Source organism: Parabacteroides sp. PFB2-10 (genome assembly GCF_029893085.1).
Lineage (GTDB): Bacteria > Bacteroidota > Bacteroidia > Bacteroidales > Tannerellaceae > QVMG01.
On sequence record NZ_JARXWI010000003.1, the window covers coordinates 115343 to 230685 of the forward strand.

Below are 115343 nucleotides of genomic sequence, written 5' to 3' on the forward strand. Positions count from 1 at the left end.
TCCGCCCAAGGTAGGTATCACCGCCAAAGAAAGTGGCACATACAACGACTTCACCAACCTCAACATCGGAGGCATCCGTGCCGACGGCCGCGATGGGGTCAGCGAGGTTTCCTATATTATGCTCGAAGTGGTGGAAGAACTGCATATCCTGCAACCGGGTAGCTCTATCCACATCAGCGCGCGTACGCCCGATCGGTTCCTGAAGGCCGGTTGCAACGTGATACGGAAAGGACATGGTTACCCTTCGGTGTTCAATCCCGATGTCTATGTACAGGAGCTCGTACGACAGGGGAAAACCCTGGAAGATGCCCGTGAGGGAGGATGCAGCGGATGTATCGAGGTAGGCGCCTTCGGAAAAGAGGCATACGTATTGACCGGCTACCTGAATGTACCCAAAATATTAGAGGTAACGCTTCATAACGGCGTAGATCCCGTCTCCGGCGAAAAGCTGGGTATAGAGACCGGCGATCCGACCTCATTCCGTAGTTATGACGAACTATACGCGGCATTCCTATTGCAGCTCAACTATTTTGTGGACATGAAAGTCCGTGTTAGCAATTATATCGACCGGATGTTTGCCAAATATGCCCCGGCTCCTTTCCTCTCGCTTTTCATCGACGATTGCATTGCCAAAGGGAAAGACTACTACAATGCCGGAGCACGCTACAATACGACCTATATCCAATGCACCGGACTAGGCACGATTACCGACAGCCTGAGCAGCATCAAGAAGCATATTTTCGAAGACAAGCGATTCTCCATGCAAGAGATGTTGTATGCGATCGATAGCAATTTTGAAGATATGGAACCGATGCGTCAGACGATCCTCAACCGCACGCCGTTCTTTGGCAACAACGATCCGTATGCCGATGAGATTGCGGTGCAGGTGTATAACGACCTCTATGACGCGATCGAAGGACGCCCCAACACCAAAGGGGAATGTTTCCATTTGAATATGCTTTCGACCACTTGCCATGTCTATTTCGGCAAGGTGATGAATGCTACGCCAAACGGACGCATGGCCCACAGAGCCATCTCCGACGGCACATCGCCTTCGCACGGAGCAGACCGCAATGGGCCTTCGGCGGTGATTCAGTCGCTGGGCAAGCTCGATCAGGCAAAAAGCGGTGGAACGCTACTCAATCAACGCTTCCTGCCCAGCCTGTTGAAGAAAGAGGAAGATATCAATAAATTAGCCTCTCTCATCCGAAGCTACTTCGCATTGGGAGGACATCATATCCAATTCAATATTGTTGACACCAAAACGCTGCTCGACGCGCAGAAACGTCCGGAAGAGTATCGCGATCTATTGGTACGCGTGGCCGGTTACAGCGACTACTTCAACGATATGAATGCAGACCTGCAGGCAGATGTGATCATGCGGACCGAACAGGAAGAGCTTTGATGACAGCTACTATTTTCGATATTAAGCGCTACGCTATAAATGACGGGCCGGGCATCCGAATTACACTCTTTTTCAAAGGATGCCCGCTCTCCTGTCTTTGGTGTCATAACCCGGAGGGGATCTCCCCCCGAAAAGAGAAACTGTACACCCGGAAGAAGTGTCTGGGTTGCCAACTCTGTGTGGAAAAATGCCCGGAGAACGCCTTGACCTTTACCTCTGAAGGCATACTGACCGATCCGGCCAAATGCACCGTTTGCGGTATCTGTGCCGACCACTGTCCCTCGCTGGCGATGCAGCTGTCCGGAGAAGAGTACACCATCGACCGGTTGATGCAGGAGATTGAGAAAGAGACATTGGTGATGGATCGATCGGAAGGAGGTGTTACCTTCAGCGGAGGCGAACCCTTTATGCAACCGAAAGCGCTATTGGAGTTACTAAGAAGATGCGGAAAACGGGGGATTCACCGCACAATCGACACGACACTCTTCGTAAAACCCGATATACTGCAAGAGGCCATTCCGGAGACCGACCTGTTTTTGGTCGACCTGAAACAAATGGATTCCTCCAAGCATCAGTATTTCTGCGGAACGTCCAACGAACGGATCCTGCAGAATATCCGTCTATTGGCCTCTTCGAAAGCCAAATACATCATACGCATTCCGCTGATAGAAGGAGTGAATGCCGACAAGGAAAACATAGAAGAGACAGCCGCTTTTCTGGCCACCCTCAATCGAAAGCCGCAATATGTCGACCTCCTACCCTACCACGACATCGGCCGCAGCAAGCACGACAAACGCGGAAGCACCTACAATCCAACGAATATCAATATGCAAGCTCCTTCGGAAGAGAAGCTGGCACGCTGCCGGGAGCTATTCGAAAAACACGGGATCGCGGTTCATATTGGGGGATAACCAAATAAGTTTTTACCTTTGAGACCCGAATCAAAGTCTGTTGGGTAATGAAAAGAATATGTGTCGCATGGTGTTTTTTAGTGGTGTGCTGCCTGTTGTATGGGCAGGAAAACAAATCAACCGAACTACGTTATCCCGCGTTAACGAAACATTTGGTGATCGCTTCACCTGATAACCAGGGATTTCCGGTGACGATGTCCGGAGCCGTTCCTGTGGTTGTCAATACCTACCACACTTCCTCTCCGACCAAAGAGGTAAGCTATAGCTGCCTCGTCGACGGCAAACGGCTGGTCAACAACAAAAAGTTAACGCAAAAAAGCGACTGGAGTTGGAGCGATATATTATACCTGACCAACCGTCCGTATGGCAAAACCATCACCATCCGGGTGAAAGCCACCTATAAAAACGGTGAAAAGATAGAAAAAGAGATGCGGTTCACCTACAGCAACCGAAAACCACTCGTCCGCTTAGATAATGAATGGACAAACCTGCGAGGCGATGCCGGTCACGCGGGAATAAACGAAACCAACCTCACCCCGCCCCTGAAGATGGCTTGGACAAGCCATATCGGAGCTAATATATTTATGGTTTCACCTATTGTTTATCAACATAAAGTATTTATAGCCTCTACAGATAAAGAGCTGAAAGGAAAAGGATATATATACGCCTTAGACAGCCAGACAGGCAATTTACAATGGAAATACCAGGTTGAAAATGCGATCAGGAATACCATTGTAGCTGAGAGTGGGAATATCTATGCACAAACCACCCAGGGAAGCATTATAGCTATCAAAGCAAGCGACGGCAGCCTGAGTTGGGGAAGGCAGCTGCATGTGAACGGTTCAACTGCTTTGGTCGAAGGATTGGTTGCCGCGAATGGGATTGTCTATGCCGGCAGTGGTAAAGGGCTTTGCGCCTTAGATGCCCGGTCGGGAGATGTCATCTGGGAAAACAATGCCTGGGAGCAGGGCGAAGGCTCCTACTCTACCCTTACGCTCGGGAAAGGAATATTGGTCAGTTCCTCCCAATCACAGGGGCTTTATGGCAATGATGCAGAAACCGGTGAGTTGAGATGGCGCATCGACCGGCAGGAAGTGGCCGATCGAGGCTCTACGCCGGCGTTACACAAAGAATTGTTATATCTCCTTTCCGGCCATTCTTTATTTATTATCCAACCGGAGACGGGTAATGTCATTGTACGCAAGGAATATCCTTTCAACCTAAACACCCTCTCTGCCCCACTGATGACCGACAAATTGATTGTGTTTGGCTCAGCCACCGAAGGACTGATCGCGATCGACCGGGAAACGCTTGAAGTAGCGTGGAAAGTAATAACCGACCCGGCCCTTATACATACCTCCCATGTAGGCGATCCTTCATCCACCGTAGAGAGCAGTCCTGTTCTCTCCGGACATACGATCTACTTCGGCGCCTCCGACGGTTGCCTGTACGGAGTGAATGAAGAAAATGGCGAGGTAGTATGGAAGCATACTGCGGGAGCGCCACTCTTTGGTTCCGTAGCCGTTTCCGGCAATGCGCTTTTTGCCGTCGATTTCGGAGGGAATGTGTATGCTTTTATTGCGGAATAAAAACCATCTCTATTGTTTCTCGGCAAGCAAATCTCTACACTTCGCCTCCTGAAGGCGTAAAACAATTTGCATAAACCGAAAGAGGAGGAAACTCTCCTAAAGATGGAATTTACATTTTTGTTCGCTTAAATGACATAAAATCGTTTCTTTGACACTATCTTTGTAGGAAATTAGGCTATATACCGTATGAGATTTGACGAATTGATGCTGGAGGACGAGATCCTGGATGGTCTCGACGCAATGAATTTTGCAGAAACAACTCCGGTCCAGGAATTAACAATACCACTTATTTTAGAAGGGAAAGATTTGATTGCCTGCGCCCAAACGGGAACAGGAAAAACGGCAGCGTATGTATTGCCGGTGATCAATGAACTCAGCAAAGGCGGATACCCCGACCATGCGGTGAACGCGGTCATTATGGCGCCTACCCGCGAGCTGGCGCAACAGATCGACCAACAGATCGCAGGCTTTTCCTATTTCATTCCTGTCTCTGCGGTAGCGGTCTATGGTGGCACCGATGGCATTGCATGGGAGCAACAAAAACGGGGCATGGAAATGGGAGCGGATATTGTCATCGCGACGCCGGGACGCCTACTTTCGCATCTAAAACTGGGCACGGTCGACCTCTCGCAAACCTCTTTTTTCATCTTGGACGAAGCCGACCGGATGCTGGATATGGGATTCTACGACGATATCATGCACATCTATAAGCAGTTGCCTCCTTCCTGCCAGGTGATTATGTTTTCAGCCACCATGCCTCCCAAGATCAGGACATTGGCCAAAACGATCCTGAAAGACCCGGAAGAGGTAAAGATTGCGATCTCCCGTCCTCCTGAATCTATTATGCAAACAGCCTATATTTGCTACGAACCGCAGAAAATCAAGATCGTTGAGAAGCTATTTTCGGAAAGCCGACCGCAACGTGTTATCATTTTCTCTTCCTCGAAAATAAAGGTAAAGGAGTTGGCTGCTATTCTGAAACGCATGAAATTCAATATCGCCGCCATGCATTCCGACCTGGAACAGTCGCAGCGCGAAGAGGTTATGCGGGAATTTAAGAACGGACGTATCGATATCCTGGTAGCCACCGACGTGGTTTCGCGCGGGATCGACATAAACGATATCACACTGGTTATCAACTATGATATCCCACACGACCCGGAAGATTATGTACATCGCATCGGGCGTACGGCACGCGGTACCGACGGAAAAGGGCTGGCCATCACCTTTGTGGCCATAGAAGAGCAGGCAGCCTTCAAACGTATCGAAAAGTTTCTGGAGAAAGACATCTACAAAATACCGGTTGACCCCTCTTTGGGCGAAGCGCCTTTGTATGAACCGGAAAAATATATTCAACGCCGCGGCAAGCGCCCCTCGTCAGGCAAAGGAACAGGAGGCGGCGGACGAAAAGGATTTAGCCGCCCGAAAAACGCCCGTAGAGATCAACCAAAAGCTTAAGCCTCTTTCATTTGTACGATAAAAACAACCGTGTTCCCGGCAGGCGTTCCTTCCGGGAATAGTTTTTTTACCGCCTCGCCCGATTGCGAGAAATAGAATGAATGGTGGGAAACGTCCATAGGCTCCAGATGAACACGCCCTGTACCATAGAAATTATCCTGAAGTCCTCCCTCCACCGTTGTGTATTCACTCCGCGCAAGATCATAACAGAAGGAATAACCGGCCTGGTCTTCTTCGTCGCAGACATCGTAGAGTGAAGAGAGCCAGAAGCGTCCCGCCCGGCGGACAGGCACAACCGGCACAGTTCCACCAGCCGAAGCCACCATCAACTCCGTACGCCAGTTGCGTTCCAGATAGGTCGTGTCAGCCGGCAAATAACCGGGATCCATCGACGGACTATAGACCACCAACCGGCCGGTGTCGGGATCGACACACAATTGCGGCTCGATCAGATCTAATAAATAACTCGGACGCCCCAGATCCAAAGCACAAAGCGTTCTTGCATCTACCCTTTGCAGATTGCGATCGTAGGTGACCACCTCTTTTTGCACATACACTTCGCCGGTATCGGGGTTGGTATAGCTGTTTTCTTCGATCGACAACAAATGGTTCTGATACCAATTCACCGAAAGGATCCGGCGATAGGGCTGTTCGTTGTCACCTAAATTCTGTTTATCTAATAACTGTCCGTTGTAGTCATAGTAGTGAACCTCATCGTAGTTGCCAAAGACAATCAATTCCTCACGCAGCGGATCGACCACATACATGCGGGGATCCATCTGGCCAGGATCGGTAATCGCACAGACAAACTCACCCTGATTGGTGTAGCGATAAAGCACCTGCTCGCTGATAAAGAATAGATTTCCTCTATCCTGCCGCACCTGCCGGGCAGAGTCGATCGCCTTTCCATGAGCATGTTGCAGGGGGATCGGCTTCACTTCGCTGACTATATCCGACAAAAAACCACTCATAGCAGGCTCTACCTCCCAGGTCGAACGCCAGGTGTTATAGCCTTCACGGGCATAAAGCAAAACAGTAAGCAATAAAAGCAGGGTAAAAGCTCGTCTCATGTATATCCTATTTTAAACCGATACAAATAAAACGATAAAAACGTTCATTTATTGAAATTCCTACTCTCTTTTTCGGGTTGGGAAGGAAAGTATGTGGATGGTGACTCCAATGGCAATGAGGATTAACAGGATGCGCACCCAGAGAAGAGGGACAAAGAAATAGGCCGTGCAAATCATCGATACCCACATCACTGTAAGAGAAACCACCTTTCCCCGCAAAGGAATAGATTTGTCCTCCATATAGGCCTTGACATACGTGCCAAAATAACGGTTTGCCATCACCCGGCGGTAGAGTTTTTCGGAACTGCGGATATAGAACCAGCAGGTAAGCAGCCAGAAAGGCGTGGTAGGAAGTACCGGAAGGAAAATACCCAGGGTGCCCAATCCGAGGAAGAGGGTGCCTAAAGCAATATATACAGAGCGCCTGACCGGATTCATCAGATCAGTCTACAATTATTGATTTGCTTGAAACCATTCAGGAAATCGCGGGCATTCATACGTTTTTTCCCGGCCAGTTGCAAGGATAACAGCCTGAGATAGCCACCGGAAACGGCCACATCGATATAACTCTTCCCATCGGAAAGGATGGTTCCCAGCTCGTCGGCATGCTCTTTCACGATCTTTTCCGTTTCGTATATCTTCAGTACCTGTGGCTTTCCTTCCGCCGGAATCAATTCGGTCCAGGCCGCCGGATAGGGAGAAAGGCCGCGGATAAAATCATATATTCGTTTGAGTGGTTGGTTCCAATCGATGCGGCACACCTCTTTATCCAGTTTGGGAGCCGAACGAAGCGTGGCGGGATCAGTATAAAATGCCTCCTGCGGAATGGCGTCGATGGCGTCATTCAATAACAAATCAACGGTTTCAACGACCAATTCGGCGCCTAATACCATCAGTTTGTCATGGATATCACCCACATTATCGCTGTCCTGAATAGGGGTTTTCGCCTGTTTAATAATCTTTCCCGTATCAATCTCATGCATAAGAAAGAAGGTCGTCACACCCGTTTCCGTCTCTCCGTTGATAATCGCCCAGTTGATCGGCGCGGCGCCCCGGTATTGAGGCAACAGCGAGCCATGCAGGTTGAACGTGCCAAAGCGCGGCATATTCCACACTACTTCGGGAAGCATCCGGAAAGCAACTACGATCTGCAGGTCGGCTTGCAAGGCGCGTAGATCGGAAAGGAAGGCTTCATCCTTCAATTTCTCCGGCTGAAGTACCGGCAGGCCTACCGTTTCCGCATATTGTTTGACCGCACTCGACTGCAAAACGCTACCATGACGTCCGATAGGCTTGTCAGGCATGGTCACAACGCCCACAACGTTATAGCCTCCTTCCACCAAGGCACGCAGACTTTCCACGGCAAACTCCGGCGTACCCATATACACAATACGTAAATTATCTTTCTTCATCATCAATCTTCTGAAAAGTTATCCACTAAGACCTCCCGGTAGGAGTTAAATATCTTCGATTTAGACATAAAGCCTACATAATGCCCTTTTTCATCTACCACCGGCAGGTTCCATGCCTTGGTGTCGTCGAATATCTTCATGATCTGCTCCATCGGCATATTGATCACGATCTTGGCCGGTGGAGAAACCATAAATTTCTCCACATGGAAGCGGCTGTAGAGTTCCGGGCGGAACATGATGTTGCGTATATTATCTAACAGCACCATGCCTAAGAATACCCCTTTATGATCGATCACCGGGAAGACATTACGGCTACTTTTGGCAATCACCTTCACCACTTCGCCCAACGACATCTCCGGATGTACCGGCTGAAAATCCTTCTCGATCACCTCATCGCGGTTCAAAAGCGTAAGCACCGCCTTGTCCTTATGGTGGGTAAGCAATTCTCCTTTCTGCGCCAGACGCATGGAATAGATACTATGCGGTTCGAACATTAGGATGGTCAGGTAGGAACCGATAGAGACAATCATTAGCGGAAGGAAGAGATCGTATCCTCCGGTCAATTCGGCAATCAGGAAGACACCGGTCAACGGCGCATGCATCACGGCAGACATCACGCCCGCCATACCCAACAAAGCAAAATTCTTCTCTGAGAGATAGGTCGTGAAATCAAAATAATTTGACGTATGCGCAAATACAAAACCGGCAATACAACCAAGGAAAAGACTGGGCGCGAATATCCCTCCACAACCGCCTCCCGCGTTTGTCGCGCTCGAAGCAAACACTTTCGTCAGTAGGATAAAGGCAAGAAAGACCAGAATGCCCCAATAATTCCCGTCCCACCGATAGAACAGGCTTCGCTCCATGATATTCGAGAACTGTCCGTTCAACAGGGAGCCTATCGTATCATAGCCTTCACCGTATAATGGCGGAAGCAGATAGATCAAGACACTCAGCATAACTCCCGCAATAATAAACTTCTTCCAGTAGTTGCCAAGACGGCGATAGAACCCTTCAATCTTATTCATCACCCGGGTGAAATAGAGGGATACCAATCCGCAGAATACACCCAACAAAAGCACATACGGGATACGCGCCATCTCGAACACCTCCGTCTGAGAGAACTTAAACATAGCCTCTGTTCCCGTAAAGATATAAGAAACAGTCGCTGCCGTAACCGAGGTGATCAGTAGCGGCATGATAGAGGTCATCGTCAGATCGAGCAATAATACCTCGATCACGAATACCAATCCGGCAATCGGCGCTTTAAAGATCCCGGCAATGGCACCTGCCGCGCCGCATCCCACCAACAGCATCAGCGTCTTTTGCTCCATTTTGAAAAGACGTCCCAGGTTGGAACCGATCGCCGCGCCGGTCAACACAATAGGCGCCTCCGCCCCTACCGATCCTCCGAAACCGATAGTCACCGAACTGGCCACCAGCGACGACCAGACGTTATGCGGTTTGATCCGGCTTTTGCGTTGCGAAATGGCATACAATATCTTGGTTACCCCGTGACTGATGTCGTCACGAACAACATACTTCACAAACAAACCCGCCAACAGAATACCAACCACCGGATAAAGCAGATACAATAAGCTACCCCCATCCAGGTCGAAGTTTCCTAATAAAAGATGCTGTATCCAATGAATCAGGTTCTTGAGGGTGATAGCTGCGGCGGCAGTCAGTAACCCCACAATAAAACTCAGGATAAGGATAAAATGCTTCTCCTTTATATGATTCTCCCGCCATAATATAAACCTACTAAACCATCCTTTTTGTTCCATTGTCAAATACCTTTGCCTGTAATAACTGTTTTAACCGTATAAATCAAGATTGTCATATCTAATACCAACGACATATTTTCGTAATAGAGTATATCATATTGCAAACGCTCGATCATCTGATCCACATCAACGGCATACCCATATTTCACCATGCCCAGCGAAGTGATGCCCGGACGCACATTATGCAATAGATAATAATAGGGTGCCCGCTTCACGATCTGATCAATATAATAGCGTCGCTCCGGACGCGGCCCTACCAGCGACATATCTCCTTTCAATACATTCCAGAACTGGGGCAATTCATCTAAGCGATACTTACGCATCGTTTGCCCGAACGGCGTAATGCGCGGGTCGTTCTCTGCCGAAAGCAGCGGGCCGTTCTCCTCCGCCCCCACAAACATCGTCCGGAACTTATAGATCATAAACGGCTTCCCCATATACCCGATCCGCTCCTGTCGGAAGAAAACCGGTCCTTTGGAATCTCTCTTTACCCGGTAAGCGATATAAAGAAGAGCCGGAGAAAGCAAAACGATCGCCAGGAGCGAGATCACCTTATCCATAAAAAGCTTGATATTCTTTTCCGCTTCCGAGAAGTTATTATCGGTCAGATCCACCAACGGAATGCCATGAATGGTCTTGATGTTCACCTTGGCAAGCATATTGCTATTGTCTGCCAATATCTTTATCGGACGTTTATATTTATATAAGGAATAGATAATCGGCAACTGCGCCTCGACATCTTCCGTTTCCAACGCAACGACCAACTCGTCTGCCCTGTTATTCGCCAATATGTCGGACAATTGATCCAAACCACCCAGGAGAGCTCCGGACGTTACAACAGAAGACTCTTTTTCGTTCTCCGTCACATAGCCGGTAATGGTATAGCCCAACCGAAAGAGCGCCTCTCCTGTTCGCTGTGCTTTTTTACCGGAGCCAATAATCAAGACATATAAACTACCTTCTCTTCGTTTCACCCTGTTCAACGCCTGTTGCGTGATACATAAACGAGGAATATAGGTTAATACAAACTGCAAGCCCAACAGGGTGAAAAACAATTCATAATAGATTTCGAAAGAACGGGGCAGGTCGTTCAGTACAATCACGAAAAAGACAAAGATCACTCCAATCCCCACCCCAATAAAGGTAGAAAAGAACTCCGTCAAACGGGATTTGCCTAATGGCTTATTGTAGTAACCGGAGAAATAATATAATACGATCCAAAATAGCGGCACCAACACCTGTCCTTTCAACACCTGAAACGACAACAAGTAGGAGTCCAGCGACGTGAATCCGAGGAAAGCAGCAACTTCGTAATAACGCAACAGATTGAACAACAGCCAGGTGATCGAGGCGGCCACAAAATCTGCAATTAGGTATTTACGCAACTGTCTTTTTTTGTTCATCGTTTTATCTGATAATCTTTACCTCTCCGCCAGCTCCCAATTTAATAATATTGGAAGGCTGAGCCTGTCGCAGGTCATCCTGTCGGTAGCCCACTATATAATCAACGCCATTTTTAATAATTTCTGATATTTCCGAGAAGTTAGCCGGCGATTTTTCTCCACTTACATTGGCAGAGGTCGACACCAACGGTTTGCGGAAACGCTCACAGAGGCGGCGCGAGAACTCCTCCCCGGTAATGCGAATACCCAGACTGCCATCTTCTGCCAGCAATTTAGGTGAGAGGTTGCGGGCATTCGAATAGATGATAGTCAGTGGTTTATCTGCCACATCGATCAATTGCCAGGCCACATCGGGCACTTCCGTCACGTAGGTTTCCAGCTTCACCGGATTGTCAAGCAACACCAGCATGGCCTTTTGATCCATACGACGTTTCAATTCATACACTTTTTGTACGGCTTCATCGTTTGTTGCATCACACCCGATCCCCCAGATTGTATCTGTCGGATAAAGAATTAACCCACCCGCCTGCATCACTTCGCAAGCCTTTTTTATGTCCTCTGTCATACCACACAATATTTGCGCAAATGTAGCAATCATTCGGCAGTATAAAAAATAAACCGCTTATAAAGGGTAGCTATAAACACCCTGTTTTTACGACAAGCAACCTTCGCTCCCCATAACAAAAAGACCCATCTGAAGAATAGAGTTTTTCTGTCATATATGGCAACTACACCTCCCTTCCCTCGGTCGTCCTTACTTATCTACGGAATTTGCTGTGTTCTGACAAAATTGTTATTTCTGTCAGCGTCATTTTATCGGGAGAATTTGTTGGCCGACCATGCTGAGCCAATTGGCTGAGCATGGTCGCCAACAGATTGCCTTATGCGTTTTTAGTTTATGTCAAAATATTTTCGGCTATAAAGTTGATGAAAGACATCTTCCCCTCTTTGAATTTGTACATCCCGCTGACTTTCTTTTTGACTTTCAACGGGTGGGTAGCTCTTTCGGAGGCACCCCTGCCATCCATCAAACAAAAAGGAAACAGGAGCTTTTAGAATGGATGACAGAAAGGATAGAGGGAAGGGGCTGAGTAGTCACCTATTTTTACCAAAGAAACAAAAAAATAATAGAATAACCTTGTCGATACAATATTAATCCCTATATTTGCACCCGCTTAAATAACATAGTATTAATTTATTAAAGTATTGAAGAATCATGTATTTAGATTCAGCTAAAAAACAAGAATTATTTGAAAAGTATGGCAAGGGTACGGTAGATACCGGTTCTCCTGAAAGCCAAATCGCGTTGTTTTCTTTCCGTATCGCGCATCTGACAGAACATCTGAAGAAGAATCGCAAAGACTACAACACAGCTCGTTCCCTGAAAATGTTGGTAGGTAAACGTCGTCGTCTGTTGGATTATCTAATCAAAGTAGACATCACTCGTTACCGTGCTATCGTAAAAGAACTCGGACTGAGAAAGTAAGAAACACTTTACACAAAAGTATAAAAAGAGGTTATTCCGGTTGGAGTAGCCTCTTTTTTTGTGGATTTGTGGGAATTTACATCGACAAACTCTTTAAAATATGAAATATTAATGTAATTTTGCGCTGTTTTATAACAAATCATAATTCAAACAAGAAAAAAAAGAGGAATTTATCAGTATGGGGAATAATAAGATTATCGGTGAGAAGATCAAGAGCCTCCGTGAATCGAAGCAACTTAGTATAGAGGAAGTGGCCGAACGCTCCGGCTTAAACAAAGAACAAATCGAACGGATTGAAGGGAATGTAGATTTCCCCTCACTCGCTCCACTCATCAAAATCGCCCGCGTACTGGGTGTTCGTCTGGGTACCTTTCTGGACGATCAGGCCGAACTGGGTCCGGTGGTCAGCCGCAAAAAAGGGACGACCGAACACAATAGCATCAATTTCACCAACGATGAATCCGACGGACGCAAGCATATGGTCTATCATTCCCTGTCGCAAGACAAGTCGGGACGCCACATGGAACCGTTCCTGATCGAGGTCGAACCGCGCGAAGAGGGGGTCGATTTCATTCTCTCTACGCATGAAGGGGAGGAATTTATCTATGTGCTCGACGGCATTATCGAGATCAATTACGGAAAAAACACCTATATCCTGGAGGCAGGCGATAGCATCTATTACGACTCGATCATTGCCCACCACGTACATGCCGCGACAAACGAAACTGCCCGCATCCTGGGTGTTGTCTATACGCCTTATTAATCGCCCGGACATGATGGAATATCAATTGCAGGAAAGAACATTAGGAGACTGGCTGGAACATTGGGCAACCGTTACGCCGGATAAGGAATATCTGGTCTATTCCGACAGGAATCTGCGGTTTACCTGGCGTCAGTTCAATCAGCGTGTGGACGATATGGCCAAAGGGCTGATGGCGATCGGGGTGACACATGGCACACATGTCGGCATCTGGGCTACTAACGTGCCCGACTGGTTGACCTTTGTCTATGCCGGGGCCAAGATAGGCGCGGTGTTGGTGACGGTGAATACCAATTACAAACAGAGCGAAGTGGAGTATTTGGTTGAAGATGCCGATATTCATACCTTATGTATTACGGAAGGGGTGTTCGACGGTAATTATGTCGACATGACATACGAGATGCTTCCGGAACTCAAGGAATCGCAGCGCGGATACCTGAAGAGCGAACGCTTCCCGCAGATGAAAAACGTGGTTTATATCGGGCAGGAGAAGTATCGCGGGATGTATAATACGCCCGAGATACTGTTGCTCGGACAAAATATCAGCGACCAAACCCTGGAGGAGGCCAAAGCGAAAGTGTCCTGCCAGGATGTGGTAAATATGCAATATACCTCCGGAACGACCGGTTTTCCGAAAGGGGTGATGCTGACACACCATAATATTGCCAACAATGGTTTCTTTACCGGCGAAGGTATGCACTTTACGGCCGAGGATAAGCTCTGCTGCTGTGTGCCGCTTTTCCACTGCTTCGGCATTACGCTTGCTTCGATGAATGTGTTGACCCATGGTGCTACGCAGGTGATGGTCGAGAAGTTCGATCCGTTGACCGTATTGGCTTCTGTGCACAAAGAACGGTGTACGGCCCTGTATGGGGTGCCCACCATGTTTATTGCCGAACTGAATCATCCGATGTTCGATATGTTCGATCTGACCTCCCTGCGCACCGGCATTATGGCGGGTTCGCTTTGTCCGATCGAACTGATGCGCGCGGTGACGGAGAAAATGCACGTTACCTATATCACCAGTGTCTACGGACTGACGGAAACCTCGCCGGGCATGACCCATTCTGTGGTGGAAGATTCGTTTGAAGCCCGTTGTACGACGGTCGGCAAAGAGTATCCGTTTACGGAAGTGAAGATATTCGATCCCGAGACAGGCGAAGAATGTCCGACAGGTGTGCAGGGCGAAGTGTGTTGCCGAGGCTACTTAGTGATGAAAGGTTATTATAAAAACCCGGAAGCTACGGCCGAAGCCATCGACAAAGAGGGCTGGTTGCATTCCGGTGACCTGGGTGTCAAAGACGAAGAGGGCTACTTCCGCATCACAGGGCGTATCAAGGATATGATTATCCGTGGGGGAGAAAACATTTATCCCCGCGAGATCGAAGAGTTCCTCTATCACCTGGAAGGCGTGCAGGACATACAGGTAGCCGGTATTCCTTCTGAGAAATACGGCGAAGAGGTGGGCGCGTTTATCATCCTGAAAGAGGGAGCCTCTGTGACGGAAGAGGAGGTAAAAGACTTCTGCCGTGGCAAGATTGCCCGTCATAAGATCCCGAAATACATCTTCTTCATCGAAGGATTCCCCCTGACCGGTAGCGGTAAGATTCAGAAATTCAAACTAAAAGACATCGGCCTGCAACTCCTGAAGGAGAAGGGGGTAGAGGTGATCTGATTTAGCAAAAACACTTATTTATAGGGCAAAATAGCAGAAGTTTCTGCTATTTTGCCTTTTTTTGTGCAAGCTTTTCTTATTTTTGTTCATCAAACATAAATGTATGGCAACATCTATCCCTGAAAAGAAAACACCCCGTCTCTTATCGATTATCATTCCCTCCTATAATGAGTCAGAGACCATTCTCCCTTTGTTGGAGAAAGTGTGCCGTGTGAATTTGATAGATGATATTGCGAAGGAGATTGTTATTGTCAACGACGGGTCGAAAGATAATACAGAAAATCTGATCAAAGCATTTATGGAAGAGCATCCGGATCTACTCATTACATATCTTAGCCATCAGAAAAACCAGGGGAAAGGAATGGCTATTCGCACAGGGATCAACCATATTACCGGTGATTATGCCATTATACAGGATGCGGATCTGGAATATGATCCGGAAGATTATAATGTTATTTTAGAGCAACTGATTACAGGTGAAGAGCCGGTCATCTATGGGTCGCGCTTTCTTTTAAAGGAAAACAGGCATTCTTCCCAAACGTTTTTCTGGGGAGGACGATTGGTTACTTTTGTGACAAATATTCTTTTCTGGCAACGGTTGACAGATGAACCGACCTGTTATAAAGCCTTTCATACACACTTATTGAAGTCTATTCCGTTGAAATGTACCGGATTTGAGTTTTGCCCTGAAGTAACAGCTAAAGTTTCCAAACGAGGATATAAGATAAAAGAGGTGCCTATTCGTTATTATCCCCGCACAATCCATGAAGGGAAAAAGATTCGCTGGACAGATGGACTGGAAGCGATATGGGTGCTCTTGAAATACAGGTTTGTCAATTAAATAAGAATGCATGAAAAATTTTCCGCAATTCATTTCCTATTTGAGAGAGAAAGAACAGAAAAGAGAGTTGATCATACTCTCTATTCTTTTGTCTATTTTAGGCATTGTCTATTATCAGTTATATCCTTTCCCCTTTCTATATCCTGATTCGGCAACCTATGTCTTTTCTGCTTACAAGGATATGTTTACGCCATATCGTCCCATGGGTTATTCACACTACCTGCAGCTTGTTCATGCACTAAGCGGCAGCATTTCCGCCTTGTTTGTTGTGACCTATATCATTCATATGGTTGCCTCTTTATTCTTCCTCTATTCATTCAAATACCTGATCGGACTACGCAATCGATATATCTTCTATGTGCTTTGCCTTTTTGTATTCTTATCGCCCACGATTCTGTTCAGTACCAATTACCTGATGAGTGATTGTTTGTTTAATTCACTCACGATGTTATTCTTAGCCACGGCTATTTGGTTGATATATAGCCGGAACTTCATTTTTATTCTGATACATTTATTTACCTTATATATACTGTACAATTTACGGTATTCCGGGATGTTTTATGTGCCTGTCTCCATGTGCGCTATTTTTATCTCTTACCAGAAGCAAAACAAACTCATGCAAATCGGGTTGATGTGTTTGCCGCTTGTCCTTTTCTTTTTTATGCAAGACGCAGCGCGCAAAAACTATAAAAAGAATACGTCTGTCAATATTACTTCCGCTTTTAGCGGTTGGCAATTAATGAATAATGCCTCTGTTCTTATCCCGGAGACCAAACATCTACCCTCTTCTACTTTCGATACACAGAAAGAAAAACTATTACATGACTATTTCAAGCAGGTGCCTGACTCACTTTTTACGACTCAATCGGCATTGACTACCGACCTCATGTGGAATAATGATTCCCCTTTAAAGATATTCAATGCTTACTATATGCACATTAATACTATCAATTATGGGATGGCATGGGTTCAGGTAGGAGATGTTTACTCGGACTATGCTAAAAAAATTATATTCAAATATCCATTTTCTTTCTTGCACAAATTTGTGATTCCCTCTTTTTTAAGCTTTTTCCAATTCAAGGAAATAGTGGAAGAACATATTGAGTTTAAAAACGAAGAGATGTATCGGGAGTATTATGGCATTCAGATGGATACATTCGTACATACGCCCGACTATTTCACCCGCTTCAACCCTGTTCGGCATATTTTTAATTATATCTACTGGATTCTATTTACTCTTTCCGTGGTTTGTTTTATCTCAACCACACGCAAGGCATCCTGGAACGATCATTCTTGGCGATTAGCCTTTCTGCTTCTCTTGTTTATACTGATTTATATAGGTGTATCTGCCCTGGCAAGTCCAAATACCACCTGGCGTTATGCCTTGCCTATCTATGTCCCTTCTCTCTTTTTTATGGTGTATGTTGCACTTCCGTTTTTGGAAAAATGGAAGCCGCGTAAGCAAGAATCATAGTCTTTCACGAAAGTTTCAATCGCTTGCGTTCTTCGTGCATGCGGTGGGCACGGTGGTACGACTGGTAGCTGCCAAAGCCGGCGGAGGTAATCTTTTCTATATTAGTATTTTCAAGGCAGTGCGGATTGGCGATAATCCGGTCGAGCTCCTGCAGGCGACACTCATTGACAAACTGTGAGAAGTTCATTTTGTAGGTATTATTGATAAATGCCGACAGATAACTACGGTTGGTATGAAGTGCATCCGCCATATCCACAATGGTGAGATGGGGATCGAGATAAGGCTTCTGCTGTTCGATATACCGGGAGAAGGTCTCCTGTTTCAACTGTTTTTCTTTGTCGGCCGCCGGGATAGCTGCGTCGCATAGCCTTTGTTGGTCGGTGACAAATACATAATTCCCCCGGATTACATTGAAGCAGAGTATGATGTGCTGTACGAACAAAATAAGAGCCACCAGAATCAATTGATAGGTTCCCAACAGCTCTTTCAGCGGTGCCGACATGATAAGCAGGGGGATGATCACAAAACAAACCGACAAAATGAGAAACAGGCGCAACCAATAGAGCGAACTCAGGTAGAGGTCGGAGGAATAGTTGATAATCAACCGTCGGTATAATCGATAGCGCCGTATACCCAAGAGGGTATAACCGATACCAAACAACAATCGAAACACCAATAAAAGAGATGCCAATATATAAAATCCCTCATAACCGGGGGTGGTGTGCATATTCTCGATCGACACCCGACCGGAAGCATCTTCCGGTGCCAGAAACAGCCAAGCCAGATTAATGCCCAATACAATCACCGGAAGCACATAGTGAAGCTTGGAAAAGCGTTCGTTACTATCAGTGCGGGTAAGTATGAAAATAAAACGATAGAGAACAACAGGCACCAGCAACATCGTAAAAGCCACCCAGGCGAAGAGGTCGGTAAACCGGTTCGGATAAAAGGCATAGACAACCATCACCCCCCAGTTGAACACGATCAATAGATAATAGGTCAGGAGTGTGTCTCTTATCCCAGAACCTTTCAGTTGGCTCCAGACGGGCGAATCCAATAATAGCAATACGATACATACGATGCCGGAAAACATCGGGGTCAGCATGGTTATAAGATCTTCAACTGTTACTGTTTGCATATCGTTTAGTCTTGATGTAGCGGTTTTTCTCTTTCGTTATTCTTTCGCTCTGCCTCCTGTCGTGCCCGCATATAGCTATTGTAACTGGCAAACCCAGCTTGTGGCAATAAGGATTTGATCGTTGCCTCCTTGTTTTTAGCTGAGTTGCGTAGCTTCTCCATTTCACGGAGCCGCCAGCGCCCCACGAAATGATTGAAGTGCATCCCGTATGTGCGGTTAATAAATCGCGACAGCTCTTCGCGACCGACGCCCAGCTCCTCTGCCAGGGTGGTGAGCTTCAGTTCGGTATTCAAGTAGGGTTTCTCCTGCCGGAAGTAGTTATCGAAGTCTTTGCGTGACAGCAGTTTCAGGCTGGTTTTATTCACTGCAAGAGAAACCGTTACTTTTTCTTTCGGTTCCAGCACGGAGACCTCCTTGAAAGGATGATAGTCAGGCTTGGAAGCCGGTTTTATCTCAAGCCGTGGGTAATTATGCCGTTGGATGTTATTGACTAAGATGATTTCGACGAAAGGAATGGATAATGCTATCGGTACGATCACCCCATGGGCGGAAAAGGCATTTTCGAGAGAAGTAAACAATATTATCAACGGATGCAACCACCCAACAAAGAGAATGGTAATAATCGCATATATCGACCGCATCCTATAACGGATCTCTTTTCTTTTCTTTTCCGGCAATAATTTCCGGTAGTGACGCAATTTTCCAATGGATAGTGAGAGATAGACGCCGGTGAATACGACCTGCGCCGGAATAAAGGAGGCAAACACCCTCGAAAAGAAGAGCCATTCCTGGTTAAGCACACGGAAGCCTTTCACGATACCTAACGGCACGTCGAAAGGCACAAACAACATCCATACGCCCAGGACGAGTGGAATCAGAGATGGCAACAGGTAGTGGATAAGCGGAAAACGTTTCTCATCCCGAGAGGAGGTCAAAGTAAAAACAATATAATAGAAAGCAACACCCGAGCCGGTATGACAGAGATAGAACAAAGGCGCGAAATAAACAAACAATTCCGGATACCATTTGTAAAACAACCGGGAAAGACAAATGCCAGTAAAAAACAGGAAATAGACCAACGCCCCTCTTTGCATCCTGCGCTCGTATGGAGCATATCGCTCCATAAGCAACAACAGCATATAGATTGAACAGGCAAGCGAGCAGATCACTACCAACCATATAGATGACACTACTATGAATGAAGAAATATCCAAATCGTATTATTTGGTGGTAAATATAACAAATTGTCAAAATTTACGGATTGAAAAAAGCAATTATCACGATTTGGAGTCAATCTTTTTACGATTTGGACATTACACAACGGCAATAAATCATACATTTGCATTTGAAACTGGAAAAAAACGACTGAGAAGTACGAATACCATTTCCAGTAACACAACCCCTCATTTTAATATATCATGATTAGTAAAACCTTGCTTCCCCCAAGCAGGGTTTTATTTTTTAACCCCTTTCTTTTTTCTATTATAATAACCACGGTTCTAATAACTCATTCCACTCACTGAAATTTCTATTAGCACCTTCGAAAAATGCCTATCTTTTGTCCTATATAATCAAATCCACTCCCTTCTGTACTCAAATTGATAGTAAAACGCCCATTTTATTTTACAATATGACACATCAAAATATACAATCGCATAGCCAAAGACGTGAAGTAAATGTTTCACCTAAGAGTTTTCAAAGTATATGACAAAAAAACGTGATTATTATTTCATCGAGAAATCCCTTTAGTAAAAGTCATTGTTCTTGCATCGATTTTGGTCACCCTGAAATCTTGTGGGATATTCAGTGTGTGTCTTTTATTCTCACCCGCATGAGTTTTTTTCTCAGGGTCAAAAAATTCGTGAGAATGTTTATAAAATTGCTGGATTTCAGAATGTTTGACAATTGTCGATCAATTGTTTGATAATTATCGTTTAATTGATTGACAATTGTCAATTAATGCGTTGACAATTGTCAAACGTTCTGAAACCCAGCGATTTTTTATGCCATAAAAGCCTTCATGTCTTCTTCCACGGTGGATATACCGCCGATGCCGAATGCATTGACTAATACATTGGTTACGTTCGGTGAAAGGAACGCGGGCAGGGTCGGGCCTAAATGGATGTTTTTCACACCCAGGCTCAGGAGGGCAAGCAATACGATCACCGCTTTTTGTTCGTACCAGGCGATGTTGTAAACGATCGGCAGGTCGTTGATATCATCCAATCCAAAGGCCTCTTTAAGCGCCAGGGCAATCACTACCAGCGAGTAGCTGTCGTTGCATTGTCCGGCATCCAACACACGGGGAATACCCGCTATATCGCCCAACGGCAGTTTGTTGTAGCGGTATTTGGCACATCCGGCTGTCAGAATCACGGAATCCTGCGGCAATGCCTGGGCGAAGTCGGTGTAGTAAGAACGGGTTTTCATGCGTCCGTCGCAACCGGCCATTACAACAAACTTCTTGATAGCTCCTGCTTTTACTGCGTCGACCACTTTATCGGCCAAGGCCAATACCTGTTTATGGGCAAAACCGCCAATGATTTCCCCTTTTTCAATCTCGGTAGGAGGGGCACATGTTTTAGCCTGTTCGATCAAAGCGGAGAAGTCTTTCGGTTTACCCGCTGCGCGTGCCTCAATATGTTTGGCGCCTGGCAGTCCGGCCGATCCGGTGGTGTAGATACGATCCGCGTAGGTGTTCGATTTCAACGGAGGAACGATACAGTTCGTAGTGAAAAGGAATACACCGTTGAAGCTTTCGAACTCTTCGCGTTGTTTCCACCAGGCATTACCGTAGTTGCCGACAAAATGAGGGTATTTCTTAAATGCCGGGTAATAGTTGGCCGGAAGCATTTCACTATGGGTATAAACATCCACACCCGTTCCGGCGGTTTGTTCCAATAGCTCTTCGAAATCTTTCAGGTCATGTCCGCTGACTAAGATACCCGGATTTTTGCCAACACCAATATTTACTTTCGTTATTTCGGGATTACCATACGCGGAGGTGTTTGCTTTGTCGAGCAGCGCCATGGCTTTCACACCACATTCGCCGATATTCAACACTAAGGAAGTCAGTTGATCCGCGTCGATATCCTGGCGGCTCACTTCCGCCAACGCGTTTTCGAGCATTTCATAGATGGCTTCATCTTCAAAGCCCAGGTTCAACGCGTGCTCGGCGTAGGCTGCCGCTCCTTTCACACCATAGATGGCTAATTGCTTCAGGGAACGAATATCTTCGTTGGCTTCCGCGAGAACGCCTACGCGGGCTCCCTCTTCCAGGTAGTGGTCGGGCGTTGTCTGATAATCCACCTCGTCCCATGTAGGCAGAGAAATATCGCGCTTCTTGGCAAGTGCGATCAGTTCGTTTTTGGTGATAAATGCCTGATCAATACGTTTGCGGATGGCGTCATCGTCGAAGTTGGCGTTTGTAATGGTGCAAAACAAATAGTCGAGAATCTGATGGCTTGTAGCCTTTTGAGCGATTCCTTTTTCACGCAGTGTCCGGTTTACGATCGACATACCACGGGTAACATACAGTAACAAATCCATAAGGGTAGCCGTTTCTGGCTCTTTCCCACACACTCCTTTGACGGTACAGCCTTTTCCTCCGGCCGCCTCCTGGCATTGAAAACAAAACATACTCATACTCTTTTCTTTTAAAGGTTTTTATTTTTTATGTAAGACACACTATTTGTGATCATGGCGTTATTGGTTGAACAGTTGGTGAATCTGTTTAGTTGCGAATAGCCTCTTTCGGTTAGATCCATTCTTCACTTTTCACTGCTCCCTGAATAGATAAGACAATGACCTTGATGGGGATATTTGTATGCGCCTGCTCGCGTGCCATTTGGGCTATCTTAACTAATCCCTGGCAACAGGGCACCTCCATCACGAGTACGGTCAGTGTCTCTATGCGTGCCTCGTCGATCAAGGCCGTCAGCTTATCTATATAGGATTGGGGATTGCTGTCGAGCTTGGGACAGGCGATTGTCAGCATGCGGTTTTTCAGAAAGCGGCTATGGAAATCACCTGAAGCAAAAGCGGTACAGTCGGCCGCCAACAACAGGTGCGCATTCCGGAAAAAGCCCGCCGCCGGATTGCAGAGATGGAGTTGTATCGGAAACTGGCGGAGTTCGGAAGCCGAGGAGACCATTCCCGCGTGAGTCGATGCCATACCCGTGATCACCGGACGTTTGATCTCTTGCGCCATCGACCCCGGGCATCCACAAGCTAATGGCTCTTTGGGTGCCATACGTTCTTTAACAGCCTCTCCGTTATAGGGTTCGGCCTCTCTTTCTATCAGGGTGATAGCGTCGACGGGACAATCCCCCATACAAGCCCCCAAGCCGTCGCAATACATATCGCTAACCAAGACGGCTTTCCCATTGATCAGTTGCAAAGCGCCTTCATGACAACCTTTCACGCAAAGGCCACAACCGTTACATTTCTCTTCGTCTATTTTTATAATGGTTCGTTTCATCTCGCTTGTTGTTTGTTGATAGGGCAAAGGTAGGAGGGGAATATATTTTAAAAGTGTAACATCTGTTACAGTTGCGAAAAAAGTTTATATTTGTGAAAAAATACTGAAATGATAGATGTTCATATTCTTTCCCGGATATCGCTGTTTCATTCTGTGCCGACAGATGAGTTGGAGAGGATCTTCTCGTTGATACCGATCGACGAGGTGTCATTCAAAAAAAATGAGGTGATCGCCAGGCAGGATGAGCCAGTAAACCGCTTGATTATTCTGTTGTCGGGAAGTGTTACGGCGGAAATGAGCGACCCGGCTGGCCGGGTTGTGAAGGTAGAAGATATTGAGGCGCCGAATCCGCTGGCGATCTTATTCCTTTTTGGCGATAATAACCGCTTCCCGGTACAGGCAACAGCCAGAGAAGAGACGCGGGCGTTGATTATTCCCCGTCAGGCTATATTGAAAATGTTACAGATGAATGAAACGATGCTTCGCAACTACTTGGATATTTCCGCCAATTTTGCCGGACGACTGAGCCGCAAGTTGCATCTGATGTCTTTTCGCACGATCCGGCAGAAAATAGCTTTGTATCTGTTTCAACTGGCGAAAGAGCAGGGATCGGATCAGATACTGTTAGATCGGAGTAAAAGCGCGTTGGCCGATCTCTTTGGGGTGTCGCGTCCTTCGTTGGAAAGGGAGTTGACAAAGATGCAAACAGACGGGCTTATTCTTTCGGAAAAACGAGTGATAACGATCAAAAAACGGGAAAAATTAGTGCAATTGATTCATTTTTAATAAAAAAAAATCGAAATAATACCTTTTTTTAATCTGTTTTCTTATCTTTGCTTTTGAACGACTTACTAATAGACGCCGCATGTGCCATGAAGAAACTACTTAGATCTATTCCTTCCCAACTGATTGTTCCGTTCTTTATCGCGGGAGGATTGTTGGCTGGTTTAGGAATTTATGCTATTTATATGTCGCGAGCCACTTCCTACTTAGGGGATGATCCGGCTACCTGTATCAACTGTCATATCATGACTCCCTACTATGCTTCCTGGAATCATAGCTCGCATGCGCTATGGGCAACCTGCAATGATTGCCATGTGCCGCAGGACAATGTTGTCGAAAAATATGCCTTCAAGGCGGTCGACGGATTGTATCATGCGGCAGTGTTTACGGTAAAAGGCGAGCCTCAGACGATTCGTCCGCGCGATGCCAGCAAGGAGGTGATCATGAATAATTGTATCCGGTGTCATACGCAACTGAACAGGGAGTTTGTAAAAACCGGTATGATCAGCTATGCCCAGGTGAAAGAGGGCGAAGGAAAAGCCTGTTGGGATTGCCATACGCAGGTGCCGCATACCAATGTGAGCAACCTGGCCTCTACGCCTCACGCGATTGTGCCGCTGCCGGCATCGCCGGTGCCGGAGTGGCTGAGGAAGATCATGAAAAATTGATAATTCATAATTGATAATGGATATGTATACACGATTAACAGAAGCAATAAAACGCAAGCCCATCATCGGATGGAGCCTATTTGCCGTAGTCATGGTGGCAGTGTTTGTATTAGGCATTTTAGCCGCGTCTATTACCGAGCGCAGAGCGGAGATCGCCACATTATTTAATAATAAGAAGGTAGCGATCGAAGGGATAGAACCGCATAATGAGGTATGGGGAGAGAACTATCCGCGCGAGTATACGACCTGGAAGAAGACGGGCGATATGGATTTCCGTAGCAAGCACTTAGGCAATATGCCGGAGGATGTATTGGAAAACCGCCCGGAGATGGTCTTGCTTTGGGCAGGCTATGCTTTTGCGCAGGACTATTCGGCACCGCGCGGCCATTTCTATGCCATCGACGATATCCGCGCTACCCTGCGCACAGGCTCGCCGGAAGGCGATACGGATGGTCCACAACCGGCTACCTGCTGGACCTGCAAAAGCCCGGATGTGCCGCGTATGATGCATGAAATGGGTATCGAGAATTTCTATAAAGGCAAATGGGGCGCTTTGGGCGATGAGATTGTCAACCCGATCGGATGCGCCGATTGCCATGACCCGTTGACGATGAACCTGACAATTACCCGTCCGGCTTTGGTGGAAGCTTTCGAGCGTCAGGGCAGGGACATCGCTGATGTAACGCCGCAGGAGATGCGAAGCCTGGTGTGCGCGCAATGCCATGTGGAGTATTATTTCCAAGGCGATGGCAAATACCTGACCTTCCCTTGGGATGGTGGTTGCACGGTGGAGGATATGGAAAAATACTACGACGAAGCGGACTATGCCGATTGGACGCATGCCATAAGCAAGGCGCCTATGTTGAAAGCACAACATCCCGACTATGAGTTGTTTCTGTTGGGACCGCATGCCAAACGTGGTTTGAGTTGCGCGGACTGCCACATGCCATACATCTCGGAAGGGGGCATAAAATATTCCAACCATCAGATTGTAAGCCCGTTGAAAAATATCTCTTCGACCTGTCAGACCTGTCATCGTGACGACGAAGAGAGCCTGCGTTCATACGTGTATGAATACCAGGATAAGGCGTTGGAAATCCGTGACCGCATCGAAACGGAACTATCCAAAGCGCATATTATGGCAAAAATGGCTTGGGATAACGGAGCCAACGAAGAGCAGATGAAGGCTTCCCTGCAACTATTGCGTCAGGCGCAGTGGCGTTGGGACTTTGCGGTGGCCTCGCATGGCGGTTCGTTCCATGCTCCGGTGGAGACACAACGGATCCTGGCACATAGCCTCGACAAAACGCTTCAGGCTCAGTTAGAGCTTCAGAAGGTATTGTTCTCCAAAGGGGTGACCGATGTGACATTCCCGGATATCTCCACCAAGGCTAAAGCACAGGAGTATATCGGATTAGACATGAATCAACTACGCGACAAGAAAGATACTTGGAATGAAACGGTGGTTCCGAAATGGATAGAAAAGGCGAAAAATAATGGCCGGCTTGCCATGAAATGAAGAATTAATAATGGAGAATGAAGAATCATTGGGGATTCTTTTATACTTTTATCCGCTGATTTTTCATCGCTTTAATGTTTTGCTAAGCGATTCTTTATTCTTCATTTAACATCTATGGAAGAAAACAAACGAAGCATGTGGCAGTTCCCCTGGCGATATCCGGAGAGCATCGCTTTTGTATTAGGGGTATTGGTTGTCGGATATGTGTTGCAGGCTTTTATCGGGTCTTTTGATTTTTCATTGCTCTTATGGCCGGTTAACGGGATCCTGGGAGGAGTGGTTATACTGTTGTCACTCCTTCTTGCCCTGAAACGGAAAAATCCCATTGTGCAATGGCTTTCGGGAGTCCCCATGGCCGTATCGTTGATAGGGGGGCTTCTGCTTTTAGGCCTTTTGATGGGACTGACCCCTCAGGTAAAACATATTCATCATGGAGATACCAGCCCGGCATCGGTATTGGGACTCCGGCAGATGACTACCTCCTGGCCGTTTGTATTGCTCTATTTCTTTACTTTATTGTCGTTGGGCACGCTTATCATGCGTCGCCTTTTTCATTTCCGTATAGCGGACTATGCTTTTTACCTGAATCATATAGGCCTTTGGTTGCTGCTTTTTGCCGCGGGATGGGGTGCGGCTGATATGAAGCGCTATGTGATGCATATACGCGAAGGTGAGGTGGAATGGCGGGTGTATAACGACCGGGGCGATGTATTGGAGCTACCTGTCGGCATCCGGCTCAATGACTTCACGATGGAGGAATATCCCCCTCAACTGACTGTGATCGACCGGGAAACGGGGAATGCCCAACCAGAGAGCAAACCGGATTACCTCCAATTGGAAGAACTTCCGGTAAGCGGGCGACTGGCTCATTGGGATATAGAGGTGGAACAGTATATCCACCAGGCCATTCGGAATAGCGACAGCACCTATCATGAAGTGTTTATGCCGGGCGCCTCTCCGGCTGCTTTGGTCAAAACCGTCGATCGGACGAATGGAGAGATCAGCCGGGGATGGATATCTTGTGGAAACAGAGCACAACTTTATATGACGCTTCCGCTGACAAACGAATATATGCTTGTGATGACTCAACCGGAGCCTAAACGCTTCGTTTCGGATATCAATATCTATACCGAAGATGGGACAGAGGCGCATGCGCTGTTGGCAGTCAACAAGCCACATCGCGCGGGGCCTTGGATGCTTTATCAGTATGGCTATGATTATGAAGCAGGGAAGCTCTCTTCTTATACCAGTATAGAGCTCGTATACGATCCCTGGGTCGTGGCGGTATATATAGGAATCATCTTGTTGGCGGCAGGGTCAGCCTGTATGTTATGGATTGGAAACAGAAGAAAGGAGGCAACGGATGACGTGGAATGAATTTATATGGTTTGCTCTTCCGGCGATGTTGCTTTGGATCTCTGCCGGTGTATTGGTCTATACCCGCCTGAAACGCTCCGTGGTAGACGGGATCATGTTGGCAGGCATAGGCGTTTTTGTCGCTTTTATGGTTGGCTTCTGGATCGGACTGGAGCGTCCGCCCTTGCGTACGATGGGAGAAACGCGCCTGTGGTATTCCCTCTTTCTTTCAGTGATTGGTTTTCTTACTTATAAACGTTGGAAATACAATTGGCTGCTCTCATTCAGTAGCCTGATGGCTTGTGTCTTTGTCTGCATCAATATCTTTAAACCGGAGATCCATTCTAAAAACCTGATGCCGGCTTTGCAGAGTATCTGGTTTGTGCCGCATGTGACCTCGTATATCCTTTCGTATGCCATGCTCGGAGCCGCTACGATTGCCTCCTTCATTCAGATACGCAAACAGGGCAGAGGGCTGGCGGATCAGCAGCTGTATCACCTAATGGATAACCTGGTGTATGCCGGCTTTGGCTTCCTTATGTTGGGGCTTCTGATGGGTTGTGTATGGGCGAAAGAGGCCTGGGGGCACTATTGGTCATGGGATCCGAAAGAGACCTGGGCGTTTGTTACCGCGGCGGCTTACCTGATGTATATCCACATGCGCCTGCGCAAATGGCATCCCACCTTTACGCTTTGGCTATTGCCCATTGCTTTTATCCTATTGATGATTACCTGGATCGGTGTCAACTACCTGCCATCGGCGCAGGGTAGCGTGCATACCTATTCCTGAATGCGGCTTAGTCGCTATGGACATCCCTGTAGACTTTAGGAGTCATACCCACATGCTTCTTGAAATATTTGCTAAAGAAAGAGGAATTGGGGAAATTTAATTCATCCGATATCTGCAGAATGGTTTTGTCGGTGCTGACCAACAGGAGCCGGGCATGGCTGATGATATGGTGATCGATACAGCCTTTGGAGGTAATGCCGCTGACCTCTTTACAGATGGAGGTATGGGCTTCCGGTCGGGGCTTATCCTGGGACTGAACCTGGCAATCATTGTTTTCGGCTCCATGCTGGTATTGGATATCTTCGATGGTACACTGCAACGGGTTTCGTTGGCCTCTTTTGTGTTGGCGATGGGGATGCTGGTCGATAACGCCATTGTGATACTCGACGGCATACAGGTCGATCTGCAACGGGGTGTTCCCCGGCGGGAGGCACTGACATCGATCGGACGGAAGACGGCGATGCCGCTACTGGGCGCCACACTGATTGCGATCCTGGCATTCTTTCCGATCTTTCTCTCGCCCGACACGGCAGGCATCTATGTGCGCGATCTCTTTATCGTACTGGCCGTTTCGCTGTTGATGAGCTGGGTGCTTGCGTTGACGCTGGTACCGGTTCATGCCGACAAATCGTTGAAGGTAAAGGTGAATAAGGGGAACGAAGATCCTTATAATAATAAATATTACAACCTGTTGCGCAGGGTGTTGACCTGGGGGCTGTCTCATCGCATGGTGACCTTGGGTGTCGGTATTGCCTTAGTCTTGGTGAGTCTCTTCTGTTACCGTTTCCTTCCCCAGGGCTTTTTCCCTGATATGGACTACGATCAGTTGTATATCGAATATAAACTTCCTGAAGGAATCAACAGCACACGTGTGAAAGAAGATCTTAAAACGATTGAAGATTATCTATTGTCGCGCGAAGAGGTGACCCATGTAACTACCTCGATCGGCGCTACCCCCAGCCGTTATAACCTGGTGCGCAGCATAGCCGACCCTTCCCTGTCGTATGGCGAACTGATTGTCGACTACACCTCGCCCAAAGCGTTGGTGGCTACGATGGGCGAGATACAGGACTACCTCAATGAGAACTATCCCGATGCTTATGTGCGTCTGAAACGATACAACCTGATGTATAAAGATTATCCGATTGAAGTACAATTCAGTGGTCCAGATCCGGCCGTCTTACGCGAACTGACGGCACAGGCGGTGGATATCATGAACGAAAGCCCCCAACTGTATATGGTCACCACCGACTGGGAACCGAAGGTGCCGACGCTGATGGTCGACTATAACCAACCGATTGCCCGGAATATCGGACTAAGCCGCCAGGATGTAGGACTCTCGCTGATGACCGCGACCGATGGCATCCCGACCGCCACCTTCTATGAAGGGATCGAGAGCAAAACGATCTATGTGAAATGTGTCGATAAAGAGGGAAACCCGATCGAATCGCTCGAAAACACGCCGGTATTCAGTATGATGCCTTCCCTTTCGGGTATCGATAAGCAAACCGTGCAGGGCTTGATTATGGGTACGGTAACAGAAGAAGACCTGCTTGCTTCCGCCCTGCAGACCGTGCCGTTGAGCCAAGCCTCTAACGGACTAAAGGTCGTATGGGAAGAGCCGGTGGTGATCCGTCGCGACGGCGAACGGGCGATGCGTGCCCAATGTAATCCGTTGCCGGGTTATGCCGTGGAGAATTCGCGCCAGACCATTGTCGAACAGATCGAAAACATCCCGCTTCCCGAAGGCTACAGTATGAAATGGGAGGGCGAACGGAGCGCAAGCGAGCAGTCGATGAAATACCTTTTTATGAATTATCCGCTGGCCATTGTGTTGATGATTGCTATTCTGATCATGCTTTTTAAAGACTACAAGAAACCGGTGATCATCATTCTTTGCCTGCCGTTATTGTTTATCGGTGTGGTATTCAGCGTGCTTCTCTCCGGAAAAACCTTTGGTTTTGTGGCGATCGTGGCCACCTTGGGACTGGTTGGGATGCTGATCAAGAACGGCATCGTATTAATGGATGAGATTACCCTTCAGATCGGAAGCGGCAAGGAACCGGTCAAAGCCTTATTGGATAGCTCGGCAAGCCGTTTCCGTCCTGTCATGCTGGCCTCGCTGACCACTATCTTAGGTATGATTCCTCTGTTGGGCGACTCGCTGTTCGGACCGGCGGCTGTGGTGATCATGGGCGGATTATTGGTGGGCACACTGATTACCCTATTGTTTATCCCGGTCTTGTATGCTCTCTTTTTCAAAATAAAGACGAATTAATAACTCCATAGAAACGCATAGAAATGAATCCGATAAAATATATAACGCTGATCGTTGCCGGTCTGTTCTGTTCCCTTTTCCTGTATGGTCAGGGCATGACATTGGAAGCGTGTCGCCGCATGGCATTGGAAAACAACAAGCAGATTGCGATCGCTGAACGCACGAAGGAGAAAGCGCATCTGACCGTGCAGGCTACGAAGACTAATTTCCTGCCGAAGCTGTCCGCGCAGGGGCTGGGCTATTACAATAATTCAAGCCGGGATCTGAACCTTAAGATGGGGCAGATGACCCTGTTTGATCCCAATGACCTGAGCGGCATGGTGCCTGCGGAATTGATGCCTCTCCTCAGCCAGTTCTCCGTTCTGGATATCCCTGATATGAATTTCAACCTGAAGACATCTAACACATACGTGGCAGGCGTGAACCTGGAGCAACCGATCTATATGGGTGGAAAGATTACGTCGGCCTATAAGATGTCGAAGGTGGGAGATGAGATTGCGGGCTTGAACCGTGAACTGACAGAATACGAGATTATCCTGGCCACCGACAAAGCCTATTGGGCCTGTGTGCAGGCACGTGAGTTGGAGAAGTCTGCCGCGCAATTCAAAACAACGGTCGAAGAGTTCCACCGGGTAGTACAGAATGCCTGTGAAGCCGGCATGAAGTCGAAAAACGATGTTATGAAGGTGCAGGTACAACTCAATCAGGCGGAACTGCAACTGCGCCGGGCGGAAAACGGCGTACGTCTCTCGCGCATGAATCTCTGCCACCTCCTTGGGCTTCCGCTTCAAAGCGAAATAATGCCAACGGAGAACTTCTCGGAACAGTCTTTTGAACTCAGCGGCATGGCCGATATCACCGCGCGTCCCGATTGGGCGATCCTCGACAAACAGATTGAACTAAAAAAGTACGAGAAACAATATGTCCGGAGCGACTTCCTCCCTCAGGTCGGCGTGCGCGGCTCTTACAATTACATCCATGGCATCCGGCTGAACAACGACCCTCTTTTCGATGGTGGCTCTTTTTCAGCGATGGTCTCCGTGCGTATCCCTCTGTTCAATTGGGGAGAGGGCGTCAAGAAGGTAAAGGCCGCCGAGCGGGAACGTCAGATCATGCAGTTGCAACGCGACGATCTGGGTGAAAAGATGTCTCTGGAAGTGGAACAAGCCCTGAACCTCTACAACGAAGCCTTACTTGAGATTAGACTCACCCGCCAGGCACTCGAGCAGACTGAAGAAAACCTACGCATGAGCCAAGACCATTATAATGCCGGGTTGGAAACAATCTCCGACTACCTGGAAGCGCAGACGCTCCGCCAACAGGCTGATGGTGAATACATCATCGCCCGCACAAAGCTGGAGATCCACAAAACGGAGTATCTGAAAGCAACCGGGAGGTTGTGAAATTGACATTTTGCTCTGCACTTCGCTTCGCTCGCTAAGCGATTATCAAATTGTCAAAAACGCGGGACTTTTTTTCCGAACTCCCGGGACTTTTTTCACAAACTCCCGGGAGAAACATTTTTTAACGTATCATATTGTAAAGCAAAATGGGCTTTTTGCTTACATTTTGTCAAACGGAGATTGCTTAGCCAAAGGAGCAGATCAAACAGCGTTCGCTGTAAAATAGTATATTTGTACACATGATACAATACAATAACAGCTCTGTACGCCGGCAGGATCGGTTGCTTCCTGAAGAAAGGGCGCTTCAGCTTCTGCGTGAAGGGGAATATGGCTATTTGTCGATGACACTTGAAAACGGTAAGGCCTATGGCATACCGCTCAATTATGTATGGACGGGAGAGGTCGTTTATTTCCACTGTGCGCCGGAAGGCATAAAGCTAAAAGCTATGGAGAAGAATCCGGCTGTCTCTTTTTGTGTGGTCGGGCATACGCATGTGCTTTCTGCTAAATTCACAACAGCCTATGAAAGTATTGTTGTCGACGGGCGGATGGAGCTTGTGGCGGATGACGAAGAGCGTATGAAAGCCCTCGAAGCAATTATCGACAAATACTCCCCCGAACATAAAGTCGTTGGTCTGAAATATGCGAAAGGATCGTTCCACAGGACATACCTGTTGCGCTTAACGCCTGAGCGCATGACCGGAAAATGCAAACAAAACCTGTAAGATCAGAAGCTGACGGAGAATAAACCCTCGACCTGGAAACTGCCATAATCAATAGGTTGCGTGAAACGCATTCCCACAGACAGGGGATAGCTCATGCGGATGACGTTCAGGTCGAAGATCATGTCTAATCCGGCAGCGCTTTGCTGTCTCCATCCGCTGGATTCATTTGCCTGATTCTTTGTCAGGTCATAGAAGAGGTTGCTGCGGACGCGCTGCAGGTAAAGTAGTCCTGCCAGGTTCCAGTCGGGCGAGGCAATCGTGAAGGAATAGTCGGCCTTGAAAGCCATCTGCTGGCGGGTCTGGTAGATATAGCCATATCCCCTGGGCTTGTCGATAAGGCGGGTAGGCATATACATCCAATTCTTATCTATACTTTGGTATTGATAACCCAGGCGAAGCATAAGTCCATGGTTCTGCATAATCCCCGGCCAGTAAGTAGTCAGCCGGGCAGCATACAGGCTACCGAAATTCTCATCGTCGAAAGGCATGGCAAGGTGTTGCAACCGCAGTTGATAGCCCCACTTTGGCAATAGGTCGCGCTGCGCCATGCGGCGATAGTTGTAGAAGCGGAGTTCGGAAAGGATATATTGAAAGTCTTTGAACTTCTTACTGTCGTGTTGCTGATACCGGTTGTTGGTATAATAATAGGTAACCGAAGGCTGTATGCCTCGTATATAATGATTCTTCGTCAGGTTGAAGGGAATATAGATGCGTGCCTCTCCTTCCAGGCGATTACGACCGGTTAGATGGGTTTCCGTCACCTCTTTATTATCTTTGTCCAACTTCCATGACATATCGAAAGCTTTACTGCCGTAGTCCAATTTCAGATCGATCACCGGATACCAGCCCGTATAAGTAAAAGAAAGTTTGCCGTGGTGATATCCTTTGTTGTAATACCAACCCACCTGGGTGATGGCGGTGTTCAACGCGTTTTGAGAGAATAGCGATATGCCGGGCTTCACAATAGTGGTCAGGTCATCACCACTGAAGTTCATCAGGTCACTCACGTCATAATAGATGGGTGCCCAACTGTGGATGTGAAACAGGTTTGCCCCTTTGCGGTAAGGCTTGGGTTCAAAGGGAATAGGCGTCCATGTAGCGGTATCGATATTGAAAGCCTCCTGCTTGGCCAATGTCTCTGCCAACGCGAAGCGATAGGGGTGATCGAAGTCGGCTTCTTCGGCGCGTAATGAATCGAGCGGAAGCGTTGCGATCCGATATCCTTTTGCCTGGTAGTCGGCGAAGAGGAGGTTTTTCTTATCGGCTGAGAGTGTCGGCTGGAAAGCCCCAAAACGTGCGGCGCTTATCCGGCTGATCTGCCGGGAGTCTGTATTCAGGGCGTAAATATTATTGGTTCCATTCAATCCGGATTCAAAGTAAAGGATTCCATTGTGCCAATAGGGCGAGGTGATATTGACTGAAGTTGGGGGAAGAAGTTCCCGGCTTTCTCCGGTCAACAGGTTCAGTTGCCGGATAGATAACCCTTGATTATCCAGGGCAAGAGCTATCACCTGATTCTTTTCCCCGAAGGTCAATTCTTTGGCAAAGGCATTTTCCGGCAAGGTATAATGGGCGATCTCTTCGCCATTTTCAGCATTTAATACTATGATTTTGTTTGTGCCGTCGGGCAAAGGGGACGATACAGCGATTCGTTTGCCTTCCGGATCAACGGCTGGAGAGAGATAACGCTTCCCGGGGGTCAGGATCTGTGTCTTGCCGGTTTGTAGGTCATATTGCTTGATAACCGCATAATTCTCATGCGTCCAGCGGGGACCACCCACGATCTCCGACCAATAAACCTTATGTCCATATAATTGAATGCGGCCATTGAGGATGCCGACGTAAGTGAGTCGCTTCTCTTTTCCATGCGTAAGAGCAACCAGGGCGTTGATATCATGCAGGCTCGACTTGACGGCAATGACCGTATGTTTGTTAAGCGATTGCGGATAACGGTAGGAGGTATAACGCGAAACCGCGGGAGAGGCGTAGGAAGGTATCCGGTAGTCTTTGTCCTGCTCTTTCCATTCTTTTTCCAGGAAAGAAAAAGTATTATTGAAAAGATCATTTACACCGCCGCCCGTATGATATTTTATGGCATTGATAAATGGGGGAAGATGAAGAAAACGGCTGACATAACGGCTGGTGATCTTATCCCATATATCCGCTCCGTAGGTCTGTTTGGCATACGAAGTCATATTATAACCCAGTGTGTAATAATCGCCTGTATAGTCTTTATAGGAACCCAGATACCATTTATCAAACGAGAAGGGCTTATCGGACATGATTTGCGCGCGGTATGCCATGTGGAACTCCGGCAATCGACCACGCCCACTGTTCGACATAGCTGTTTCGACCCCTACCGCGTCTCCTTCAAAAAACCATTTGGTGGCAAACAAAGAGGTGACACCAGCCGCCTGTTCTCCGATCAGGAAATACAAGGGACGGAAGATTCCGGTCATGAGTTTGCTGGTTTGAACCACATGGCGCGATTCATGAAGCACCAGGTGTTTCGTCCAGGCTTGCGATTCTATCTTATAAGAGGGAGTCGTGACCAGCTCCATGCGGCGCGGCGTCCAGGCCACCATACCGTTCGATTGCATATTGCCCGGATGCAAGACTACCGGGAAGATAGATTTGCGTGGCATACTAATCGTTTTCTGAACTTGCGGAAACAGATGTTCTAACTGGAGGGCATATTGATAAGCCATCGAATCCATCCCTTGCGGATAGATCAGTTTATAATGGGAGAGGTTTACATAATTCCATTTGTAGCGTGCCGGATCGTTTCCGTAATTCACAAACTGCGCTTTACTTTTCAGGAAGGGACACAAGCAACACAAAATGATAATAAGATATCTTGATGCAGACATAATTTTCAGCTAATATGCAAAACTATACATTATTCCGCACAAAAAAGCTATCTGCCGGATGGAATGATAAAAAAACTCCGTACGGCAATAGCCATACGGAGTCACCACACACGATACGAACCGCTTAAATCCCCGGGTCGTCTGTTACGCTCTTTCCGTCTTCACTGATCAGGCAATAGTAATCCCTGTCGCTTTTTTCCAGTTCAAACAGATAGAAAATGCCATCCGTTTTTTGGATAACATCGATATCATCGATCTTATATCCGTTGTATTTGGAGGTGCCTAAGGCATCAATAACCACCTGTGGCACATCCGCCCGGCGGATCTCCCATTTGCTAAAAACCCATTCTTCGGAATTATCGAAGTAGATCTCCTTATACGTTTTGCCATCTCTGATTTCAATTTCCAGGTAAGCCCCTTCACGATCGATATCCAAAATGCCGGAAGCGTTGGGGTAAAGCTCGCGTATCTTATCCATTATCTTTTGTGATACGGCAATTGGCAGATGCCCGGTATCGCCGTCTTCCTGCGTTACCTTTATCAGAATGCCCTCTTCACTGAAATAAAGATCGTACTCCTGCTTGCCTTTTTCAACCTCCAACACATAGACTACTTCCGTGTCGATCCGCTCCAGTTTATCAACATCATCCACACGCCAGTCGGCATATTCGGAAGCTTTGAATCCACTCTGAACGGCTACCGGCAGATCGTTGTATCGCAGGTCGGTCTCTGTCAATAGCCACTTGGCTGATTGATCATACCAGGCTTCCGATTCTTTCCCATCATAGCGAAATTCTACTGTCTTGTATCCGTGTTTGTTTTCCCACTCTACGCGCGTGGCACCTGGATATTGCTGCCGGAATGCCTGCACGAAAACATCTTCCGGAACCCAGTTGTCGTCGTTGCAACCGACCATTGTGACTAATCCCATGGCAAACAAGGCCATCATTAAAACTTTTGCTTTCATACCTTTTTAATTTTTAGTAATTGTTGTCTTTGTTTTTTCCTGTATTCATTTTCCTTCGATGAATGCTTAATCGGCATCCACCTCTATTATCTCTTCCTTTTTATTGAAAGAGAGTTCCATCCCGTTGTTCAGTTTGATTTCCCATTTTTTGAATTCTTTTTCAATAGCTAAAACCATTTGTTGGGGGAAGTTCTCTTTAATGTAGGCTGTTATTTTCTTTGGAATGATAACAGCTGGAACCGCTTCCTTCTTCCTTTCCACCTCTGTCCATTCACCGTTACGGGCAAAATTTACCTCCGTTCCGTCGACCAGGATCACTTCATAGCCCGATATCCAGAAAAGATATTTGTCTATTTCGACATAGGATATATGGGTATTTCGAAAGTGGGTATTGAGAAATTCACGGCTGGTGGCCGGCAGATTCTCCGCTGTAGAAGCGTTTCTGTCATTGTCGGCCAACAGGCTTGTCGATACGACCAACAACAAAACCAAACATAAAGGATAGATTCTTTTCATCTTTTGTATCTTTTTGATACAACAAAGAAAAGGATGGATTTGGGAAAGAAACTGGAAAAAATTATGAATGATGAATTATGAATTGGAGCGAAGCGGAAATCGCTTAGCGAAGCGTAAAGCAATTACTTCCCCTTAACCCAATTCATAATTCATCATTCATCATTCATAATTTCAACACGAACTGGTGCTTCCCATTATATTGGTAAGAGACGTCGATGTGGTAAAGGTCGGTAATGGATTTGACAAGTGCCAGTCCCAAGCCGGTAGAGTCGGGGCGGTTGGTTTGTTTGCCAAATCGTTGAAAGAGGCGTTCCCTGTTTAATTCCGGGCTTTCACTGGTATTGCTGATAATGATCCGGTCGGTCAGCATCTCAATATAGATCTCCCCGTCGGGTATATTATGAACAAACGCGTTCTTGATCAGGTTGGAGATCATCGTATTCGCCAGGTCTCTGTTCATGCGGAAGGTCAAGGATGCCTCTTTTATAAAGAAGACTTTGATATGTCGCTCCTCATGAATCTCTTTGAAATCGGCTACCATTCTCTCTATAATCTCCGCAAAGGCGATCTCTTCCGTTTCCGGGAACTGGCCATTCTCGATACGCGACAATAGAAGCAACGATTTATTCATCTTCACAATCCCTTGTAGGGTGCGGTGAATGCCGGCTATTTCCATCAGTTGTTCCTCCGTGCAATGAGGATCTTCGCTTAAGAGTTCCAGTCGGTTTATGCTGACCGCTAAGGGTGTTTGCAACTCATGAGAGGCCAGCTCGACAAACTGTTTCTGTTGGTTGTAGATGTCGCTTCCGCGTTGTGCTGCTTTGACAAATGCCTCGTTGAGCGTTTTAAACTCATCAATATGCGTCGCGTTAGCCAATGGCTGTGGCTTGGCCGGGTGATATCCGCGCAACCAGTTGAGGATGGCGTAGAGCGGGCGGAAGCTTTTCTTGAACACAATGTGCATAACCAGCAGTATCGCCCCGAGCAGAATGATGTATAATGCGATAATACTCCATACGATAGCCTCTTTCAGGTCTTCCTTTTCAAGGGTGGATATTTCTATTTTCAACTCATAACACTTCCCGTTGGCCGCCAGGAAATGGGTGCGGAGTACCCGGATCGGTTCATGCTCCCGTTCCACTTCGATGTATTTTGTGGAATCGAAGAATAGATCCCGTGACAGATCAGCCTGCTCAATGGGTATCTCCCGGATATAATAACTGTTCATAATGCCGATATTATCTCTCAACAGGCTTTCGTCTTCCAATACGTGTTTGATGATGATCTCTTTGTAATTCAACAGGGTATCATTGGTTTCGTCGTTCACCTCATGCATGATAAAGAAGTAAAAACCGAAAGCCCATACTGTCATAATGATCAGTAAAGGCACTAACAGATTCCGTAACGTATATTGGCTAAGTTTCATATCCTGTTATTCTTCGTATGTCATTTTATACCCGAACCCATAAACCGCTTTGATTTCCGGCTTCGCTCCCGAGGTTTTCAGTTTCTTTCGCAGGTTCTTTACCTGGCTGTAGATGAAGTCAAAGCTATCCACCTGATCGATGTAATCGCCCCAAACCGATTCGGCCAAAGCGTCTTTACTCAATAATCGTTCGGGATTGGTCACAAAATAATAGAGCAGGTCGAACTCCTTCCGGTTCAACAATAGCTCTTCGCCATCGATAAAAACCGTATGCCGGTCGGGATAGATAATGATATTGGCATAAGAGAGATTCATCTCGCCATCCTGTTGCTTGCGGCGGATAATGGATTTTATCCGCGCATTCAGTTCCGCCAGATGGAAAGGCTTGGTCAGGTAATCATCCGCTCCAAGGTCTAATCCTTTCACCTTATCGTCGATCGAGTCCTTGGCAGAGACAATGATCACACTGTCTTTCTTTTTCATCTTTTTCAACTCCTCCAACAGCGAAAGGCCACTACCGTCGGGCAGCATAATATCCAGAACGATGCAGTCATAGCTGTAATCATTCATCTTCCATAACGCTTCCCGGTAATTGGCTGCCCATTCCACCACATAACGCTCCTTTTCCAATGAGCGTATCATCACATCCCGCAGGGAGTCTTCATCTTCTATAACCAATATTTTCATACCTTGCCATTCTCTCAACTGACAAAAATAGCGAAACATTCTGTCAAAATTCTGGAATCAACGGATTATGATAAGCGCTGTGCCCATTTTTCTATATATTTGCAACAGAGTAGACCCAACTATTTCGTGTGCATTATTATTCGTAATTATTAAATATAGAGACATGAGAAATCACGTAAGAAAACCATTAATGAATTATTTCGCATTGGCATTATTCTTCTTCATTGCCATCTGCGCATCACAGACACTTTCCGCAGCCGTACGTCTTCCGAAGCTGATCAGCGACCGGATGGTATTGCAACGCGACACTGAACTGACCATCTGGGGCTGGGCCAATCCCGGCGAAAAGGTTACCGTTCGTTTTCGGGGCAATTATTATGATGCCGTAACCGATAGCCAGGGCAACTGGTCGCTGGTGCTTCCTCCTCAGAAAGCAGGAGGCCCTTTTATTCTCGAGGTGAACGAAATCATTATCCGGGATGTATTGGTTGGGGATGTATGGCTCTGCTCCGGACAGTCCAACCAAGAGACGCCGGTGGCTCGTCTGGTGGAGAAGTATCCGGAAATCAATGTATCTAACAACCACATGATACGCCATTATAAGGTACCGACACAAAACACCATCGAAGATCTGAAAGAGGATATCCCCGATGGAGCGAAATGGTATTCGGCAACCGCCTCCGACGTGATGAACTGGTCGGCACTGGCCTATTTCTATGCTCAGGAAGCCTATGCGAAATACCAGATACCTATTGGTATGTTGAATTCAAGTGTTGGTGGCACGCCTATCGAGGGATGGATCAGCCAGGAACATCTGAAGGAGTTTCCACAATACCTGTTCGACAAAACAGCTGCCGATAATGCGCGCAAGGCACGGATGGATAAAGGCGCCGGCAAATGGCAGGCAGAAGACCTCGATGATTCCGATTGGGCAACGATGACTATGCCGGGTTTCTGGCGCAACAAGGGACTGAATGCCCGCGGGGTGGTTTGGTTTAGAAAAGATATCGAGGTGCCAGCCTCCATGGATGGGAAGCATGCAAAACTCTATATGGGCACACTTGTTAATGCCGATTCGACTTTTGTAAATGGTCATTTCGTGGGCAATGTTACCTATCAATACCCTCCGCGTAAGTATGATATTCCGGCCGGCGTCCTGCATCAGGGCACGAATACGGTTGTCGTGAAGCTGACCGACGATTCGGGCGGTGGCGGTTTTGTGGAAGATAAGATATATAAGATTGTAGGCGATGATGTTGAAATCGACCTCACAGGCGACTGGAAATATAAGGTAGGAGTCGATTTGAGTGGTGCAAGCCAGCCTGGAGGAGGCATGGGCGGGCGACCCGGTACAGGTTCTGCTCCCAATATGAGGAATGCCGGTTCGGGCTACTATAATGGCATGATCTATCCAATCCGCCACTATCAGGTGAAAGGCGCTATCTGGTATCAGGGCGAGTCGAATGCCGGGCGATCGAAAGAATATGTCGGGCAGTTGAAAGCATTGATTAACAACTGGAGAGAACTATGGCAGATGCCACAGATGCCCTTCTTATTGGTGCAGTTGCCCAACTTCCAGCCCAAGCAAGCCGAGCCGTCGGAAAGTGGTTGGGCAGGCATTCGTGAAGCACAATTTAAAACGGCATTGCAGGTGCCTTATACAGCCATGGCGGTTACCTACGATGTGGGTGAGTGGAACGATATTCATCCGTTGAATAAAAAGGATGTGGCTCACCGCCTGTTCTTAGGTGCCCGCAAATTGGTTTACGGTGAAAAACTGGTGGCTTCAGGACCGATGTATAAGGAGATGAAAATAGAGGGCGATAAGATAATCATCACTTTCACGGAAACAGGAAGCGGCCTTGCCAGCAACGGTTCGTTAAAACATTTTGCCATCGCAGGCGAAGACCGGAAATTTGTCTGGGCCGATGCTATGATCCGGGGAAACAAAGTCATTGTCAGCCATAAGGAAATCAAAAACCCTGTAGCCGTTCGCTACGCATGGAGTGATAACCCCGAAGAGGCCAACCTGAAAAACAAAGAAGGATTGCTTGCCTCACCCTTCCGCACCGACGACTGGTAGGTCGCAAAAACACCTCGAAAAAGAAAAACCGAGTGTAAGCAGAGCCCCCCTGTTTTTAGTTAAAATAGGGGGGCTTTGCTTACACTACAAATGTTAACAAATACTAACTCCCGGGAGTTTGTTCGCAAACCCCTACCTTTTTGCGCGCAAACTCCTGCCGAAATATCAAAATGTCAAATTGCCTCTTTCGGTAAACGAACGATAATTCCATAGGTTCCTTTGAAAATAATGAAGCCGACATCCTTAGGCAAGGATGAAGAAATAGGTAGGGGAAACTTCCTTTTGTGAAGGGGATGTATGGAAATTAATTGTAAATTTGTGGCGTTTCTTGCTTGGATAGTAAGAATTCATTATTCCAATAACCAATTTAAAGGTAATGAAAAGAGACTCTGTTATTTTCGACATTATTGAGAAAGAGAAGCAACGCCAGCTAAAAGGTATCGAATTGATTGCTTCGGAAAACTTCGTGAGCGACCAGGTAATGGAAGCCATGGGGAGCGTGTTAACCAACAAGTATGCGGAAGGATATCCCGGAAAACGTTATTATGGCGGGTGTGAAGTAGTAGACCAAAGCGAAACACTGGCTATCGAACGTCTGAAGAAATTATTCAATGCCGAATGGGCAAACGTGCAGCCTCACTCCGGGGCGCAGGCGAATGCCGCTGTTTTTCTGGCAGTGATGAATCCGGGTGATACATTCCTTGGATTGAATCTTTCGCATGGCGGACACCTTTCGCATGGATCTCCTGTAAATAGTTCGGGGATTCTTTACCGTGCGACAGAATATAATGTAAAAGAAGATACCGGACGTGTCGATTACGATCAGATGGAAGAGGTGGCTCTGCGCGAGAAACCGAAAGTGATCGTAGGCGGTGGATCGGCCTATTCGCGTGACTGGGACTACAAACGTATGCGCGAAATTGCCGATAAGGTAGGTGCTCTGTTGATGGTCGACATGGCGCATCCGGCTGGTTTGGTAGCTGCCGGACTGTTGAATAATCCGTTGGAATATGCTCATATTGTGACCTCTACAACACATAAGACATTGCGCGGCCCGCGTGGTGGTATCATTCTGTTGGGAAAAGATTTTGAAAATCCCTGGGGAAAGAAAACACCGAAGGGCGAGATCAAGATGATGTCTCAGTTGCTGGATTCGGCTGTGTTCCCGGGCATTCAGGGAGGACCGCTGGAGCATGTAATCGCTGCAAAAGCAGTTGCTTTTGGCGAAGCCTTGGAACCGGAATACAAAACCTACCAGGCACAGGTGAAGAAAAACGCGGCAGCATTGGCACAAGCCTTTGTTGACAAAGGATATAAGATTATTTCAGGCGGAACCGATAACCATAGCATGCTGATCGACCTGCGCACCAAATTCCCGGAACTGACCGGAAAGGTAGCGGAAAAAGCATTGGTGGCTGCTGATATTACGGTGAACAAGAATATGGTGCCGTTCGATAGCCGTTCGGCCTTCCAGACTTCCGGTATCCGTGTGGGTACGCCAGCGATCACCACCCGTGGTGCCAAGGAACCGTTGATGCAGGAGGTTGTGGAACTGATGGATAGAGTGCTTTCTGCTCCGGAATGTGACGCAACGATTGCAGCTGTACGCGAGAAGGTGAACAGCATTATGAAGGAATATCCGCTGTTTGCCTGGTAAACCGGCCGACAAGCGATCTCAATAAGGCAAGACAGGGCAAATGCGTGAAGGTATTTGTCCTGTCTTTTCATTTTAAAGAGGAGTTTGGTGTTTGCCTTATTGTTTTTTTTGAATATCTTTGTATCAACGTATAATGTGCCCGAGGTTTAACTAAAGAAAATTTCATGAAAAAGTCTATTCTATTAGTAGATGACAAACCTGAAATAGCAAAAATAATCACACTGTATCTCTTTGAGTACGAGGTGAAATATGTGGAAAACCCGTTAATCGCTATTGCATGGCTTACCAGTGGTAATATCCCCGATCTGATTGTTTCCGACATCAATATGCCGGAAATGACAGGGGAAGATCTGCTGGTTTATCTGAAAGAGAACGAGATGTTTAAAAGTATACCCGTGTTCATTCTTTCAAACGTCGATGAAAGCGATACCCGAATCCGTCTGCTTGAGATCGGTGCGGCTGATTTTATATTAAAACCATTCAATCCAGAAGAACTGAAAATCAGGGTAAGTCGGGCTTTAAACTGATCCGGGAAGAAAAACTTAAAAAAATTCTCCCGTTTCAACATTAATTAATACATTTGTGAATTAAAACATTAGATAGCACTTATAGTCTTTATGGATAATTTAGCATCAGATTACAAAGTCTTAGTCGTTGATGATGTGCCAACCAATGTGATGTTGGTTCAAGCAATCCTTAAAAAAGAGGGATATACCATTCTAACGTGTGATAATGGCCCGAAAGCTTTGGAAATTGCGGAAGAGCAACATCCTAATCTTGTATTGTTGGATATCATGATGCCTGAAATGGATGGCTATGAGGTATTGCAACACCTGAAAAGTAACCCGGAAACGAATGATATTCCTGTTATAATCATGTCGGCTCTCAGCGATATGCAGAGCATCGTGAAAGGTTATCAGCTGGGTGCTATCGAATATGTAACCAAACCATTCCAGCGGGAAGAGTTGCTGAAACGCGTTGCTCACCGCTTTGAATTGTTCAGCATCAAACGTATCAAGCAGGAACTCGAAAACACCATCGAATCGCGTGACACGCTCTATTCTGTTATTGCGCATGACCTTCGTTCGCCACTCGGCTCATTGAAGATGATGATCAATGCGGTGTTGTTGATGGTTGATAAGAAAACCGTCGGCTCCGAGGTGTATGAGATGCTGCAGATGATCAATAAAACCTCTGAAGAGGTATTCCTGTTGCTTGATAACCTGTTGAAATGGGCTAAAAACAGACTGAAACGCCAGACGCTTTATCGCCAACAAATCGATATAAACAGCATTGTGGCAAGTACGGCCGACATCTATATGTCTATGGCGAAACAAAAGGGCGTATCTATTGTGCTCGAAGGATTGGATCGCAAACTGGCCGGTTCGGTCGACATCGATATGTTGAAGACAGTTGTACGCAACCTCCTCTCCAATGCGCTTAAGTATAGCCTGGAAGGTGGTACGATCACTCTTGCTTCACGCACAGAAGGCGATTATGTAATCGTAAGCGTGAAAGATACCGGCGTCGGTATCAAGAAAGAAGATCAAGGTAAGCTATTGAAGCAGAATACGCACTTCACGACCTATGGTACAGGCAATGAGAAGGGATCCGGCTTGGGACTGATGCTGACCAAAGACTTTGTGGAACTGCACGATGGTGAGCTCTGGTTTGAATCGGAAGAGAACAAAGGAACAACCTTCTACTTCTCCATGAAAGCCTTGAATCAGGAAGATTAAATAGATCTACTTTTCTATTTTAGGAAGCTTTTTCTTCAGATACAAAAATCCGCATATTCCGGACACAAATGATCCGGCGAAGACTCCTAACTTCGCCTGGTTCAACAGGTCTAAGCCTGCCGCCGTGGTCACGTCAAACGACAGGTTGGCGATGAAGAGCGCCACCGTAAAACCGACACCTCCCAACATCGATACCCCGAACAGCGTACGTTTATCCATACCTAACGGCATCGCTGCCAGTTTAAGTTTGACAAAAGCATACGAGAAGGTGAATATCCCAATCGTTTTTCCAACAAACAATCCCACGAATACGGCCAACGGAACATTGAGCAACGTGGCCGGCTCTATATCACCAAAGGTAACTCCGGCATTCACGAAAGCAAACAATGGAAGAATAAGGTAATTCACCAACGGATGCAATTTGTCGGCTATACTCTGCAGCGGACTGATGGTTCGGTTGGCGATGGAGTGTATATTATTCAATACATGAATTTGAGTTGGAGAGAGAACTTCGCAATTCCGGGAGTGCTTGACCTCCGTAAAGTCGAGCATTTCCAGGTAACCGGCCATATTGCTTGAGAAACGTTTCAGGTTGATCTTAGGCTGCGCCGGGATGGTGAAAGCCACTAATACCCCGGCGATGGTGGCATGTATTCCTGACTCGAGGAAACACATCCAAACCAGGAACCCAACGAAATAGTAGAATATATTCTGATGTACCTTCATCCTTCCTGCCATATACAGAACGATTAAGAGCGCAAAAGAGAGCAATAAGGCCTGGAAGCTGATGTGAGAGCTATAGAAAATAGCGATCACTAAAATCCCTCCTATATCGTCAACCACCGCCAGTGCGGTCAGGAAGATGCGCATACTAAGTGGAACCCGCTTGCCTAATGCTCCTAATACAGCCAGGGCAAAAGCGATATCTGTTGCCATAGGGATGGCGGCGCCTCGTACTTCAGGTGCCTGGTGACATACCAATACATAAAACAATACCGGAACAATCATACCACCGCAAGCCGCTACGACAGGCAGGATCGATTTGCGTATGGAGCTTAATTCGCCGATCAGTATCTCTTGCTTGATTTCCAATCCGATCATAAAAAAGAAAACAGCCATCAGGGCATCGTTGACAAACTCCAACATACTCATGGGCTCGCCATGATGGGTGAAGAGTGTGATGGTGCCTAACTGTAGTTGTATGGGGAAAGACAATAATTCGTGATAGGCATGCGCCCAGGGCGAATTAGCCAGTACCATAGCCACGATCGTTGCGATAAAAAGAAGTACACTGGCATTTGGCTTTTGGTTGGCAAAGCGACGAAGAGGTTTAAGAATAACTCGAATGTTACGTTCCATAAGTCAAATTAGAATATAAGTATATGATTGGCGAATAAGTCACCTATGCTTTCGATTTCAAAGATACCTGTTTTCAAGGAAAGGATGGCAACCCCAAATGTAAAATCGACCAGAAATCCCTTGTTGCTGACCATTTTATTCCTTCAGGAAGGCCGATTCCACTTTTAACAGGCGGTTTGTCAACCGTTCGGCCTCGCTTTTCCGGATGCGCAGAGTCATTTCGCAATCGATTTCAAAACGCTGGGAGACGATTGTGGGGTTGTCTTCTTTAACGACACGCATGATACCATTCAAGTAAGGATATTCAAAAGCGATCGTTATGTCGACATCCACCGTGCGCTCTTCTATCTCTGCCTGGGCAATGGCATCGGCAGCAGCCGTGCGATAGGCCACTATTAGGCCGCTGGTTCCCAGCTCTACGCCACCGAAATAGCGGACAACAATGACCAGTATATCTGTCAGTTCGTTGGAATTGATTTGCCCTAAGATAGGCTTTCCGGCTGTGGAAGAGGGCTCGCCGTCGTCGTTGGCGCGAAAGACTGTCCGCTCAGCCCCCAGCATATAGGCCCAGCACACATGGCGGGAGTCATAGTATTGTTTGCGATATTTGTCGACTTCCGCTTTTACCTCCTCCACCGTGCGCACAGGAATGGCAAACGCAAGGAAGCGGCTTCGTTTCTCAGAGTAAAAACCTTCCGACAAACCCTTAATCGTTTTGTAGCTATCTGTCATGGTGTAGCCTGTTAATCAGGTATTTTTGTCCTTTCTTCTTCTTCGAGATAGGCGCGGAAATCCTTCATAATCTCTTCAATCTCCTCAATGAAATAAGGATCTTTCACCCTTTCTTTTACGGCGTCATAATAGGCTTCAATAGCGGCAAGCGCACATCTGTCTTGCCCGCGCAATACAAAATAGGGTTCATCTTTCTCAAAACATTGCTTGATCATCTGGATCGGATTCTTCATCTTCTATCTCTCTTGAGTTGGTAAGGGTACAAATTTACAAAATTAATCCCAAAAAAAAGCTTTAGCCAAATACCTCCCGCACTCGACTAAAGCATAGAATCTTTTAAATCTTTCGTCATCTGCTCACGCAGAATTATTCACAATTAATTCTCACTACTAACCTGTTTTACAGTAATGGTATTCCCATTCATGCAAACCAATACAAATGTGTTAAATTTTCGTATTCTATAATAAGGACGGTTCACATCCTTTGAACCCTAAAGGAAGTGAGAATAAAATGCAAAAAGAAAGCTTTTTTAAGAATAGTCGGACGGAATTAAACAATCCTTTACGTTTGTCCGGTTTACTGTTTACCCTTGAAGTTCTTATTGACAAAAATGATAGACAGGATGAAATTGACAACAAGCACCCCGCCACAACAAGCAATATAGAAAGCCAGCCAGGGCTTTTCCGGTTCCAGGACAAAATAGGCAATCGTAGCCGCCAGGGCTATTACGGCGGCTATTATAATCAGTATGCGGATAATTATTTTCTTTTTTTTCATGTATATCGGATGAATTAGATTCGTTTGAGTGTTTTTACTTCAATACCTCCCGTAGTTTCTCTTCCAGCGCTTTGCCACGCAGATTCTTGGCAATGATCGTACCGTCCTTGTCGATCAACACCGTATGCGGAATACTATTCACTCCATAAAGCGTGGCTGCTTCATTGTGCCAGAACTTCAGGTCGGACATCTGCGGCCAAGTAATATGCAGATCGGCAATGCCTTTCTTCCAGGCCTCGTCCGTACGGTCCAAAGAAACGCCTACGATTTCGAAGTCATGGTTCGCGTATTCTTTATACAGAGCAACCAAATGCGGCATATCCGCCCGGCAGGGAGGACACCAGGAGGCCCAGAAATCAATCAGAACCACTTTCCCTTTACCTGCGTAATCGGATAGTTTGCGCATTCTCCCCTGCGGATCTGCCATATCAAAATCGCTGAATGACTTGCCAACAGCCACCTTTTCCAGTATAGCCAAATGCTCTATGATGCGATCGATTCCAGGTACCACCAAGAATTCTTCTCCTGCTTTTGAAATGATCTCGCGTCTTTCCTCTTCGTTCAGGTCATACCTGAAGTCATATAACAGCTTAGCCGATGTCAGAGCATTGGGGTTCTTCTCTATATATTCTTTGACCAGCACGAGGGCCTCGGCTTCGATTTGTTCATATTGCTCCTCCGCTCTGTTGACGATATCGTCATTATCTGAATTCATACGGTCTATCACCGCCCCCATCTCTTCGCGAACCTTCCACAAATCCTTTTGCAGTTGGCTGAAAGAGTTGTTTTCGGGTGTGCCTGAAACGGTGGATAATTCATTTATATCGATAGAGTATTTCGCGTTTTGTAACGTAAGTAAAGCGGTAAAAGGAGCCACTTCACCGGTATTTGTCTGGGCTTCGTCGTTTTCTTTATCTATAAAATGTAATGTATATAACGCGGGGCTGTCCTGTTCTCCTTTCATGGCGAATTTACCCTTTTCAACCAACGCGCTGTCTTTGGGCATTGCCCGGACGGCTCCATATTCATACAGATAAACATATTTTCCGTCGTACTTGCTATCGGCAACAGTACCCTTTATGTCATAGTGGCTCCTTTCCCCACAAGCCAGCAGACATAAGGTCATGATGGGGTAGATGAATAACTTTTTCATACATTTATCATTTAAGTTCACCGGCAAAGATAGGCGTTTCCCGGAGACTCCTCTCTTTTTTTATTTAAAAAGTAATAAAACGCCCTTCTACAGGGCTATTCCTCGTCAGAGGCAAAAGAGAGGTAACCATCGCACAGGGAAAAGCGCGAATCGTTGTCGGCTAAAAACCGAACGGTTTCGATGATTTTGTCCATCGGAAAAGAGAGTGTATGCACCAGCTCTTTTATATCAACCGGTTCGGTAGTCAGCGTCTCTTCGAGAGCCGTGCGGATGGCGTTGAACTCCTGATTGGTCAGACCGGTCGCATGCTTGGCTCTGCACACATCGCAGATACCGCAATCGGCCGATTCTTTCTCCCCAAAGTAGCGCAATAACATCCGGCTCCGGCACACCGTATCGTTATCGATATATTCCAATACTTTCCCGATACGCGTTTCAAAACGGTCTTTTCTCTCTTCGTATGCCGAGCGGGGAATCTTCAGATATTTCAGTTCTTCCCGGGTTTGGGTGTAGATAATAAGTGGAATCTTCTTCCGTGGAATATAGTTGACAATCCTGTATTTCGACAGGTTGATCAATAGATCGTACACCTGTTGCCCGCTGACACCCGCCTTGGTCGCTATGGCTGCCTCATTGATGTAGGCATAATCGGTAAAAATGCCCGTATAAGAGCGTAAGATCACATGAAGAATGTCGTCCGTAACCTGATCCTGCCGCAGATGGCGATACAATTCCTCGCGGGTGGCGGTGAATCGCAGCCGGGAAGCATTCTCGATCTCTTCCGTGTATTCGATATACCCCGATAGTTCCAGTATTTTGAGTGCGTGGTGTGCCTGCAACATGGAGAAGCGGAAGACATGACAAAAATCCTCCAACATAAAATCGTGTACCGTTTCTAATCCATACCCCACAGCAATCTGGTAATAGTTGCCTAACGCCTCATAGACACGGGCAATAAACTCTTTATCCGGAAACTCGTCGGCCAGTCGCTTTTTGAGCTTTGTATTGTCGATGCCCGAACAGAGAGCTACGGCATAGGCTTTCTGCTCGTCGCGCCCCGCACGCCCGGCTTCCTGGAAATATTCTTCCAACGATCCCGGCATATCAATATGCACCACCAGCCTCACGTCCGGTTTGTCGATACCCATACCAAAGGCGTTTGTCGATACAATTACGCGACATTCATTGTTTTTCCATCGATTCTGCTTGGCTGTTTTGTCTTCCCTGTTCAGCCCCGCATGGAAAAAGTCGGCGCTGATGCCCTGGCTCCTGAGGTGATCGGCAATCTCTTTCGTGCGTTTCCGGTTGCGCACATACACAATAGCCGATCCTCTTACCCGCTCCAAAACATAGACCAACTGGTCGAGCTTGTCGTCTGTCCTTCGCACCGTATAGGAAAGGTTCGGGCGTAAAAAGCTTTTTTGGAAAACATTCTTTTTCTTAAACAATAGCTTTTCCTGGATGTCGTCGACTACAACCGGGGTAGCTGTGGCGGTCAGTGCCAGTAGTGGCACATCAGGCAGTTGCTCCCGTATATCGGCTATTTTAAGGTAAGAAGGGCGGAAGTCGTAACCCCATTGCGAGATACAATGGCATTCGTCGACCACCAACAGGCTGACTTGCATGGCTTGCAGTTTTGCCTGAAACACCTCTGTACTGAGCCGTTCGGGGGATATGTAAAGGAATTTGTAATTGCCGAAGATGCAGTTTTCCAGTTGGGTGATGATCTCTTCGCGTCGCATGCCGGAATAAACGGCTGTCGCTTTGATGCCCAAGCGTCGCAGGTTGTCCACCTGGTCTTTCATCAGGGCAATCAGGGGCGTAACCACCAGGCATACACCCTCCATTGCCATCGCCGGCACCTGGAACGTGATCGATTTTCCTCCGCCGGTGGGCATAAGACCAAGGGTGTCGCGACCCTCACAAACCGATCGGATGATATCTTCCTGCAGCGAACGAAACGCATCGTGTCCCCAGTATTTCTGTAATATATCCAGGTAGGTATTCACCCCTCCTACTCTTCTTCGGTCTTGATATCTTTTATCATCAATTGTATGGAGGTGTTCCCGTTATAGGTATTCTCCTCAATCGTGTAGCATATATCGAACGGATTCATCGCCTTTATGTGTTCGTTAAAGGCATGTTTTCCAAAAGCAATGGCATGTGCCGGCAAATGGGTGGAGTTGTCTATCAGATCCAGTTTGATATGTTCCTGATCTTTTCCTACCAGTTTGCTGGTGCCAAAGTCTTTTATCTCCTTCGAACAGAATACCGGCTTTTGATTGTCGGGCCCGAACGGATTCATCCGCTTCAGGTCGTTCATCAATTTCTGGTTGATATCCTTGAGTTCGATGATGGCATCGATGTCGATTTGCGAAACCATTTGCTCCGGAACGATCTCTTCCGCGGCAATTTCCGTAAAACGTTTTTTGAATTCCTCCAGATTCTCCGGTTTCAGGGAGAGGCCGGCCGCGTAGGTATGTCCACCGAAGTTTTCCAACAGGTCGCGGCAGCTTTCGATGGCTTTGTAAATATCGAATCCGGTGATCGAACGAGCCGAACCGGTAATCAGTTCGGACGATTGGGTTAACACCACCGCCGGACGGTAATATTTCTCCGTCAAGCGGGAGGCCACAATCCCGATAACTCCTTTGTGCCATTCCGGGTTGTAAACGACAATCGCTTTATGATCCTCCATGTTCCGGATATCATCGATGATGGCATTCGCCTCGTCCGTAATGCGTTTATCTAACTCCCGCCGGTCATTGTTGTATTGGTCGATCTTTTCGCTCTTCTCACGAGCCGATTGGATATCGTTTGTAAGCAATAGATCCACCGCCTCTTTCCCGTTCTCCATGCGTCCGGAGGCATTGATACGCGGGCCGATCTTGAAAACAATATCACTCATGGTGATCTCTTTTCCGGTCAGTCCGCAAATATCTATGATTCCTTTCAATCCATGGCTGGGATTGGTATTCAGTTGGCGCAGGCCATAATAAGCCAGGATCCGGTTTTCTCCCGTGATGGGCACAATATCGGAAGCGATGCTTACGGCAGTCAGATCCAATAGTTTTTCCAACTCTTTAAACTCAAAGCCGTTGCTAAGCGCAAAAGCGTGCATGAACTTAAAGCCCACACCACAACCCGATAAATGTTCGTAAGGATAGGTAGAATCGGTTCGTTTGGCATCCAACACGGCTACGGCATCTGGCAAGGTGTCGTCCGGCATGTGGTGATCGCAAATAATAAAGTCGATGCCTTTCTGTTTGGCATATTCGATTTTGTCGATCGCTTTTATGCCGCAATCTAACGAAATGATCAGGCCAACACCATTTTCGGCTGCATAATCGATGCCTTTGTAAGAAATGCCATATCCCTCGTCGTAACGATCCGGGATATAATAATCAAGAGAAGATGTATAAGTGCGCAGGTATTTGTAAACCAAAGCCACCGCTGTCGTACCATCTACATCATAATCGCCATACACCAAAATTTTTTCTTTATTCCCCAGCGCCCTGTTCAGTCGTTTTACCGCTTTGTCCATGTCCGGCATCAGGAACGGATCATGGAGGTTTTTCAGGTTGGGTTTAAAGAATTTCTTAGCTTCTTCCACAGAAGAAATCCCCCGCTGTATAAGCAAAAGAGCCACTACCGGGCTAATCCCCAGTTGGGTAGCCAGCTCATCTCGTTTATGTAATTGTTCTTGTGTAGGGGTTTGTAAATTCCATTTGTGAATAGTCATTATATATTGTTTTTTCTTTTTTCTCTCTCAGGGACAAAGCTATAACGCGTTTGTTATTTATTACGCTCTGTCTTGAACCCGTAAAGTTAAACATTTAAGCGGATAACCCATACATACGGGTCAAAAATAGTACATCCGATTTGCTTTTTTTTAAAATAAAGTCAGCCGATGTAGCAAAACACAAGTGTAAGCTGAGGAGGCAATTTTTGCCCAAAACCGAGGGGTTTTGCTTACACTTCAAATGTTAACAAATACTAACTCCCGGGAGTTTATCTCCAAAGTCCCGGGTTTTCGGAAATAAAGTCCCGCGATTTTGACAAATTGTCAAAATGAGTATGCGCAAAATCCCCCACCTTTCGAACAATACATTTTTATAATACCCGCGGGCATCCCGAAGGAAGATCTTCTTTGTCGGCTGTTGTTTTAGGAGGCAATGGGGAATAGGAACGGGGAGATTTTCCACAGATGGGGACTTTTTCCACAACCCCATAAATTGATTCCCGACCGTGTCGACAAATAATAAAAAGAGATTAACAACTCATAGACAATCACTTACAAACAAACAGTCGTTTAATTCATTTTCTGGCACGCTATTTTCTATATAATAAGTGAAATACGTTTCTACATTTATCCCCGTAACACATTCGAAAGTTTGACTTTCGTCTGACTGAACACAAAAAAAAGAACACCTAGCGAGGTGTTCTTTTTGTTTTTATACTTTTGTGACTTATCTTTGCCCTTATAGTTTTGGGAATTGTAAGGAACGAACAAAATATGCCCTATATATTAATAGTTGAAGATGATGTAACCTTTTCCCTAATGTTGGCAACATGGTTAGGGAAGAAGGGGTTTCGGATAAATACTGCCGCCTCGGTTGCAGATGCGAAATTAAAGATCAAAGGCGAACGCTTTGATCTGGTTTTGTCTGATATTCGTTTGCCCGACGGCGATGGGATCGAGTTACTCCAGTGGAAAAACGAACTTCCCTTTATGCTTCCGTTTATTATGATGACCAATTACGCGGAGATCCAAACCGCCGTTAAGTCTATCAAACTGGGTGCTTCCGACTATATTGAAAAACCGATCAACCCCTCCGATCTATTGGCTAAAATCAATGACCTGTTGAAAGAGGACAAAGACAAAACAGCTCAAACAGCAAAGAAAATAGTGGAGAAATCGTCTTCTCCCCTCGATAATTATGTAACAGGAGAAAGCAACGAATCCATCGTATTGCATGAGCACGCCCGCTTAGTGGCACCGACCGATATGTCTGTCCTAATCACAGGAGCAAGCGGTACGGGAAAAGAATATGTGGCACGCTATATCCATGAACATAGCAAACGGAAAAATATGCCGTTTGTCGCCGTAGACTGCGGAGCTATTCCCCGTGAGCTGGCTGCTTCGGAATTCTTCGGACATGTAAAGGGTTCATTTACGGGAGCCATTGAAAACAAGACCGGCGCCTTTGCTACCGCAGAGGGCGGAACCATCTTTTTAGATGAAATCGGCAACCTGACATACGAGATACAGGTACAGCTCTTGCGCGCTTTGCAGGAACGGAAGATCAAACCGGTGGGGAGTAATAAAGAGATATCGATCAATGTACGTCTGCTTTCGGCCACGAACGAAGATTTGCAGAAGGCAATCGCCAAAGGAGACTTCCGCGAAGATCTCTACCACCGCATCAATGAATTTACCCTCCGTATTCCGGGACTACGCGAGCGACAGAAAGACTTCTACCTTTTTGCCGACAGCTTCCTGCAACAGGCCAACCGGGAATTGCAGAAAGAGATCATTGGTTTTGATACGCAGGCTATGCGTCTATTGGAAGACTATTCCTGGCCGGGTAATTTGCGACAGCTGAAGAATGTGATCCGTTATGCCACCCTGTTGGCGACCGGTCCCTACATCACACCTATGGAATTGCCGGAAGAGGTGACTATTCCGACTAAAAACAGTTCGCCAATCATCTCCCTACGCAATGAAGATCATGAGCGGGATCTGATCCAGCAGGCATTGAAAGAATCGGATAACAACCGGACAAAAGCAGCGAAATTACTCGGTATAGATAGAAAAACACTTTATAATAAAATGAAACAGTATAAATTATAATTTTGCATCTATTACTCTAAAATCTAAAAATCACATGAATGACACACTGTTATCTTCCAGACCTCGCGTAGAGGTGGCTGATGCTTTGCGCGGATTTGCCGTGATGGGCATTATGTTATTACACAATATTGAACATTTTAACCTATACAATTTCCCGACTCCGGAATCACCTTTTATGCAAGCATTGGATAAAGGGATCTGGGATTCATTGTTTTTTATTTTCTCCGGAAAGGCATATGCCATCTTTGCTCTATTGTTCGGTTTTAGCTTTTATATCATGTTCGACAACCAGGAGAAGCGGGGAAAAGACTTCCGTGGACGTTTTGCCTGGCGTATGGTATTGCTTTTCCTGATCGGACAGGTCAATGCAGCCTTCTTTGCCGGAGAGGTATTGGTATTATATTCGCTTATCGGATTCACCTTAATCCCGGTATGCAAACTGAAAAACAAGACCATCTTGATTATTGCCCTTATCCTGATGCTTCAACCGATGGAGTGGGGAAAATATATTTACGCCTTGATGAATCCGGAACTGGAAGCGGGCCGTCCGGCCTATTCAGCCTATTTCCGCGAGTTGGAACCTTACTTAACGGGTGATAATTTCGGGAAAATGCTCATAGCGAATCTGAAATATGGCCAATTATTCAGCCTGCTTTGGGCATGGGGATATGGACGTGTCTTCCAGACAGCCGCCCTATTTATGCTGGGCTATGTGATGGGACGCAAACAACTCTTCCTGCATTGGGAGAAGAATCGCAAATTCTGGATCACCGGTTTGTGGGTAGCCATAGCCTGTTTTATTCCTCTTTACTTCCTGACCGATGCCCTGCCCGGAATCATTGAGCGAAGAGCACTGTTGACTCCTATGAATACGATCGTCTCCTCGTTGCGCAACTTTGCGTTTATGTGGGTATTGGTAGCATTGATTGTTACAGCATGGCAGACAATAAGCCTGCAAAAGATATTGCGGGTACTTGCGCCACTCGGCCGCATGAGCCTGACCAATTACCTGATGCAATCCGTTTTTGGCGCAGTCATCTATTACGGACCCGGCTTAGGCTTGTATAGCGTATTGAACGACACTGCCAGCCTGGGTGTCGGCATCCTGTTATTGATTTTCCAAATTCTCTTCTGCCGCTGGTGGTTGAAAAGCCATACACACGGCCCAGCAGAATGGGTATGGAGAAAGGCAACCTGGATTGGAAGCAGCAAAAAATAAATAGATACCTACTCATTTTAAAAGAAAACAAATGATATTTTACTTCTCAGGAACAGGCAATTCCCTATGGGTCGCCCAGGAACTTGCAAAAGTTTTTGGCGAATCATTGATCTCCATCTCCGATGAACAGAAGAAAGAAGGTTCTCTCCTCTCCTACGCATTGCGACAGGATGAGAAGATAATCTTTGTCTATCCCGTTCATTCATGGGGGCCGGCGCTGCTTGTTTCTGCGTTTGTTTCACGCTTGCAGCTGGAAAATTACACCGATCAGTGGGTCTATTCCGTTTCGACTTGCGGAGATGAGTGTGGCTATACGGGCGATATGTTGCGAAAGGAATTGAAAGAAAGAGGGATTCCACTACACGCGGCCTATTCGATTATCATGCCCAACAACTATGTGTTGATGGCCGGATTCAACGTAGACCCCAAAGAGATCGAGCAGACCAAGTTGCAGGAAGCGCCCGCGCAGATCCAAAAGATTGTGGAAGCGATCAACAGCACTCCCGCCGATAACAACCTTCTCTATAAGCAAGGCAGTCTTCCGTTTGTCAAAAGCCGATTGATTTATCCGCTGTTTAAGCGATTTGCCGTGAAACAGAATGAGTTTTATGCTACGGACAATTGTATCTCCTGCGGCATATGCGAACAGGTTTGCCCCACATCAACCATCACAATAGGCGACTCAGGCCGTCCCCAATGGGCGAAAAAGAGTTGTGTGCAATGCGTAGCCTGCATTCATTATTGCCCGGAAAGGGCGATCGAATACGGGAAGGTATCGCTAAAGAAAGGGCGCTACCACCATCCGGATATCAAGGCAAAAGCTATTTCCTCCTGACTATTTTCTCTTCCGTTTCATCCGGGAATCATGCAGTTGTACCGGTCTGGATCGCTTATTCAGCTTCATATTGAGCACTTCTACGCACAATGAGAAAGCGATAGCGAAATAGATATACCCCTTCGGTATCTCATTAACCTCACGACCGAACACCACCAACTGCGACAGATGGGCAGCTTCTACCAACAGCATCACACCGATAAGTATCAGAAACGAAAGCGCAAGCATCTGTATGGTAGGGTGCTGATTAACGAAACGACTGATAGGGCCGGAGAAGAAGAGCATCAAAGCAACCGCAATAACAATGGCCGTTATCATGATGGTCATAGCGCCCGCATAGCCAAAATCCCTAAAGCTCACCATGCCGACCGCGGTCAATACACTATCGAAAGAAAAGACAATATCTAAGGCAACAATCTGAAGAATGATGGTCCAAAAGCCACTTCGGGAGCCTGGCCCACCGCTCTCCTCAGTGCCTCCTTCCAGTTTGTCGTGTACCTCGGTCACACTCTTGTATAACAAGAACAGACCGCCAGCCAATATAATAAGGCTTTGTCCCGTCACCGCTCCTTCAATCCAGGAAGTCTGGAAGTGAAACAGAGGCTGCGTCAGTTGCATCAACAGGGAAATACCGAACAAGAGGGCAATCCGAGCCAACATAGCCAGTCCAAGTCCGACGGTGCGGGCGTGAGGTTGCTGATGGGGCGGTAACTTAGACGACATAATAGAGAGAAAAACTATATTGTCGATGCCCAATACTATTTCCAGGAAAGTGAGCGTCAACAAGGCCAACCAGGCGCTTGGCAATAGGAAGGTATGTAAGATTTCCATAGGATGTATCTTGTTTGTGTAAACGGTTCTATATGATATAGAACACTCCTTTCCGACCATTTGTTGCAAAAGAAAAATCCCTGAAAGAATATATCTTCCAGGGATTGTATAGCTAAAATCGTTAGATCGTTTTTTTAGCGTGCGGCATAATAGGTTGATTGTTCAACCGCCTGTTTGAAAGCCAATACGCCTGCCTGGTTTAGTTCCACCGGCATCTCTGTACCGTCGGGCAGAAACATCACCACCTCGTCGTCGCTTTCGAAACGAAGCAGGTCGGTGCTTTCGCCATTTGCCTCCACGCTCCAGGTTCTATTGTCCTGATTGTAAACCAAGTCAATTGCTTCTTCACCCTCTTTCTGGATCTGGTAGCCGTTTTCTTTGGTTTCCACCGCATAAAGACCTTTGTCTGTCTCAATGGTTTTCACACTGCCAACATCCGCCACCGGATTGGTACCCGACCAGAATTCAATCGAATTCAACACCAGGATATCTGCCGCATACGCAATGCCATAAACAGGAACAATGCAGAAAGCCACAAATACCAACTCATTAACCAATTTGCTATCGAGGCTACGGTTCCAATCCAATAATTTATTGAACAAACCAAACGAACCGATACAGGAAGAAAACAACATGTTGCAGGCTAACCCAACTGCAACCAAAGAGATCAAACTTCTTTTTTTCATAATCTATTTTTTATTGTTTATTGCTTGCGAAGATAAAAACTTTTCCCCGAATCCGGGAAGCTTTATTTATTTTTATAGATTCCGAAAAACAGGCATTCACAATCCATATTAAAAAAATGAGGATTTGACATTTTGTCAAAACCGCCCGAGAATTTTTCCAAAAAGGCAGGACTTTGTGAAAAAAGTCCCGGGAGTTAGTATTTGTTAACATTTGAAGTGTAAGCAAACACCCCCTGTTTTTAGTTAAAAACGGCCTCTATTGCTTACACGTCTGTTTTTCAGAATTTCTCTATTTATTCGTATCTTTGCGTTCACTTAAAAAAAAATATAGGCACGCATCATGATATCTGTAGAGAAGCTGAGGGTTGAATTTGGGGGATTTACTTTGTTCGACGATATATCGTTCGTGGTGAATAAGAAAGACCGTATTGCCCTGGTGGGCAAGAACGGGGCAGGCAAATCGACCCTGTTAAAGATATTCGCCGGATTGCAGGCGCCCACCACCGGCCATGTCAGCCTTCCCAAAGATCTCACGATCGGCTACCTGCCTCAACAGATGAAACTGGCCGACAGCCGTACCGTCAAAGAGGAGGCCGAACAGGCTTTTGAACATATCCACATCATGGAAAAAGAGTTGGACGAACTGAATCTTCAACTGGCGGAACGCACCGACTACGACTCAGAAGCCTACCAGAAAATCATCGACCGCACCTCCTACCTGACCGAACACATCGGCATGATTGGTGGTAACAACTACCTAGCGGAACTGGAACGCACCCTGATCGGACTGGGTTTTCGCCGCGAAGACTTTGACCGCCCCACCTCGGAATTCAGCGGAGGATGGCGTATGCGTATCGAATTGGCCAAACTCTTATTGCGCCGTCCCGACATCCTGTTGCTCGATGAGCCGACCAACCACCTCGATATCGAATCGATACAATGGCTGGAGAATTTCATCTCCACACGGGCTAACGCGGTGATCCTGGTGTCGCACGACCGGGCGTTTATCGACAATACGACGTCGCGCACGCTGGAAATCGAACTGGGGAATATCTACGACTATAAAGTTAACTATTCACAATATGTTGTTCTCCGTCAGGAACGGAGAGAGCAACAACTGCGCGCCTACGAAAACCAGCAAAAGAAACTGGCCGATACGGAGGCCTTTATCGAGCGTTTTCGCTACAAAGCGACCAAGGCGGTGCAGGTGCAATCGCGCATCAAACAACTGGAAAAGATCGACCGCATCGAGGTGGACGATGTCGACAACTCGTCATTACACCTGAAGTTTCCTCCCGCGCCCCGTTCGGGATCCTATCCGGTTATCCTGGAGAATGTATCGAAAAACTACGGCGATCACCTCGTATTCCGGGATGCGACCTTCACAATTAACCGGGGCGACAAGGTGGCCTTCGTGGGGAAAAACGGCGAAGGCAAGTCGACGTTGGTGAAATGTATCATGGATGAGATCGACTACCGGGGCAAACTGCAACTCGGACACAATGTGAAGATCGGTTACTTTGCACAGAACCAGGCACAGTTGATGAACGAAAAACTCACCGTCTTCGAAACCATCGACTATGTAGCCCAGGGCGATATCCGCACCAAGATTCGCGACATACTGGGCGCCTTCATGTTTGGCGGAGAAGCATCCGACAAGAAGGTGGAGGTGTTGTCGGGAGGCGAACGCAGCCGGTTGGCAATGATCCGCCTGTTGTTGGAGCCTGTCAACCTATTGATCCTCGACGAACCGACCAACCACCTGGATATGCGCTCGAAAGATGTATTGAAAGAGGCGCTTCGGGAATTCGACGGGACGGTCATTGTCGTATCACACGACCGTGAATTCCTCGACGGACTGGTGGAGAAGGTGTATGAGTTTGGCAACCAACAGGTCAAAGAACATCTGGGAGGCATATACGAGTTTCTGGAGAAAAAGAAAATGGAGAACCTCCAAGAGTTGGAACGAAACACCCAGCCCCTCTCCTCCTCCGGCGAGCAGGCTGGCGATCAGCCATCGCAAAACAAGCTCTCGTATGAAGCGCGTAAAGAGTTGAGCCGCGCGATCAAAAAGGCAGAACGTACCATTGCAGAGGCAGAAAATCGGATTGCCGAACTGGAAACCAGCATTGCCCAGATAGAAGAAAAGCTCGCTACTCCGGAAGGGGCTGCGGATACCTCTTTATACAACAGCTATTCCGACAATAAAAACCAATTGAGTGAGGTGATGGATCAATGGGCGGAGCTGACCATGGAGTTGGAAGAGCTGACAAAAGAATAAAAACGTTTAAATACTATTTCTTTCAGTAACACCCTATTTACTGTTTTTGTATCTTTGCAGTGAACGAAAAAAACTCAATCAAAACGATATGAAAACAAACCTTAGTTCTCAGATTACGTTAACTCGTATCCCCCCGAAGTATTATCGGCCGGAAAATGCTTACGAACATTCTGTCTTGACACGCCTGGAAAAGATCCCTACCGACATATACGAATCGGTGATTGAAGGGTCGAAAGCAATCGCGCAGGAGCTGGCCAACGGGATCCGTAAGAAACAGGAGGCGGGCGAACAATTCGTACTGGCATTGCCCGGTGGACGCTCTCCGCTCACACTCTTCCGGGAATTGATCCGCATGCATAAAGAGGAACAGCTCAGCTTTCGCCATGTAACGGTCTTTGTCGAGTATGAATTCTATCCGCTGACCAGCATAACAGCAGGAAATGTCAATCGGTTGAAGTCCGAATTTCTGGATCACATCGATATCTTACCGGAGAATATCTATGCCCCCGACGGCATGATGCCCAAAGAGGCGATCTTTGACTTCTGCCGGCAATACGAAAACAAAATAAGCGAAGCAGGCGGCATCGACTATATGCTGATGGGCGTCGGACATACGAGTAACATCATGTTCAACGCACCCGGTACGCCGATCAGCACACGTACACGCTTAGTCTACCTCGAAGGAGCAGCCCGCAAAGAGGCCTCGCGCACGTTTCCCTCTATCGAGAGCGTTCCTTCCAGTGTGATCACGATGGGCATCTCCAATATGATGCATGCCAAACATGTGATTCTCATGGCCTGGGGAGAAGACAAAGCCGATATCATCCGCAAAACGGTGGAAGAGAAAATATCAGACGTCGTACCCTCTTCCTACCTGCAGAACCACCCGGACGCCAGGGTAGTGATCGACTTAGGAGCGGCTTACGACCTGACTCGCATCAGTTATCCCTGGCTGGTGACCAGTGCCGAATGGGATAATAAACTGATCCGTCGTGCGATTGTATGGCTCTGCCAGCAAACGGGCAAACCGATCCTGAAACTGACCAACAAAGACTATGGCGAACATGGCTTGGCCGAGCTATTGGCTATCTATGGCTCAGCATACAATGTAAACATCAAGATATTCAATGATATCCAACATACCATCACCGGATGGCCGGGTGGCAAGCCCAACGCGGATGACTCGAACCGTCCGGAACGGGCAACTCCCTATCCGAAGAAGGTGATTATTTTCAGCCCGCACCCCGACGACGATGTGATCTCGATGGGAGGAACCTTCCGCCGCTTGTGCGACCAGCACCACGATGTGTATGTGGCCTATCAGACATCCGGTAATATTGCCGTGGGCGACGAAGAGGTGATCCGCTACTGCGAATACCTGCGTGATGTAGCGGGTAACTATTCACCCAACGACACCACCATAAAAGAGAAAGCGGAAGAATTGATACACTACCTGCGTTACGAAAAGATCGACGATGGCGAACCGGAGCGTAAGGATGTCTTGTTTATGAAAGGAACGATCCGCCGGGAAGAGGCGCGTCATGGCGCACGCCATGCCGGCGTCAAAGACGACGATCATATCCGCTTCCTCGACCTTCCGTTCTACGAAACAGGATTAGTAAAAAAGAAACCGATCTCGAAAGCCGATGTGGAGATTATCGTCGATCTGTTGCATGAGATCAAACCGGATCAGATGTTTGTCGCCGGTGACCTCGCCGATCCGCATGGCACGCATAAGGTATGTCTAGACGCTATCCTGGCGGCTATCGACCTGATTAAGGATGAAGAATGGATGAAAAACTGTCGGGTATGGATGTATCGTGGCGCCTGGGCCGAATGGGAAATGGACCATATCGAAATGGCTGTGCCTATTAGTCCGGAAGAACTTCGCCTGAAACGTAACTCTATCCTGAAACATCAATCGCAGATGGAAAGCGCTCCCTTCCTGGGCGATGACGAACGCCTGTTCTGGCAACGCGCCGAAGACCGCAACCGCGCCACGGCAGAACTCTATAAACAACTGGGGCTTGCCTCCTATGAAGCGATTGAAGCTTTTGTGCAATACAAAAGGAAATAGGAGATAGGAGATAGGAGTTTACTTTGATAAATAATTACACCCAAAGTTTAACTCCTATCTCCTATCTCCTATTTCCCTATCTCAAAAACTCATTCCGAGATTATACATCATAAAAGCGTAGGTATCGGCATATTCATCCAATATCTTACTGATTGGTTTACCGGCACCGTGTCCGGCATTGCTTTCGATACGGATTAGTTTGGGGGCATCACCGGTATTGGCAGCCTGCAGCGTGGCAGCATACTTGAATGAATGGGCTGGCACCACCCGGTCGTCATGATCGGCGGTATTGATCAGGATAGCCGGATAAGACGTTCCGTCGTTTTTGATGGTATGCAACGGAGAGTAGGCATACAGATAGTCGAACATCTCTTTATTATCAGCGCTTGTGCCGTAATCGCTTGCCCAGTTCCAACCAATAGTAAAGAGATGGTAGCGAAGCATATCCATAACGCCCACATCGGGAATTGCCACCCGAAAGAGATCGGGACGCTGATTGACAACAGCACCTACCAACAAACCACCGTTTGATCCGCCGTTGATAGCGATCTTCGTATTATGGGTATATTTCTCCTTGATCAGGTATTCGGCAGCAGCGATAAAGTCGTCAAACACATTCTGTTTATTCATTAAGGTTCCGGCCATATGCCATTCTTCGCCATATTCGCCTCCTCCCCGGAGATTCGCCATGGCATAGATACCGCCACTTTCCAGGAATGGCAAACGAATGGTAGAGAATCCCGGATTCAGGCTTACATTGAAACCGCCATAACCATACAGTAAAACAGGATTGGTTCCATCCTTTTTCAACCCTTTCTTATAGGTGAGGAACATCGGTATCCGGGTGCCATCTGCACTGGGGTAGAACACTTGCTCGGTAACATACTCTTCTGGTGTAAAGGCAACCTTCGGAGCCAGATAGACTTCCGAACGGTTTTGATCCATATCGAAGCGATAGATAGTAGCCGGGAACGTAAAAGAGGTAAAGGTATAGAACACCTCTTTATCATCCTTATCACCCGAAAAAGAGACAGAACCCAGGGTTGGCAGCGTCACTTTGTATTCTTCTTTCCCATTCAAGCCATACACATAGGCGTGATGCGAGGCATCTTTCATATACACCAGGAAGAACTTCTCACCTATCACCTGCGCGCTCGATAGAACAGATTCCGATTCGGAAATAAGCGTCGTCCAGTCTTTCAACAGCGGCTTAGCGATGTTGAAACAGGCAATATGATATTTCGGCGCCTGATAATTGGTCTGCACATAAACGGTATTACCGATAACCTCCACCGGATAATAGTCATAGTCCATATCGGTCGTCAACGCAACCAAGGGTGCATTCGGTTTGCGCAGGTCTTTCATAAACAGATTATTTCCACGCCCGGCTCCGCCTTCCGACACAAAGAGAATCGTCTCGTCTTCGTTGACAGAAGCGTTATAGAAGCGGCGTGGTTCTTTCGGATTCTGAAATTCCAGACGGTCGGCCGACTGCGGCTTGCCTATCTCATGGTAATAGATCTTATGGTTTTCATTGACATTGGAAAATTCCTTGCCATCTTCCGGTTTATCATACGAACTGTAATAGAAACCATCGCCCTGCCAGGAGGGACCACCGAACTTGCTCCACAGGATATGATCGTCCAACAGCTTGTTTGTTGCCAGGTCTAAGACAAATATCTCATTCCAGTCCGATCCGCTGCGCGATATCGTATAAGCCAGGTATTTCCCGTTATTCGAGAAAGAGATACCCGCCAGGGCAACCGTTCCGTCTTCCGACAACTGATTCGGATCGAGCAACACGCGCGCCTCACCATCTAAGGTATCCTTCACATACAGGACACTCTGGTTTTGCAAACCATCGTTTTTATAGAAATAATATTTCCCATGGCGTTTGAATGGCGTGCCTATCTTCTCATAATTGGTCAGTTCGGTCATGCGTTCTTTGATACGATCACGGAAAGGGATCTGCGCTATATAAGCGGCAGTCATTTCATTTTCCGCTTTTACCCAAGCCATCGTTGCCTCGGAGGTATCGTTTTCCAGCCAACGATAGGGGTCGGCCACCGTTACGTCGAAGTAGGTGTCTGCCACCTCTTCTTTTGCTGCCACGGGATATTCCAACGCCGCTTTGGTGGAACAGCCCATTAGGCCAATCATACTTCCCATAAGGATTACATCTTTTAGTTTCATTGTTTTTTCTTTGTTTAGATTATACGATATTATTTCCAGCCATCCGCAATGAACGGATATCGGCTCCTGATATTTCCTGGAAAGGCTGTAATTCGAATTCGGAGATAACAGCCAATATATGATCGAATATATCCGCCTGGATCGATTCGTAAGGTATCCAGCGCTTTTCGGAAAGGAACACATAGAGTTCCAACGGAATACCGGTTTCCGTCGGCTGCAGTTGACGCACCATACAGGTCAGTTCCTTGCTTACCTCGGGGTGATGGCGCAAATAGCTTTCGATATAGGCACGGAAAATACCCAGATTGGTCTGGCGTCTGCCGTTGGCTATAATGGAATTATCGATCTGATGCTCTTCATTGTACTCGCGAAGCTCTTTTTCTTTCTGGTCGATGTAGTCAGTAATCAGGCTTATCTTCCGGAACTTAGCGAGCATCTCATTGGTGCAAAACTTCACACTGTTCATATCAATACTGATAGAGCGTTTGATGCGTCGCCCTTTCGAATCGCTCATACCCCGCCAGTTCTGGAAAGAATCGCTCACTAAGGCGTATGGCGGAATGGTCGTGATCGTATTATCGAAGTTGCGTACCTTGACCGCGTTCAATGTTACGTCGATCACATCGCCATCGGCTTGGTATTTCGGCATCGTGATCCAGTCGCCGGGACGAAGCATATCGTTTGCCGTCAGTTGGATCCCTGCCACAAAGCCCATCAACGTATCCTTAAATACCAACGATAGAATGGCTGCAGAGGCCCCCAGACCGGCAATCAACTTAGTCGGATCCTCTCCGATCAGTTGCCCGATAATCACGATAATCCCCAGAGAAACAACAATCACCTGCACCACCTGAACAAATCCTTTGATAGACTTTCCTTTATTCCTGCGGTGATAGATATCGCTACCCAAGCTCAACAGACCGTTGATGAAGCGGAGAGAAATAGCAATAATATAAATAATACATATCTTTTTTGCCAACAGATAAAGGACAGGAGTCCCTTGATCAAACACCAACGGAAGCATCATATAAACAAAGATAGCCGGAATAAGATGGATCACTTTGTCTAAGATTTTCCGTTCCACAACGATATCATCCCAATCGGTATCGGTTTTCTTGGCAATACCGGCAAACAACCTTAAAAACACCTTACGACACACATAATCGATCAGAAAAGCAATCAACAGAACGATTAATAATATAATCACATTATCCAACCAATTGCCGGTTCCGTCTTTCAATCCCCAATCCGTCAGCAACCCGGAAATACTCTCTTGCAGTTTATTCATGTTTTACCTTTTTATGATTTCTGCTTACAAATTTACTAAAATCACCCGAAACAGCATCTTTTTCCCTCTCTTTGCTGTTATATAAACGAAAATCGATAATATATTTGTAGTTTACTTCCAACAAATAGAAAATGTTATGAAAAATGTATTGAGTGTGCTTATTGCCTTCGTGTTATTAACCGGATGCGGAACCGTTCCCCTGACAGGTCGTAAACAACTGATGCTGGTCTCCGACCAGGAAGTATTGACATCCAGCCTGACACAGTATAACGAATTTATCAAGACAGCCCAGAAATCAACAAATAAAAGCCAGACAGACCAGGTGATACGTGTTGGGCGTAAGATCGCTGCCGCCACGAATGCCTACCTGAAAAATAATGGTATGGCCGCAGAGGTGGAAAATTTCTCCTGGGAATTTAACCTGGTAGCCGATCCGCAGATGAATGCTTTCTGTATGCCCGGCGGGAAGATTGTGGTCTACGAAGGACTGATGAAGATTGTCTCTTCCGACGATGACCTGGCGGTGGTGATGGGACATGAGGTGGCTCATGCCGTAGCCAAACACAGCAACGAACGAATGAGCCAGCAGATGGCCACCGTATTAGGTGCGTCGGTATTGGATGCAGCGGTGGGTAATAAAAGCGCGATGGTGCAACAGGTAGCCAGTACCGTTTACGGCTTAGGCTCTGAGACACTCGTAATCCTTCCTTTCTCGCGCAAACATGAATCTGAAGCCGACTATATGGGCTTGATCCTGATGACTATGGCCGGATACAACCCTCAGGCTGCTGTTGGCTTCTGGCAAAAGATGTCGGCAGGAGGAGGCGCCGGTGTGCCCGAATTCCTAAGCACACACCCCAGCGATTCACGCCGTATCAATGATATCCAGAACGCTTTGCCGGAGATGGAGAAATACAAGAAATAATTATGAATTGTGAATTATGAATTGGAGCGAAGCGAAAATCGCTTAGCGAAGCGTAAAGCAATTAGTTTCTTTTAATCCCAATTCATAATTCATAATTCACAATTCATAATTTTCCTCAAACGGTGATCCCCATCTTCTTCATCAGATAATAGGCATTCATATTCTGGGCAATGCCTTCGCGTAGCTGATAGGAGAAGGAGAGTTCATCGTTTTTTATATCGGCTTCGAAGCGGTAGTTCTTGATATTGTCAGGAAACTCCTCTTCCAGTGTTCCTAATACCAGGTCGTGTGTAGCGATAATGCCGCAGGTCTCAAAATGAACCAGTTGCTTCATCAACGCGATCGATCCTTTTTGTTTATCCACCGAGTTTGTTCCCTTCAGGATCTCATCCAGAATAATAAAGAGTTCTTCCCCCTCCTTCAGGCGGTCGATAATCATTTTCAACCGTTTCAGTTCGGCAAAGAAATAGGACTCATTGCTGACAAGTGAATCGGAGGTGCGCAGGCTTGTTACCATCTGTGCCGGACAGACCGTTAATGACTCGGCAAACACAGGCAATCCAATGCAGGCTAAGAGGTAATTCACCCCCACCGTGCGCAAATAGGTGCTTTTCCCGGCCATATTCGCCCCCGTTATGATCAAAAACCAGGACTTCTTAGGAATATGAGTATCATTACGGACGCAGGCATCCCGGTTAAGCAGCGGATGTCCCAGCCCCTTCCCCTCCATTCGGAAGTAGGTATCCGCTATGTCCGGATACACATAGTCGGGATGATTGAAGGCAAATCCCGCCAAGGAACTATAGGCATCAAAGCTTCCCAACGCATCGAGCCAGACAACTACCTCATCGCGATAGCGGTTTTTCCAGCGTTCCAGGCACAAGGCATGCCGCGTATCGCGCAGATAGAAAAGGTTTAATAGGATGCCCGCGGCACTATAACGCTGATCTAATCCGCCGATATACCCGGAGAGTTGTTTAATGGCTTTCGAGGCGGGCAGTCCCTCTTTGCCTATCAGGTCGGCCGTGAGCTTTGTCAGTTCTTCCGATTGGAAAGGAGTCGATTCGATACTTCTCATCAGACTGGCATAGGTCGAGAATATCTTTTCCATTTTATTGACCGACTCATAGATCTTATTGATACGTTTCCCGGTCAGGTTCGCCACGATAAAACTCACACAAATCCAACCCATAAGGAGGCTACTGGCAAGAAAACCCGTGATGACACCACCCAGCAACACCACCCATATGGCCGGTACGACCCACAACAGAGCTTTCCATAGTCTGTTATGTAGAAAATAAGCATCATCATTGGTCAGGGCATGCAGATAATCCCTGTCCTTTTTATGTCCGCTGCGGCGCTTTCCCGTCACATAGAAATGTTGCCGTAACGATGTATGATCTTTCAATTCACGAACAGCCTCCTGGCGCCGAAGGATCTCTTTCTTGTCGGTCAACGGCGAGAGAAACCATTCGCTCAACCGCTCTTTTCCCATAACCGTCGTACTGCGATTGAGGGATTGAAACAGCGAACGATCGCCAAACACATCCAGGTCCAGGCTAAAAGCATGAGCCGCCTCCACCTTTTCCGGAGCGCCATCGAAGGCCGAAAAGTCATAATCGAGCCCTTTCAATTCAGACTCATTCAAAGCGATCAGCGCCTCTGTATATAATTTCCGGTTATGCAACCGCGTATGATACACCATTAACAAGGCAAAAGGAATGGCAAACAAGACGATAGATCCTAAAATGCTTTGCCAACTCTCGTTTCTCAAAAGCCATATAGCCAATATCAACAAGGCAACAAGAACAAGACGGATCGTTCCCAACAGGTGTATTTGTCGTTTCAATTGTTCCGTCCGGCGGGAATAAGAGGTTACATTTTCCCGGTAATACGTATATACTTTCTCCATGGGGCGTAAAGATAGTGAAAGAGAGCTGAACATATCGAACCCAAAATCGGTTTATTCTATAAAGAGTAACAGAAATGACGAGGGTTGCTTTATTTTCAACTAATGCCAAGCCGGGCAAAGTGTCTATATTTGCATCGGTAAATGGATCTGATAATAGTGATAGAAGATGAGAAGAATTTTATTTGTGTTAAGCGTGTGCCTGTTAACAATCCATACCGGTTTTGCCCAGAGACCGGTTCAGCAATTCCTGGATAATCTACCCGAGGTACGCTATTACAATGCGGATAGTGTACGTGCCGAACTCGACCGTCGCCCCTACTTCACCCTGTTCCGCGACAATTACTTCATCGGAGGCATCCCCGTCAACGCCAAAGCGAACAGCGCCAATTCCGATGCCCGGTTCCAACTGAGCATCCAACAAAAACTGACCAAGAGTAATCTACCTTTCGACACCTACCTCTTTATCCAATACACCCAAAAAGCCTTTTGGAACATCTTCCAGGAATCGATGCCAATGCGCGAGATGAACTATAACCCCGGCATAGGACTGGGTCATCTCATTATCTATAAGAACAACTACATCGGGAAAGGCTATCTGATGCTGGAACACGAATCGAACGGAAAAGACAGTATCGACTCACGTAGTTGGAATAAAGTAACCGCCTGTGCTTCTATCATGATCAATAAAAACTGGGAGACACAGTTTCGGATATGGGCGCCTATTATCGACAGTGGCAATAACCGGGACATCCTGCGTTACAACGGTCTGTTTCAGTTAGGCGCCACGTACCGCAGCGATAACCAGCGTTTTGCCGCATCCGCCCTGTTCACCAAACGAAGCAGTAAAATGAGTTTCAACACCCAACTCGAACTAAGCTATAAGTTCAACCCAAGCGAAAACCAGTATTTCTTCCTACAATATTATAATGGCTACGGCGAGAACCTGCTCGAATACAACCAGTTCAAAAGTATGTTGCGCATAGGCTTCGTCATCAAACCGCAAGATTTTAGCTTTTTCTGATAAGGATGCAGATTTGTAAAAAGAGTTATCTGCCATCTGTTTTTGCACGACAAATACCAAAATGTTAAAATATCGATTGTAAGCAAAACGGTCGTTTTACTTACAAATCCATACGTTAAAAAGTGTTTCTCCCGGGAGTTTGTCTTCAAAGTCCCGCTTTTTTGCGCGCAAAGTCCTTCTGAAATTACAAATCGTAAATTGGGCATTTCGCCGAAAACGAACATTTTAACATTTGCTTACATTTCCGCAAAATTGCTGAATCGTTACATATTAGGGGGATTTATCAAATTGTATTTTATCGGGGGAGGATAATTTACAGGCTTTTCCATAAGGGTTTGAAAGTTTTTTCTTTTTTTGTTGGCTGTTTAAGAATAATGGAATACCTTTATATTTTATTTGCAAATTGAAGTAAAAGGGGTGTGATATGAAATGTGATGAAGAAAAGAAACTTCTTCAGACAGATGTTATAAATGGAGCGAACAATAACCCTCATTGGTTAACTATCTTATCCGATGAAAATGAGGATCCGAAAGAAACGCTGAAACGATTGCGTCTTCTTTCCAAAATTGCTTTTAAGGCCAATGATGTTCATGCAAGTTTATTGAGAATTAATCCTCATACGAAAGATTATAAGGATACGGAAGTGACCATTCTTTACCATTGGGTAGAGGATGCGGAGCGTTCTATTTTGATAAACTGGGATCATTATATATCTGTTTTCGACGAAGAGAGCCTGGACGTTTTCTGGAAATATTTTCTATCTGTTGTGAATGATGGCGTGCAGGAGGTGAAATTTGAAGCATTTGTCAAATTTCCGGAACATACCCGGTTTGTTTGGCGGGAATATATCATTTATCTCTATGAAAGGGATGCGGATGGGTTTACCACTGTATTGCTCTGTTCTTCTGATATTGATGCCCGCAAGTCGCAGGAACTGACGATGGAAGAGTTGGTCGACCGGATGGAAAAGGCCGACCGTATGAAGTCGAAATACCTGGCAGATATGAGCCATGAGATCCGTACCCCTTTGAATGCGATCACCGGTTTTGCAGAGATTATGGCCTTTACCGATTCGGCCGATGAGCGTATGGCCTATTATGATGTGATCAAGACCAACAACCAGATGCTGATGCAGCTGATCAATGATATTCTTGACTTGTCGAAGATCGAAGCCGATGTAGTGAAGATCTCGTATGAAAACATTGATGTAAACGATCTGGTTGATTCGGCTTATGCCTCGACCCGTTTGCGTATGCCGGGCGGTGTGGAATTGATTGTCGAGAAGGAGAAAAAAGAATGTCTGTTCGGAACGGATCCCGTTCGTTTGTTGCAGTTGATTACCAACCTGGCCAACAATGCGATCAAACATACGCGCAAAGGATCGATCACCATCGGTTACAGAAGTTTGCCGGATGGACAGCTTTGTTTCTATGTGAAAGATACCGGTTTGGGTATTCCGGAAGAGAAGCAGAAACAGCTGTTCGGCCGTTTTGCTAAAGTGAATGACTATGCCGAAGGTATCGGGCTGGGACTGGCTATTTGTCAGGGATTGGTTTCCAAAATGGGCGGTAAATTGGAGGTAGACTCGACCGAAGGCGTCGGATCGACATTCTCATTCACCCTGCCTTCCCACGAACCATCAAGCGAAGAATAACAATCTACCTAATTAGTTTATTTATAGTAGCGGGAGTATATCTGATTATACCTCCCGCTTTCTTTTATGCGGCCGAACCAATGATTGAGGCTGTCTAACAGCTCTTGGGATTCTTTGCGCACGACCCACGACTGCAACTGGGTGAAGCTGATATCGGTGTTGATGTCGATTTCCGGGAATTGATCCTGCATATGCAGGGCGATGGGCTGATCACAGACCGCATAGTCGATGTCTCCACTGGCCACCATGATAATCAGTTGCTCCGAAGAGTAAAGCGGATCTTCCACGATATGAATCGTGTCTCCGATCTCCTGTTCCAGGTTGCGCAGGCGCAGGATGGCCGGCGATTGGGCGGGTACATATAGTTGCTTCTTGGCTAAATGTAGTTGATTGCGTACAGGAAGGATTCCGTGGTTTGCTTTAGAGGTGCGTTGCACCAATACCTGTTTGTTTAATAGAACCGGGTCGGTGAACAGGTAGGATTCTTTTAGTTCTGTGGTGGCCGGGATATTCCGGGCGATAATGTCTGTTGCTCGTTGATTTAGCTTCTCAAAGCTTTTGGAAAGGTTCATTTCCAGTTGGATCTCTACCTCCAGGCCAGAGATATCTGAAATGGCCTGGCTTAATTCATACTGAAACCCCTGGATCGTATCACCGCTTACATAATAGCCAGTCGGGTTGTATTCGGTGATGAGACGTAATACGCCCTCTTGTCTTATCTCTTGCAGGTCACGGGCGGTCTCCCTGGGTTTCTTTAAAAGAAACATCGTGGCCACCACCAAAAGCAATAAGAAAGCATACAATAACAGAAGTTTTTTGGACTTCATAGAAGGGGAATCAATTGTTGAACATCACGGAGATACCGAATTTCAGCACAAAAGGATTCAATGGATAATGTGCGTATGAGAAGTGTTTGGGATCAAGGAACATGGTTCCGACATTGTAGCCCATGACAAAGAAGCGAGCCTGCTTCAGATGGAAGTTCAGGTAGGCATTGATCAACGGATAATCGCCAACTTTTGTCTTCCGGCTGTCTTCCGGCTGCAACTGGAACTGTTGGGTGGCCGGCTCATAATAGGGCGCATAGTAGGAGGTGAAGTAATGTGCGTCAGCTCCCAACTGAATGGTGAGCACCTTGGCCAGCTTAAAGTAGACATACATATTGGTGTACAGGCTCAGTTCGGGTAATGGAATCACCTCCTTGTTGCTGCTTAGTTGATAAGCTGCTTCATTCTCCCAGCCAAAGCCTTTGAACTTAAAATCTTGTTTTACCCGACCGGTGATGACCTGTAGGTTACCATCGTGTTGCAAAGGCACACCTTTGCTTCCAAAATAGACATGATTCTGAATGCTGTTCACACCGGCAAACAAGGTTGTCCTGGTTTTCTCGATATGAACAGAGCCTCCGACATACATTTGTTGCTCATTGCGGAAGTTATTATCCCAGCGGTAATACCGGGAGAGGTAGTGCCGTGTGAAAAAGGCGGGCGCTACGTTCTTTACATAGCCTTCTGCTTTGATGGATGCCTCTTTGCCGAATAGTTTGAATCGTGTTTGAATATCACCCGTAAGACGGAACTCTCCCAGATCATCCCCAACAAGGCATAGTTCACCCCGGGCATTGTAGGTGAGTACACTGCCGCGCGATTTACTCAGTTCCCCTCCAATATAGGTAGAGAACTCATCGTATGTTTTTGACAGAGGCGTATCCAGAATATTGGGAGTCTCAGGGGTAAAGTTGAAATAATGATAATTGTTTTCGTCGAACTCAAGGCCGGGAAGGCTGTTTCGCATCTCATATTTCCTTTGCTCCAGGGTAACAAAGGCGGATAATCCGAATTTAACCCACTTCTGAAATCCTTCTCGCAGGGAGAGGGCAAAGGTGTTGCGTAGCTTCCAGGAGGAGGGACGGTCGTGTAATGCAGGCGACATATCGTAGAACACCATGCTTCCGGGATTGCTTTTACCCGGGAAATTGTAACAGGTGTCAATGCCTGTTTGATTGCTGGTGGTGAAATGACGGCGGTTATCTTCATAGAAAAGCGTATGAACAATACTGGATACCGGCACAAACTGGCGACGCGGCTCTGCCGGTTCGCTATTGTTTCCGCCGGGAGGCATACTTGCATTATATGCGTGTTCGTGGTCGTCTCCCTCATGTTCATCCCCTTCGTGCTCGTGTTCTTCCAGGTTTCCTGCTGTTTCCTGAACAGGCGTGTCGAGCATCCGGTAGAATCCTAAGTTGAAACGATGCGTCAGGAAGTACTGTTTGCCTCTGACACGATTGAAAGCGTTATTAAAGCGAACGGCATAGTCTTTGGTGGTCACCGCGCGTCCGCTGGTATTCATCTCTTCCGGGTTGTAGATCCAGTTGTCATCACGCAGCCCTCCGTTCTCATAATTCACAAAGTTATAGTTGCTCAGGTAGGCACGCGCTTCGTATTTATCCGTCAGGAAGCTACCGAAAAAGCGGTAGCTTAAGAGTTTGTTCCCGTTGGAAGCATAGTGCCCACGGCTATAGATGTAGTCTAGTTCCCCGCCGATATTGATCTTTTTTCCAAAGCTAACGGTCATAATCCCTTTCAGTCTTTCTTCTTTTTGCTGATCGCCGCCGGCAAAAGAGTAAAGGATATTGGTATAAGGCACCTTGGCATCGTAAAAGTCTGCATTCTCCGGCGTGACAATGTAGTTGTCGAAAGGATCGGCAAAGATAAAGTCACGGCTCTCTTTGCGTTCATGGAACAAACGGGATTGTGCGGGAGAGCCCAAGTTTGCCAGGTATCCCATGGCTAATCCCTGCCCTTCAACGAGTGTGCTTTGACCGAAATTCAGCCGGGCGGTATCCATAGGTGCTACGAAAGCCTGCCCGACATAAGGACTGACACGCAATGCCGTTACCTGGTCGGAGAGCGCCAATGTGTCTGTCTGAATGCTGTCTGCGCCTTGTCCTTTCGATAGATTGGAAAGTGAGAAACCACCTTCACCTCCTCCTCGCGGCGGACGATCCTGCGCCTGCACCGATAACGTTATACAGAGTATGGTTAATGATATATAAATACTCTTCTTCATCGTTTGCAAAGATATAATAAAAGGGCGTTCCTACACAAGAACGCCCTTTATCTTTATCATCTTTTTTGACTGAATTACACCTTTTGGATAATTTCCATTCCTTTTTTGATGGCGGCTTCATTCATCGGAATCAGTTTGTGATGGCGCTCCGGCAGCGACTTTTTCAGGCCTAACAGTACGTTTTCCAGCTTAACCATCGGAACGACTTTCAACAGTCCGCCCAATACGATCATATTGAAGGCCTTTTCGTTCTTCATTTCCGTCGCGGCATCCATTGCATCTACGCGATAAACCTGAATGTCGGTGCGTGTAACAGGCGTATGAATACCGTATCCGTCATAGATCAGGATACCGCCCGGCTTCACCTTATTTACAAACTTCTCGAGCGAAGGCTGATTCAATACAATCGCTATATCATATTGATTCAGAATAGGCGAGCTGATGGGTGCGTCACTCAGGATAACAGTCACATTGGCTGTTCCCCCCCGTTGTTCCGGGCCGTAAGATGGCATCCAGGTCACCTCTTTTCCTTCCATCAAGCCGGAATAGGCTAATATTTTCCCCATGGACAATACACCTTGTCCACCGAAACCTGCAATGATTATTTCCTCTTTCATGCTTCTTCAATGTTTTTTAAGTCACCTAATGGATAGAATGGGAACATGTTTTCGACCATCCAGTCGTTTGCTTTCGCCGGAGTTGTTTTCCAACCAGAAGAACAGGTCGAAACAAATTCTACAATGGATGTTCCTTTTTTGTTCATCGCATTTTCAAATGCCTTGCGGAGCATCTTCTTGGCTTTCTTTACAGCAGCCGCCGTATGTACGCTCTGACGGGTTACCAGGCAGGTGCCTTCGAGTTGCGCCAACAGATTGGTTATTTTCAGCGGATGGCCGTTCAGTTCGATATTACGTCCGTAAGGAGTTGTCGACGTGGGCATGCCTTCCAGCGTGGTGGGCGCCATTTGTCCGCCTGTCATACCGTATATCGCATTGTTGACAAACACAATCACGATGTTTTCTCCACGGTTAGCCGCATGGATTGTTTCCGCAGTACCGATTGCCGCCAGGTCGCCATCGCCCTGATAGGTGAACACCATTTTGTCGGGGTTCAACCGTTTGGCAGCGGTCGCAACAGCAGGAGCACGTCCGTGAGCCGCTTCGATCCAATCGATATCCAGGTAGTTGTAAGCAAACACGGCACAGCCTACCGGAGAAACTCCGATGGTTTTTTCGGCAAGCCCCATTTCGTCAATTACCTCTGCTATCAATTTGTGTATGACACCATGACTACAGCCCGGGCAGTAGTGCATGGAATTATTATTCATTAACCGGGGTTTCGTATGAACCAGGTTTTCCGGTTTAATTATTTCATTGAGTTCCATATCTCTTTTAACTTCTTTTTTATTTACCAACGTATCGCATTACATACTGCACTACCCGTAACACAACCGCAATACCTCCCAGAATGAGAAACCATGTCCGGTCGCCACGTAAGGCAAAAAAGCATATAACAGCGCCAATGGCCAAGACCATAAACAATAAAGTAAACAATTCGTCTAACCGGCTTCCGCGTCTCATAATCTGATGGATTTATGCGTTAATGATTTTTTCTTTTAGTGCATCGAGTATTTCATCCGGAGTAAAGATGATTCCTCCGAGACGGCCATAGTGTTCCACTTTTATCTTGCCGTTGACAGCCAGGCGGATATCTTCCACCATTTGTCCGGCATTCAATTCAACGGAGAGCATTCCTTTCACCTTGTTGGCATAGGCCGCAATGGCTTGTGTCGGGAAAGGCCATAGGGTGATAGGCCGCAGAAGGCCAAGTTTGATACCCTCTTCACGTGCCAGTTCCACTACCTTTTGACAGATACGTGCCGAAGATCCGAAGGCTACCAATAGGTATTCCGCATCGTCACACATAAACTCTTCATAGCGTACTTCGTTCTCTTCAATCTTCTTGTATTTTGCCTGGAAGCGATTGTTGTTCTCTTCCATAACGGCGGGATCGAGCTCCAATGAGGTGATCACGTTTGGCTTACGATCCGCCGGCTTGCCTTGGGCTGCCCAGGGGTTCTCTTTGCGTAATTCTTCTTCCGTACGGCGTTTTTGGAACGGCGGTAGCGTTACTTTTTCCATCATCTGTCCCACGATACCATCTGCCAGTATCATCACCGGATTAGCATATTTGAAAGCCAGGTCAAAGCCTAATGTTACGAAGTCGGCCATCTCCTGTACGGAAGAGGGAGCCAGTGTGATCAGGCGATAGTCGCCGTGTCCACCCCCTTTTACCGTTTGGAAATAATCCGCCTGACTGGGTTGAATGGTTCCCAAGCCGGGGCCACCACGCATAATATTGACAATCAAACAGGGCAGGTCGGCTCCAGCCAGATAGGAGATGCCTTCCAGTTTCAGGCTGATACCCGGACTGGAGGATGATGTCATCACCCGCTTTCCGGTGGCAGCGCCTCCGTACACCATATTAATGGCAGCTACTTCACTTTCTGCCTGCAGAACCACCATGCCGGTTGTTTCCCAGGGCATCTCCGCCATCAATGTTTCCAAAATCTCCGACTGGGGAGTGATGGGATAGCCAAAATAACCATCGGCACCCGAACGGATCGCCGCATGGGCAATCGCTTCGTTTCCCTTTAACAGTTTTATTTCTTCTGACATTATACTTTTGCTTTATAGATCGTTAAACAACCATCGGGGCATACCAATCCGCAGTTGGCACAACCGATGCAATTATCCGGGTTTTTCATGTAAACATAATGATACCCTTTGTTATTCACTTCGCGCGGATGAAGCTCGAGCGTGTCCGTCGGGCAGGCAACCACGCATAGGTCGCATCCCTTACAGCGCTCGGTGTTCACAACAACCGCTCCTCTTATTTTTGCCATAACTCGATAAATTTTTAAATATGTTTTTTGTCGATTACAAACGATTGAACAAAGGTAATAATTTCTTCAGGAAAGATAGTCATATCTTTCAGAAACTCGTGCATTTTTAATGAATTATTTTTTTAGAAAAATATCATTTTGTCAAATCAAAAACGGTTATTCGGTAGTATTTTTGGTGTTTTCATATAAAACACACCCATAAATACAGTATATTTATATCTTTTTGTAAGTTCAAACAGCCAATACAGTTGCAATTTATCAAAAGCTTTTCAGCCATTCTTCACCTGTGAAAAACAGCTTCATCCGGAAAATAGCTAAGGGAAAATTTTAGATACACTACCCTCTTCTCCCTCTTTACATTTTCCCGATTTAACGTATTTACCGTTGCATTTTCGCACAACACCCCAAAAATGTTAAAATATCGATTGTAAGTAAAACGGCCGTTTTGCTTACAAATCCATACGTTAAAAAGTGTTTCTCCCGGGAGTTTGTCTCCAAAGTCCCGCATTTTTGCGCGAAAAGTCCTGCCGAAATTACAAATCGTAAATTAGGGGTTTCGTCAAAAACAGGCATTTTAACATCTGTTTGCATTTTTTTTCACGCGAAATGACTGAATAGTCACAGGATCAAAAACAACCCGACTGCCGGAGTAGAGATCGGAGTGAGGGATGCATGGAACGTTCGAAATCGTCTCTCGTCGTAAACAAATCGACACTTTTTCCAATTGTATTATATAGCATATGTGCATTTAAATAGTTATCTTGCGAACCAACTCCACACATATGTAATAGAGATATAAATTTTAAATGACAGAAAATGGAAAAACGTTTCTTGGGGCTTATTGGGAATAGTATTCGAAAAAACTGGGATCTCCCCGCCTTTACGGATTATAAAGGGAAAACATTCTATTATAGGGACTTTGCCGAAGAGATTGAAAAGTTTCGTATCCTTCTGGAAGAGGCCGGAATACAAAAAGGTGATAAGGTGGCCATTGTGGGGCGTAACTCTTCGCATTGGGCTATTTGTTTTTTCGGAACACTGGCTTACGGGGCGGTGATTGTTCCCATTTTGCACGACTTCAAGCCGGATAGCATCCATCATATCGTGAATCATTCGGAGGCAAAGGCGCTTATTGTTGCTTCGCATAACTGGGAAGGAATGAACATCGCAGAGATCCCTCAAATGGAGTTGATCGTGCTTATGGATGACTTCTCCGTATTGGCAAGCAAAAAGGAGGGTGTAGCCGAAGTACAGAAAGACATAGAGGCTCGTTTCAAAGCGAAATTTCCCGAAGGATATAGGCCGGACGACCTGGTTATGCACGAAGAGCAACCGGAAGAGTTGGCGGTGCTTAATTACACTTCCGGAACGACCAGCTTCTCTAAAGGGGTTATGTTGCCTTACCGTAGTTTGTGGAGCAACACAAAGATCGCCTACGACCGCCTGCCGGGCATTCATCCGGGCGATACAATCGTATGTATGTTGCCGATGGCTCATATGTATGGACTGGCCTTTGAGATCCTGAATTCGGTTAATCTGGGGTGCCATATCCATTTCCTGAACCGCACACCGAGTCCGAAGATCATTATCGATGCCTTCGCAACCATCAAACCTCCGTTGATTTTGGCGGTTCCGTTGATCATTGAGAAAATTGTCAAAAATAAGATTTTCCCCATGCTTGAGAAGCCGGTGATCAAAACCTTATTGAAGGTTCCCGGACTTAAGTCCATTATTTTAAATATAATCGGCAAAAAGCTGAAATCGGCTTTTGGCGTCAACCTATGGGAAGTCGTTATCGGTGGAGCTGCCTTGAACCGTGAGGTGGAAGAGTTTCTGCGCAAGGTGAAGTTTCCCTATACAGTGGGGTACGGCATGACGGAGTGTGGGCCATTGATTGCCTATACGCAATGGGACTCCTTTAAGATGGCTTCTGTCGGACAGATTGTCGACCGGACGGAGGTGATTATCGACTCTTCCGACCCGGAAAACGAGGTGGGCGAAATTCTGGTACGAGGCATGAATGTCATGCTTGGATATTATAAAAACCCGGTGGCTACCGAAGAGGTAATGATTGCAGACGGTTGGATGCGGACAGGCGACCTGGGCACCTTGGATAAAGATGGATTCCTCTACATCAAAGGGCGTAGCAAATCGTTGATCTTAAGCTCCAACGGTCAAAACATCTATCCGGAAGAGATCGAAGACAAGTTGAACAATATGCCTTATGTGGGCGAATCGATTGTTATTTCCGAGAAAGGAAAGATCATTGCTTTGATTTATCCGGACCTGGATCGGATAGAGAATACGGGGGTAAGTGATGCGGAAGTGGAAAAGCAGATGCGGGCAAATATCGATAAGCTGAATACGCTGATCCCGGCTTATAGCAAGGTGAGCGACTACCGCTTGTATGACGAGGAATTTGAGAAGACGCCTAAAAGAAGTATTAAACGTTATCTATATCAATCGAAAGAAGAATAGTAGTTAGAAAAGTTAAAGAAGTTATCACTTGCTTCGCTCCTTAGAAGTTGAGTAGGGAGCGTATGCATATATAAAACGAAAAAGCTATGAAAACGGATATTACAATTGCCCGGGAGACGACGCTCAAAAAGGTGAAAGAAATAGCCAAAGAGTTGGGCATTGCCCGGGATGAAGTACAGAATTATGGCCGCTATATGGCTAAGATACCGCTTCATCTGATCGATGAAGAGAAGGTGGGGCAGCATAACCTGATCCTGGTGACGGCCATTACACCGACCAAGGCCGGTATTGGTAAAACGACCGTTTCGATCGGCCTGGCATTAGGATTGAACCGGATCGGAAAGAAAGCCGTCGTGGCTTTGCGGGAGCCCTCCTTAGGGCCTGTGTTTGGCATGAAAGGTGGAGCGGCCGGGGGTGGTTATGCACAGGTGCTTCCGATGGAGAATATCAACCTGCATTTTACGGGCGACTTCCATGCGGTGACATCGGCACACAACACGATCACGGCTTTATTAGACAATTATATCTATCAGACGCGCAACAGTTGCGACGGATTGAAAGAGATCAAATGGAAACGTGTATTAGACGTGAACGACCGTAGTTTGCGAAATATGGTTTCCGGTTTGGGAGGAAGTGCCAACGGCGTTCCGACGGAAACCGGGTTTGATATCACGCCGGCCTCCGAGATAATGGCCATCCTTTGTCTGGCCTCCGACCTGGATGATTTGAAGCGACGGGTAGGGAATATTCTTTTAGGATATACGAACAACGACCAGCCTTTTACGGTGAACGATCTGGGGATAGCCGGTGCCATTACGGTATTGTTGAAAGATGCCTTGCGCCCGAACCTGGTGCAGACGACAGAGAATACGGCTGCTTTTGTGCATGGAGGGCCTTTTGCCAATATCGCGCACGGATGTAACTCCATCCTGGCGACGAAGATGGCTTTGACCTATGGCGACTATGTGGTGACCGAAGCCGGATTTGGTGCCGACCTGGGGGCGGAGAAATTCTTTAATATCAAATGCCGCAAAGCGGGATTGTCTCCTAAATTGACGGTGATTGTTGTCACATCGCAGAGCCTGAAGATGCATGGTGGCGTGGCAGAAAACAAAATCAAGGAGCCGAACCGGGAAGGACTGGTAAGCGGCCTGGCTAATCTGGATAAGCATATTGAGAATATAAAGAGCTTCGGACAATCGGTGGTGGTTACCTTTAACCGGTTCACAACGGATAGTGATGAGGAGATTGCTCTTGTGGCTGACCATTGCCGGAAGCAGGGCGTTGGCTTTGCTGTCAATGAGGTGTTTGCCGAAGGCGGTAAAGGCGGAGAGGAATTGGCCCGGCTGGTAGTAGATACGATTGCGAATAATCCCTCTACGGAGTTGCAGCATACCTATCAGGACGACGACGATGTGCGTCAGAAGGTGCAGAAAGTGGCTACGCAGATCTATGGCGCCTCATCGGTGGTCTACACCACGTTGGCCGATAAGAAACTGCGGCAGATCGAGAGCCTTGGCATTTCCCATTACCCGATATGTATTGCCAAGACGCAATATTCTTTCTCTTCGGATCCGAAAGCTTATGGCGTTGCCCGGGATTTTGAATTGAAGGTGCGTGATATTATTATCAATAACGGAGCGGAAATGCTTGTCGTTATCATGGGAGAGATCATGCGTATGCCGGGACTTCCGAAAGAGCCGCAGGCAAAACATATCGACATTGTGGATGGACTTGTCGAGGGCTTAAGCTAACAAGCATACGCATTAGAATAGAATACAAACAAAAAAGGTATCGCATTTAGCGATACCTTTTTTGTTTGATATGATATACTTTCGGAAAATTCTTTACCGGCTGCCGTATTTACTGGAGGTGACTCCCATTCTCATGGCCTGGTTGTCTTTGCGAAGTTTCAACCCGGAAGGAGCAAGGTAATGCGTGACCACCGTTGTATAGGTTCCGTAGTAGTTGCTCTCCTCTTTGGTATTTACCGGGAAAATCATCAATACAAGGTCATCGCCGGGAGAATTCTCTATGTGTTTCTTTAACACATTGGAAATATTCCCGAAGGGATACGTACGATTTTCCGCATTCAACACGCCGACAAAGGAGGTGGTACCATCGCTTACCTTATTATCCTCGAAGAATGTTTTTACCGAATCTTCCGGCAATAGCAATAATTTAGAGGGCATATTTAGCGCATATGTATACTCTTCTGGCGGGAATGCACGAAGAGTAAGCGGCATATTATTTAAAATACGTCCGTCGATAAGCGGAGCAATCTCCTTAGCCGGGATAACTAAGCGGCAACCAACACCTGCCGGTGTCTTCATATACATATAGTCTTCGCTCGGTTCGAGCAGTTCGCTCATATCAGTATTCTTGAAACGATTGAGCTGAATAACCTCTTTGGTAATATTGAACACCTCGGTTGCGTGAATAATAGTATCTTGCTCCTGCGCCCCTTTGCCTACATATCTGTAATGGATGGTCATAAGCGACAGGTCTACGCCAATAATAGTGCCCGACCCAAAGGTGGTTGTCACGTATAAGCCGGGAAAAAAGGCATTGAATGCATCCTGATCGACAAAGGAGGATGGGTTGTTTACTGTCTCGTCGTAGATCTTTTGCCCAATTGATTCCGGCATACGGATGCGGATATTCGGATAATAACCATCGTCGCCATTCCGCACAGAATCGGGAACGGAAACATCATAGGCCGTATAGGTCTGAGAACCCAACACCTGTTTCCGGTCTACATAATCATCCGGATTCAGATCAGTATAGTAATTCTTTTCTAACGGAGTCGTAACGGGGAATAGCTGAACACGCATGGGTGCTACTGAGTCGCCCACCCAGGCGCTGTAATAAATACGGAAGTCTACCGAGTCCACCTTACCGTCGATGGGCGTATGTTCAAAGCGATATCCCTCCGGACAGTAGAACTGGCAGATATAATCCGATACCAATGTACCGTATAACGGGTCGTAAAACTCTCCCAAAAGGCCTGTGTCTGATTTGGCATATACCGACTCCATCTTGACGGTTGATGCCGCTATGTTAAACGAATCAACAGATACAGAGATCTTATCGCCTTCTCCCTGAATACTCGTTCCTACCTTGCTCAATTCATCATCACAACTGCCCAGAATAAAGATTGCCAGGCATAATCCAAGTATAAAATGCTTTTTGTTCATTTGTTGATTGTTACTTGTTTGAATCTAACACCACATCGTAAAAGTCATTAAAAGCGTCTATGTAATTGTCGGGAGATTGGTATCCTAAAAATGGCTTGCCATTGGCTGCGGCATACGATTGTAAATCCGGGTGAATCGTTTCGCTTCCCTGGATAACACCATCCGCAAAATCAATAGCCATTTTGCTTACCCCTACAAAACTGGTATCTTCTCTTAATCCTTTTACGTCTTCTTCTGTTGCACCATCCATAATCAATTTGTCAGGACATTCTTTGCGGAGAGGAACAGAAAACTCATCATTATAGATTGAATAGACGATTTTCGCGTCTTTCAAACAGGGATCATCTGCATACATCCGACGGATATAGAGGCCGGTAGGAGCTGATATCCATCCGTGACAATGGATAATATCAGGAATCCAGCGAAGCTTCTTTACCGTTTCCAGTACGCCACGCACATAGAAAATCGAGCGGTCATCGTTGTCGGCATATTCATTTCCTTCGTTGTCGACCAGCGTGTTCTTACGCTGAAAGAAGTCTTCGTTGTCAATAAAGTACACCTGCATACGAGCCGATTGAATGGAAGCTACCTTGATAATCAGAGGATGGTCGGTATCATCAATAATCAGATTCATGCCGGAGAGGCGGATTACTTCGTGTAATTGGTTGCGTCTTTCGTTGATGTTGCCGTATTTAGGCATAAATGTTCGGATTTCGCGGCCACGCTCTTGTATGCCTTGAGGTAGATTTCTTGAGATTGTCGCTATCTCTGATTCAGGAAGGTAAGGAGAGATTTCTTGATTGATATACAAGATCTTTTTTGCATCCATTCTATACGTTCATTTTTTGTAAAATCGCACAAAGATAACATTTTTCTTTCATTTACCGTAATTATTTACTTGCTTTGCACCCTCATTTAAGCTTCTTTCAGATGAAAATCCTATATTCTAAAGCCAATCTTAATGATTATTTAGAAAAAGAAAGGCTTCAAAACAAAACGATCGGGCTGGTTCCCACGATGGGCGCTCTTCATCCCGGTCATATTAGTTTGGTCGATGCCTGCCGTAAAGAAAACGATGTGTGTGTAGTCAGTGTCTTTGTCAATCCAACCCAGTTTAATGACAAACGCGACCTGGAAACTTATCCCCGTACGTTTGATGCCGATTGTGCCCTATTGGAACAAGCCGGCTGCGACTATGTCTTCGCTCCCTCGGTAGAGGAGATGTATCCGGAAGCCGATAGCCGTGTGTTCGAATTCGGACGGATCGCCGAAGTAATGGAGGGTGCTCATCGCCCGGGGCACTTCAACGGCGTAGCGCAGATCGTGAGCAAACTCTTCTATGCCACTATGCCCGACACGGCCTACTTTGGCGAAAAAGACTTCCAGCAACTGGCTATCATCCGCGTCATGACAGCGCAATTAAACCTGCCTGTCCGGATTGTCGCCTGCCCGATCATGCGCGAAGCCGACGGGCTGGCTATGAGCAGCCGAAATATGCGTTTAACACCCGAACAACGTCAAAAAGCGCCGTTAATAGCACGCACTTTAAAAGAAACACTTAACTTTGTACCCGAAAAAGAGGTGCAGGAGGTGATTGATTATGTTGTAGATACACTCAATCGGACACCTGAAATGTGCGTCGAATACTTTGAAATAGTTGACGGGAATACATTGGAATCGATACATCATTGGTCTGATACCGATTCAATCGTAGGATGTATTACTGTTTTTTGTGGCGAAGTGCGTTTGATCGATAACATACGGTATAAATAATAACAAGAGGATGTTTATAGAAATCGTTAAATCAAAAATTCACCGGGTTACGGTAACCGAAGCCAATTTGAATTATATTGGAAGCATCACCATTGATGAAGATCTGATGGATGCCGCCAACCTGATTGCTAACGAAAAGGTCTCTATTGTGGACAATAACAACGGGGAGCGCTTTGATACGTATGTGATCAAAGGTGAACGCGGATCCGGCGTTATCTGTCTCAACGGGGCGGCTGCCCGACGCGTTCAGCCGGGTGACATTATCATTATCATGTCGTACGCATTGATGGATTTCGAAGAGGCTAAAACTTTTAAGCCTTCAGTGATATTCCCGGATACAGCGACAAACAGATTGGTCTAAATCGGTATAGTTAACAAAAACAACTCATATCATAAAGCCTGCCAATCTTTCCGGCAGGCTTTTTTTGTAAAAAATAAATTATGCAAGTAAATAAGAGTCAACAAATCTATTCAAATAAACAGATCTGGCACGTAAGCTATCCCATCCTGCTCAGCCTATTGGCGCAGAATGTAGTCAACGTAACGGATACTGCCTTCCTGGGCCATGTGGGCGAAGTCGAACTGGGCGCCGCCGCTATGGGTGGTCTGTTCTATATATGCTGTTTTACCATCGCTTTCGGATTCAGCATCGGTTCACAGATTGTGATTGCCCGTCGCAACGGTGAACGCGAGTATGCCGCAGTCGGTCCGGTCATGATACAGGGAGTACTGTTTCTGTTAGTCACCGCAGCCGTTATGTTTTTCCTGGCTCAGACGGGAGGGCGCAGCGTGATGCGTGTGATGATCTCTTCCGACACCATTCTGGATGCCACCATGGAATTCCTGGACTGGCGTGTGTTCGGCTTCTTTTTCTCTTTTATCAATGTGATGTTTCGCGCGCTCTTTATCGGCATCACACGCACGAAGGTATTGACATTGAATGCCATTGTGATGGCACTCACCAACGTATTGCTCGACTATCTCATGATATTCGGACACGCCGGATTCCCGGCTATGGGAATAAAAGGAGCCGCCATTGCATCCGTTATAGCGGAAGCCGTCTCTACTTTGTTCTTTTTTGTCTACACCCGACTGACGGTCGACCGCGATAAATATGGTCTCCGGAAGCTCCGCTCCTTCGATTTCGCTCTTTTGCGCCGCGTATTGAGTATTTCTGTTTACACCATGATACAGCATTTCCTCTCCATGGGTACCTTCTTCATGTTCTTTGTGGTAGTGGAACGTTTGGGGCAACGCGAATTGGCTATCGCCAACATTGTGCGAAGCATTTATATTGTTATGTTTATTCCCGTCAATTCATTATCGACAACCACCAATTCGTTTGTCAGTAATGCCATCGGTGCGGGACATATTGAACAAACCATTCCTATTATTCGCAAAATAGCCCGTATGTCATTTCTGATTATGGCGGTTTGTGTTGCCTTAATATGTGCCTTCCCTCATGCGATTATTTCCATATACACCAACGACCCCACATTGATTGCGGCATCTGTCCCCTCTGTGTATGTTATATCGCTGGCGATGCTATTGAGTTCCATTAGTAATGTTTATTTCAATGGCGTATCGGGCACCGGAAACACCCGTTCCGCATTGGCCATGGAGGTAGCCACTTTAGTCGCCTATTGTGCCTATCTTTTCATTATGGGATCCGTCCTAAAGATGCCCGTCCACCTATGCTTCACAACGGAGATCATCTACTACTCCTTCCTGATGACCTTCTGTATGATCTACCTCAAAAAGGCAGATTGGCGGAATAAGAAGATTTGACAAAATGTTAAAATACGGATTGTAAGCAAAACCACCCGTTTTGCTTACAAATCCATACGTTAAAAAGTGTTTCTCCCGGGAGTTTGTCTCCGAAGTCCCGCCTTTTTGCGCGCAAAGTCCTGCCGAAATTACAAATCGTAAATTGGGGGTTTCGGCGAAAAGCCGCCATTTAACTTTCGTTAACGCTTTATTCGATAAAATAAAAAGGACTTTTACCCAGCCATTCCGACTGAGCCATACGAAGGAAGAAAAACGTGAATGGGTTATGACACTTTTGCGTTTCGGATAGTCTTCCGCCTGTTTTTTATCAGGCGGAAAAGCTCGCCAAACCAAAGCACAAACGAGGTCGTTCCGATAATGATGCCCCAATCTTTCCAGCTTAAGGGAACCACATTAAACATTTCACCACCAAAAGTAACGATCAGGTACTGGCCAACCAATATCAACAGGGCCACAAACACAAACGTTTTACATTCTTTCATCCGGGCAAAGGCGGAGGCGCCTTCCAGGAATGCTTTGGCGTTAAACATATTCCAGAACTGGAGCATCACAAAGAAGGTGAAAAACCAGGAAAGATTATAAGGTGTAAGCCCATCCTGCCGCCCAAAACAATACAGGAGTCCCATCAATACAACTACAAACAATAATCCTACACTCAGGATCATATACTGCATCGGGCGTGAAATAATAAAGTCGCCCCCTACCCCACTGCGACGCGGTTTATCGTTCATCACCCGTTCGTTCGGAGGAAGCGACGCCAGGGCTGCCGCAGCAAACGTATCCATAATCAGATTCACCCACAACATCTGCGTAATGGTCAGCGGCGACTCGGTGCCAAACAAGGAACCGAACAACACGATCAGACAGGCTGCCACATTGATTGTCAACTGGAACAATAGGAATTTCTGTATATTGCGATAGAGCGAACGCCCCCACATCACGGCGCGCGTGATGCTGGCAAACGAATTATCCAAAATGGTAATATCGCTGGCCTCCTTGGCAACCGAGGTGCCGTCGCCCATAGAAAGCCCTACCTGCGCGGCCTTCAGGGCTGGGGCGTCGTTGGTGCCGTCGCCGGTAACTGCCACGACGGCGCCTTTCTGTTGCAACAGTTGCACCAGACGCTGTTTGTCGGTCGGCCGTGCCCGGCACATGATCTTCATATCCATCACCCGATCCAAGGCTTCTTCGTCGGTCAAGGCGGCAAACGAGGTACCGGTGATGATGTTCTCTTCCGAATCATTATCTTCCCATATCCCGATCTGACGACCTATCTCCCGGGCTGTAGCCGGCGTATCTCCGGTCACGATCTTCACCTGTATGCCGGCATCCAAGCATTGCTGCACAGCCTCCGGCACATCCGGTCGGATCGGGTCGGATATGGCAATAATACCCATAAACACCATATCACGGCGGCTTACACGCCCGTTCACAAAGAAAGCGTCGTTATCCGTTTCATCTATTTCCAAATAAGCCATACCCAGGGTACGCATCGCCTGATTCTGATAAGCCAACAACTGCTCCTCAATCACCGGGCGGAAAGCCTCTACCGACTTCATTCCCTCGGTGGTGGCAACCGATTGACACAATTCCAACAAAAACTCAGGCGCCCCTTTCACATATAATACCTTCCGTTTGCGCAGGGATGAATCCACCAGGGTGGCCATATATTTGCGCTCAGTGGAAAAGGTCAACTGGTCGATCACCGGAGAGGACTCGCGCAGTTCCAGGTAATCGACCTGCTGCCCATACAACCAAAGCAGAAGCGCTGCCTCCGTCGGGTTGCCAAATGTTTTCAGTTTTCCCTCGGAATGATCCAGAAAAGCAGTAGAATTAACCGATATACCCTCTTTAATCAATTGACTATATGCATCGTCGCCAAGCGTTTGTTCCGGTAGGCAATAAAAATTGGTGCGATACACCTGCATCTGATTCTGCGTCAGCGTGCCCGTTTTATCCGTACAGATCACCGTGGCTGCCCCCATGGTTTCGCAAGCATGCATCTTGCGCACGAGGTTATTGGTTTTCAACATCCGGTTCATGCTCAAAGCCAGACTAAGCGTTACACTCATCGGTAACCCTTCCGGCACCGAGACTACGATCAAGGTAACGGCGATCATAAAAATATTCAAGATGTCGCCGACCATATCCAACCAGGGAACCGACGGAGAAAACAATAATAGTTTCCCCAGTAAAGCCACGAAAGTGAGCCCGGCAACCGTATACCCCACCTTACTAATCAATGCGGCCAGTCCTTTCAATTGTATCTGAAGGGGCGTATCCAGGTTGTTGTCGATTTGCGATCCCTCATAGACCTTTCCGTATTCCGTGGCATCGCCTACGGTATCGATCTCCAGAATGCCATGACCGTCAACCACGGTCGTGCCACGCATCAGGCAGTTGCTCGGGTAGGTCGCCTCCTGGTTGAAGTTTTCCTCTTTCGTTGTTTTGGAAATAACCGGTTCGCCGGTCAGGGTCGATTCGTTCACCTGCAGGGAGATGGCCTCCAACAAGGTGCCATCGGCAGGCACCTCATCGCCTGTCTCTACAATGACAATATCCCCCTTCACAATATCTTTCTTCGGTATTTCCGTGATATTTCCTTCGCGAATCACCTTGATGAGTGCATCGTCGTTTACCGTATTCAACAGATCGAACGCACGGTTTGCCTTTGCTTCAAAAGCAAAGCCTACGCCCGTTGCCAATAGGATGGCAAAGAAAATACCGATGGGTTCGAGAAAAGCCTTAACGCCTTCCGCATCAGGTCCCCAACAATGCACTCCGGCAATGATCATGGAGAGCAGCCAGGCTACCAATAATATCTGTATGATGGGGTCTTTGAATTTTTCCAGAAACTGCACCCAGAGCGACGTTTTGGGAGGAGGTGTCAATAGGTTATGACCATATAATCGTCTGTTCTCTTCTACTTGTTCCTGTGTTAACCCGGGATAAGGGTGACTGTGTTCCATATTTTACACCTTGTTTAGAAGTACAAAGATAGTGATAATCGCATCAAGGATGTGTTTCCGGGTATGAAAAACAGAAAACGCATACAACTGATAGATAGACAGAGAAATAGACAATTTTATTTTCCTAAACAATTTGGTTATATCAAAAACATTCACTTTCTTTAAGGAGTTTCTTTGCAGCCTTATAACTGAGTACTGCTCAATAAAAAAACGAAATCAGAAAAAAAACAAATAGATGTCTAATGTGATTCCTAATAAATAAAATTATGTTTACAAATAAAACAAGCTTTATTTTTTGTTGTTTATTTCTCGTTTTTTTTCAGTTAAAAGCTGGTGGATATCAAGAAATACAGCAAATTTCAATCCGTTTCGAGAATCAATCCTTAGAATCGGCTCTTTTTCAATTAAAAAGTCAAATTGAAAAAACGAACGAATATCAGTTTGTCTTTCAAGATAAGATCACAAATAAAACAGATAAAATAAATCAAAATTTTGAGGATAAAACCCTTGCTCAAATTCTTGATGTACTACTTAAGAACTCAGATTATAGCTATGTTATTATCAACAATAAGTGGGTAGTTGTCTATGACAAATCCAAGGATTCGTCAAAAACAAATCAAAATCATGAATCAATTCCACTTTCGATGAAAGGAAAGGTGGTAGATGAGAATGGTCAACCTATTCAAGCAGCATCTCTTTTTCTTAAAAAAGAGAGTATTACAATTATGCTACTAACAGAGGAGAATTCTACACATACAGAGAATGATGGGAGTTTTGTTATTTCAACAACGGATCCCAATGCGTATGTTATTGTGTTGTATCTTGGTTATTTACCTCGTGTAGTACATATCCAAAAAGCCGGATTGATAAAGTTAGAACCAAATGTGGAAATACAGAATAAAGTTTTCCGTTTTAACAAAGCAGTCTAAAATACCCCTTTACTCAAAATTTTAGTTGGTTAGTAGCGATAGGATTTTGCTTCAGAAAAGGGAAAGAAAATAATATTTCCATATTTTCTTTACCTTTACACCCATGAAACGTCAAATGATTTATCCGGGCATACTTCTCTTTATCGTCCTACTATTGACCGGATGCGGAGGGAAGAAACAGGAGAGCAGTCTACGGGTTACGATACTTCGCGGCCCTTCTGCCATTGCTTTTGCCGGATGGATCGAACAGCCACCGGTGATCGACGGGCGGAAAGTGGTCGTGGAAGTGGCCGATTCTCCACAGCAGGTACAGGCGTTACTCATCCGCCGGGAAACCGATCTGGCGGTCGTTCCCATGATCAGTGCCGCCAATCTTTATAATAAAGGTATCGACTACCAATTGGCCGGCTGTCCCATTTGGGGCAATCTCTACTTAGTTGGCCTTCCGGATGCCCGTCAGTTACATCTGTTTGGTTCGGGTACTACGCCGGATATTCTCGCGCGTTATTACCTGGAAAAGCAGGCGCTCCCCTATCGCTTGAACTATACACTGACGACCGCTTCCGAGGTGACCCTCGCCCTATTGGCAGGGAAAGCCGAAGCGGCCGTACTGGCAGAGCCTTTTGTCAGTTATGTCCTACGCGAGAAACCGGAATTGAAGTTGCTTGCCGACCTGAATAATCCTTCGGGAGATTCACCGGGTTTTGCAGAAACAGCCGTACTTTTTCGGAGTTCGTTGCAAGAAAAACGGAGCGTGATCGATAGTTTATTGGCTGCTACTTGCCATTATGCCCGCCAGAAACCGACCGCTGCCATCGCTATTTTGGAGAAAGAGGGCATATTTCCTCCCGGCCTATTAACGGAAGAGAGCATCGAACGTTGCCGGATCGACTACCTGCCGATTGCAGCCATACGCGAAGAGACCGAGGCTTTTCTTCGGATCATCTATCAATACGAACCCAAAGCATTGGGTAACAAACTGCCCGATAACTCATTCTACCAGTAACGCCATGAAAAAGAAATATGCCCCGTATCTCTCTATCCTTCTCTTATTGTTGATCTGGCAGGTGACGGCTATGATCGTGAACCAGCCGCTTTTCTTTCCTTCGATCGATCGCCTGGCTGTTTCTATCTGGCATCTCTTTACCACCCCCTCCTTCTATATCTCGCTGGGAGCGACCATCGGGCGGGGCGTAATCGGTATGCTTCTCTCTTTCGGGGCTGCCGCAGGATTCGCCTTTGTCTTCACACGGGTAGAGTGGTTACAGGAACTGTTTCGCCCACTACTCGCGATCATGCGGTCGATTCCGGTGATCTCGTTTATTCTGCTGGCGCTTATTTTTTTGCATGCGGAAAGCATTCCGCTCCTGATAGGCTTCCTGACCATGTTTCCCCTATTGACGGAAAACCTCACAAAGGGGATTAGCCAGATGCGTCCGGAATGGAAGGTTTTCTCTCATCAGTTTCGCCTGAACAGACGGAATCATTTCACTCAGATCATCTATCCGCAGATAAAACCTTTCCTCTACAGCGGACTGGCTTCGGCTGCCGGCTTCGGTTGGCGCGCGATCATTATGGGTGAGGTGCTCTCGCAATGCAGTTATGGCATTGGTAGCGAGATGAAACAGGCGCAGGTGTTTATCTCCGTGCCCGAACTGATTGCCTGGACCGTGATCGCGATCGGGCTTAGCTTTCTGACCGATCGGTTGATCAGCCGCGCAAATAGTTACCAGCCCTCGGTTATTTTCCTCTCCCGGAAAAAGGAGATGCGGGATCCGCTGATCGATAACAGGCCGAAAGGGCTTCCCGTTCTATTGGATCAGGTCTCTTACCATTTTGGCATTCACGACTTTTCCTATACGTTCGAAGCAGGAAAGAAATATGCTATTTCCGCCCCTTCGGGCGCCGGGAAGACCACCCTGTTGAAATTGATCAACGGCACCCTTATGCCTACGACCGGCACCATTACGATCGATCGCCGGCAAGGCATTGCTTCCCTGTTTCAGGAACCGGAACTGTTGCCTCATCTTTCTGCCCTCGATAACATCGCACTGCCCCTGGCTCGTTTGGCTTCGCAGGAGATTGCCTATGAAAAGGCGCGCGAACTGCTTCGTCTGACCGAGATGGAAGAGTTTGAATCGCAGCGCCCCACGGAGCTAAGCTACGGGCAACAACAACGCATAGCCCTTGCCCGCGCCTTGATATACCCCTCCCCTTTCCTTTTCTTAGACGAACCCTTTAAAGGTTTAGACGAATCGTTGACACAACGGATTATCGAACGCATCCGGGAAAAAGAAAACCTGTGGCAACAAACTCTGCTCTTTACATCACACAACCCCGAAGAGGTTGCCCAATTATCCGACACAGCGATTTATCTGTAATTCTTCATTTTTTCGTACCTTTGATGTTGCAAATAAAAAGTACGCCTAAAAGATGATGATACAAGAAGATATCAGAAAAGACCTCCAACTGAAATGGAGGCGATTGCAAGAGAATATGAGTAAAACAGGGGCAGACGGATGCCTGTTGAGTGTGGATGTGAACCTGTATTATGTGGCAGGACGCGTTTACAGCGGCTATTTCTATCTGCCGGCGGAAGGCGATCCCTGGCTTTTTGTCAAGCGACCAAACGGACTGACCGGCGACCAAGTTCATTACATTCGCAAACCCGAACAAATGCCCGAACTGTTTGCTGAACATCAGATTCCCCTGCCTAAAAAATTGCTCTTAGAAGGCGACGAACTCGCCTATAACGAATATATGCGCCTGGCGGCCGCCTTCAAACCGGAGGAGACAGGCAATGCCACCGCCCTGCTTCGGCAAACGCGTAGTGTGAAAACGCCCTGGGAGATAGAACAATTCCGTCTTTCCGCCCGTCAGCATATACTGACCTATTCGGAGATCACCGGATGTTTTCGCCCGGGCATGACCGATATAGAGCTGCAGTATGAGATTGAAAAGCGGATGCGTAAGAACGGTTCCATGGGACTCTTCCGGGCATTTGGCGCCAATATGGACATCTTTATGGGAAGCCTGTTGGCAGGGGATAATGCTGAAACCCCCTCGCCATTCGACTTTGCCCTGGGAGGCGGAGGCGTGAACAGTTCACTGCCTATCGGCGCCAATGGCACCCTATTGAAAGAAGGTACGGCCGTGATGGTCGATATGGCTGGCAACTACACGCCTTATATTACCGACATGACCCGTGTCTTCTCGGTAGGTAAGCTACCGGAAGAGGCTTATCGTGCCCATCAGGTAGCGTTGGAGATACAAGAGGCAGTAACAAATATCAGTCGTCCGGGCACCTCCTGTGCTGAGATGTACAATCTCTCCCTGGAGATTGCCGAAAAAGCCGGTTTAGGCGACTGTTTCATGGGCACCAAACAGCAGGCGAAGTTTGTCGGACACGGCATAGGCATTCAGATCAATGAATTGCCGGTACTCACTCCCCGCTCCAAAGAAGTATTGGAACCCGCTATGGTATTCGCCTTAGAACCTAAGTTTGTCTTGCCGGGCATCGGAGCGGTAGGCATCGAAAACAGCTTCTTAGTGACGGAAACAGGCATCGAAAAGCTGACGATCTTTGAGGAAGAGATCATCCGACTGGATTAATCAATCATTATCAAACAATTTATATTCATTATATATCATGAAAAGAACAATCATTTTCTCGCTTTTGCTGACAATCATCCTGTGGCCGGCACAAGCAACTCAAACGGAAGAGGTAAAACCCGTAAAGAACCTGATCGTCCTGATTCCCGACGGATGCTCGCTGCCTGTTGTGTCCGTATCACGCTGGCTACAATGGTATGCGAACCCGGATCAGCCTGATTTACATATCGATCCTTACCTATGCGGAACGGTTAGCACCTTTTCATCCAACGCCCCTATCGGCGACTCCGCACCGACAACCTCCTGTTATATGACCGGTTATCCGAGCCGTACGGGATATGTGTCGACCTATCCGGTAGCCGATGGCGACAACGACATCTTCCCGATGGATCCGGAACGTGCCTATCAGCCGCTGGCAACCGTTTTGGAAGCGATGAAGATACTGCAAAACAAAGCGACCGGGCTGGTGTTTACCTGCGAGTTCCCGCATGCGACTCCTGCCGATTGCTCAGCGCATAGCTACCGTCGCGGCAATTATCATTGGATTGCCCCGCAGATGGTGCATAACGATCTGGACGTGGTGATCGGAGGTGGTGTATCTATCTTGTCAAACGATATGGAGGCGTACCTGACGGAGAACGACTACCATGTGTACAGAAACAACCTGGCGGGTATGCGTGCCGACAAACATAATAAGATGTGGGCTCTTTATGGCGACAGCGAAATGGCGTACGACATCGACCGCAATCCGGAGGAACAACCCTCTATCGAAGAGATGACCCGTACGGCTATCGAGAAACTTTCGCGCAACGAAAACGGCTTCTTCCTGATGGTCGAAGGCAGCAAGGTTGACTGGGCAGCTCATGCCAACGACCCGGTGGGTATGTATACGGATTTCCTGGCGTTCGACAAAGCCTGTGGAGCGGCGTTGGATTTTGCCAAGAAAGATGGCGAAACATTGGTGATTATCGTGCCCGACCACGGGAACAGCGGATTCAGCTTAGGCAGACGCGATTGCGGTGGCTACGACAAACTGACCAAAGAGCAGCTTTTCCATAATCTTGCACAAGTGAAACTGACGGCGGAGGGATTGACCAAAATGGTCAACAGCAAACCAAACAAAGAGGTACAGCAAATCTTCCGTACCTATGCCGGATTCGAACTTTCCGAAAAGGAATTGAATGCCCTGAATCATGTGAAAGACTATAAGAACAGTCCGATTCCGGAAAGCGAACGTTCATCAGAAGGAATCGAACCTTCACTTTACAGCGGATCATTAAGCTCTTTCATGTCTAAATTGATCACAACGAAAACCTGTTTTGGTTTTACCACCGGCGGGCATACAGGTGAAGAGGTATTCCTTGCCGCTTACCACCCGAAAGGAACTCCACCTATGGGCAGACGCACAAACGTCGACCTGAACCATTATATGTGTGAAGCGGTAGGCATCGGACATCTGGACGATCTGACCAACCAGATCTTTGCCCGCCATACGGAGGTGTTTAAAGACTTTACCTGCGAACTAATCCCTTCCACGGAAGAGAAAGGCTCCCCCACCCTGGTGGTCAAAAACAAGAAGAACCGCAACAAGCAACTGACCATCACACCCTTCTCTAATATTGTGAAGTCAGGTCGTAAAGCGCAGGATGAGATCTGCCTCAACTCGGTGATCGTCTACGTGGATGCCAACGAAACCTTCTATCTGCCACAAAGTCTGGCAGAGTATTTGAAGTAAGCGAAAAGCTGAGTCGTTGCTTTTCTACCAAAAAGGTCGGCATCCCGGATCATCCCGGTGCCGACCTTTTATATTATACTACTTCTTAATTACTCTGACTATCAACCTTTACAACAAATTCGCTGCCATCTCGGCCAATTGGCTTCGTTCGCCTTTGATCAGGTTGATATGAGCAAAGATATCCTGTCCTTTCATCTTATCGACCATATAGGCCAGGCCGTTGCTCTGGGCATCGAGGTAAGGCGAGTCGATCTGCTGGATATCGCCGGTAAAGACCATTTTGGTTCCTTCGCCGGCACGGGTGATAATGGTTTTTATCTCGTGCGGCGTCAGGTTCTGCGCTTCGTCGACAATACAGAATGTTTCCGATAAGCTGCGCCCGCGGATAAAAGCCAAGGCCTCCACCACTAATTTATTCTCTTTTTGCATATCGTCGATCAGTTTCACCTCTTTGCTTCCCGGAGCAAATTGCGCTTTGATCACATTCAAATTATCAAACAACGGTTGCATATAAGGAGCCACCTTCTGCTTTTCGTCACCCGGCAGGAAACCAATATCTTTATTCGCCAGCGAAACAATCGGACGGGCAAGCAATATCTGTTTGTACTGGTTAGCCTGTTTCAGGGCGGAGGCCATGGCCAACAGGGTCTTTCCCGTACCAGCTTTCCCGGTAATACCCACCAGCGTCACTTCGGGATCATTCAACACTTCAAACGCAAAGCTCTGCTCCGCATTACGAGGCTGTATACCATAATTGTTACCCTTCTCTACCCGTTGAATCTTCCCGGTAAAAGGATTATTACGTGCCAGCACCGAATTACGAACACTCTTCAGTATAAAACAATCGTTCGGCTCGAGTTTGGAATTAATGTCCAATAGATCCGCATCGATTCCATCCGGCGAAGCATATAGTTTATCGATCAGATCCGGATCAATATTATCGTATGTATCCTGAGCACGTTCAAAGATATCGACATTGACCACCTTGTCGTTGATATAGTCCTCCACCTTGATGCCCAAGGCTCTTGCCTTCATACGAAGATTGATATCCTTGGTCACCAGGATCGTTTCCATCTTCGGCTTCGTTTTGGCAATCATGGAGGTACAGGAAAGGATGCGGTTGTCGGCCGTCCGTTCGGGGAAAGAGAGGGAAACATGCTCCATCACTTTCTCTTCGGTCACCACATACAGATGTCCCCTTCCCGGCCCCAGAGAGGCTCCTTTCAGAAAAAGGTCATTACTGGTCAGGGCATCCAGCTCACGCACAAACTCCCGGGCATTATAGTTGATCTGATCGCTTCCCCGTTTAAAACGGTCTAACTCCTCGAGTACGACAATCGGCAGATAGATATCATTCTCCTCAAAGTTATCAATACTTTTGTAATCATGCAGAATCACATTGGTGTCTAACACGAAATTCTTCTTTCCCATGGCTTTCTATCTTTAAGTATGTTCGCACTAAATATACAAACAATTCTCAAACCGTCGACTTCCTGCTGCGGAAAGAACGAAAGAATACTGTATTTTGACGAAATGAAAAAGGATACCTCCTCGGGAAGTATCCTTTTCCTTATATCAAATAAATCGTATGTTGATTAATTATTCCACGCCGGAGGCGTCACACCTAACAGATGTTTTACAAAGAAATCGAAGCGTTTGCGGTCGCCATATTCGCCTCCCATGGAGTGGTTCATACCCGGAACGACTACCAGTTCGAAATCTTTCTTCGCTTTGATCAACGCATTCACTACCTGCATGGTGGAAGCCGGATCGACATTATCGTCCATTTCACCGACCATCAGCATAAGCGGACGGGTGAGTAGGTGAGCATTTTCTACGTTGCTGCATTCGATGTAGCTACTATCGACCGGATAGCCCATCCATTGTTCGTTCCACCAAATCTTATCCATACGGTTGTCGTGACATCCGCAGGCCGAATAGGCAGCTTTGTAGAACTCGGGATGGAACAATACCGCTGCCATTGCCTCCTGTCCACCGGCCGACGAACCGAATATACCTACCCGTTCGATGTCCATATATGGATATTTCTCGGCGGCTGCCTTCATCCAAAGTTTTCGATCGGGGAAGCCGGCGTCTTTGAGGTTCTTATAACATACGCTTTCGAAAGCCTTACTGCGGAAAGAGGTACCCATACCATCGCATTGCACCACGATAAAGCCTAACTCGGCGATCTGTTGCAGGCTCCAATGGAAAGTGCGGAATGCTTTCGGCGTATAGGCACTACCCGGCCCGGCGTAGATATATTCGATCACCGGATATTTCTTCGACGGATCGAAATTGCTCGGACGACAGATCACACCCCATATGTCGGTTTCGCCATCGCGTCCTTTGGCCACGAATGGCTCGGGCGCGATCCAACCGGCTGCTTTAAGCGCCGTCAGGTCGGCTTTTTCCAGTTCCATCAATAATTTGCCGTCTTTTGCCGAACGTAATACGGTGGTCGGTGCCTGATCAACCTTCGACCAGGTATCGACCAAATACTTCATATCAGGCGAGAAGCGAGCGGTATGCGTGCCCTCATCCGGTGTCAGGCAGGTCAATTTCGAGCCATCCATATTGATCCGGTAATAGCGCACCAGATAGGGATCTTCCCCTTTCACCATGCCATTGGCTGAGAAATAGATCACCCGATTCTTTTCATCCACTTCCACGATGTCGCGCACATACCATTCACCCTTGGTGATCTGGTGTTTCACCTTACCCGATAGTTTGTCGATCAGGTAAAGATGATTCCAGTTATCCCGTTCACTCATCCAGATCATCTCTTTACCATCTGGCATATCGTGGCGGAAATAACGGCTGTAGTTCACGAAGGTATCACTGGTTTCTTCTACGATAGGGCGAACGACGGCTGTTTCAGCCGACATTTCCAAGACCCGGTAGACCTGATGCCCGCGTTGATTGTATTCAAAAGTAATCGCTTTACTGTCTTGGTTCCAGCTTAATCGGTTTAAATCGTATTGAGAGGAGAATAGTTCGGTCGAAGGGGTCAGGGCGACACCCGATTCCACATGGAAGATATGCGGAACAGCAAACGGCAATGCATCACCCGGTTTGGCATATTCCCGCTGATGCAATTTGGGTTGCAATTGGTCTTTCGGCGATGATTCCACGAAATAGAAATACTGCTTTTCGGCAGGGCGGATCTTAGTCGTAGCGACCTTCTTCGAGTCGGGCGACCAGCGGATGTAAACCGAATAGTATTCGCCGGAAGCTCCGTCGCAGCTAAGCGCTTTTTCATTTCCGGTAGCCACTTCCCGTACATACACATTACTATTCTTTATAAATGCCTTGTATTTCCCATCGGGAGAAGCGATCGAATCAGCCGTACGCTGTTCGTCGCGCTCACCCCAATAACGTCCTCCGCTGGGGCGAAAACGGCCACGCTGATCGTTGACTAATCGTTGCCGCATCGTATCCGGCATCTCAGCAATAGTCCGCTTATCCGCGTCTACCAAGACATATTTTCTACCTCCCGGCACCTCCTGTGCATACCAGAAGCGATGGTTTGCAATCCAGTTAGGCGTAACGGAGGCATTCAATACCAAACCGTTATACTTTTCAGAAAGCGCATAAGCCCGCGCATAATCTTCGGCTGTGCCTTGGGCATGCAAAAGGTTGCCGGACAAAGCCAGCAACCCTAATGCGATTATAATTCTTGTTTTCATTTTATTCAACGCTCCATTCAAATAAGCCCGCAGCATTCTTTTCCGGAAGCTGAACTTCGAGTTTCAGCGCTTTAGTCGTAACCGGTTCGAAACGAACCTCATTGTTTTCACCCTTTAGTGTTCCGTATTCCGTTGTATTTTTCACCGGTGTCCAGTTGCCGGAAGCGTCCTGATAGAACAGTTCCCAATTCTTCGGCACACGGCATCCGCCCCAAGGACCGTCATCGAACCAGAAGATAGACGAAGATGATACCTTTTGAGGGGTGGCAAACTCATAGGCAATCCACTCGGTAGTTCCTTCTTTTGGCCACCAATGATAGTAAGGAGCCGAACGGTCGGTTTCATCTTTCGGGAGCAGGCCGTCGTTGATTGCAGAAAGCGAACTCGCCGGGTGGGAAGCTGTTATCTTGGCATCGCTGGTGATCGTCGGCGGCATAACCGGACGTGTCGCACTCAGTTCCTGCGGCAACCAAACCGTCATCTCGCCAGTTCCCCGGTGTGCCCAGGCATAATAAGGGATCAAGGTAAGAGTCACATCTTTGGCCTGCAGGCGTCCTTTCTCGTCGAAGCTCAGGGTTTGCGCGAGTGTCTTCAATTGGTTGATGCCACACAATAGTTCCGGTTTACTTTCTACGGTGAACTGCGGTTTGCGGTTCAGGAAAACACTACGTACGCTAAAGTCATTATCAGGCCATTCCGCACAATACACAATCGGGCCGCGTTCAACAGATACCCGTCCTTTATCGGCCTCAACCAAAGAATGAGCCTTCACGGTTCTGGGTTCCATATCAAAATGGATCTCCACCACATCGCCTTTCTTCCACTGGCGGGAGATGGTGAAATAGCCATTATCTAAAGCGCTTTCTACAACCTCACCGTTCACTTTAACGCTATAGCCCAGCTGTTTGCGGTCTGAATAGGTATAAAGTTTGCTCGGTACCACATCACCCTGTACCCAACCCGGCACGCGGATCTTCAGGGCAAACTCCTGTTTGCTGCGCGGAGTCACTTTCACCTGCACGTCGCCGTTCCAGGGATAAGAGGTTTCCTGCACAATCGTTACCTTTTTCCCTCCGACAGTCAGTTCAGAGGTATTGCCCATAAACAGGTTCATATACACATCTTTGTCTTTCACCGCATACACATAACCCGGCAAAGAGGGGATGAAACGGGCAATGTTCGACGGGCAACAGGCACAACCAAACCAAGGCTGACGCTGATGCTGGCCAATCGACTCGAGAGGATTCGGATAGAAGAAACCACCGCCATCCAGCGATACACCGGAGATCAGTCCGTTATAAAGCGTCCGTTCCAACACATCGTAGTATTTCGATTCGCCATGCAGCAGGAACAAACGATGATTCCAATACACATTACCAATGGCCGCGCAGGTTTCACAATAGGCCGACATATTAGGCAATTCATAGTTCTTGCCAAATGCTTCACCACTATTTGTTGCGCCGATACCACCGGTGATATAGAGCTTCTTGGTCACCACATTGTCCCATATCCGGTCGATCGCCTGAATATATTCTGCATCGCCGGTAAGAGCCGCCACATCAGCGATCCCTGAATACATATACGCAGCACGTACGGCATGGCCTACGGCCTCATCCTGTTGCAATACCGGCTTATGCGCCTGGCTGTATTCATCGCGGCGTTCGGTATACCCTCGTTTATCTAAAAAGAACTTAGCCAGGTCGAGGTATTTCTTCTGTCCGGTCACCAGGTAAAGCTTGGCTAATGCCATCTCGGCAATCTGATGTCCGGGCACTTTCACCTCTTTACCGGGCGCATCGCCGATCTCTCTTTCCACGCAATCGGCATATTTGATGGCAATATCTAAGAATTTCCGTTTGCCGGTAGCCTGATAATGCGCGATAGCTCCTTCGATCATGTGTCCCAGGTTATAGAACTCATGGCTGAGGTCTTCTACCTTTTCCCAACGTTTGCTTCCGGCCCATTCATGCGGATGAGCAGGGTTCATGGTGCGAGCGGTAAAGAGATAGCCGTCGGGTTCTTGTGCTTTAGCGACAATATTCAGGACACTGTCGATGTATTTTTCTAATTTCTTGTCCGGATAGGTCTGCATAGAGTAGCTAGCTCCTTCGATGGTCTTGTAGACATCAGTGTCGTCGAAGGAATAGCCTTCCACCTTATAATCGACACTCGGATTGGCTGCTTTCACAAAGTTTTCATACCGTCCGGTCTCTTCGCATTTACTGAATGCCAGTGGAATGGTCACATCCCGACTTGCTTTCAGCCGTTGTCCCCAGAAGCTGTCGGTCACCTTCACCGAAGTAAAGGGCACCGGATCCATCGGATATCCTCCCGACTTTTGTTGCGCGTTCGTTCCTAAAGCTAAAGAAACGAATAATAAAGAAAAAATTGCTTTCTTCATGTTGAGTAGTTATTATAAATTGTTTTTAATTGTTGCCTCATCCATCACCGTATCATAGACTTTCAATGAATGCAGATAGCCGCTGAAAGGAAGCTCCCCACTATGTTTACAGCCCAAAGTTAACACATCGCAATCGGCCACCACCAATAAAATATCTTTTTCTTTTACCAGAGAGCCATTGATATACAACTTTTCCATATACCCGTCGAAGGTAACGACGATATGTGTCCATTCGCCCGCAGGAGGCATTTCATCCAGTCCCAGATCCTCATACCAGCCGTTATGAATAGTGATCCCGCCCCGCTTGTCGGTTCCATAGCCCACGGCAATCTTATGTAGTTCGCCCCACGATTCATTGAGGTCGATGATACAGGTATTCTCTTTCGGATCAGTAACAGCCACCCAGTAAGAGATGGTATAGGGAGGATTCCCCGTCATCGTACGTGGCAGGGAGAAATCAGATTTGAAATCTTGCATTCCGTCAAACACAAAGGCTGATTTACCTTTATACGTTTCGACCTTCACTGCCATAGCCTCTGCATTGAAGCCCTGCTTCGGGTTCTTTTCGTTGGTGATCCGCCCGGTTATGGTTCCTTCCGGATAGCTGTCGGCATTGATTTCGAAGAGCAATTCGCCTCTTTGAGGAGCCGCTTCCGTAGCCTGTTTATTGAATCGCTCCCGGTTATTATCAAAAGGATCCTCTCCTTCCGAGAATACCTGAATGTTCCATACCGCCGGGATATACCCATTGCGTTCGTTGCCGGTGAAAGTAAGCCGCAGGTAGCGAGCCTTTACATCTCCCCGGTCGATCATCGGACTGCCCGCCAAGGTGTTATCACGTCGGTCAGCAAAGGTGGTCCACTCTTTTCCGTCCAACGATGTTTCGTAGATATACTGGTAGAAAATAGTCGCATGTTCGAACTGTGTCCAGATACGCGTAACAGGCTGTATCTTACCCAGGTCGATCTCCAGCCACTCTTTCTGCCCCGTTTCCGGCAGTCCCTTCGCACGCCAGAGGGTAGCGTTATTATTGTCTATCGCATATTCCGGCTTAAAAGAATCATTATAATACGAAGAGGCATTCACCTTGACCTTGCGATCCAACACCAGGTTTTTAGATGGGTTGCTGTTTTTCTGCAAAAAGCCTATGCCTTCATGGCTGCCGGGTATCTTATTGATACGTCCTTCGGCATCGAAAGTCAGGCGATCGGCGGCCACCTGGCGGTGGAATCCCCGTGTCGATTGCGGGATATTGTGGCGATGATACAGGATATAATAGTCATCGCCTTCCTGCAAAATGCTATGATGCCCCGGTCCATGAATGGTTCCGTCGGCATTTGTTTCGAGAATGGGGTTGTTGTCGGCAAACACATAAGGTCCCATCGGACCCACCGTGCTGGTCGCATACTGCACCCGGTAGGTATGGTCGTGGCAGGAACCGGACGAATAGGTCAGGTAGTAGATGCCATTGCGCTTGAACACGTATGGTGCTTCAAAGAAATCGGTCGCCTGCGTATTGGGAATAAGCGCCGTATCAGCAAAGCTTTTCATATCGGGATTCAGTTTACCCACGCCACATCCGTGATTCGGATAGATACCCCAGGTGCCCCAGTAGAGATAGGTAGATCCGTCGTCGTCGATAAAGCTCTGCGCATCCAGGGTAATCGACATAGAGACATACCGGTCGGGAATCAACACAGCTTCGGGAGCACCCAGAATATTCTCCCAGGGACCGGTCGGATTATCCGACACCGCACAATAGATCTTACACGCCTGACTGTAATAAAAATAGTAACGTCCATCGACTCCCTGCATGATATCCGGCGCCCAGATCTGGCGTGTTGTCGGCCAGTTCATCGGCTGGATCGTCCAGTTTACGAAGTCTTTGGATGTCCACACCTGCGAAGGACCAATGCCTCCGGCTGTTCCGTCGGTCGTACAGTAGAGGTAATAGGTATCACCAAATTTGCGGATCGTCGGATCCGCAAAATAGCCCGGAATAATCGGATTACCCGCCGAAGGCGTATTGTAACTCACCTGTTTGGTCTTTCCGGGAGAGAATGATGTTAGCAGGGATACAACGATCCCTGCTAACAAAATAAAATATAGTTTTTTCATATACTCTATTGATTATTTCTGCAATGGTTGTGTTCCGGTCAGTTTGAATTGGTAAGGCCATTCGTTCATCGGAGTCTGAGATCTCATCGCAATCATGGCATGTTCCGTGGGAGCCCCCATCACTACTAACCAGAGATTGGCTGTATTGGCCGGAACAATAAACTTCATCTGTCCTTCGCTGTCTACATAAGTTTCGCTGTATACACGTTCGCCATCTTCCTTCAATGCCATCATACCATAGCGCCAGCCTGCCTTTTCGGGGTTTGCCGTATCGAAACCTTCTGCTCCGACGATCCCCTTGAAGTCAAGCACAACTTCGGTATTTGCCTCAGGTACTTGCAATTCGATACCGTTGTATCCGTAATCCTGCGGGCAGTTTTCTTTGGTAATCTGGTACCAACCGTTTGCAGTTGTTTCCAACTTGGTCGTGTGCAGGTTGATATACGGAGCTGAGACCTCACGGATACGTTCCATATCCCAGGTCATAAAACGCATATAGCCCTTATGCATCTCATCATTGAAGGCTTCCTGAGTCAGACCTGTGTGACGTTTGTAAGCCATCACAGGATCTTCGCCCTCTTGCACTGTGTTCCAAAGTGTGCCGATAATTTCCTTTCCATGCAGGCTTGCCCAATATTCCAGCACAAATGGTGAATGATACATATTGGAAGGATGCAGGAATGCCAGGTGGTTCTTTTCCAGGAAGCCTACCAGGTGATAATTCTCAAACACAATCCATTCCGGATAATACTGCCATAACATATACTGGCAAGTCATTTCATGAATGCTGCCCTGGAATACAATGCCTTTATCGCATCGGATAATATAATGAAACCCATGACCCATTTCATGCGCAATGGCTCCGTAAGGACCTTTCTTCACCCGGTTGGGGTTGATCCACATCGCTCCCACCTTATCGTCGGTTCCGCCTCCATAAACCGTTCCCTCATCGCTGTAAAAGAAATAAAGCATCAAACGATATTGATCGGAAAGCGAATTGCCTTTTTCTACAAACTTCAATTCATCCCGGAAAAAGACATACATCTTCTCGGCCTGATCCATCAAATCGGTCATCGGAATACGATATTCGGGGTCTTCGCAGGTTTCCGGGCTTTCGCCGAATTGCGGTTCCCAGAAAGCAACCAAATTAGGCGTTTCAATCATCCGATGCACACTGAACTGGCTGTTCGGGTCCTGAAAGTCATTCAGGCTATCAACCCGCCATACTTCTTCCGGAAAATAAGTTACCTTCTTACTCCCACTCTCCTTGGTCACGCAGGAAGAAAAACACAAAAGGGAGAAAAACACACACAGAACTAAAGAAATAGTTGTTTGTTTCATATTATATTATTTTTTAAAGTATTCTTTCAAGTCAATTTTACTTTACGCTTCGCTAAGCGAAACTTACATTTTGTCAAAAACGCAGGAGATTTTTTTCGAAATCCCGGGACTTTTTTCACAAAGTCCCGGGAGAAACATTTTTTAACGTATCATATTGTAAAGCAAAATGGCACTTTTGCTATCATTTTGTCAATTAGCAATCGCTTAGCGAAGCGTAGAGCAATTTACTTTCCACTCAATGACACCCCCCGAATAGCCTTTGCGAGCCACGTCCACCACCTGGGGTCCTTTCTCTTCCGATACATTATCGGTTTTAGGGCGCTGGAGTTGGGCTACAAGTTTCAGTTCGGTTGTCGTCACAGGATCGAAAGTCACTTTGTTATACTTGTTTATTTCGGTACCATAACCGGATGGATTTTTCACCTCTTTCCATGTATTGCCCTCTTTGTAAAGCAATTTCCAGGATTCCGGTTCTTTATAAATGACATCGTAATGTTCAAAAGCCAACCAGTAAACCTCCACGCTGGAGACAGTCTCCGGCTGATCGAACTGGTAGCCGATGCTCTCTTCAGTTCCCGATTTCAGCCACCAGTAGTGATAAGGTGTGTTGATATCGGCCGAAGAAGAGGGTTCGAACTGATCGTTGAAACCTATACCATCGATCTGCTTCGCACGGGAAGCGATGGTTGGTTCGGGCTTGATGATCGCCTTTTCGTTTGTTTCGGGCGTCCACACCACCAATTGTCCCTTTCCGCGGTTATTCCAGGCACTATAAGGCACCGCCTTGAAGGTGAAGGGTTTTTCGCCCTCTTTTTCTACCATATGAGCCTCGCCGGTAAGCACCACCACGCCGTTGAGCATATTTTTATCATACTGAGAGGCTATTTTCACTCCACGGGGAATCACGATATCGAAAAGAAATTCTTTCGGCTGATCGATACTTTCCAATGCATATAGGATAGGACCGCGTTCCATAGCCAACAAACCCTCGTCGTACACCGCTTGTTCACACGCCTGCACGCGGCGAACCGGCATATCCAGATGAAGAGATACTATATCGCCGGCTTTCCAGATACGTTTGATAACCGCATAACCATCCTGCTTTTTCAGGTTGATCTTCTTTCCGTTTACAGCAATAGTAACCGCAGGCTGCTCCTCATCTACATAGCGGTAAAGATCGGTCGGAACCGGCTGATCCGTAGCCCATCCGGGAATACGCACCATCAGGGAAAAGGTCTTTTCCTCCGAAGGATTGACTGTGATCGCCACATCGCCATCCCAGGGATAGTCGGTTTGTTGCAAAAGTTCCACCTTTATTCCGTCCAGATCGACCAAAGCGCTTCCCTCCGCATACATATTGACAAACAATTTGTGTTGATTGACGGCATAGGCATAACCCGGCACAGAAGCCATAAAGCGGGTCACATTGCCCGGACAACAGGCACAACCAAACCACTCCTCGCGCTCATGCACACCGTTGGATGCCATCGGATTGTCGTAAAAGAATTTATCGCCACTCAGGGAAACACCCGCAATCACACCATTATACAAAGCACGCTCCATCACATCGATGTATTTTGATTCGCCCGTAGCCAAAAACATACGGTGATTCCAATACACATTCGCAATAGAAGCACAAGTTTCGCAATAGTTATTAAAATTATTCAATTCATAATCCGGGCCAAAGCCTTCACCCTGCGGACGCGAGCCAATCCCGCCGTTCAGATACAGTTTACGACCGGCCATATTATCCCACACCCGTTTCACAGCATGAAGCAATTCAGCGTCGCGCTGCAACATAGCCACATCGGCCACACCTGAGTAGAAATAGCCTGCCCGTACGGCATGTCCTACGATCTCATCCTGTTCGAGAACCGGCTTGTGGTCCTGACTGTAGATGCCCGGTTTGCGTCCGTTCGACAACCGACCTGCTTCATCCACAAAATAGCGAGCCTCGTCAAGGTATTTCTGTTCGCCCGTCACATTATAGAGCTTTACAAGCGCCATTTCAATGATAGGATGGCCGGAAGGGTACTTGATCTGCCCTTCGCCCAAGCCAAATGTTTCACATACCAGATCAGCATTCTTCAAAGCCACGTCCAGGAGCGTCCGTTTGCCTGTCGCCTTATAATGAGCTACAGCCGCTTCATACAGATGTCCACTGTTATAAAGTTCATGGCTGTTGATCCGTTCCCAGCGCGATTTACCCCACCAACGCGACAGACGTTCGCATTTGTTGGTCACGCAGGTAGTCAGATAACCGTCAGGTTCCTGGGCGGCAGCAATCAGAGTGATCACACTATCCAGGTATGCATCCAATTTCGCGTCGTATTTTACGGCTAATGAATAAGAAGCGCCTTCAATGATTTTATAAGGGTCGGTATCGTCAAAAGAGAAATCTCCCTGATGTTCACCCTTTATCAATCCGCCGGCCAAAGCGAAATTATCGAAACGGCCATTGATCTCGCACTGATGAAAAGCCGAAGGGATAGATACCGTACGGTTGATTTCAATACGCGGAGCCCAAAAATCATCTGTAAACCGGACATTTGTAAAGGCCACTTCATGAATCGGCACAAAATCCTCCTCCTTATTGTTCATATCGCAAGAATTGAAGAAAGCAACCGCCAGTAAAAGTTTTATTACATTCTTCATATTTCAAATGTTTTTTTGTTAATCACAATATCTGCCTTGCATTAGTTTTTCTTCCGGAGTGCGAGAGCAAATCCTCCACCCGGCGCCAAGGAAACCTTTAACTTATCGTTCCTGGTTGCTGTAAACATCTCTTTTTTATAATCAGAAGCCTGTCTGTCGGCATTGACTCCATCTTTAAACAAGGTGGCTTCATAATTTGACCCACTGAGGAAAGAGAGGTCGACTTCCAGCTCCCGCTTGTCCCAGTTCGTCATACCGCCAATATACCAGTCGTCTCCTACTCTGCGAGCTGTAATGATATATTCGCCTAATGTTCCACTAAGGATACGTGTCTCGTCGATACCCGTATTTGGTATACTCGTTATAAAATCAGTACATTCCTGTTCTTCCCTATAAATGGTCGGATTGTCAGCCAGCATAGTAATGGGAGAATCATGCACGATATAGGTAGCCAACTGATGGCAACGGGTTCCCTGGCTCATCGGATTATTATAGATATCCTTGAAATCGGCCTTTGTCGCATTGCGCATAGCTCCCGGAGTATAATCCAATGGCCCCGCCATCATGCGGATATAGGGCATAATGACGTCGTACTGCATCATGTCTTGCGCGACCGTACTCCACTTCACCTCTTCCATGCCAAATACACTCTCGAAATTGATAATATTCGGATAGGTGCGGTTCAGTCCTGTCGGTTTATAGAAACCGTGGAAGTTGAGCGTCAGTTTATGTTTCGCGGCCGCTTCAGCAAGACGATAGGCCATCTCCACGGCCGTCTGATCATCGCGATCCAGAAAGTCTACTTTAAATCCTTTCACGCCTAAGGCGGCATATTTCCGGCAGGCCTCTTCCAATTGTTCGTCCAGGACATTGAACACAGTCCACAGAATAATATCTACATTTTTGTTATTAGCGTATGTTATAAGTTCAGGGAGGTTGAGATCAGGAATCACGGTCAGCATATCACCCCCTTTGGGATCATACCAGCCTTCATCCAGAATAACATAAGGTATATGGTTTTCCGAAGCAAAATCGATGTAATATTTATAGGTCTGCATATTGATACCGGCTTTGAAGTCGACTCCGTAGATACCCCAGTTATTCCACCAGTCCCAGGCCACCTTGCCACCTTTCACCCAGGAATAGTCGCCAATGCGGTTCGGGGAAGCCAAGGCATACACCAGGTTATTCAAAGGCATGTCCGTATCTTTTTCGGAAACGGCTAATATGCGCCAGGGGAAGCTGCGCGTACCTTCCACGTTGGCTATGTAATCAGTACGCTCTGCCACATAGGTCATATGCCGCCATGGATAACGATCCATACGGGAAGGATAAGCAGCAAACTCGCCTTTCAGGAGCGCGTTTTTCCCATCCCCTCGGATAAACATACCCGGATAGGCTTCCAAATCGGATTCGGTAATCGTCAATTTGATACCATTTGCGTAGTCGATGGTAACCGGAAGAAAAGCCACCCTGTCCGGGTTTGCTTCGGTTAGTTTTGCTTTTGTGTATAAGTTCTGAAATGCCATCGCATACGGATCTTTTCCTTGGGCAGCCGTAGAATAGGCTCTATACGAAAGATGATCTTCCGCAAAATGAAACTCGGCTATTTCATCTTTGACAATAATGGGCTGCTTGAAGGTAGTGTAAAAGCGATAAGCAATCCCTTCATCATAAGCACGTATACGGACACCGTAGTTACCCCGGAAAGTGATATCCATCTCATTGTAAGAAACGGCAAAGGAACTCACCCGATAGTTCGGAGAAGTGATTTCTTCGTTGACCAATCGTGTCTTTCGCTTACTCACGCGTGCATCCTTTCCCAGCGTCCTGTCTTCCAGAAGCAAGCCGATCGTACCCTCTTTTACCAATACCTGTCCGTCGTGTGTCAGGGTATAGGAGAGTTGTTCGCCGGCTGTCAACGTTATTTCCAGTTTCCCGTTGGGCGAGGTAAGCGAATAAGCATTACCTGCCGCATGAAGCGACAGGCAAGCCATGAAAAACAAAAAGACTAAAGTGTATTTATTCATGAAAAATCTTTTTTAGTGTGTTATTGAATGATTGTTGTCCCTGTCAGTTTAATCTGATAGGGCCATTCTTCTACGCGACTGGAATTCAAAGTAGCATGTGATGTCGGGGCGCCCATTACCACTACCCAAAGATAGGTTGTTTTTTCGGGCACAGTAAAGGTAGCCTGACCTTCTGTTTCAGCATACGTTTCACTATACACCCGCTCTCCGGTACTTGTCAGAGCCATAAAGCCATAGCGCCAACCGGCTTTATCCAGATTATAAGCGCTGTATCCTTTCGCACCGGCAATACCTTTAAAGTCGAGCGTCACCTTGGTGCCTGCCTCAGGTACTTCCAGGCGAATACCATTGTAACCATAGTTTTGAGGGCAATTCTCTTTTGCCACCTGATACCAGCCGTCATCCAATGCATCCAGCTTTGTTTTGTGCTGATTGATATATGGAGCGGAAACCGTACGGATACGATCCATATCCCAAGTCATAAAACGAAGGTATCCCCGGTGTAATTCGTCGTTGAACGCGGCCTGTGTCAAGCTGGCATATCGCTTGTATGTCGATACGATATCTTCCTGCCCCTGCACACTACGCCATAGATTACCGATCACATCTTTTCCATGAAGGCTTGCCCAATATTCCAACACAAAGGGAGAATGATACATATTGGTTTCATGCAAGAAGGCATTGTGGTTTTTCTTCATAAACTCTACCAGATGGTAATTCTCAAAAACAATCCAGTTAGAATAGTATTGCCACAGCATATACTGGGAGGTCATTTCAAAGATACTGCCACCGGGGAAATTGCGTCCTTTATCAAAACGGACAATCTCCTGGAAGGCGTGTCCCATCTCGTGGGCAATCGCTCCATACGGTGCGTTCTTTACCCGGTTAGGGGTGATCCACATAGCTCCTACCTTATCGTCTGCACTTCCTCCGTAAACCGTCCCTTCATCGCTATAATAAAAGAAAAGAATCAATCGATAGTCATCAGAGAGCGAGTTTCCTTTTTCTGCAAATTTCAGCTCATCGCGGAAGAAACGGTACATCTTTTCCGCTTCAGCCATCAAGTCACGCAAGGGAAAGCGATAGTCCGAATTACTACATGTCTCCGGATCACTGCCGAATTGAGGTTCCCAGAAAGCCACCAGATTGGGAGTTTCCATCATCCGGTGAACACTGAACTGGCTGTTTGGATTCTGGAAATCATTAGATCCCCCACTCCAGTTAGCCAGGTCCTTGCATACCCATTTCGGGAAGTAGGTTACTTTTCCACCTTCTCCTTCTACTTCATCCCATTTATCGTCAATATTTACTTCACAGGTAGCCTGCGTATTCAAAAACGCAGTCTGTATCTTCGTTCTTTTGTTAACCTGATGAGGAATATCTTTTATCTCGCGGGAGGGAGTATTGCCTATTTGCAGAGTTATATCCATCCGCGCAGACTCTTTCGGCGCAAAAATATAATCAGAGACCAATTTACCAGTTGTTTCTGTTAACAAGAAAGATCTTTCATCTTTCCCACTTCCAGTAACAACGGTTCCTTCCAACACATTCAAAGAGGTATAGTTAACAGAATAGGCAACTGTCAATGTCTTTCCGGTTCCCACATCGTCCGTTTCCACATAATCGATTCTGGCTACAGCATGCGACAGCCTGACATCATATTTATCCTTGGTTATAGAAGTGGTCACTACGCCGGAAAAGGCATCTGTCGGTTTCGCCTTTTTATTCATAGTAACCGCCTTCAGGTCGGAAACATTATAAAAATTATTAGCGCTTCCTACCTCTCCGAAATCAGCCCAAAATACACATGTATAAGTTTTGGAAACATCCAGATTGACCGTAAAAGAGCCATGGGTTTGTTCCATTTGGTTGGAGGCTGAAAACATATTTTGAAGATTCCCGTCTGTATCATAAATAGCCAGGATATATCTGGGCTCTTTATCTGCAGAGATGCTTTCGGTTGTCACATTGAAAACAAACTGCTGCATGATAACATCTTTCTTATCATCATCGCTACAAGCACTAAAGACCAGAAGGATAAACAGAATATTTAAAATTGTCTTTTTCATGGTTTTATATATCCTCCATAGTGCTTGCTTCAGTACTATGGAGGATCTTCTCTTTGAAGTTTCTATTAATCAAATAGTTTTATGACAGATAGAGATGGCGAACCATCTCTATCTTTGGGAAAATAAAAATTATTTATTCATAAGGAGCAGCATCCAACGAAGGCGACCTTCTCAATTCACTGCGTGGGATAGCCATCCAGTAGTTCTTGGGAGCATAGAAATTCCGTGTTTCGATCGGTGTCTCTTTAACAATATATTTCTTGCTTCCGTCTGACATTTTCTTAATGTCTAAACCGATGATCGGTTCTTTATAGATAGCTTCCGCAGTTTTCCAACGACGGATATCAAACCAACGCTGTCCTTCGAAAACAAGTTCAATCTGACGTTCATATTCATAATCTGCCCAGATATCAGCTCCGGTTGCCGGAGGCATCAAGGCACGCTCACGTACCATATTGATATATTTTAAGGCTTCCGCATTATTCCCTAACTCAATTTGACATTCAGCATAGTTCAGATAGAATTCAGCCAGACGCATCATAATGCCCGGTGAGGTATGAGCAGCTGTTCCTTGATCATCATAATCGGGATCCAACCCTTTCTTTACCAGATAACCTGTCTGAGTAGCATTCCACCAGGCAGAACCTTCGCGGCTGTCCCTTCCGGCCACAACACCTTTTTCGCCCGGAACAAAGTATTCTACTTCCCGGTTATCACTTCCATAGCCCCACATTGAACCGTCCAAAATAATAGAGCCTTCCAAACGCAGGTCGCGATCAGCCCATGGATATTCGTCTTCACCACCTTGTACATACGGGCTACCATCGGTCATCTGGAATTTCATTACAACATTATGTGTTGGCTGGATTGTGCCCCAACCACCATAGCCGTTTCCTGAGCCGCAAGGAGACTGATGCAGGAATGTCTGGTTAGTGCCTACTGTTCTTTTTCCATCAAACAGTTTCTGGAAAATGATTTCCGGGTTTTGCGGATCATTGAACAGTTTTGTGTAATCAGCCGAAGAGCTAACCGATTTCAGGGAATAGGCATTCAGGTCGATAACGGCCTTATTGGCAGCCGATGCGGCCTCCCATTTGCTCCGGGTAGGATAGTTTGCATCAAACAGCGGACTGGCGGCAAACAATAACGTTCTTGCCTTCAGCGCCATTGCTGCTCCTTTGGTTGCGCGACCGAAGTCACCGGCGGAAGCATAAGAGACCGGCAACATACTGATTGCCTTATCACAATCTGCCACAATAAAGGCAGTTACATCTTCAATAGAAGCTCTTGTTTCAGTAAATTCTTCCGTATCGATAGAGAATGTTTTATCAAGGAGAACCACTCTTCCAAAGATATTATACAACTGATTATAGAAAAAAGCACGCAAGAAATGAGCCTGTCCGGTCAATTCTTCTTTCCATACATCGTCACCGTCATTGACAACAGGCACATCAGCTATCTTTTCAAGAAATGCATTTACCTGCTTAATAGCGCCATAATAATAGTTCCAGGGATTCCACATATCATCATCCCATCCGAAACCGGAAACATCAGGAGAAATATATCCCTGCCTTACATTGTCTGTTCCATAAAGGTGCATTTGATAGATCTCTTCCGTCAAGCTGGCATACCTGGATCCTTTTCTTGACTCCGGCATTATCTTTGTATATGGGGTATTCAAGTAGGCTTCTGCCAATGCCAAGTCACCCCACACAGCAGCATCACTATATGAATCCATCGGATCTACATCCAACACATCACAAGACACGATATTGAAACTCGCCACCAACGCGATTCCATATATAATATAGTTTTTTATCTTCATGATAATTTAATTTTTACTATTGATATTAGAAAGTGATATTTAAACCGGCAGTAAATGATCTTTGCAACGGATAAGCCGTGATACCGTTTGTAAGTTCCGGGTCGAAATCTTTGATCTTATCGATTGTGAACAGGTTATTTCCGTTCACATATACACGTAGATACTCGAGGCCAACTTTCTGAGATATCGCCTTAGGTAAAGTATATCCCAATTCCACCGATTTCAAACGAAGGAATGCCGCATTGCGCAACCACCAGGTAGATCCGTCACCATTAAATTTGTCACCATACGTCTGCTTGATCATCGCCCGTGGATATTCTGCATTCAGGTTTTCTTCTGGCCCTTTTTCAGGAGTCCAACGTCCTTCATAGAAAGTTGTTATCATATTCATACTCGGCTGCACCAGCAATTGTGCTTTTGCCTGTCCTTGGAAGAAAACGTTCAGGTCTAATCCTTTCCAACCACCGTTGAATGTAAAACCGTAGATGATCTTAGGCGTTGGAGAAGCATTGACACGAAGCATATCATCAGTCGTAATCTCACCGTCATCGTTGATATCGCGGTAGATCAAGTCACCCGGCTGAGCTCCTTCGATATGAACGGAATTTGCCACCTCTTCCTCTGTCTGATAGATACCTAACGCATCGTAAAGCGTATAGGAGTCGATTGGATGACCGGTTGCTTTTTTCCACTCGGGAGTTGAAACTGCCTCATCGATATAAATCATTTTGTTTTCTGCAAATGTGAAGTTACCGGTAACACCCCAGTTGAAATCGCCCAAACGGTCTTGATAGCCTGCAACGATTTCAAATCCCTGGTTATCCATCTTACCAATGTTTTCTGATGGCAAAGAAAGACCGGCATAATAGGGGATTGACGCACTTCTTGCTCGAAGGATATTATCACGTTTTGATTTGAAGACGTCAAATTCAAGATTGAATTTGTTTTCTAAGAATTGTGCTTGCACACCGATGTTCCATGTCTTAGCTGTTTCCCAAGTGATATTCGGGTTAGCTTCAACCCTCTGGTAAACCGCTTTGTACACTTCGTCGCCAAACATCATACCCGTACCGAAGGCATATTGAGCCAGGTATTGGAATGCCGAAACATTATCATTACCCATCATACCCCATGAGGCTTTCAGTTTCAGGAAGTTTACATAGTCTTTCGCCGGAATAAAGAAATCTTCTTCACTCAATACCCAACCTAAGGAGAAGCCAGGGAAGAGTCCCCAACGTTTCCCTTTTGGGAAATTCATTGAACCATCGTAACGCATGGTTACTTCAGCCAGGTATTTGTCTTTATAGTTATAATTCACACGTCCAAAATAGTTCTGGCGAGCTGTTTTGCTACCGGAACCACCATTGCTCATATCTTCCGGATTATCACTACCTGCAAAGATCTGCATAATGGTTGTAGACAGGTAGTTCGTACGATATGCACTTACCGTGTTATAGTTATAAACAGACTGTTCATAAGCCGCAAACGCGTCGATCTTGTGATCTCCAAAGGTGTTACTATACCCGATTCGGCCATTCAGTGTAGTACGATCCGAGTTGTTTGCCCATGAGTTCAATGAAATCTGTCCTGTTTGTGCACGCAGGTTG

At 46.8% G+C, this 115343-nt stretch carries 85 protein-coding genes and 1 pseudogene (2 of these 86 running past the window's edge); 39 read left to right on the forward strand and 47 right to left on the reverse strand.

The window, feature by feature from the left end; translation table 11 throughout:
• The 4 genes from hypD to M2137_RS03775 all read left to right on the forward strand — a co-directional run.
• Positions 1 to 1405, forward strand: the 3' portion of a protein-coding gene (gene hypD / locus M2137_RS03760) for a trans-4-hydroxy-L-proline dehydratase (RefSeq protein WP_280765125.1). 980 nt of this gene lie to the left of the window's left edge; the window shows 1405 of its 2385 coding nt (coding positions 981–2385); its start codon lies off the left edge, out of view; the stop codon is at positions 1403 to 1405.
• Positions 1405 to 2316: a glycyl-radical enzyme activating protein gene (locus tag M2137_RS03765; RefSeq protein ID WP_280765126.1), complete on the forward strand. Its 912-nt coding sequence runs from the start codon at positions 1405 to 1407 to the stop codon at positions 2314 to 2316. Before hypD ends, M2137_RS03765 begins: the two co-directional genes overlap by 1 nt.
• A 47-nt stretch (positions 2317 to 2363) precedes the next feature.
• Positions 2364 to 3905 carry a PQQ-binding-like beta-propeller repeat protein gene (locus M2137_RS03770; RefSeq protein WP_280765127.1) on the forward strand — a complete coding sequence of 514 codons (1542 nt, stop codon included), beginning with the start codon at positions 2364 to 2366 and terminating at the stop codon, positions 3903 to 3905.
• Between the two features lie 186 nt (positions 3906 to 4091).
• Positions 4092 to 5363: a DEAD/DEAH box helicase gene (locus M2137_RS03775; RefSeq protein WP_280765128.1), complete on the forward strand. Its 1272-nt coding sequence runs from the start codon at positions 4092 to 4094 to the stop codon at positions 5361 to 5363.
• On the opposite strand, the gene M2137_RS03780 is transcribed toward M2137_RS03775, so the two are convergent.
• From M2137_RS03780 to M2137_RS03805, 6 genes are read right to left on the reverse strand one after another with little or no spacing between them, the layout of a single operon-like run.
• Positions 5360 to 6433 (reverse strand): hypothetical protein, encoded by a 1074-nt coding sequence (locus tag M2137_RS03780; RefSeq protein ID WP_280765129.1) that lies wholly within the window; start codon positions 6431 to 6433, stop codon positions 5360 to 5362. The genes M2137_RS03775 and M2137_RS03780 overlap by 4 nt on opposite strands.
• 60 nt (positions 6434 to 6493) lie before the next feature.
• Complete coding sequence (locus M2137_RS03785; protein WP_280765130.1) at positions 6494 to 6871, reverse strand: YbaN family protein; 378 nt, start codon at positions 6869 to 6871, stop codon at positions 6494 to 6496.
• On the reverse strand, positions 6871 to 7845 hold the full coding sequence (fmt, locus tag M2137_RS03790; protein ID WP_280765263.1) for a methionyl-tRNA formyltransferase: 975 nt from the start codon (positions 7843 to 7845) through the stop codon (positions 6871 to 6873). The genes M2137_RS03785 and fmt overlap by 1 nt, the downstream gene beginning before the upstream one ends.
• Positions 7846 to 7847: 2 nt before the next feature.
• The gene (locus tag M2137_RS03795; RefSeq protein ID WP_280765131.1) at positions 7848 to 9632 is read right to left on the reverse strand and encodes a chloride channel protein; all 1785 of its coding nucleotides are present in this window, start codon (positions 9630 to 9632) and stop codon (positions 7848 to 7850) included.
• A 2-nt stretch (positions 9633 to 9634) separates the two neighbouring features.
• A complete protein-coding gene (locus tag M2137_RS03800) occupies positions 9635 to 11035 on the reverse strand; it encodes a sugar transferase (RefSeq protein WP_280765132.1) in 1401 nt (466 codons plus the stop codon).
• Between the two features lie 4 nt (positions 11036 to 11039).
• The gene (locus tag M2137_RS03805; protein ID WP_280765133.1) at positions 11040 to 11600 is read right to left on the reverse strand and encodes an L-threonylcarbamoyladenylate synthase; all 561 of its coding nucleotides are present in this window, start codon (positions 11598 to 11600) and stop codon (positions 11040 to 11042) included.
• 651 nt (positions 11601 to 12251) lie between these two features.
• Here M2137_RS03805 and rpsO point away from each other — a divergent pair.
• From rpsO to M2137_RS03830, 5 genes are all read left to right on the forward strand, one after another.
• Positions 12252 to 12521, forward strand: a complete 270-nt coding sequence (gene rpsO, locus M2137_RS03810; RefSeq protein WP_280765134.1) for a 30S ribosomal protein S15 — start codon at positions 12252 to 12254, stop codon at positions 12519 to 12521.
• A gap of 178 nt (positions 12522 to 12699) precedes the next feature.
• Positions 12700 to 13284, forward strand: coding sequence for an XRE family transcriptional regulator (locus M2137_RS03815; protein ID WP_280765135.1), 585 nt, complete (start codon positions 12700 to 12702; stop codon positions 13282 to 13284).
• Positions 13285 to 13297: 13 nt separating this feature from the next.
• A complete protein-coding gene (locus tag M2137_RS03820; protein WP_280765264.1) occupies positions 13298 to 14956 on the forward strand; it encodes an AMP-binding protein in 1659 nt (552 codons plus the stop codon).
• Between the two features lie 103 nt (positions 14957 to 15059).
• The gene (locus tag M2137_RS03825) at positions 15060 to 15797 is read left to right on the forward strand and encodes a glycosyltransferase family 2 protein (protein ID WP_280765136.1); all 738 of its coding nucleotides are present in this window, start codon (positions 15060 to 15062) and stop codon (positions 15795 to 15797) included.
• A 10-nt stretch (positions 15798 to 15807) separates the two neighbouring features.
• Positions 15808 to 17271: a hypothetical protein gene (locus M2137_RS03830; RefSeq protein WP_280765137.1), complete on the forward strand. Its 1464-nt coding sequence runs from the start codon at positions 15808 to 15810 to the stop codon at positions 17269 to 17271.
• Positions 17272 to 17275: 4 nt separating this feature from the next.
• On the opposite strand, the gene M2137_RS03835 is transcribed toward M2137_RS03830, so the two are convergent.
• The 4 genes from M2137_RS03835 to M2137_RS03850 all read right to left on the reverse strand — a co-directional run bounded on the left by M2137_RS03835 (position 17276) and on the right by M2137_RS03850 (position 22889).
• Positions 17276 to 18409 (reverse strand): hypothetical protein, encoded by a 1134-nt coding sequence (locus M2137_RS03835; RefSeq protein ID WP_280765138.1) that lies wholly within the window; start codon positions 18407 to 18409, stop codon positions 17276 to 17278.
• A gap of 5 nt (positions 18410 to 18414) precedes the next feature.
• Entirely contained in the window at positions 18415 to 19599 is a 1185-nt protein-coding gene (locus M2137_RS03840) for a hypothetical protein (protein WP_280765139.1), read from the reverse strand.
• Between the two features lie 811 nt (positions 19600 to 20410).
• Positions 20411 to 22054 (reverse strand): hydroxylamine reductase, encoded by a 1644-nt coding sequence (hcp, locus tag M2137_RS03845; RefSeq protein ID WP_280765140.1) that lies wholly within the window; start codon positions 22052 to 22054, stop codon positions 20411 to 20413.
• A gap of 112 nt (positions 22055 to 22166) precedes the next feature.
• Positions 22167 to 22889: a 4Fe-4S binding protein gene (locus M2137_RS03850; RefSeq protein WP_280765141.1), complete on the reverse strand. Its 723-nt coding sequence runs from the start codon at positions 22887 to 22889 to the stop codon at positions 22167 to 22169.
• 108 nt (positions 22890 to 22997) lie between these two features.
• Here M2137_RS03850 and M2137_RS03855 point away from each other — a divergent pair, with 108 nt between their 5' ends.
• The 8 genes and pseudogenes from M2137_RS03855 to M2137_RS03890 all read left to right on the forward strand — a co-directional run bounded on the left by M2137_RS03855 (position 22998) and on the right by M2137_RS03890 (position 32411).
• Positions 22998 to 23675, forward strand: coding sequence for a Crp/Fnr family transcriptional regulator (locus M2137_RS03855; protein ID WP_280765142.1), 678 nt, complete (start codon positions 22998 to 23000; stop codon positions 23673 to 23675).
• A gap of 86 nt (positions 23676 to 23761) precedes the next feature.
• Entirely contained in the window at positions 23762 to 24340 is a 579-nt protein-coding gene (nrfH, locus tag M2137_RS03860; protein ID WP_280765143.1) for a cytochrome c nitrite reductase small subunit, read from the forward strand.
• Positions 24341 to 24362: 22 nt separating this feature from the next.
• Positions 24363 to 25859, forward strand: a complete 1497-nt coding sequence (gene nrfA, locus M2137_RS03865) for an ammonia-forming cytochrome c nitrite reductase (protein WP_280765144.1) — start codon at positions 24363 to 24365, stop codon at positions 25857 to 25859.
• Between the two features lie 114 nt (positions 25860 to 25973).
• Positions 25974 to 27236 carry a hypothetical protein gene (locus M2137_RS03870; protein ID WP_280765145.1) on the forward strand — a complete coding sequence of 421 codons (1263 nt, stop codon included), beginning with the start codon at positions 25974 to 25976 and terminating at the stop codon, positions 27234 to 27236.
• Positions 27223 to 28005, forward strand: coding sequence for a cytochrome c biogenesis protein CcsA (ccsA, locus tag M2137_RS03875; protein ID WP_280765146.1), 783 nt, complete (start codon positions 27223 to 27225; stop codon positions 28003 to 28005). Before M2137_RS03870 ends, ccsA begins: the two co-directional genes overlap by 14 nt.
• 223 nt (positions 28006 to 28228) lie before the next feature.
• Positions 28229 to 30283: pseudogene (locus M2137_RS03880) on the forward strand (efflux RND transporter permease subunit); the annotation flags it as partial.
• A gap of 23 nt (positions 30284 to 30306) precedes the next feature.
• Positions 30307 to 31686, forward strand: a complete 1380-nt coding sequence (locus tag M2137_RS03885) for a TolC family protein (protein ID WP_280765147.1) — start codon at positions 30307 to 30309, stop codon at positions 31684 to 31686.
• A 242-nt stretch (positions 31687 to 31928) separates the two neighbouring features.
• Complete coding sequence (locus M2137_RS03890; RefSeq protein WP_280765265.1) at positions 31929 to 32411, forward strand: pyridoxamine 5'-phosphate oxidase family protein; 483 nt, start codon at positions 31929 to 31931, stop codon at positions 32409 to 32411.
• Positions 32412 to 32413: 2 nt separating this feature from the next.
• On the opposite strand, the gene M2137_RS03895 is transcribed toward M2137_RS03890, so the two are convergent.
• The 5 genes from M2137_RS03895 to M2137_RS03915 form a co-directional block, all read right to left on the reverse strand.
• On the reverse strand, positions 32414 to 35281 hold the full coding sequence (locus tag M2137_RS03895; protein ID WP_348538026.1) for a hypothetical protein: 2868 nt from the start codon (positions 35279 to 35281) through the stop codon (positions 32414 to 32416).
• 124 nt (positions 35282 to 35405) lie between these two features.
• On the reverse strand, positions 35406 to 36248 hold the full coding sequence (locus M2137_RS03900; RefSeq protein WP_280765149.1) for a PepSY-like domain-containing protein: 843 nt from the start codon (positions 36246 to 36248) through the stop codon (positions 35406 to 35408).
• Positions 36249 to 36314: 66 nt separating this feature from the next.
• Positions 36315 to 36764, reverse strand: a complete 450-nt coding sequence (locus M2137_RS03905; protein WP_280765150.1) for a PepSY-like domain-containing protein — start codon at positions 36762 to 36764, stop codon at positions 36315 to 36317.
• Between the two features lie 163 nt (positions 36765 to 36927).
• Complete coding sequence (locus M2137_RS03910; protein ID WP_280765151.1) at positions 36928 to 38190, reverse strand: HAMP domain-containing sensor histidine kinase; 1263 nt, start codon at positions 38188 to 38190, stop codon at positions 36928 to 36930.
• A 6-nt stretch (positions 38191 to 38196) separates the two neighbouring features.
• Positions 38197 to 38877 (reverse strand): response regulator transcription factor, encoded by a 681-nt coding sequence (locus M2137_RS03915; RefSeq protein ID WP_280765152.1) that lies wholly within the window; start codon positions 38875 to 38877, stop codon positions 38197 to 38199.
• A gap of 163 nt (positions 38878 to 39040) precedes the next feature.
• Between M2137_RS03915 and M2137_RS03920 the strand changes: the two genes are divergently transcribed.
• The 4 genes from M2137_RS03920 (at position 39041) to M2137_RS03935 (ending at position 44356) form a co-directional block, all read left to right on the forward strand.
• Positions 39041 to 40960: a sialate O-acetylesterase gene (locus M2137_RS03920; RefSeq protein WP_280765153.1), complete on the forward strand. Its 1920-nt coding sequence runs from the start codon at positions 39041 to 39043 to the stop codon at positions 40958 to 40960.
• Between the two features lie 376 nt (positions 40961 to 41336).
• Entirely contained in the window at positions 41337 to 42617 is a 1281-nt protein-coding gene (gene glyA, locus M2137_RS03925) for a serine hydroxymethyltransferase (RefSeq protein ID WP_280765154.1), read from the forward strand.
• A gap of 164 nt (positions 42618 to 42781) precedes the next feature.
• A complete protein-coding gene (locus tag M2137_RS03930; RefSeq protein WP_280765155.1) occupies positions 42782 to 43144 on the forward strand; it encodes a response regulator in 363 nt (120 codons plus the stop codon).
• A 90-nt stretch (positions 43145 to 43234) separates the two neighbouring features.
• A complete protein-coding gene (locus M2137_RS03935) occupies positions 43235 to 44356 on the forward strand; it encodes a hybrid sensor histidine kinase/response regulator (RefSeq protein WP_280765156.1) in 1122 nt (373 codons plus the stop codon).
• A gap of 6 nt (positions 44357 to 44362) precedes the next feature.
• Here M2137_RS03935 and nhaA read toward each other — a convergent pair whose 3' ends face one another.
• The 7 genes from nhaA to recJ all read right to left on the reverse strand — a co-directional run bounded on the left by nhaA (position 44363) and on the right by recJ (position 52119).
• Positions 44363 to 45715 carry a Na+/H+ antiporter NhaA gene (gene nhaA, locus M2137_RS03940; protein WP_280765157.1) on the reverse strand — a complete coding sequence of 451 codons (1353 nt, stop codon included), beginning with the start codon at positions 45713 to 45715 and terminating at the stop codon, positions 44363 to 44365.
• A 135-nt stretch (positions 45716 to 45850) separates the two neighbouring features.
• Entirely contained in the window at positions 45851 to 46447 is a 597-nt protein-coding gene (locus tag M2137_RS03945; RefSeq protein ID WP_280765158.1) for a YigZ family protein, read from the reverse strand.
• An 11-nt stretch (positions 46448 to 46458) separates the two neighbouring features.
• A complete protein-coding gene (locus M2137_RS03950) occupies positions 46459 to 46680 on the reverse strand; it encodes a hypothetical protein (RefSeq protein ID WP_280765159.1) in 222 nt (73 codons plus the stop codon).
• Positions 46681 to 47023: 343 nt separating this feature from the next.
• The gene (locus tag M2137_RS03955; protein WP_280765160.1) at positions 47024 to 47224 is read right to left on the reverse strand and encodes a hypothetical protein; all 201 of its coding nucleotides are present in this window, start codon (positions 47222 to 47224) and stop codon (positions 47024 to 47026) included.
• A gap of 34 nt (positions 47225 to 47258) precedes the next feature.
• Complete coding sequence (locus tag M2137_RS03960) at positions 47259 to 48377, reverse strand: TlpA disulfide reductase family protein (protein WP_280765161.1); 1119 nt, start codon at positions 48375 to 48377, stop codon at positions 47259 to 47261.
• Between the two features lie 95 nt (positions 48378 to 48472).
• Positions 48473 to 50386, reverse strand: a complete 1914-nt coding sequence (locus M2137_RS03965) for an ATP-dependent DNA helicase RecQ (RefSeq protein ID WP_280765162.1) — start codon at positions 50384 to 50386, stop codon at positions 48473 to 48475.
• 5 nt (positions 50387 to 50391) lie between these two features.
• Positions 50392 to 52119 carry a single-stranded-DNA-specific exonuclease RecJ gene (recJ, locus tag M2137_RS03970; RefSeq protein WP_280765163.1) on the reverse strand — a complete coding sequence of 576 codons (1728 nt, stop codon included), beginning with the start codon at positions 52117 to 52119 and terminating at the stop codon, positions 50392 to 50394.
• Positions 52120 to 52893: 774 nt separating this feature from the next.
• Here recJ and M2137_RS03975 point away from each other — a divergent pair.
• Genes M2137_RS03975 through M2137_RS03985 form a run of 3 tightly spaced genes read left to right on the forward strand, consistent with a single transcriptional unit; the run spans position 52894 to position 56285 of the window.
• Complete coding sequence (locus M2137_RS03975) at positions 52894 to 54231, forward strand: sigma-54 dependent transcriptional regulator (protein WP_280765164.1); 1338 nt, start codon at positions 52894 to 52896, stop codon at positions 54229 to 54231.
• A gap of 34 nt (positions 54232 to 54265) precedes the next feature.
• On the forward strand, positions 54266 to 55450 hold the full coding sequence (locus tag M2137_RS03980; RefSeq protein WP_280765165.1) for a DUF418 domain-containing protein: 1185 nt from the start codon (positions 54266 to 54268) through the stop codon (positions 55448 to 55450).
• A gap of 31 nt (positions 55451 to 55481) precedes the next feature.
• On the forward strand, positions 55482 to 56285 hold the full coding sequence (locus M2137_RS03985; protein WP_280765166.1) for an EFR1 family ferrodoxin: 804 nt from the start codon (positions 55482 to 55484) through the stop codon (positions 56283 to 56285).
• On the opposite strand, the gene M2137_RS03990 is transcribed toward M2137_RS03985, so the two are convergent.
• Positions 56286 to 57116 (reverse strand): TerC family protein, encoded by an 831-nt coding sequence (locus M2137_RS03990; protein ID WP_280765167.1) that lies wholly within the window; start codon positions 57114 to 57116, stop codon positions 56286 to 56288. It lies immediately after the preceding gene.
• A 134-nt stretch (positions 57117 to 57250) separates the two neighbouring features.
• Complete coding sequence (locus tag M2137_RS03995) at positions 57251 to 57802, reverse strand: DUF3332 domain-containing protein (RefSeq protein WP_280765168.1); 552 nt, start codon at positions 57800 to 57802, stop codon at positions 57251 to 57253.
• 340 nt (positions 57803 to 58142) lie between these two features.
• Between M2137_RS03995 and M2137_RS04000 the strand changes: the two genes are divergently transcribed.
• Together M2137_RS04000 and M2137_RS04005 are read left to right on the forward strand one after the other, a co-directional pair.
• Entirely contained in the window at positions 58143 to 60083 is a 1941-nt protein-coding gene (locus tag M2137_RS04000; RefSeq protein WP_280765169.1) for an ABC-F family ATP-binding cassette domain-containing protein, read from the forward strand.
• A gap of 88 nt (positions 60084 to 60171) precedes the next feature.
• Positions 60172 to 62160 (forward strand): glucosamine-6-phosphate deaminase, encoded by a 1989-nt coding sequence (locus M2137_RS04005; protein ID WP_280765170.1) that lies wholly within the window; start codon positions 60172 to 60174, stop codon positions 62158 to 62160.
• Between the two features lie 81 nt (positions 62161 to 62241).
• On the opposite strand, the gene M2137_RS04010 is transcribed toward M2137_RS04005, so the two are convergent.
• Together M2137_RS04010 and M2137_RS04015 are read right to left on the reverse strand one after the other, a co-directional pair.
• Positions 62242 to 64353 (reverse strand): prolyl oligopeptidase family serine peptidase, encoded by a 2112-nt coding sequence (locus M2137_RS04010; protein WP_280765171.1) that lies wholly within the window; start codon positions 64351 to 64353, stop codon positions 62242 to 62244.
• Between the two features lie 19 nt (positions 64354 to 64372).
• Positions 64373 to 65641: a mechanosensitive ion channel family protein gene (locus M2137_RS04015; RefSeq protein ID WP_280765172.1), complete on the reverse strand. Its 1269-nt coding sequence runs from the start codon at positions 65639 to 65641 to the stop codon at positions 64373 to 64375.
• A gap of 136 nt (positions 65642 to 65777) precedes the next feature.
• Here M2137_RS04015 and M2137_RS04020 point away from each other — a divergent pair, with 136 nt between their 5' ends.
• A complete protein-coding gene (locus tag M2137_RS04020) occupies positions 65778 to 66566 on the forward strand; it encodes a M48 family metallopeptidase (RefSeq protein ID WP_280765173.1) in 789 nt (262 codons plus the stop codon).
• Positions 66567 to 66681: 115 nt separating this feature from the next.
• Here M2137_RS04020 and M2137_RS04025 read toward each other — a convergent pair whose 3' ends face one another.
• Positions 66682 to 68478 (reverse strand): DNA mismatch repair protein MutS, encoded by a 1797-nt coding sequence (locus M2137_RS04025; protein WP_280765174.1) that lies wholly within the window; start codon positions 68476 to 68478, stop codon positions 66682 to 66684.
• A gap of 166 nt (positions 68479 to 68644) precedes the next feature.
• Here M2137_RS04025 and M2137_RS04030 point away from each other — a divergent pair, with 166 nt between their 5' ends.
• Together M2137_RS04030 and M2137_RS04035 are read left to right on the forward strand one after the other, a co-directional pair.
• The gene (locus tag M2137_RS04030; RefSeq protein WP_280765175.1) at positions 68645 to 69499 is read left to right on the forward strand and encodes a phospholipase A; all 855 of its coding nucleotides are present in this window, start codon (positions 68645 to 68647) and stop codon (positions 69497 to 69499) included.
• Positions 69500 to 69923: 424 nt separating this feature from the next.
• The gene (locus M2137_RS04035) at positions 69924 to 71153 is read left to right on the forward strand and encodes an ATP-binding protein (protein WP_280765176.1); all 1230 of its coding nucleotides are present in this window, start codon (positions 69924 to 69926) and stop codon (positions 71151 to 71153) included.
• A 17-nt stretch (positions 71154 to 71170) separates the two neighbouring features.
• On the opposite strand, the gene M2137_RS04040 is transcribed toward M2137_RS04035, so the two are convergent.
• The 7 genes from M2137_RS04040 to M2137_RS04070 all read right to left on the reverse strand — a co-directional run bounded on the left by M2137_RS04040 (position 71171) and on the right by M2137_RS04070 (position 77127).
• Positions 71171 to 71980: a transporter substrate-binding domain-containing protein gene (locus M2137_RS04040; RefSeq protein WP_280765177.1), complete on the reverse strand. Its 810-nt coding sequence runs from the start codon at positions 71978 to 71980 to the stop codon at positions 71171 to 71173.
• Positions 71981 to 71990: 10 nt separating this feature from the next.
• Positions 71991 to 74222, reverse strand: coding sequence for a putative porin (locus M2137_RS04045; RefSeq protein WP_280765178.1), 2232 nt, complete (start codon positions 74220 to 74222; stop codon positions 71991 to 71993).
• Between the two features lie 74 nt (positions 74223 to 74296).
• Positions 74297 to 74839 carry a 2-oxoacid:acceptor oxidoreductase family protein gene (locus M2137_RS04050; RefSeq protein ID WP_280765179.1) on the reverse strand — a complete coding sequence of 181 codons (543 nt, stop codon included), beginning with the start codon at positions 74837 to 74839 and terminating at the stop codon, positions 74297 to 74299.
• Positions 74836 to 75606: a thiamine pyrophosphate-dependent enzyme gene (locus tag M2137_RS04055; protein WP_280765180.1), complete on the reverse strand. Its 771-nt coding sequence runs from the start codon at positions 75604 to 75606 to the stop codon at positions 74836 to 74838. Before M2137_RS04055 ends, M2137_RS04050 begins: the two co-directional genes overlap by 4 nt.
• 19 nt (positions 75607 to 75625) lie before the next feature.
• Entirely contained in the window at positions 75626 to 75802 is a 177-nt protein-coding gene (locus M2137_RS04060) for a hypothetical protein (protein ID WP_280765181.1), read from the reverse strand.
• A gap of 12 nt (positions 75803 to 75814) precedes the next feature.
• Entirely contained in the window at positions 75815 to 76900 is a 1086-nt protein-coding gene (locus tag M2137_RS04065) for a 3-methyl-2-oxobutanoate dehydrogenase subunit VorB (protein ID WP_280765182.1), read from the reverse strand.
• Positions 76900 to 77127 (reverse strand): 4Fe-4S binding protein, encoded by a 228-nt coding sequence (locus M2137_RS04070; protein ID WP_280750830.1) that lies wholly within the window; start codon positions 77125 to 77127, stop codon positions 76900 to 76902. The genes M2137_RS04065 and M2137_RS04070 overlap by 1 nt, the downstream gene beginning before the upstream one ends.
• 816 nt (positions 77128 to 77943) lie before the next feature.
• Here M2137_RS04070 and M2137_RS04075 point away from each other — a divergent pair.
• Together M2137_RS04075 and M2137_RS04080 are read left to right on the forward strand one after the other, a co-directional pair.
• Positions 77944 to 79605 (forward strand): AMP-binding protein, encoded by a 1662-nt coding sequence (locus M2137_RS04075; protein WP_280765183.1) that lies wholly within the window; start codon positions 77944 to 77946, stop codon positions 79603 to 79605.
• Between the two features lie 86 nt (positions 79606 to 79691).
• The gene (locus tag M2137_RS04080; RefSeq protein WP_280765184.1) at positions 79692 to 81359 is read left to right on the forward strand and encodes a formate--tetrahydrofolate ligase; all 1668 of its coding nucleotides are present in this window, start codon (positions 79692 to 79694) and stop codon (positions 81357 to 81359) included.
• A 93-nt stretch (positions 81360 to 81452) separates the two neighbouring features.
• Here M2137_RS04080 and M2137_RS04085 read toward each other — a convergent pair whose 3' ends face one another.
• Positions 81453 to 82802, reverse strand: a complete 1350-nt coding sequence (locus M2137_RS04085) for a DUF4270 domain-containing protein (protein ID WP_280765185.1) — start codon at positions 82800 to 82802, stop codon at positions 81453 to 81455.
• 10 nt (positions 82803 to 82812) lie between these two features.
• The gene (locus tag M2137_RS04090; RefSeq protein WP_280765186.1) at positions 82813 to 83631 is read right to left on the reverse strand and encodes a glycogen/starch synthase; all 819 of its coding nucleotides are present in this window, start codon (positions 83629 to 83631) and stop codon (positions 82813 to 82815) included.
• Between the two features lie 101 nt (positions 83632 to 83732).
• Between M2137_RS04090 and panC the strand changes: the two genes are divergently transcribed.
• The 3 genes from panC to M2137_RS04105 all read left to right on the forward strand — a co-directional run bounded on the left by panC (position 83733) and on the right by M2137_RS04105 (position 86363).
• Positions 83733 to 84575 (forward strand): pantoate--beta-alanine ligase, encoded by an 843-nt coding sequence (gene panC / locus M2137_RS04095; RefSeq protein ID WP_280765187.1) that lies wholly within the window; start codon positions 83733 to 83735, stop codon positions 84573 to 84575.
• A 10-nt stretch (positions 84576 to 84585) separates the two neighbouring features.
• The gene (gene panD, locus M2137_RS04100; protein ID WP_280765188.1) at positions 84586 to 84936 is read left to right on the forward strand and encodes an aspartate 1-decarboxylase; all 351 of its coding nucleotides are present in this window, start codon (positions 84586 to 84588) and stop codon (positions 84934 to 84936) included.
• Between the two features lie 104 nt (positions 84937 to 85040).
• Positions 85041 to 86363, forward strand: a complete 1323-nt coding sequence (locus M2137_RS04105; RefSeq protein WP_280765266.1) for an MATE family efflux transporter — start codon at positions 85041 to 85043, stop codon at positions 86361 to 86363.
• 263 nt (positions 86364 to 86626) lie between these two features.
• Here the strand turns inward: M2137_RS04105 and M2137_RS04110 are convergent, their stop codons facing one another.
• Complete coding sequence (locus M2137_RS04110; RefSeq protein ID WP_280765189.1) at positions 86627 to 89332, reverse strand: calcium-translocating P-type ATPase, PMCA-type; 2706 nt, start codon at positions 89330 to 89332, stop codon at positions 86627 to 86629.
• A gap of 266 nt (positions 89333 to 89598) precedes the next feature.
• Here M2137_RS04110 and M2137_RS04115 point away from each other — a divergent pair, with 266 nt between their 5' ends.
• The 5 genes from M2137_RS04115 to M2137_RS04135 all read left to right on the forward strand — a co-directional run bounded on the left by M2137_RS04115 (position 89599) and on the right by M2137_RS04135 (position 95608).
• Entirely contained in the window at positions 89599 to 90261 is a 663-nt protein-coding gene (locus M2137_RS04115; protein ID WP_280765190.1) for a secretin and TonB N-terminal domain-containing protein, read from the forward strand.
• A 103-nt stretch (positions 90262 to 90364) separates the two neighbouring features.
• Positions 90365 to 91267, forward strand: a complete 903-nt coding sequence (locus tag M2137_RS04120; protein WP_280765191.1) for an ABC transporter substrate-binding protein — start codon at positions 90365 to 90367, stop codon at positions 91265 to 91267.
• Between the two features lie 4 nt (positions 91268 to 91271).
• Positions 91272 to 92642 carry an ATP-binding cassette domain-containing protein gene (locus M2137_RS04125; RefSeq protein ID WP_280765192.1) on the forward strand — a complete coding sequence of 457 codons (1371 nt, stop codon included), beginning with the start codon at positions 91272 to 91274 and terminating at the stop codon, positions 92640 to 92642.
• A 55-nt stretch (positions 92643 to 92697) separates the two neighbouring features.
• Positions 92698 to 93873: a Xaa-Pro peptidase family protein gene (locus M2137_RS04130; protein WP_280765267.1), complete on the forward strand. Its 1176-nt coding sequence runs from the start codon at positions 92698 to 92700 to the stop codon at positions 93871 to 93873.
• A 37-nt stretch (positions 93874 to 93910) separates the two neighbouring features.
• Positions 93911 to 95608, forward strand: coding sequence for an alkaline phosphatase (locus M2137_RS04135; RefSeq protein ID WP_280765193.1), 1698 nt, complete (start codon positions 93911 to 93913; stop codon positions 95606 to 95608).
• Positions 95609 to 95716: 108 nt separating this feature from the next.
• On the opposite strand, the gene M2137_RS04140 is transcribed toward M2137_RS04135, so the two are convergent.
• The 10 genes from M2137_RS04140 to M2137_RS04185 form a co-directional block, all read right to left on the reverse strand.
• Entirely contained in the window at positions 95717 to 97039 is a 1323-nt protein-coding gene (locus M2137_RS04140) for a PhoH family protein (protein ID WP_280765194.1), read from the reverse strand.
• Between the two features lie 164 nt (positions 97040 to 97203).
• Entirely contained in the window at positions 97204 to 99297 is a 2094-nt protein-coding gene (locus M2137_RS04145; RefSeq protein ID WP_280765195.1) for a S9 family peptidase, read from the reverse strand.
• Between the two features lies 1 nt (position 99298).
• Complete coding sequence (locus M2137_RS04150; RefSeq protein WP_280765196.1) at positions 99299 to 101698, reverse strand: glycoside hydrolase family 127 protein; 2400 nt, start codon at positions 101696 to 101698, stop codon at positions 99299 to 99301.
• 12 nt (positions 101699 to 101710) lie between these two features.
• Positions 101711 to 103816 (reverse strand): family 43 glycosylhydrolase, encoded by a 2106-nt coding sequence (locus tag M2137_RS04155; protein WP_280765197.1) that lies wholly within the window; start codon positions 103814 to 103816, stop codon positions 101711 to 101713.
• A gap of 12 nt (positions 103817 to 103828) precedes the next feature.
• Complete coding sequence (locus M2137_RS04160; protein WP_280765198.1) at positions 103829 to 105157, reverse strand: DUF6055 domain-containing protein; 1329 nt, start codon at positions 105155 to 105157, stop codon at positions 103829 to 103831.
• A gap of 204 nt (positions 105158 to 105361) precedes the next feature.
• Positions 105362 to 107812, reverse strand: a complete 2451-nt coding sequence (locus tag M2137_RS04165) for a glycoside hydrolase family 127 protein (RefSeq protein WP_280765199.1) — start codon at positions 107810 to 107812, stop codon at positions 105362 to 105364.
• Positions 107813 to 107853: 41 nt separating this feature from the next.
• On the reverse strand, positions 107854 to 109809 hold the full coding sequence (locus M2137_RS04170) for a glycoside hydrolase family 97 protein (protein ID WP_280765268.1): 1956 nt from the start codon (positions 109807 to 109809) through the stop codon (positions 107854 to 107856).
• A gap of 53 nt (positions 109810 to 109862) precedes the next feature.
• On the reverse strand, positions 109863 to 111911 hold the full coding sequence (locus M2137_RS04175) for a DUF6055 domain-containing protein (RefSeq protein WP_280765200.1): 2049 nt from the start codon (positions 111909 to 111911) through the stop codon (positions 109863 to 109865).
• A gap of 133 nt (positions 111912 to 112044) precedes the next feature.
• Entirely contained in the window at positions 112045 to 113736 is a 1692-nt protein-coding gene (locus M2137_RS04180) for a RagB/SusD family nutrient uptake outer membrane protein (RefSeq protein ID WP_280765201.1), read from the reverse strand.
• A 25-nt stretch (positions 113737 to 113761) separates the two neighbouring features.
• Positions 113762 to 115343 carry the 3' portion of a TonB-dependent receptor gene (locus M2137_RS04185; protein ID WP_280765202.1) on the reverse strand. It continues 1406 nt past the right edge of the window, so only the last 1582 of its 2988 coding nucleotides appear in the window; its start codon lies beyond the right edge, outside the window; it ends in the stop codon at positions 113762 to 113764.

Bases quoted from the DNA above. Each gene is read 5' to 3' on its own strand.
- M2137_RS03765 (WP_280765126.1), top strand. From the start codon at position 1,405: ATGACAGCTACTATTTTCGATATTAAGCGCTACGCTATAAATGACGGG.
- M2137_RS03770 (WP_280765127.1), top strand. From the start codon at position 2,364: ATGAAAAGAATATGTGTCGCATGGTGTTTTTTAGTGGTGTGCTGCCTG.
- M2137_RS03775 (WP_280765128.1), top strand. From the start codon at position 4,092: ATGAGATTTGACGAATTGATGCTGGAGGACGAGATCCTGGATGGTCTC.
- M2137_RS03780 (WP_280765129.1), bottom strand. From the start codon at position 6,433: ATGAGACGAGCTTTTACCCTGCTTTTATTGCTTACTGTTTTGCTTTAT.
- M2137_RS03785 (WP_280765130.1), bottom strand. From the start codon at position 6,871: ATGAATCCGGTCAGGCGCTCTGTATATATTGCTTTAGGCACCCTCTTC.
- fmt (WP_280765263.1), bottom strand. From the start codon at position 7,845: ATGAAGAAAGATAATTTACGTATTGTGTATATGGGTACGCCGGAGTTT.
- M2137_RS03795 (WP_280765131.1), bottom strand. From the start codon at position 9,632: ATGGAACAAAAAGGATGGTTTAGTAGGTTTATATTATGGCGGGAGAAT.
- M2137_RS03800 (WP_280765132.1), bottom strand. From the start codon at position 11,035: ATGAACAAAAAAAGACAGTTGCGTAAATACCTAATTGCAGATTTTGTG.
- M2137_RS03805 (WP_280765133.1), bottom strand. From the start codon at position 11,600: ATGACAGAGGACATAAAAAAGGCTTGCGAAGTGATGCAGGCGGGTGGG.
- rpsO (WP_280765134.1), top strand. From the start codon at position 12,252: ATGTATTTAGATTCAGCTAAAAAACAAGAATTATTTGAAAAGTATGGC.
- M2137_RS03815 (WP_280765135.1), top strand. From the start codon at position 12,700: ATGGGGAATAATAAGATTATCGGTGAGAAGATCAAGAGCCTCCGTGAA.
- M2137_RS03820 (WP_280765264.1), top strand. From the start codon at position 13,298: ATGGAATATCAATTGCAGGAAAGAACATTAGGAGACTGGCTGGAACAT.
- M2137_RS03825 (WP_280765136.1), top strand. From the start codon at position 15,060: ATGGCAACATCTATCCCTGAAAAGAAAACACCCCGTCTCTTATCGATT.
- M2137_RS03830 (WP_280765137.1), top strand. From the start codon at position 15,808: ATGAAAAATTTTCCGCAATTCATTTCCTATTTGAGAGAGAAAGAACAG.
- M2137_RS03835 (WP_280765138.1), bottom strand. From the start codon at position 18,409: ATGCAAACAGTAACAGTTGAAGATCTTATAACCATGCTGACCCCGATG.
- hcp (WP_280765140.1), bottom strand. From the start codon at position 22,054: ATGAGTATGTTTTGTTTTCAATGCCAGGAGGCGGCCGGAGGAAAAGGC.
- M2137_RS03850 (WP_280765141.1), bottom strand. From the start codon at position 22,889: ATGAAACGAACCATTATAAAAATAGACGAAGAGAAATGTAACGGTTGT.
- M2137_RS03855 (WP_280765142.1), top strand. From the start codon at position 22,998: ATGATAGATGTTCATATTCTTTCCCGGATATCGCTGTTTCATTCTGTG.
- nrfH (WP_280765143.1), top strand. From the start codon at position 23,762: ATGAAGAAACTACTTAGATCTATTCCTTCCCAACTGATTGTTCCGTTC.
- nrfA (WP_280765144.1), top strand. From the start codon at position 24,363: ATGTATACACGATTAACAGAAGCAATAAAACGCAAGCCCATCATCGGA.
- M2137_RS03870 (WP_280765145.1), top strand. From the start codon at position 25,974: ATGGAAGAAAACAAACGAAGCATGTGGCAGTTCCCCTGGCGATATCCG.
- ccsA (WP_280765146.1), top strand. From the start codon at position 27,223: ATGACGTGGAATGAATTTATATGGTTTGCTCTTCCGGCGATGTTGCTT.
- M2137_RS03885 (WP_280765147.1), top strand. From the start codon at position 30,307: ATGAATCCGATAAAATATATAACGCTGATCGTTGCCGGTCTGTTCTGT.
- M2137_RS03895 (WP_348538026.1), bottom strand. From the start codon at position 35,281: ATGTCTGCATCAAGATATCTTATTATCATTTTGTGTTGCTTGTGTCCC.
- M2137_RS03900 (WP_280765149.1), bottom strand. From the start codon at position 36,248: ATGAAAGCAAAAGTTTTAATGATGGCCTTGTTTGCCATGGGATTAGTC.
- M2137_RS03905 (WP_280765150.1), bottom strand. From the start codon at position 36,764: ATGAAAAGAATCTATCCTTTATGTTTGGTTTTGTTGTTGGTCGTATCG.
- M2137_RS03910 (WP_280765151.1), bottom strand. From the start codon at position 38,190: ATGAAACTTAGCCAATATACGTTACGGAATCTGTTAGTGCCTTTACTG.
- M2137_RS03915 (WP_280765152.1), bottom strand. From the start codon at position 38,877: ATGAAAATATTGGTTATAGAAGATGAAGACTCCCTGCGGGATGTGATG.
- M2137_RS03920 (WP_280765153.1), top strand. From the start codon at position 39,041: ATGAGAAATCACGTAAGAAAACCATTAATGAATTATTTCGCATTGGCA.
- glyA (WP_280765154.1), top strand. From the start codon at position 41,337: ATGAAAAGAGACTCTGTTATTTTCGACATTATTGAGAAAGAGAAGCAA.
- M2137_RS03930 (WP_280765155.1), top strand. From the start codon at position 42,782: ATGAAAAAGTCTATTCTATTAGTAGATGACAAACCTGAAATAGCAAAA.
- M2137_RS03935 (WP_280765156.1), top strand. From the start codon at position 43,235: ATGGATAATTTAGCATCAGATTACAAAGTCTTAGTCGTTGATGATGTG.
- nhaA (WP_280765157.1), bottom strand. From the start codon at position 45,715: ATGGAACGTAACATTCGAGTTATTCTTAAACCTCTTCGTCGCTTTGCC.
- M2137_RS03945 (WP_280765158.1), bottom strand. From the start codon at position 46,447: ATGACAGATAGCTACAAAACGATTAAGGGTTTGTCGGAAGGTTTTTAC.
- M2137_RS03950 (WP_280765159.1), bottom strand. From the start codon at position 46,680: ATGAAGAATCCGATCCAGATGATCAAGCAATGTTTTGAGAAAGATGAA.
- M2137_RS03955 (WP_280765160.1), bottom strand. From the start codon at position 47,224: ATGAAAAAAAAGAAAATAATTATCCGCATACTGATTATAATAGCCGCC.
- M2137_RS03960 (WP_280765161.1), bottom strand. From the start codon at position 48,377: ATGAAAAAGTTATTCATCTACCCCATCATGACCTTATGTCTGCTGGCT.
- recJ (WP_280765163.1), bottom strand. From the start codon at position 52,119: ATGACTATTCACAAATGGAATTTACAAACCCCTACACAAGAACAATTA.
- M2137_RS03975 (WP_280765164.1), top strand. From the start codon at position 52,894: ATGCCCTATATATTAATAGTTGAAGATGATGTAACCTTTTCCCTAATG.
- M2137_RS03980 (WP_280765165.1), top strand. From the start codon at position 54,266: ATGAATGACACACTGTTATCTTCCAGACCTCGCGTAGAGGTGGCTGAT.
- M2137_RS03985 (WP_280765166.1), top strand. From the start codon at position 55,482: ATGATATTTTACTTCTCAGGAACAGGCAATTCCCTATGGGTCGCCCAG.
- M2137_RS03990 (WP_280765167.1), bottom strand. From the start codon at position 57,116: ATGGAAATCTTACATACCTTCCTATTGCCAAGCGCCTGGTTGGCCTTG.
- M2137_RS03995 (WP_280765168.1), bottom strand. From the start codon at position 57,802: ATGAAAAAAAGAAGTTTGATCTCTTTGGTTGCAGTTGGGTTAGCCTGC.
- M2137_RS04000 (WP_280765169.1), top strand. From the start codon at position 58,143: ATGATATCTGTAGAGAAGCTGAGGGTTGAATTTGGGGGATTTACTTTG.
- M2137_RS04005 (WP_280765170.1), top strand. From the start codon at position 60,172: ATGAAAACAAACCTTAGTTCTCAGATTACGTTAACTCGTATCCCCCCG.
- M2137_RS04010 (WP_280765171.1), bottom strand. From the start codon at position 64,353: ATGAAACTAAAAGATGTAATCCTTATGGGAAGTATGATTGGCCTAATG.
- M2137_RS04015 (WP_280765172.1), bottom strand. From the start codon at position 65,641: ATGAATAAACTGCAAGAGAGTATTTCCGGGTTGCTGACGGATTGGGGA.
- M2137_RS04020 (WP_280765173.1), top strand. From the start codon at position 65,778: ATGAAAAATGTATTGAGTGTGCTTATTGCCTTCGTGTTATTAACCGGA.
- M2137_RS04025 (WP_280765174.1), bottom strand. From the start codon at position 68,478: ATGGAGAAAGTATATACGTATTACCGGGAAAATGTAACCTCTTATTCC.
- M2137_RS04030 (WP_280765175.1), top strand. From the start codon at position 68,645: ATGAGAAGAATTTTATTTGTGTTAAGCGTGTGCCTGTTAACAATCCAT.
- M2137_RS04035 (WP_280765176.1), top strand. From the start codon at position 69,924: ATGAAATGTGATGAAGAAAAGAAACTTCTTCAGACAGATGTTATAAAT.
- M2137_RS04040 (WP_280765177.1), bottom strand. From the start codon at position 71,980: ATGAAGTCCAAAAAACTTCTGTTATTGTATGCTTTCTTATTGCTTTTG.
- M2137_RS04045 (WP_280765178.1), bottom strand. From the start codon at position 74,222: ATGAAGAAGAGTATTTATATATCATTAACCATACTCTGTATAACGTTA.
- M2137_RS04050 (WP_280765179.1), bottom strand. From the start codon at position 74,839: ATGAAAGAGGAAATAATCATTGCAGGTTTCGGTGGACAAGGTGTATTG.
- M2137_RS04055 (WP_280765180.1), bottom strand. From the start codon at position 75,606: ATGGAACTCAATGAAATAATTAAACCGGAAAACCTGGTTCATACGAAA.
- M2137_RS04060 (WP_280765181.1), bottom strand. From the start codon at position 75,802: ATGAGACGCGGAAGCCGGTTAGACGAATTGTTTACTTTATTGTTTATG.
- M2137_RS04065 (WP_280765182.1), bottom strand. From the start codon at position 76,900: ATGTCAGAAGAAATAAAACTGTTAAAGGGAAACGAAGCGATTGCCCAT.
- M2137_RS04070 (WP_280750830.1), bottom strand. From the start codon at position 77,127: ATGGCAAAAATAAGAGGAGCGGTTGTTGTGAACACCGAGCGCTGTAAG.
- M2137_RS04075 (WP_280765183.1), top strand. From the start codon at position 77,944: ATGGAAAAACGTTTCTTGGGGCTTATTGGGAATAGTATTCGAAAAAAC.
- M2137_RS04080 (WP_280765184.1), top strand. From the start codon at position 79,692: ATGAAAACGGATATTACAATTGCCCGGGAGACGACGCTCAAAAAGGTG.
- M2137_RS04085 (WP_280765185.1), bottom strand. From the start codon at position 82,802: ATGAACAAAAAGCATTTTATACTTGGATTATGCCTGGCAATCTTTATT.
- M2137_RS04090 (WP_280765186.1), bottom strand. From the start codon at position 83,631: ATGGATGCAAAAAAGATCTTGTATATCAATCAAGAAATCTCTCCTTAC.
- panC (WP_280765187.1), top strand. From the start codon at position 83,733: ATGAAAATCCTATATTCTAAAGCCAATCTTAATGATTATTTAGAAAAA.
- panD (WP_280765188.1), top strand. From the start codon at position 84,586: ATGTTTATAGAAATCGTTAAATCAAAAATTCACCGGGTTACGGTAACC.
- M2137_RS04110 (WP_280765189.1), bottom strand. From the start codon at position 89,332: ATGGAACACAGTCACCCTTATCCCGGGTTAACACAGGAACAAGTAGAA.
- M2137_RS04115 (WP_280765190.1), top strand. From the start codon at position 89,599: ATGTTTACAAATAAAACAAGCTTTATTTTTTGTTGTTTATTTCTCGTT.
- M2137_RS04120 (WP_280765191.1), top strand. From the start codon at position 90,365: ATGAAACGTCAAATGATTTATCCGGGCATACTTCTCTTTATCGTCCTA.
- M2137_RS04125 (WP_280765192.1), top strand. From the start codon at position 91,272: ATGAAAAAGAAATATGCCCCGTATCTCTCTATCCTTCTCTTATTGTTG.
- M2137_RS04130 (WP_280765267.1), top strand. From the start codon at position 92,698: ATGATACAAGAAGATATCAGAAAAGACCTCCAACTGAAATGGAGGCGA.
- M2137_RS04135 (WP_280765193.1), top strand. From the start codon at position 93,911: ATGAAAAGAACAATCATTTTCTCGCTTTTGCTGACAATCATCCTGTGG.
- M2137_RS04140 (WP_280765194.1), bottom strand. From the start codon at position 97,039: ATGGGAAAGAAGAATTTCGTGTTAGACACCAATGTGATTCTGCATGAT.
- M2137_RS04145 (WP_280765195.1), bottom strand. From the start codon at position 99,297: ATGAAAACAAGAATTATAATCGCATTAGGGTTGCTGGCTTTGTCCGGC.
- M2137_RS04150 (WP_280765196.1), bottom strand. From the start codon at position 101,698: ATGAAGAAAGCAATTTTTTCTTTATTATTCGTTTCTTTAGCTTTAGGA.
- M2137_RS04155 (WP_280765197.1), bottom strand. From the start codon at position 103,816: ATGAAAAAACTATATTTTATTTTGTTAGCAGGGATCGTTGTATCCCTG.
- M2137_RS04160 (WP_280765198.1), bottom strand. From the start codon at position 105,157: ATGAAACAAACAACTATTTCTTTAGTTCTGTGTGTGTTTTTCTCCCTT.
- M2137_RS04165 (WP_280765199.1), bottom strand. From the start codon at position 107,812: ATGAAGAATGTAATAAAACTTTTACTGGCGGTTGCTTTCTTCAATTCT.
- M2137_RS04170 (WP_280765268.1), bottom strand. From the start codon at position 109,809: ATGGCTTGCCTGTCGCTTCATGCGGCAGGTAATGCTTATTCGCTTACC.
- M2137_RS04175 (WP_280765200.1), bottom strand. From the start codon at position 111,911: ATGAAAAAGACAATTTTAAATATTCTGTTTATCCTTCTGGTCTTTAGT.
- M2137_RS04180 (WP_280765201.1), bottom strand. From the start codon at position 113,736: ATGAAGATAAAAAACTATATTATATATGGAATCGCGTTGGTGGCGAGT.